The 113,075-nt window shown below is 63.1% G+C and carries 108 protein-coding genes, 2 tRNA genes, 2 pseudogenes and 2 riboswitches (2 of these 114 running past the window's edge); of the genes and pseudogenes, 43 read left to right on the plus strand and 69 right to left on the minus strand.

The window, feature by feature from the left end:
- The 3 genes in view from CIT26_RS22585 to CIT26_RS22595 are tightly spaced (each overlapping or abutting the next) and all read left to right on the plus strand, a layout consistent with a single transcriptional unit that may run on beyond the window.
- Nucleotides 1–203, plus strand: partial view of a homocysteine S-methyltransferase family protein gene (locus CIT26_RS22585; protein WP_095494605.1) — the 3' portion only. 697 nt of this gene lie to the left of the window's left edge; only the last 203 of its 900 coding nucleotides appear in the window; its start codon lies off the left edge, out of view; its stop codon occupies nt 201–203.
- Nucleotides 203–1,384, plus strand: a complete 1,182-nt coding sequence (locus CIT26_RS22590; protein ID WP_095494606.1) for a pyridoxal phosphate-dependent aminotransferase — start codon at nt 203–205, stop codon at nt 1,382–1,384. Before CIT26_RS22585 ends, CIT26_RS22590 begins: the two co-directional genes overlap by 1 nt.
- On the plus strand, nt 1,381–3,840 hold the full coding sequence (locus CIT26_RS22595; protein ID WP_167391512.1) for a GcvT family protein: 2,460 nt from the start codon (nt 1,381–1,383) through the stop codon (nt 3,838–3,840). The genes CIT26_RS22590 and CIT26_RS22595 overlap by 4 nt, the downstream gene beginning before the upstream one ends.
- A gap of 1 nt (nt 3,841) precedes the next feature.
- Here the strand turns inward: CIT26_RS22595 and CIT26_RS22600 are convergent, their stop codons facing one another.
- The 7 genes from CIT26_RS22600 to CIT26_RS22630 are packed head-to-tail and all read right to left on the minus strand — an operon-like array spanning nt 3,842 to nt 10,411.
- Entirely contained in the window at nt 3,842–4,429 is a 588-nt protein-coding gene (locus CIT26_RS22600) for an NAD(P)H-dependent oxidoreductase (RefSeq protein WP_095494607.1), read from the minus strand.
- Nucleotides 4,429–5,010 (minus strand): NAD(P)H-dependent oxidoreductase, encoded by a 582-nt coding sequence (locus CIT26_RS22605; RefSeq protein ID WP_167391513.1) that lies wholly within the window; start codon nt 5,008–5,010, stop codon nt 4,429–4,431. The genes CIT26_RS22600 and CIT26_RS22605 overlap by 1 nt, the downstream gene beginning before the upstream one ends.
- On the minus strand, nt 5,010–6,410 hold the full coding sequence (locus CIT26_RS22610; RefSeq protein WP_425350369.1) for an FAD-binding oxidoreductase: 1,401 nt from the start codon (nt 6,408–6,410) through the stop codon (nt 5,010–5,012). The genes CIT26_RS22605 and CIT26_RS22610 overlap by 1 nt, the downstream gene beginning before the upstream one ends.
- Complete coding sequence (locus CIT26_RS22615; RefSeq protein ID WP_245319523.1) at nt 6,407–7,723, minus strand: cytosine deaminase; 1,317 nt, start codon at nt 7,721–7,723, stop codon at nt 6,407–6,409. Before CIT26_RS22615 ends, CIT26_RS22610 begins: the two co-directional genes overlap by 4 nt.
- Before the next feature lie 2 nt (nt 7,724–7,725).
- Complete coding sequence (locus CIT26_RS22620; protein ID WP_095494610.1) at nt 7,726–8,577, minus strand: ABC transporter permease; 852 nt, start codon at nt 8,575–8,577, stop codon at nt 7,726–7,728.
- Nucleotides 8,564–9,394, minus strand: coding sequence for an ABC transporter ATP-binding protein (locus CIT26_RS22625; protein ID WP_095494611.1), 831 nt, complete (start codon nt 9,392–9,394; stop codon nt 8,564–8,566). The genes CIT26_RS22620 and CIT26_RS22625 overlap by 14 nt, the downstream gene beginning before the upstream one ends.
- Nucleotides 9,395–9,403: 9 nt before the next feature.
- Nucleotides 9,404–10,411 (minus strand): ABC transporter substrate-binding protein, encoded by a 1,008-nt coding sequence (locus CIT26_RS22630; protein WP_095494612.1) that lies wholly within the window; start codon nt 10,409–10,411, stop codon nt 9,404–9,406.
- 254 nt (nt 10,412–10,665) lie between these two features.
- Between CIT26_RS22630 and CIT26_RS22635 the strand changes: the two genes are divergently transcribed.
- Nucleotides 10,666–11,070, plus strand: a complete 405-nt coding sequence (locus tag CIT26_RS22635) for a RidA family protein (RefSeq protein ID WP_095494613.1) — start codon at nt 10,666–10,668, stop codon at nt 11,068–11,070.
- 148 nt (nt 11,071–11,218) lie between these two features.
- Complete coding sequence (locus CIT26_RS22640) at nt 11,219–12,022, plus strand: creatininase family protein (RefSeq protein WP_095494614.1); 804 nt, start codon at nt 11,219–11,221, stop codon at nt 12,020–12,022.
- Between the two features lie 278 nt (nt 12,023–12,300).
- Here CIT26_RS22640 and CIT26_RS22645 read toward each other — a convergent pair whose 3' ends face one another.
- Both CIT26_RS22645 and cobD read right to left on the minus strand, forming a co-directional pair.
- Nucleotides 12,301–12,810: a tyrosine phosphatase family protein gene (locus CIT26_RS22645; protein WP_095494615.1), complete on the minus strand. Its 510-nt coding sequence runs from the start codon at nt 12,808–12,810 to the stop codon at nt 12,301–12,303.
- Between the two features lie 114 nt (nt 12,811–12,924).
- Nucleotides 12,925–13,965 (minus strand): threonine-phosphate decarboxylase CobD, encoded by a 1,041-nt coding sequence (gene cobD, locus CIT26_RS22650; protein WP_095494616.1) that lies wholly within the window; start codon nt 13,963–13,965, stop codon nt 12,925–12,927.
- Here cobD and cbiB point away from each other — a divergent pair.
- Nucleotides 13,964–14,932: an adenosylcobinamide-phosphate synthase CbiB gene (gene cbiB, locus CIT26_RS22655; RefSeq protein WP_095494617.1), complete on the plus strand. Its 969-nt coding sequence runs from the start codon at nt 13,964–13,966 to the stop codon at nt 14,930–14,932. The genes cobD and cbiB overlap by 2 nt on opposite strands.
- A 468-nt stretch (nt 14,933–15,400) precedes the next feature.
- Here cbiB and cobO read toward each other — a convergent pair whose 3' ends face one another.
- The 4 genes from cobO to CIT26_RS22675 are packed head-to-tail and all read right to left on the minus strand — an operon-like array spanning nt 15,401 to nt 17,505.
- Nucleotides 15,401–16,015, minus strand: coding sequence for a cob(I)yrinic acid a,c-diamide adenosyltransferase (gene cobO, locus CIT26_RS22660; RefSeq protein WP_095494618.1), 615 nt, complete (start codon nt 16,013–16,015; stop codon nt 15,401–15,403).
- Between the two features lies 1 nt (nt 16,016).
- Nucleotides 16,017–16,544, minus strand: coding sequence for a bifunctional adenosylcobinamide kinase/adenosylcobinamide-phosphate guanylyltransferase (gene cobU, locus CIT26_RS22665; RefSeq protein WP_095494619.1), 528 nt, complete (start codon nt 16,542–16,544; stop codon nt 16,017–16,019).
- Nucleotides 16,537–17,310, minus strand: coding sequence for a CbtA family protein (locus CIT26_RS22670; protein ID WP_095494620.1), 774 nt, complete (start codon nt 17,308–17,310; stop codon nt 16,537–16,539). Before CIT26_RS22670 ends, cobU begins: the two co-directional genes overlap by 8 nt.
- Before the next feature lie 15 nt (nt 17,311–17,325).
- Nucleotides 17,326–17,505 (minus strand): CbtB domain-containing protein, encoded by a 180-nt coding sequence (locus CIT26_RS22675; RefSeq protein ID WP_095494621.1) that lies wholly within the window; start codon nt 17,503–17,505, stop codon nt 17,326–17,328.
- Between the two features lie 37 nt (nt 17,506–17,542).
- Nucleotides 17,543–17,736, minus strand: a riboswitch (cobalamin riboswitch).
- Between the two features lie 167 nt (nt 17,737–17,903).
- Here CIT26_RS22675 and CIT26_RS22680 point away from each other — a divergent pair.
- Both CIT26_RS22680 and CIT26_RS22685 read left to right on the plus strand, forming a co-directional pair.
- The gene (locus CIT26_RS22680; protein ID WP_095494622.1) at nt 17,904–18,896 is read left to right on the plus strand and encodes an acetyltransferase domain-containing protein; all 993 of its coding nucleotides are present in this window, start codon (nt 17,904–17,906) and stop codon (nt 18,894–18,896) included.
- The gene (locus CIT26_RS22685; RefSeq protein ID WP_095494623.1) at nt 18,893–19,399 is read left to right on the plus strand and encodes a methyltransferase family protein; all 507 of its coding nucleotides are present in this window, start codon (nt 18,893–18,895) and stop codon (nt 19,397–19,399) included. The genes CIT26_RS22680 and CIT26_RS22685 overlap by 4 nt, the downstream gene beginning before the upstream one ends.
- An 82-nt stretch (nt 19,400–19,481) precedes the next feature.
- Here CIT26_RS22685 and CIT26_RS22690 read toward each other — a convergent pair whose 3' ends face one another.
- Both CIT26_RS22690 and mgtE read right to left on the minus strand, forming a co-directional pair.
- Nucleotides 19,482–19,868 (minus strand): MerR family transcriptional regulator, encoded by a 387-nt coding sequence (locus tag CIT26_RS22690; RefSeq protein ID WP_095494799.1) that lies wholly within the window; start codon nt 19,866–19,868, stop codon nt 19,482–19,484.
- Between the two features lie 140 nt (nt 19,869–20,008).
- Nucleotides 20,009–21,427, minus strand: a complete 1,419-nt coding sequence (gene mgtE, locus CIT26_RS22695; protein WP_095494624.1) for a magnesium transporter — start codon at nt 21,425–21,427, stop codon at nt 20,009–20,011.
- A gap of 90 nt (nt 21,428–21,517) precedes the next feature.
- Between mgtE and CIT26_RS36770 the strand changes: the two genes are divergently transcribed.
- The 3 genes from CIT26_RS36770 to CIT26_RS22710 all read left to right on the plus strand — a co-directional run bounded on the left by CIT26_RS36770 (nt 21,518) and on the right by CIT26_RS22710 (nt 24,185).
- On the plus strand, nt 21,518–21,805 hold the full coding sequence (locus tag CIT26_RS36770) for a hypothetical protein (RefSeq protein ID WP_167391514.1): 288 nt from the start codon (nt 21,518–21,520) through the stop codon (nt 21,803–21,805).
- Between the two features lie 272 nt (nt 21,806–22,077).
- Nucleotides 22,078–23,415: a glycosyltransferase family 4 protein gene (locus CIT26_RS22705; protein ID WP_095494626.1), complete on the plus strand. Its 1,338-nt coding sequence runs from the start codon at nt 22,078–22,080 to the stop codon at nt 23,413–23,415.
- On the plus strand, nt 23,412–24,185 hold the full coding sequence (locus CIT26_RS22710; RefSeq protein WP_095494627.1) for an HAD-IIB family hydrolase: 774 nt from the start codon (nt 23,412–23,414) through the stop codon (nt 24,183–24,185). The genes CIT26_RS22705 and CIT26_RS22710 overlap by 4 nt, the downstream gene beginning before the upstream one ends.
- A gap of 22 nt (nt 24,186–24,207) precedes the next feature.
- Here the strand turns inward: CIT26_RS22710 and CIT26_RS22715 are convergent, their stop codons facing one another.
- Nucleotides 24,208–25,920, minus strand: a complete 1,713-nt coding sequence (locus tag CIT26_RS22715) for a GH32 C-terminal domain-containing protein (protein ID WP_095494628.1) — start codon at nt 25,918–25,920, stop codon at nt 24,208–24,210.
- Nucleotides 25,921–26,253: 333 nt separating this feature from the next.
- Nucleotides 26,254–27,156 carry a phosphatase PAP2 family protein gene (locus CIT26_RS22720; RefSeq protein WP_245319524.1) on the minus strand — a complete coding sequence of 301 codons (903 nt, stop codon included), beginning with the start codon at nt 27,154–27,156 and terminating at the stop codon, nt 26,254–26,256.
- 199 nt (nt 27,157–27,355) lie between these two features.
- On the opposite strand from CIT26_RS22720, the gene CIT26_RS38905 reads away from it, so the two are divergent.
- Both CIT26_RS38905 and CIT26_RS22730 read left to right on the plus strand, forming a co-directional pair.
- Nucleotides 27,356–27,619 carry a cupin domain-containing protein gene (locus CIT26_RS38905; RefSeq protein ID WP_425350375.1) on the plus strand — a complete coding sequence of 88 codons (264 nt, stop codon included), beginning with the start codon at nt 27,356–27,358 and terminating at the stop codon, nt 27,617–27,619.
- Nucleotides 27,620–27,645: 26 nt separating this feature from the next.
- Entirely contained in the window at nt 27,646–28,557 is a 912-nt protein-coding gene (locus CIT26_RS22730; protein ID WP_095494630.1) for a dihydrodipicolinate synthase family protein, read from the plus strand.
- A gap of 111 nt (nt 28,558–28,668) precedes the next feature.
- Here CIT26_RS22730 and CIT26_RS38910 read toward each other — a convergent pair whose 3' ends face one another.
- A complete protein-coding gene (locus tag CIT26_RS38910; RefSeq protein WP_425350370.1) occupies nt 28,669–28,923 on the minus strand; it encodes an RSP_7527 family protein in 255 nt (84 codons plus the stop codon).
- Nucleotides 28,924–29,268: 345 nt separating this feature from the next.
- A complete protein-coding gene (locus tag CIT26_RS22735; protein WP_095494631.1) occupies nt 29,269–29,658 on the minus strand; it encodes a TRAP transporter large permease subunit in 390 nt (129 codons plus the stop codon).
- Between the two features lie 575 nt (nt 29,659–30,233).
- Here CIT26_RS22735 and CIT26_RS22740 point away from each other — a divergent pair.
- Complete coding sequence (locus tag CIT26_RS22740) at nt 30,234–31,049, plus strand: methyltransferase domain-containing protein (protein WP_095494632.1); 816 nt, start codon at nt 30,234–30,236, stop codon at nt 31,047–31,049.
- Nucleotides 31,050–31,244: 195 nt separating this feature from the next.
- Here CIT26_RS22740 and CIT26_RS22745 read toward each other — a convergent pair.
- A tRNA-Leu gene (locus CIT26_RS22745) sits at nt 31,245–31,329 on the minus strand.
- Nucleotides 31,330–31,613: 284 nt separating this feature from the next.
- On the opposite strand from CIT26_RS22745, the gene lipB reads away from it, so the two are divergent.
- Nucleotides 31,614–32,357, plus strand: coding sequence for a lipoyl(octanoyl) transferase LipB (gene lipB / locus CIT26_RS22750; protein WP_095494633.1), 744 nt, complete (start codon nt 31,614–31,616; stop codon nt 32,355–32,357).
- A gap of 489 nt (nt 32,358–32,846) precedes the next feature.
- On the opposite strand, the gene CIT26_RS22755 is transcribed toward lipB, so the two are convergent.
- From CIT26_RS22755 to CIT26_RS22870, 24 genes are all read right to left on the minus strand, one after another.
- Nucleotides 32,847–33,530, minus strand: coding sequence for an ABC transporter ATP-binding protein (locus tag CIT26_RS22755; protein WP_206072800.1), 684 nt, complete (start codon nt 33,528–33,530; stop codon nt 32,847–32,849).
- Complete coding sequence (locus tag CIT26_RS22760) at nt 33,527–34,813, minus strand: lipoprotein-releasing ABC transporter permease subunit (protein ID WP_095494634.1); 1,287 nt, start codon at nt 34,811–34,813, stop codon at nt 33,527–33,529. Before CIT26_RS22760 ends, CIT26_RS22755 begins: the two co-directional genes overlap by 4 nt.
- A complete protein-coding gene (gene proS / locus CIT26_RS22765; RefSeq protein WP_095494800.1) occupies nt 34,810–36,138 on the minus strand; it encodes a proline--tRNA ligase in 1,329 nt (442 codons plus the stop codon). Before proS ends, CIT26_RS22760 begins: the two co-directional genes overlap by 4 nt.
- 513 nt (nt 36,139–36,651) lie before the next feature.
- Entirely contained in the window at nt 36,652–36,936 is a 285-nt protein-coding gene (locus CIT26_RS22770) for a DUF1467 family protein (RefSeq protein ID WP_095494635.1), read from the minus strand.
- A complete protein-coding gene (gene mce, locus CIT26_RS22775; protein ID WP_095494636.1) occupies nt 36,933–37,337 on the minus strand; it encodes a methylmalonyl-CoA epimerase in 405 nt (134 codons plus the stop codon). Before mce ends, CIT26_RS22770 begins: the two co-directional genes overlap by 4 nt.
- Before the next feature lie 128 nt (nt 37,338–37,465).
- Nucleotides 37,466–39,136, minus strand: coding sequence for a ribonuclease J (locus CIT26_RS22780; RefSeq protein WP_095494637.1), 1,671 nt, complete (start codon nt 39,134–39,136; stop codon nt 37,466–37,468).
- A gap of 80 nt (nt 39,137–39,216) precedes the next feature.
- A complete protein-coding gene (locus CIT26_RS22785) occupies nt 39,217–40,038 on the minus strand; it encodes a biotin--[acetyl-CoA-carboxylase] ligase (protein ID WP_095494638.1) in 822 nt (273 codons plus the stop codon).
- A gap of 4 nt (nt 40,039–40,042) precedes the next feature.
- Nucleotides 40,043–41,479: an NADH-quinone oxidoreductase subunit NuoN gene (nuoN, locus tag CIT26_RS22790; protein WP_095494639.1), complete on the minus strand. Its 1,437-nt coding sequence runs from the start codon at nt 41,477–41,479 to the stop codon at nt 40,043–40,045.
- A gap of 18 nt (nt 41,480–41,497) precedes the next feature.
- Entirely contained in the window at nt 41,498–43,003 is a 1,506-nt protein-coding gene (locus CIT26_RS22795) for an NADH-quinone oxidoreductase subunit M (protein ID WP_095494640.1), read from the minus strand.
- Nucleotides 43,003–44,976: an NADH-quinone oxidoreductase subunit L gene (gene nuoL, locus CIT26_RS22800; protein ID WP_095494641.1), complete on the minus strand. Its 1,974-nt coding sequence runs from the start codon at nt 44,974–44,976 to the stop codon at nt 43,003–43,005. Before nuoL ends, CIT26_RS22795 begins: the two co-directional genes overlap by 1 nt.
- Nucleotides 44,977–44,987: 11 nt before the next feature.
- Nucleotides 44,988–45,296, minus strand: coding sequence for an NADH-quinone oxidoreductase subunit NuoK (nuoK, locus tag CIT26_RS22805; protein ID WP_077383429.1), 309 nt, complete (start codon nt 45,294–45,296; stop codon nt 44,988–44,990).
- Between the two features lies 1 nt (nt 45,297).
- A complete protein-coding gene (locus CIT26_RS22810) occupies nt 45,298–45,918 on the minus strand; it encodes an NADH-quinone oxidoreductase subunit J (RefSeq protein WP_095494642.1) in 621 nt (206 codons plus the stop codon).
- Between the two features lie 124 nt (nt 45,919–46,042).
- Nucleotides 46,043–46,534 (minus strand): NADH-quinone oxidoreductase subunit NuoI, encoded by a 492-nt coding sequence (gene nuoI / locus CIT26_RS22815; protein WP_095494643.1) that lies wholly within the window; start codon nt 46,532–46,534, stop codon nt 46,043–46,045.
- Nucleotides 46,531–46,788, minus strand: coding sequence for a hypothetical protein (locus tag CIT26_RS22820; RefSeq protein ID WP_095494644.1), 258 nt, complete (start codon nt 46,786–46,788; stop codon nt 46,531–46,533). The genes nuoI and CIT26_RS22820 overlap by 4 nt, the downstream gene beginning before the upstream one ends.
- Nucleotides 46,788–47,831 carry an NADH-quinone oxidoreductase subunit NuoH gene (nuoH, locus tag CIT26_RS22825; protein WP_023798860.1) on the minus strand — a complete coding sequence of 348 codons (1,044 nt, stop codon included), beginning with the start codon at nt 47,829–47,831 and terminating at the stop codon, nt 46,788–46,790. Before nuoH ends, CIT26_RS22820 begins: the two co-directional genes overlap by 1 nt.
- Before the next feature lie 2 nt (nt 47,832–47,833).
- Nucleotides 47,834–49,915, minus strand: a complete 2,082-nt coding sequence (gene nuoG / locus CIT26_RS22830; RefSeq protein WP_095494645.1) for an NADH-quinone oxidoreductase subunit NuoG — start codon at nt 49,913–49,915, stop codon at nt 47,834–47,836.
- 74 nt (nt 49,916–49,989) lie between these two features.
- Nucleotides 49,990–50,679, minus strand: a complete 690-nt coding sequence (locus CIT26_RS22835) for an NADH-quinone oxidoreductase subunit E (protein WP_095494646.1) — start codon at nt 50,677–50,679, stop codon at nt 49,990–49,992.
- A 129-nt stretch (nt 50,680–50,808) separates the two neighbouring features.
- Complete coding sequence (nuoF, locus tag CIT26_RS22840; protein WP_095494647.1) at nt 50,809–52,113, minus strand: NADH-quinone oxidoreductase subunit NuoF; 1,305 nt, start codon at nt 52,111–52,113, stop codon at nt 50,809–50,811.
- 9 nt (nt 52,114–52,122) lie between these two features.
- On the minus strand, nt 52,123–53,448 hold the full coding sequence (locus tag CIT26_RS22845; protein WP_095494648.1) for an NADH-quinone oxidoreductase subunit E: 1,326 nt from the start codon (nt 53,446–53,448) through the stop codon (nt 52,123–52,125).
- A gap of 20 nt (nt 53,449–53,468) precedes the next feature.
- Nucleotides 53,469–53,840, minus strand: a complete 372-nt coding sequence (locus CIT26_RS22850; protein ID WP_095494649.1) for a hypothetical protein — start codon at nt 53,838–53,840, stop codon at nt 53,469–53,471.
- A 2-nt stretch (nt 53,841–53,842) separates the two neighbouring features.
- Nucleotides 53,843–55,033: an NADH-quinone oxidoreductase subunit D gene (locus CIT26_RS22855; RefSeq protein ID WP_095494650.1), complete on the minus strand. Its 1,191-nt coding sequence runs from the start codon at nt 55,031–55,033 to the stop codon at nt 53,843–53,845.
- Nucleotides 55,034–55,630, minus strand: a complete 597-nt coding sequence (locus CIT26_RS22860; RefSeq protein ID WP_167391515.1) for an NADH-quinone oxidoreductase subunit C — start codon at nt 55,628–55,630, stop codon at nt 55,034–55,036.
- Nucleotides 55,631–55,638: 8 nt separating this feature from the next.
- Nucleotides 55,639–56,220: a NuoB/complex I 20 kDa subunit family protein gene (locus CIT26_RS22865; RefSeq protein WP_027156092.1), complete on the minus strand. Its 582-nt coding sequence runs from the start codon at nt 56,218–56,220 to the stop codon at nt 55,639–55,641.
- Complete coding sequence (locus tag CIT26_RS22870) at nt 56,211–56,576, minus strand: NADH-quinone oxidoreductase subunit A (protein ID WP_023798850.1); 366 nt, start codon at nt 56,574–56,576, stop codon at nt 56,211–56,213. The genes CIT26_RS22865 and CIT26_RS22870 overlap by 10 nt, the downstream gene beginning before the upstream one ends.
- A gap of 336 nt (nt 56,577–56,912) precedes the next feature.
- On the opposite strand from CIT26_RS22870, the gene CIT26_RS22875 reads away from it, so the two are divergent.
- The 8 genes from CIT26_RS22875 (at nt 56,913) to CIT26_RS22910 (ending at nt 67,039) form a co-directional block, all read left to right on the plus strand.
- The gene (locus CIT26_RS22875) at nt 56,913–58,112 is read left to right on the plus strand and encodes a winged helix-turn-helix domain-containing protein (RefSeq protein WP_095494651.1); all 1,200 of its coding nucleotides are present in this window, start codon (nt 56,913–56,915) and stop codon (nt 58,110–58,112) included.
- 29 nt (nt 58,113–58,141) lie between these two features.
- A riboswitch (cobalamin riboswitch) is annotated at nt 58,142–58,345 on the plus strand.
- 38 nt (nt 58,346–58,383) lie between these two features.
- Nucleotides 58,384–58,812, plus strand: coding sequence for a DUF1636 family protein (locus CIT26_RS22880; RefSeq protein ID WP_095494652.1), 429 nt, complete (start codon nt 58,384–58,386; stop codon nt 58,810–58,812).
- Entirely contained in the window at nt 58,809–59,846 is a 1,038-nt protein-coding gene (gene cobW, locus CIT26_RS22885) for a cobalamin biosynthesis protein CobW (protein WP_095494653.1), read from the plus strand. Before CIT26_RS22880 ends, cobW begins: the two co-directional genes overlap by 4 nt.
- Nucleotides 59,847–59,864: 18 nt before the next feature.
- Nucleotides 59,865–63,392, plus strand: coding sequence for a cobaltochelatase subunit CobN (gene cobN, locus CIT26_RS22890; protein WP_095494654.1), 3,528 nt, complete (start codon nt 59,865–59,867; stop codon nt 63,390–63,392).
- Nucleotides 63,389–64,888: a precorrin-3B synthase gene (gene cobG, locus CIT26_RS22895; protein ID WP_095494655.1), complete on the plus strand. Its 1,500-nt coding sequence runs from the start codon at nt 63,389–63,391 to the stop codon at nt 64,886–64,888. The genes cobN and cobG overlap by 4 nt, the downstream gene beginning before the upstream one ends.
- A 2-nt stretch (nt 64,889–64,890) precedes the next feature.
- Nucleotides 64,891–65,523 carry a precorrin-8X methylmutase gene (locus CIT26_RS22900; RefSeq protein ID WP_095494656.1) on the plus strand — a complete coding sequence of 211 codons (633 nt, stop codon included), beginning with the start codon at nt 64,891–64,893 and terminating at the stop codon, nt 65,521–65,523.
- Nucleotides 65,520–66,278 (plus strand): precorrin-2 C(20)-methyltransferase, encoded by a 759-nt coding sequence (locus CIT26_RS22905; RefSeq protein ID WP_095494657.1) that lies wholly within the window; start codon nt 65,520–65,522, stop codon nt 66,276–66,278. Before CIT26_RS22900 ends, CIT26_RS22905 begins: the two co-directional genes overlap by 4 nt.
- Nucleotides 66,275–67,039 carry a precorrin-3B C(17)-methyltransferase gene (locus tag CIT26_RS22910; protein ID WP_095494658.1) on the plus strand — a complete coding sequence of 255 codons (765 nt, stop codon included), beginning with the start codon at nt 66,275–66,277 and terminating at the stop codon, nt 67,037–67,039. The genes CIT26_RS22905 and CIT26_RS22910 overlap by 4 nt, the downstream gene beginning before the upstream one ends.
- On the opposite strand, the gene CIT26_RS22915 is transcribed toward CIT26_RS22910, so the two are convergent.
- Nucleotides 67,003–67,785 carry a cobalt-precorrin-6A reductase gene (locus CIT26_RS22915; RefSeq protein WP_095494659.1) on the minus strand — a complete coding sequence of 261 codons (783 nt, stop codon included), beginning with the start codon at nt 67,783–67,785 and terminating at the stop codon, nt 67,003–67,005. The two genes, CIT26_RS22910 and CIT26_RS22915, sit on opposite strands and share 37 nt — an antisense overlap.
- A 1-nt stretch (nt 67,786) precedes the next feature.
- On the opposite strand from CIT26_RS22915, the gene cbiE reads away from it, so the two are divergent.
- The 7 genes from cbiE to cobT all read left to right on the plus strand — a co-directional run bounded on the left by cbiE (nt 67,787) and on the right by cobT (nt 74,175).
- Nucleotides 67,787–69,031 (plus strand): precorrin-6y C5,15-methyltransferase (decarboxylating) subunit CbiE, encoded by a 1,245-nt coding sequence (cbiE, locus tag CIT26_RS22920; protein ID WP_095494660.1) that lies wholly within the window; start codon nt 67,787–67,789, stop codon nt 69,029–69,031.
- On the plus strand, nt 69,028–69,414 hold the full coding sequence (locus CIT26_RS22925; protein ID WP_095494661.1) for a cobalamin biosynthesis protein: 387 nt from the start codon (nt 69,028–69,030) through the stop codon (nt 69,412–69,414). The genes cbiE and CIT26_RS22925 overlap by 4 nt, the downstream gene beginning before the upstream one ends.
- On the plus strand, nt 69,411–70,175 hold the full coding sequence (cobM, locus tag CIT26_RS22930) for a precorrin-4 C(11)-methyltransferase (protein WP_095494662.1): 765 nt from the start codon (nt 69,411–69,413) through the stop codon (nt 70,173–70,175). The genes CIT26_RS22925 and cobM overlap by 4 nt, the downstream gene beginning before the upstream one ends.
- Nucleotides 70,172–70,984, plus strand: coding sequence for a uroporphyrinogen-III C-methyltransferase (gene cobA / locus CIT26_RS22935; protein WP_095494663.1), 813 nt, complete (start codon nt 70,172–70,174; stop codon nt 70,982–70,984). Before cobM ends, cobA begins: the two co-directional genes overlap by 4 nt.
- Before the next feature lie 2 nt (nt 70,985–70,986).
- On the plus strand, nt 70,987–72,297 hold the full coding sequence (locus tag CIT26_RS22940; RefSeq protein ID WP_095494664.1) for a cobyrinic acid a,c-diamide synthase CobB: 1,311 nt from the start codon (nt 70,987–70,989) through the stop codon (nt 72,295–72,297).
- A 63-nt stretch (nt 72,298–72,360) separates the two neighbouring features.
- Entirely contained in the window at nt 72,361–73,140 is a 780-nt protein-coding gene (locus tag CIT26_RS22945; RefSeq protein WP_095494665.1) for an adenosylcobinamide-GDP ribazoletransferase, read from the plus strand.
- 24 nt (nt 73,141–73,164) lie between these two features.
- Nucleotides 73,165–74,175 (plus strand): nicotinate-nucleotide--dimethylbenzimidazole phosphoribosyltransferase, encoded by a 1,011-nt coding sequence (gene cobT, locus CIT26_RS22950; protein WP_095494666.1) that lies wholly within the window; start codon nt 73,165–73,167, stop codon nt 74,173–74,175.
- Nucleotides 74,176–74,292: 117 nt separating this feature from the next.
- Here the strand turns inward: cobT and CIT26_RS22955 are convergent.
- Nucleotides 74,293–74,368: transfer RNA gene (locus CIT26_RS22955), tRNA-Lys, on the minus strand.
- A gap of 105 nt (nt 74,369–74,473) precedes the next feature.
- A complete protein-coding gene (locus tag CIT26_RS22960) occupies nt 74,474–75,385 on the minus strand; it encodes a PhzF family phenazine biosynthesis protein (RefSeq protein WP_095494667.1) in 912 nt (303 codons plus the stop codon).
- 111 nt (nt 75,386–75,496) lie between these two features.
- On the opposite strand from CIT26_RS22960, the gene CIT26_RS22965 reads away from it, so the two are divergent.
- The 4 genes from CIT26_RS22965 (at nt 75,497) to CIT26_RS22980 (ending at nt 79,078) form a co-directional block, all read left to right on the plus strand.
- Nucleotides 75,497–76,789 carry an efflux RND transporter periplasmic adaptor subunit gene (locus CIT26_RS22965; RefSeq protein ID WP_095494668.1) on the plus strand — a complete coding sequence of 431 codons (1,293 nt, stop codon included), beginning with the start codon at nt 75,497–75,499 and terminating at the stop codon, nt 76,787–76,789.
- A 4-nt stretch (nt 76,790–76,793) separates the two neighbouring features.
- Nucleotides 76,794–77,498: an ABC transporter ATP-binding protein gene (locus CIT26_RS22970; RefSeq protein WP_425350371.1), complete on the plus strand. Its 705-nt coding sequence runs from the start codon at nt 76,794–76,796 to the stop codon at nt 77,496–77,498.
- A 2-nt stretch (nt 77,499–77,500) separates the two neighbouring features.
- Nucleotides 77,501–78,718 (plus strand): ABC transporter permease, encoded by a 1,218-nt coding sequence (locus CIT26_RS22975; protein ID WP_095494669.1) that lies wholly within the window; start codon nt 77,501–77,503, stop codon nt 78,716–78,718.
- Nucleotides 78,719–78,841: 123 nt separating this feature from the next.
- Nucleotides 78,842–79,078, plus strand: a complete 237-nt coding sequence (locus tag CIT26_RS22980) for a hypothetical protein (protein ID WP_095494670.1) — start codon at nt 78,842–78,844, stop codon at nt 79,076–79,078.
- Nucleotides 79,079–79,177: 99 nt separating this feature from the next.
- On the opposite strand, the gene CIT26_RS22985 is transcribed toward CIT26_RS22980, so the two are convergent.
- Together CIT26_RS22985 and CIT26_RS22990 are read right to left on the minus strand one after the other, a co-directional pair.
- Complete coding sequence (locus CIT26_RS22985; protein WP_095494671.1) at nt 79,178–79,894, minus strand: hypothetical protein; 717 nt, start codon at nt 79,892–79,894, stop codon at nt 79,178–79,180.
- A gap of 12 nt (nt 79,895–79,906) precedes the next feature.
- Nucleotides 79,907–81,019: an endonuclease/exonuclease/phosphatase family protein gene (locus tag CIT26_RS22990; protein WP_095494672.1), complete on the minus strand. Its 1,113-nt coding sequence runs from the start codon at nt 81,017–81,019 to the stop codon at nt 79,907–79,909.
- 164 nt (nt 81,020–81,183) lie between these two features.
- Between CIT26_RS22990 and CIT26_RS22995 the strand changes: the two genes are divergently transcribed.
- Nucleotides 81,184–81,795, plus strand: a complete 612-nt coding sequence (locus CIT26_RS22995) for a BA14K family protein (RefSeq protein WP_095494673.1) — start codon at nt 81,184–81,186, stop codon at nt 81,793–81,795.
- A 181-nt stretch (nt 81,796–81,976) separates the two neighbouring features.
- Nucleotides 81,977–82,261: a PilZ domain-containing protein gene (locus tag CIT26_RS23000; RefSeq protein ID WP_095494674.1), complete on the plus strand. Its 285-nt coding sequence runs from the start codon at nt 81,977–81,979 to the stop codon at nt 82,259–82,261.
- 301 nt (nt 82,262–82,562) lie between these two features.
- Here CIT26_RS23000 and CIT26_RS23005 read toward each other — a convergent pair whose 3' ends face one another.
- The 5 genes from CIT26_RS23005 to CIT26_RS23025 form a co-directional block, all read right to left on the minus strand.
- Complete coding sequence (locus tag CIT26_RS23005; protein ID WP_245319525.1) at nt 82,563–83,033, minus strand: GNAT family N-acetyltransferase; 471 nt, start codon at nt 83,031–83,033, stop codon at nt 82,563–82,565.
- Nucleotides 83,034–83,122: 89 nt separating this feature from the next.
- On the minus strand, nt 83,123–84,859 hold the full coding sequence (locus tag CIT26_RS23010; RefSeq protein WP_095494804.1) for an adenylate/guanylate cyclase domain-containing protein: 1,737 nt from the start codon (nt 84,857–84,859) through the stop codon (nt 83,123–83,125).
- 262 nt (nt 84,860–85,121) lie between these two features.
- The gene (locus CIT26_RS23015) at nt 85,122–86,105 is read right to left on the minus strand and encodes a DUF3592 domain-containing protein (RefSeq protein ID WP_245319526.1); all 984 of its coding nucleotides are present in this window, start codon (nt 86,103–86,105) and stop codon (nt 85,122–85,124) included.
- Nucleotides 86,106–86,455: 350 nt separating this feature from the next.
- A complete protein-coding gene (gene ilvC, locus CIT26_RS23020) occupies nt 86,456–87,475 on the minus strand; it encodes a ketol-acid reductoisomerase (RefSeq protein WP_095494676.1) in 1,020 nt (339 codons plus the stop codon).
- A 24-nt stretch (nt 87,476–87,499) separates the two neighbouring features.
- Nucleotides 87,500–88,165, minus strand: coding sequence for a TetR/AcrR family transcriptional regulator (locus CIT26_RS23025; RefSeq protein ID WP_425350376.1), 666 nt, complete (start codon nt 88,163–88,165; stop codon nt 87,500–87,502).
- Nucleotides 88,166–88,329: 164 nt separating this feature from the next.
- Here CIT26_RS23025 and CIT26_RS23030 point away from each other — a divergent pair, with 164 nt between their 5' ends.
- Complete coding sequence (locus CIT26_RS23030) at nt 88,330–88,758, plus strand: anthrone oxygenase family protein (RefSeq protein WP_095494678.1); 429 nt, start codon at nt 88,330–88,332, stop codon at nt 88,756–88,758.
- Between the two features lie 36 nt (nt 88,759–88,794).
- Here the strand turns inward: CIT26_RS23030 and CIT26_RS23035 are convergent, their stop codons facing one another.
- Nucleotides 88,795–89,253, minus strand: coding sequence for a MarR family winged helix-turn-helix transcriptional regulator (locus tag CIT26_RS23035; protein ID WP_095494805.1), 459 nt, complete (start codon nt 89,251–89,253; stop codon nt 88,795–88,797).
- Nucleotides 89,254–89,350: 97 nt separating this feature from the next.
- Between CIT26_RS23035 and CIT26_RS23040 the strand changes: the two genes are divergently transcribed.
- Nucleotides 89,351–89,656, plus strand: coding sequence for a Rieske (2Fe-2S) protein (locus tag CIT26_RS23040; RefSeq protein ID WP_095494679.1), 306 nt, complete (start codon nt 89,351–89,353; stop codon nt 89,654–89,656).
- A gap of 1 nt (nt 89,657) precedes the next feature.
- A complete protein-coding gene (locus CIT26_RS23045; protein ID WP_167391517.1) occupies nt 89,658–90,368 on the plus strand; it encodes a glutathione S-transferase family protein in 711 nt (236 codons plus the stop codon).
- Here the strand turns inward: CIT26_RS23045 and CIT26_RS23050 are convergent.
- Nucleotides 90,331–91,555: pseudogene (locus tag CIT26_RS23050) on the minus strand (FAD-dependent oxidoreductase). The gene CIT26_RS23045 and the pseudogene CIT26_RS23050 overlap by 38 nt on opposite strands.
- A 96-nt stretch (nt 91,556–91,651) precedes the next feature.
- Nucleotides 91,652–92,062: a winged helix-turn-helix transcriptional regulator gene (locus CIT26_RS23055; protein WP_095494681.1), complete on the minus strand. Its 411-nt coding sequence runs from the start codon at nt 92,060–92,062 to the stop codon at nt 91,652–91,654.
- Nucleotides 92,063–92,198: 136 nt separating this feature from the next.
- Here CIT26_RS23055 and CIT26_RS23060 point away from each other — a divergent pair, with 136 nt between their 5' ends.
- Nucleotides 92,199–93,089, plus strand: a complete 891-nt coding sequence (locus CIT26_RS23060) for an SDR family oxidoreductase (RefSeq protein WP_095494682.1) — start codon at nt 92,199–92,201, stop codon at nt 93,087–93,089.
- A gap of 54 nt (nt 93,090–93,143) precedes the next feature.
- Here CIT26_RS23060 and CIT26_RS23065 read toward each other — a convergent pair whose 3' ends face one another.
- Both CIT26_RS23065 and CIT26_RS23070 read right to left on the minus strand, forming a co-directional pair.
- A complete protein-coding gene (locus CIT26_RS23065) occupies nt 93,144–95,057 on the minus strand; it encodes a potassium transporter Kup (RefSeq protein ID WP_095494683.1) in 1,914 nt (637 codons plus the stop codon).
- Between the two features lie 103 nt (nt 95,058–95,160).
- Complete coding sequence (locus tag CIT26_RS23070) at nt 95,161–95,901, minus strand: pyridoxine 5'-phosphate synthase (RefSeq protein ID WP_095494684.1); 741 nt, start codon at nt 95,899–95,901, stop codon at nt 95,161–95,163.
- 112 nt (nt 95,902–96,013) lie between these two features.
- Here CIT26_RS23070 and CIT26_RS23075 point away from each other — a divergent pair, with 112 nt between their 5' ends.
- Nucleotides 96,014–96,418, plus strand: a complete 405-nt coding sequence (locus CIT26_RS23075; RefSeq protein WP_095494685.1) for a SpoIIAA family protein — start codon at nt 96,014–96,016, stop codon at nt 96,416–96,418.
- Nucleotides 96,419–96,445: 27 nt separating this feature from the next.
- On the opposite strand, the gene CIT26_RS23080 is transcribed toward CIT26_RS23075, so the two are convergent.
- Complete coding sequence (locus CIT26_RS23080) at nt 96,446–97,573, minus strand: ATP-dependent DNA helicase (RefSeq protein WP_095494806.1); 1,128 nt, start codon at nt 97,571–97,573, stop codon at nt 96,446–96,448.
- Between the two features lie 362 nt (nt 97,574–97,935).
- Between CIT26_RS23080 and CIT26_RS23085 the strand changes: the two genes are divergently transcribed.
- The gene (locus CIT26_RS23085; protein ID WP_095494686.1) at nt 97,936–101,280 is read left to right on the plus strand and encodes an AAA family ATPase; all 3,345 of its coding nucleotides are present in this window, start codon (nt 97,936–97,938) and stop codon (nt 101,278–101,280) included.
- A 119-nt stretch (nt 101,281–101,399) separates the two neighbouring features.
- Here the strand turns inward: CIT26_RS23085 and CIT26_RS23090 are convergent.
- The 9 genes and pseudogenes from CIT26_RS23090 to CIT26_RS23130 form a co-directional block, all read right to left on the minus strand.
- A pseudogene (locus tag CIT26_RS23090) lies at nt 101,400–102,437 on the minus strand (IS630 family transposase).
- A 118-nt stretch (nt 102,438–102,555) separates the two neighbouring features.
- Nucleotides 102,556–102,942 (minus strand): nitrile hydratase accessory protein, encoded by a 387-nt coding sequence (locus tag CIT26_RS23095; protein WP_167391518.1) that lies wholly within the window; start codon nt 102,940–102,942, stop codon nt 102,556–102,558.
- The gene (nthB, locus tag CIT26_RS23100; protein ID WP_095494687.1) at nt 102,929–103,588 is read right to left on the minus strand and encodes a nitrile hydratase subunit beta; all 660 of its coding nucleotides are present in this window, start codon (nt 103,586–103,588) and stop codon (nt 102,929–102,931) included. The genes CIT26_RS23095 and nthB overlap by 14 nt, the downstream gene beginning before the upstream one ends.
- A complete protein-coding gene (gene nthA, locus CIT26_RS23105) occupies nt 103,585–104,202 on the minus strand; it encodes a nitrile hydratase subunit alpha (protein WP_095494688.1) in 618 nt (205 codons plus the stop codon). The genes nthB and nthA overlap by 4 nt, the downstream gene beginning before the upstream one ends.
- Before the next feature lie 59 nt (nt 104,203–104,261).
- Nucleotides 104,262–107,426, minus strand: a complete 3,165-nt coding sequence (locus CIT26_RS23110; protein ID WP_095494689.1) for an efflux RND transporter permease subunit — start codon at nt 107,424–107,426, stop codon at nt 104,262–104,264.
- A complete protein-coding gene (locus CIT26_RS23115; protein WP_095494690.1) occupies nt 107,423–108,655 on the minus strand; it encodes an efflux RND transporter periplasmic adaptor subunit in 1,233 nt (410 codons plus the stop codon). The genes CIT26_RS23110 and CIT26_RS23115 overlap by 4 nt, the downstream gene beginning before the upstream one ends.
- A gap of 166 nt (nt 108,656–108,821) precedes the next feature.
- Nucleotides 108,822–109,418 (minus strand): LysE family translocator, encoded by a 597-nt coding sequence (locus CIT26_RS23120; RefSeq protein ID WP_095494691.1) that lies wholly within the window; start codon nt 109,416–109,418, stop codon nt 108,822–108,824.
- A gap of 149 nt (nt 109,419–109,567) precedes the next feature.
- On the minus strand, nt 109,568–110,140 hold the full coding sequence (gene ilvN / locus CIT26_RS23125) for an acetolactate synthase small subunit (protein WP_095494692.1): 573 nt from the start codon (nt 110,138–110,140) through the stop codon (nt 109,568–109,570).
- A gap of 84 nt (nt 110,141–110,224) precedes the next feature.
- Nucleotides 110,225–112,006: an acetolactate synthase 3 large subunit gene (locus CIT26_RS23130; RefSeq protein WP_095494693.1), complete on the minus strand. Its 1,782-nt coding sequence runs from the start codon at nt 112,004–112,006 to the stop codon at nt 110,225–110,227.
- Nucleotides 112,007–112,501: 495 nt separating this feature from the next.
- Between CIT26_RS23130 and CIT26_RS23135 the strand changes: the two genes are divergently transcribed.
- Nucleotides 112,502–113,075 carry the 5' portion of an NAD(P)/FAD-dependent oxidoreductase gene (locus CIT26_RS23135; protein ID WP_095494694.1) on the plus strand. 1,229 nt of this gene lie beyond the right edge of the window, so 574 of the gene's 1,803 nt are visible here — the first part of the coding sequence; its start codon is at nt 112,502–112,504; the stop codon falls past the right edge of the window.

Genomic DNA, 113,075 nt, shown 5'->3' on the forward strand with positions numbered 1-113,075 from the left:
AGGCGCTCAAGCACGGCGGCACCGTGGAAGTGCTGCACGCCCGCCACGACCTTGATCCGGATGCCTATGCCGGCCAGGCGGTCGGCTGGGTCGAGGCCGGCGCCGACATCGTCGGCGGCTGCTGCGAAGTCGGACCAGCCCACATCGCCGTCCTACGCGACCGGCTCGAACAGGCCGGCTACGAAATTTCGGGAGTAGCATAATGCCCAGACCATCATCGCGCATTTCCGGCATCGTGCCTTCCGGCAAGGATGGCTGGGAGGTCCATTTCGCGGCCTGGACACGCAAGGAGGCCGGCGAGGACATCATCATGCTGTCGGTGGGCGACCACGATTTCGACACGCCGGCGCAGACGATCGAAGCCTGCGTGACGGCGGTTCGCGCCAGCAACCACCACTACACCCCGCTTCCCGGCATTCCGCGCCTGCGCAAGGCAATGGCGGCGGCCTCGACCCTCTGCACCGGCGTTGCAACCAACCCGGACCAGGTTATCGCCACACCGGGCGGACAGGCAGCACTTTACGCGGCGGTACAAGCGGTTCTCGACCAGGGCGATCATGCCATCGTGGTCGCGCCTTATTACGCGACCTACCCCAACACGTTCAGTGCAGCGGGCGCCGATTTCACGGTGGTCGAAACACCCGCCGAGGATGGTTTCCAGCCGCGAGCCGCTGACATTCGCGCCGCGCTTCGGCCGAACACGCGCGCCATCCTCATCAACACGCCGAACAACCCGACGGGTGCTGTCTATTCGCGCCAGCGGCTGGAAGAGCTGGCGCAGATCTGCCGGGAGCATGACCTCTGGCTGCTGTCAGACGAGGTGTACTGGACGCTAGGTGGCGGCGAGCACATCTCGCCGCGCTCGCTGCCCGGCATGGCGGAACGCACGCTGGTCATCAATTCGATGTCGAAGAGCCACGGCATGACCGGCTGGCGCATGGGCTGGCTGACCGGGCCCGATGAGATGATCTCGCTGTTGACCAGTCTCAATCTGGTGACGACCTACGGCTTGCCGGCCTTCATCAGCCTCGCTTGTGCTGAGGCACTCGAAAACGGCTACGGCGTCAAGGAGATCGCCGAACGCTATGCCGCAAGGCGCACCGTCGTCCTCGACGCCATGCGCGGCATGAACAACGTCACCGTGCGCGGCTCCGAAGGCGGCATGTATGTCATGCTCGATGTATCGGCTCTCGAGCCCGACGACGAGAAATTCGCCTGGGCTCTCCTCGACAAGGAAAAGGTCGGCGTAATGCCCGGCTCGAGCTTCGGCGAGGCCGCCGCCGGCCATATTCGCGTCAGCCTATGCCAGCCCGAGGCGGTGCTTTTGGAAGCAGCCCTTCGGCTGCGCCGCTTCGCGTCCACCTATCGCCGTGAGGCCGCATGAGCGCCCTGCCCCAGAAAAACATCCCGACAAAGGCAAGGGCCGTCATCATCGGCGGCGGCGTCTCCGGCTGTTCGGTCGCCTACCATCTGGCCAAGCTCGGCTGGACCGATATCGTGCTGCTCGAACGCAAGCAGCTGACATCGGGCACGACATGGCACGCCGCCGGCCTGATCGGCCAGCTGCGCGGTTCGCAGAACATGACGCGGCTGGCGAAATATTCGGCCGACCTCTACGTCAAGCTCGAAGCTGAGACCGATGTCGGCACCGGCATGCGGCAGGTCGGTTCGATCACCGTGGCGCTGACCGAGGAGCGCAAGCACGAGATTTATAGGCAGGCGTCTCTCGCCCGCGCGTTCGATGTCGACGTGCGCGAGATTTCACCTGATGAAGTCAAGGAGATGTACCCGCATCTCAACATTTCCGACGTGGTCGGCGCCGTGCATCTGCCGCTCGACGGCCAATGCGACCCGGCCAATATCGCCATGGCGCTGGCCAAAGGTGCCCGCCAGCGGGGTGCGACGATCGTCGAGAACGTAAAGGTCACCAAGGTCCATACAAGGGATGGCCGCGTCACCGGCGTGTCCTGGGCACAAGGCGACGAGCAAGGCATGATCGAGGCCGATATCGTCGTGAACTGCGCCGGCATGTGGGCGCGCGAGCTCGGCCGCCAGAACGGCGTCACCATCCCGCTGCATGCCTGCGAGCATTTCTATCTCGTGACCGAACCGATCCCCGGCCTGACCCGCCTGCCGGTGCTGCGCGTGCCGGACGAATGCGCCTACTACAAGGAAGATGCCGGCAAGATGATGCTGGGCGCCTTCGAGCCGGTGGCCAAGCCCTGGGGTATGGACGGCATCCGCGAAGATTTCTGTTTCGACCAGTTACCCGAGGATTTCGAGCATTTCGAGCCGATCCTCGAAATGGGCGTCAATCGCATGCCGATGCTGGCCAGCGCCGGCATCCACACCTTCTTCAACGGTCCCGAGAGTTTTACCCCTGATGATCGCTATTATCTCGGCGAGGCGCCGGAGCTTTCCGGCTACTGGATGGCAACCGGCTATAACTCCATCGGCATCGTCTCCTCCGGCGGCGCCGGCATGGCGCTGGCGCAATGGATCTATGACGGCGAAGCACCCTTCGATCTGTGGGAGGTCGACATCCGCCGCGCCCAGCCATTCCAGAAGAACCGCCGTTATCTGAAGGAGCGCGTCTCCGAAACGCTCGGCCTGCTCTATGCCGACCATTTTCCGTACCGCCAGATGGCGACCTCGCGGAACATTAGGCGCTCCCCTCTCCATGAACATCTGAAGACGCGCGGCGCGGTGTTCGGCGAAGTCGCCGGCTGGGAGCGCGCCAACTGGTTCGCCCGCGAAGGCCAGGAACGCGAATACCGCTATTCATGGAAGCGGCAGAACTGGTTCGACAACCAGCGCGTCGAACATCTGGCGGTCCGCAACGGCGTCGGGCTGTTCGACATGACCTCGTTCGGCAAGATCCGCGTCGAAGGTCGCGATGCCTGTGCCTTTCTGCAAAAGCTTTGCGCCAACGACATGAACGTGGCGCCGGGCAAGATCGTCTACACTCAGATGCTCAACCAGCGCGGCGGTATCGAGAGCGATCTCACCGTCTCGCGGCTGTCCGAAACCGCCTTCTTCCTCGTCGTGCCCGGCGCGACGCTGCAGCGCGATCTCGCGTGGCTGCGCAAGCACCTCGTCGATGAATTCGTCGTGATCACCGATGTGACCGCTGCCGAAGCCGTGCTCTGTCTCATGGGCCCGGATTCGAGGAAGCTGATCCAAAAGCTGAGCCCGAACGATTTCTCCAACAAAACCAACCCATTCGGGACGTTTCAGGAGATTGAAATCGGCATGGGGCTGGCCCGCGCCCACCGTGTCACCTATGTCGGCGAGCTCGGCTGGGAGCTTTATGTCTCGACCGACCAGGCAGCACACGTGTTCGAGGCGATCGCGGAGGCCGGCGCCGATGTCGGATTGAAACTCTGCGGTCTACACACGCTGGATTCCTGCCGCATCGAAAAGGCGTTCCGGCATTTCGGCCACGACATTACTGACGAGGACAATGTGCTGGAGGCCGGCCTTGGCTTCGCGGTGAAGACCACCAAGGGCGATTTTCTCGGCCGCGATGCCGTGCTGAAGAAGAAAGAAATCGGATTCAACCGGCGACTGGTGCAATTCCGGCTGAAGGACCCGCAACCCCTGCTCTTCCACAATGAGGCGATCCTGCGCGACGGCAAGATCGTCGGCCCAATCACCTCGGGCAACTACGGCCATCATCTCGGCGGCGCCGTCGGGCTTGGTTACGTGCCGTGCCAGGCCGAGAGTGAGGCGGATGTGCTGTCGTCGTCCTACGCGATCGAAATCGCAGGCGAGCGCTTCGCCGCCGAGGCATCTCTAAAGCCGATGTATGATCCGAAGGCGGAACGGGTGCGGATGTAGCTCAAAAGCGCTCCAGCTTCGTTCGCACTTTTTCCAGGAACGCCGCCCTCGTCTTCGGTGTCGATGAGTCCATCAGGTAGTGCGCCAGAAAGAACGTCCTGCAGCGGGTAGCGCAAAGCGCCCGCATGCCGCGCAGGATTGTCTTGCGTCCCGGCTGGCCGACGACGACGCTCCACCAGGTCGGTGCGCCGCAGGTCGTGATCACCCCGATCTTCGTCACATGCCTCATCAGCGACTGAATCCGTCGCTTGCCGGCCGGCAGCCGGAAGGCGACGTCGGTCGCCCAGACCCGGTCGAGCCAGCCCTTCAGCATTGCCGGTAGCCCATACCACCATGTCGGATAGATGAAGAGGATTGCCTGGGCCCATTTGAGGTGTTCGATGTGCGGTTTGAGCGCCGGGTCCTGCGGGGCGTGCTCATTGTAGGAGCGTCGCTCGCCGCAGCCCATGACCGGATCGAAATTTTCCGCATAGAGGTCGAGCAACCGCACCTCCCAGCCTCTCGCCATCAGCACCTCGATGGCACTATCCCGGATCGCGGCGCAAAAGCTTTCGGGCACAGGATGGCAGTAAACCACCAGGACCCGCATCAGAAGGCATCCATGCTGGCGGCGACCTTCGCCACGAACCTCATGCGTGTTTCGTCGGTCGACAGGTTCATCGAATAAAGTGCCAGATAGGACACCGAGGCACCTGGCTTGACCGTGGCGCGCAACACACGCTTGACCAGCTTGCGCGGCGGGTCGCCCATCAGCATGGCGTGGAACCGGCTGCCGCCATAGGTGGTGACCGCCGCCAGCTTGCGGATGTTGTGCAGCGACGGCTGCACCTTGCCATTGACCAGCTTGAACGACACGCCGGGCAGGAAAATGCGGTCGAAGAAGCCTTTCAGGATCGCCGGATAGCCGAAGTTCCACACCGGAAACGACAGCACCAGCGCCTCTGCCCGCAGCAGGCGCTCGACATAGAGCGCTGCCGGATCACCGGCGCCGCGTTCGTCGTGATAACCGAGCCGCTCGGCCCGCGTCAGCCGCGGATCGAAATTCTCGGCATAGAGATCGCAGTCGTCGACCGCGTGACCAGCGGCCGTCAGCCGCTCGACGATCACCTTGTGCAAACCGGCATTGAAGCTGGTCTCAACCGGATGGGCGTAGAGAACGAGGATTTTCATCACCCCGCCTTCTGCAATCCCTTGAACAGGAACGACTTGCCCGAGCGATAGTCGTAATCCGGGTTTTCCCAGGCGATCATCTTGCCGGGGTTGAGCAACCCTTGCGGATCGGTCTCGCGCTTGAAGGCGAGCTGCACCTCGTCCGTCTGCTTCATGCCGCCCTCTTCCAGCGTGTAGCGGTGTGGATTGAAGACCCAGCAGCCATTGTCCTCGTGGATGCGGATGATCTCGTCGAGCCGCTCCGCCGTTGTGAAGCGGACCAGCGGCAGCCCGGCCACGCCGATCGCGCCGTCGAAGCGGATGAATTCGAGATGCGTCGGCACTTCGTCGCCGAAGCGATCGATCATCGCCTTGACGTGAGCCAGGTGATCCGGCGAGGGATAGCGGGTCTGCAGATAGGTGATCGTGGGATCGACTCTGAGTGCGCGCAGCGTCGTATGGTTCCAGGTCAGTTCATAGGCCGGCGGCAGGCCCTTGAGATCAGCCTCCTTGTCGGCGCGGAAGACGATCTCGCCTTTACTGCGCGCCGTGAGGGCGACAAAGGCGTCCATCGCATGCGGCGCGATCATGCAGACGACGATGCTTTGCTCGCGCCGGAAGAATTTCTGATGCCGCTTGAAATAGTAGTAGGGGATCGGCGCGGCGATCGGCGTGATCAGCTTCGCCAGAATGCCGTCCTGGATGGCGAGATCGTTGCCGAAGCCGGCTGCATCCATGAAATCGTCGAAGCCGACGATGACATCGATCCAGTCGTAGGCCGCGGTCAGCGGCATCTCGACCTCGGTGATGATGCCGTTGGTGCCGTAGGCGTGCATCACCTTCAGCACCTCCTCGCCGCTAAGATCCATGATGCGAGGCTCTGCCTCCATCGTCACGGTCCGCAGCCGGATGACATTGCCGAGGTCGCGCAGGCCGCCCCAGCGGATCGAGCCGACACCGCCCGAACCGCCGGCGACAAAGCCGCCTATGCTCGCCGTGTTGTAGGTCGATGGCGACATCCGGAGCTCCTGGCCGGAATGCGCGCGCGTCGCTCTGTCGATGTCGGCGAGAACCGCACCGGGTCCGGTCACGACGCGGCCGGGCGATATCGTGTTGATCGTATTCATCTCGGCAAGGTTGAGCACCACGCCGCCGGACAAAGGCATCGCCTGACCGTAATTGCCGGTGCCGCTGCCGCGCGGCGTCACCGGAATGCCATGCCGGTGGCACGCGGCAAGCACCCGGATCACCTCGTCTTCCGTCTTCGGCGTCACGATCAGGTCGCCGGTCACATGGTCGAGCTGTTGCTTCAGCACCGGGCTGTACCAGTAGAAGTCGCGGCTCTTCTGCTGGATGATCGCCGGATGGTCGTCGATCTTCAGGCCGTCGAGATCGCGTTTCAGTGCCGAAATGTCCATCATCCCACCATCAGATCATCGAGTTCGGCATAGTCGGGCAATTGGCGCTCGATGGTGCGGCCATCACGCACCACGATGCGATCCGATTCGGGCCGCGACAGCAATTCCGTCCAGTTCCGCCCCCTAAAGACAACGAAATCGGCGGCGCCGCCGGCCGCAAGCGTGCCAAAACCGTCGAGCCGCATCAGCTTGGCCGGCGTCGAAGTCACTGCTTGCGGCCAGTCGCCGACCGGGTGATCGAAATGCAGGATGCGCGTCGCCATGCGGTAGACCTCCAGCATGTCGAGATCGCCATAGGCGTAGAACGGGTCTCGGGTGTTATCGGAAGCGACGGCGACGGGAATGCCGCGCGCCTTCATCTCGTGCAGCAGCGTCACGCCGCGCCAGCGCGGCGTGGTCTTGTCGCCGCGCCGGTCCTGCAGATAGAGATTGCACATCGGCAGCGACACCACGGCGAGCCCCGCCTTCGCCACCTTGTCCAACGTGTCGAGCACATCGAGATCGGGCTGGCGTGCCAGCGAGCAGCAGTGGCCGACGAGGATGTTTCCCTCAAACCCGTTCCACAGGGCCGCCTCGGCGATCTTCTTCAGCGAGATCGCCGAAACGTCGTCCGTCTCGTCGGCATGGAAATCGAGGTCGAGGCCATGCTTGATCGCCTGCGCGAACACCTGGTCGAGAAGCTCTTCCAGGTCCGGCAGCATATAGGTGACGACGCCGAGCACGCCGTTGGCCGCGGCGACGCGCTTGGCCAGCCTTTCGAACCAATGCTTGTCGCGCACCCCTTCGATGCCGAGCAGGCAGGCCGCCTGCAGTTCGATGCGGCCACGCCATTTCTCCCGTACCGTCTCGAACACCGGCCAGGAGATCTCCTCCTGCGGCGCGACGCTGTCGAGATGCGTGCGCAGTGCCCTGGTGCCGTGCGCGTAGGCGCAGCGCAGCGAAAAGTCCATGCGGCGAGCGACGTCCTCGGCGCTCCAGCGGGCAGCGCGGTCGGCGCCGGTGGCGTTCAGCGCGCCCATGAAGGTGCCGTCCGGATTGGGTTTTCGAGGCCAGATATGGCCTTTGTCGATATGGGTGTGGCAGTCGACGAAGCACGGCATGACGATGCGGCCGCCGAGGTCGACGGCGCCTGCCGGCGAATCGGATCGGCCGCGCGCGGTAATGCTGGAGATTTTGCCGTCGGCGACGGCGATATCGGCGAGCGCAAACCCATCGGAATCGACAGGAGCGTTAAATCCGGGCGTCAGAGATAAATGAAGCCGGACGTTGGCGAGGACATACGAACCGCCCTGGGGAATGTTGCTGGCTTCCGGCACCGTCACCGCTCCTGCTTCAGCGCGCTTTCGTGCCAGCGTCGCAGGATCAGGTGCGAGATCAGCGACAGCACCAGGAAGATCAGAATGCCGGTGAACGAAATCAGGATCAGCGCCGCGAACAGCCGCGGTGCGTTGAGCCGGTAGCCGGCCTCGATGATGCGCGAGGCCAGCCCCGACGACTGTCCCTGGGCCCCGGCGACGAACTCCGCCACCACCGCGCCGATCAGCGACAGGCCGCCGGCGATCTTCAGCCCGCCGAGGAAATACGGCATCGCCGCCGGCAGGCGCAGATAGCGCAATTGCTGCCAGCGGGTCGCGCCATTGAGCTTGAACATGTCGCGCAGATTGCGGTCGACCGAGTTGAGGCCGAGCGTCGTATTGGACAGGATCGGGAAAAAGGCGACGATCCAGGCACACAGCAGAAGCTTTGTCGTCTGGTTGTCGACATAGATGTTGATCAGCGGGAAGATCGCGACGATCGGCGTCACCTGCAGCACGATCGCAAACGGGAAGAACGACATCTCCACCCACTTCGATTGCGCGAACAGCACCGCCAGCCCGACACCGCCGATGACGGCCAGAAGCAGGCTGAGGAAGGTGATCTTGAGCGTCACCAGCAGCGAGGAGAACAGCAGCCCGGCATCGTCGAAGAGCGTTTGCAGCACCACACCTGGGCGCGGCAGGATGTACTTCGGGATATCGTTCCAGACGCAGATGCGATCCCACAGCCAGATCGCCAGGATCATGATCGCCAGCGGCAGCAGCCATCGGCCGATCCGCTCGAGCCGCTCCTGGCGCACGCGACGCGCCTCCTCGGGGTCGAGCGTCAGTGCGTGTTCTTCAATGGCCGTCATGATGGGGTCCGGCGGTTGAGTTGATGGCGCCGATCAGCACATCGGACGCCTGGCGGCAGAGCGCGGCATAGTCGGGCGAAGTGCGGAAGGCTTCGTTGCGCGGATAGGGCGCGTCGATGGCGATTTCCCTGAACACCCGGCCCGGTCGCGCTGCCATAACGACGACGCGGTTGGAGAGGAAAACGCTTTCAAAGACGCTGTGGGTCACGAAGACGACGGTAAAACGCTCGTCCTGCCACAGTTCCAGAAGATCATTGTTGAGCTTGAAGCGGGTGATCTCGTCCAGTGCCGCGAACGGCTCGTCCATGAGCAGAACGCGCGGCTTGGTCACCATGGCGCGGGCGATCGAGACGCGCATCTTCATGCCGCCGGACAGCTCGCGCGGCACGGCATTCTCGAACCCGGTCAGGTGAACCCGCGCCAGCATCTCCATCACGACAGGCGCAGCCTTGGCCCGCGACACGCCCTTCAGCCTGAGCGGCAGCCAGACATTGTCGAAGACATCGGCCCAGGGCAGCAGCGTCGGCTCCTGGAAGACGAAGCCGATATTCGAGCGGTCGAAGGAGCTGCTGCCACGCCAGTCGAGCAGGCCGGAGGTCGGCGTCGCAAGGCCCGCGATGAGGCGCAGGGCCGTCGACTTGCCGCAGCCGGACGGGCCGAGAAGGCTGAGGAAATCGCCTTCCCGGATCGTCAGGTCGACATCGCTGAGCGCTGTCACGCCATTGGAAAAGATCTTGCCGACACCACGCAGCGCCAGCAGCATCGGACCTTTGCCCGATGCGCTTGCCGGCGCTTGCGCCACTTTCTCCTGCATCATGCCCGGGTGCTATTTCTTCAGCTCGATCCCGACGCCCTTGTTGACGAAGGCCAGCGTGTAGGACTTCTTGATGTCGATGTCGTCCGGCACGACCTTGGCCTTGACCATCTTGTCGTAGAAGCTCTGGATGCGCTCCTCGGTCATCGCACCGATACCGAGTTTTTCCGTGTCGCCGGAATCGACGATGCCGAATTTCTTCATCTGCTCGATCGAAAACGCGATCTGCTCGTCGCTGATGTCGGGGTTGTCCTTTTTGATCGCCGCGTTGGCGGCAGCGTTGTCGCCGTAGAGATAATTGTACCAGCCCTTGGCCGAGCCATCTACGAAGCACTGAACCACCTCCGGCCGTTTGTCTATTGTGGCCTGCATGGTCTCGATCGTCGTCGCATAGGTGTCGAAGCCGTAGTCGGCGAGCAGGAACAAATTGGGCTGGAAGCCGCCTTCCTTGGCGACGGCATAGGGCTCCGAGGTCACATAGCCTTGCTGGATCGACTTCTTGTTGGCGATGAAAGGTGCGGGGTTGAACGTGTAGGGCACGCGCTTGGCCGGATCGAAGCCGAATTCCGTGATCATCCATTGGAAGAAGCTCTGCGCCCCTTCGTCGCCGATGATGTACTGGTCCGCGTTCTTCAAATCCTCCCATTTGTCGAGCCCCTGACCTGGATGGGACATGATCACCTGCGGCTCTTTCTGGAAAGAGGCGGCGACCACGCGCAGCGGAATATCCTGCTGAACGGCGTCGAAGGCCTGCAGCATGTTGCCACCCATGTAGAAGTCGATCTTGCCGGCGAGCAACAGCGGCCGACCGCTGACCTGCGGGCCACCTTGCATGATGGTTACGTCGAGCCCGCAAGCGGCATAGGTGCCATCAGCGGCCGCCTGATAGTAGCCGCCGTGCTCGGCCTGGGCGAGCCAGTTGGTGCCGAAGGTGACTTTTTCATTTGCTGCCGCGCTCAGCGTGCTTACGGCAAGCAGCACGATCGCGCTGCCCACCGAAATCTTAAGTTTTCCGTCCATTCACACCACCCTCTGTGGGCTCCGGCGCGCCACGCACCGGGCTCGACACCATCGATTCAAGAAGCAAGACACATGCCATCGCCGAGACCGCCCGCCTGCGCAACGGTGGCGCGCGAAGGCCGGACGGGTCATGCTGTACCGGAGCCATCGTGCCTATTTTTTGAACGCCTGTCCACAATCGCCCTGATAACATGCACTGCATCTTGAAGGGGCTGCTAATCCGGCTTTAAGCTGGCGGCAGACTGGAGATTGTCGTGTTCAAATTCCTCACGCCGAATTCGATCAACCCGCCTTTTGCCCGTTACAGCCATGGCGTCGAGGTGCCGCCCGGCAAGAGGCTGGTGCTGTGTTCGGGCCAGGTCGCCATCACTGCGGACGATCAGATCCCGGAGGATGCCGGCGCGCAGGCCGAGCTCTGTTTTCAGAACATCGCCGCGATTCTCGGGGAGGCCGGGCTTGGACTTTCCGACATCATCCGCATCAACGCCTATGTCACCGACCGCGCCTACCTGCGGCCCTATATGGACGTCCGCGACCGCCTGTTCACCAGCCCGGCGCCGGCCTCGACGCTGATGATCGTGTCCGGTTTCGCCCAGCCGGAATTCAAGGTCGAGATTGAGGTCATCGCGGCAGGGCAAGGAGCGCTGGCCGAAGGCTGAGAATCGACAGGCCAGCGATCTCAAGTTACACGACAAAGGCTGGTGCTGCCCCTCGTCCGCCTGGCGATCCCCTCTCCCCGTCCTGTACGGGGAGACGGTAAGGGTGAGGGGCAGCGCAGGCGCGCATTCAGTCTCTTCGAGGTTCAAAATGGCCGGAACAAAAAGACGCGTGTGGTGGGGCGACTACCGGACCACCGAATACGCCACCATCGATCCGGAGGCGACGATCGCGGTTCTGCCGGTGGCGGCGATCGAACAGCACGGGCCGCATCTGCCGGTTTCGACCGACACCTCGATCATGAACGGCATGCTCGAAACGGTGATCGCTCGCCTGCCCGGCGATCTCGACATCCGCATCCTGCCGGTCCAGGCAGTGGGCAAGTCGAACGAGCACCTGCATGCGCCGGGGACCCTCACTCTGCCGGCGGCGACCTTGATCGAGGCGTGGACCGAGCTTGGCCTGTCTATCGCGCGGGCCGGGTTAAGGAAACTGATTGTCGTCAACTCGCATGGCGGCAACGAGGAGATCATGGGCATCATCACCCGCGAATTGCGCGTGCGGGCAAAGATGCTGGCGGTGAAGACGAGCTGGCAGCGCTTTGGCCGGCCGGCCGGCATGTATACCGAGCTTGAGGACCGCCAGGGCATCCATGGCGGTGATGTCGAGACCTCGCTGATGCTGCATTTCCGGCCGGATTTGGTCGACATGGCAAAGGCCGACAATTTCGTGTCCAACGTCGCCCACGCCGAAAAGGAATTCTCGCTGCTGCGCCATACGGGAACGCACGCCTTCGCCTGGATCGCCACCGACCTCAACCCGAACGGCGTGGTCGGCGATGCCAGCATTGCAACGGCCGAAAAGGGCCGGCTTACCGCCAACCATCAGGCCGACGGCTTCATCTGCCTGTTGAAAGATGTGCACAAGGCGAAGCTTGCCGACTGGTTGGCCTAGGAGGCTCTCCGCCAGCGCCGCGCCGCCCCTCACCTGCCTGCCGGCATCCTCTCCCCGTAAACGGGGCGAGGGACGCTATCATCGACGGTTTCGCCAATTTCAAGCGTTGACGAAAGGCGCCAGCGTTGCTGCCAGCATCTTCTCCCCGTCACTATACGGGGAGAAGATGCTGGCAGGCAGATGAGTGGCAGCGCCGACGTCGGCAATACCTGCAGCGATCGCAGCACGATTGGGCCTCGGTTGTTTGGTGGCTCAACAACTGTCCTCAAAACTAGGAATCAGCCGTCGATCTTCAACGCAAAAGGCGTGCCCTCGAAGGCCTCGGCGCCGCGCCCGATCGCCTCGATCGCGCGGATCATGCGGCCGTTGCGATCAAGCAGCGCATCGGCGACCGCAACCAACCGCGGATTGGGTGTCGCCGTCGGCGACAGCGCACGCAGCGTCTCGGCCAATTCGACCTCGCAGCGCTTCGGTGCCAGTGCCGCCGCGATGATGTAGGCCGAGGCGGTCGACCGGCTGATACCGGCATAGCAATGCACGACCAGCGGCCTTGCACGATCCCATCGGCGCGCGAAATCGAGCAGGTTGCGGACATGCGCCTCGCCCGGCATGGTCATGCCCTCTTGCGCCACGGCAATGTCGTGCATGACCAGATGCAGATGGTTTTCCCGGGCGATCGAGGCCGGCCGCGTCACCTCGGTGCCGGCAGCCAGAAGCGAAAGCAGCCGCTCGGCGCCGGTCTTCGCGACGGTTTCCTCGACCTTTGACAGCGAACAGACATGGATCATTGCTTGATCTCCCTAATGCATGTCGCGCAAAAGTGCGCAGCGGTTTTGCGATAACGACATGCATAAAAACAAGAACTTAAAGCGTCGCATGAGTCCGTTCAAATGCGACGCGCTTTAGGCGCCATCGTCGCGTTGTTGCGCCCAGTCGGCAAGAGCCGATTCGAGTCGCTGCCATTCCTCGTCCCCGCCCGGCAGCCCGGCGCGCAGCACATGCGGCCGGTCGGAGAAATGGCGGAGCAGGATGCCGCGCTCGCCAAGCACCGAAAACAAACCGGCGGCGTCCGCCAGCCTGATATAGCGGAACAGCGTGGTGCCGCCGGCAACAGCAACGCCGAAGCGGCCGAACAGCGCATCGACCCGCGCTGCATCCTCGGCCAGACGGCGCCGCATCTCGGCCTGCCAGCCGCTGTCGGCAAGCGCGCGGATACCATATTCGAGCGCCGGTCCGGCAACCGCCCACGGCCCGAACTGCGCCTGCAGCAGTTCGACCGTCAACGCGTCGGCCATTGCAAAGCCAAGCCGCAGGCCGGCAAGGCCAAAGAACTTGCCGAAGGACCGCAACACAACGATGCCACCCTGGCTGACATCGCCGGCCAGGCTTTCCGCGCACGGGCCGACATCCATGAACGCCTCGTCGACGACCAGCAATCCGCCTCTGGCGCGCAATTTTCCGGCAAGCCCAAGCAGCCTCTTGCGTTCGACAATACGCCCGTCCGGATTGTTGGGATTGACGATGATGGCGAGATCGGCTCCTGCTAGGACCTCGAAATCATCGACCTCCGTCACAGCATGGCCGGCGATCGCCGCCGCCCGCTGATGTTCGGCATAGGTCGGTCCGAGCACGAGCGCGTTGCCGGGGCTCGCCAGCGAGGCAACGCGCGGCAACAGGATCTGCGTGCCGGGCGCTGCCATAACATTCGCTGCCGATGGCGCGCCATAGGCGCTTGCCGCCACGTCGGCCAGATCACGGACCCGCGAAGCTTCCGGCAATCTTGACAGAGCGGTGGCGGGCAGCTCGAAAAACGGATAGGAGTGCGGATTGATACCGGTCGAGAGGTCGACGAAGGGCTGCGGCGCATACGGAAAAAGCGCCCTCGCCCGGCCAAGGCTTCCGCCGTGATCCACCACTGCCGCCGCTCCATCAAGAGACTTCATGTCGATCCTGATCGCTTTCCTGTCACTGGTTGTTGAATTCGCTGTCGGCTATCCGGGCTGGCTGCTTGGCGCCATCGGCCATCCCGTCACCTGGTTCGGCAGGCTGATATCCTTTCTCGACCGCAGGCTCAACCGCGCCACTGATTCCGACGCCGTCCGTCGTCGGCGCGGCATCGATGCGCTGCTGATCATCGTGCTGGTGCCGGCCATCATCGCTTTCGCAGTTGAAACCGTGCTTTCGGGCATTCCAGCCGGATTGATCCTCACGGCAATCCTGGCGACGTCGCTGCTGTCGCAGAAGAGCCTGGCCGAACATGTCGAGGCTGTGGCCGACGGCCTCGACAATGGTGGGCTCGACATCGGCCGTGCTGCCGTCGCACGGATCGTCGGCCGCGACCCGGAAAAGCTCGACAGACCCGGCGTCTGCCGCGCGGCGATCGAAAGCCTGGCCGAGAATTTTTCCGACGGCGTCGTCGCGCCCGTCTTCTGGATCGGCGTCGGCGGGCTGGCCGGCGGCGTCGCCTACAAGGCCGCCAACACCGCCGATTCGATGATCGGCCATCGCACGCCGCGCCACGAGGCCTTCGGCCGGGCGGCGGCGCGCTTCGACGATCTGATCAACCTGCCGGCGTCGCGGCTGACGGCGCTGCTCATCGTGCTGGCGGCCTTCTTCGTCAAAGGCGCCGATGCCGGTAACGCCTGGCGCACAGTGCTGCGCGACGCGAAGAAACACCGCTCGCCCAACGCCGGCTGGCCTGAGGCCGCGATGGCCGGCGCGCTCGGCCTGGCGCTCGCCGGGCCGCGCTCCTATGACGGCGTCATGGTCGACGATGCGTTCATGGGCGAAGGCGGCCACCGCGATGCCGAGAGTGCCGATATCCGACAGGCGCTGAAACTCTACCGGGTTGCCGACGTTCTGCTGATCGCGCTGTTCGGCTTGCTGTCGGTGATTGTTATCGCTGCGTGACGTCCAGTCCAGACCTGCAACGCGGCCGGTCGACATCGGCTGAAACAAAAAACCCGCCTCGGAGGCGGGTCGCTGGCGCAAATCAGCAGCGTATTTACATTAATAGCATAACTGCCGGCACAAAGCAAGAACAAATAGGAACCCTTCAGCCGTGGAGGTTTGCGAAAGCCGAAGCGGAATCCGATCTTCCTCTAGACGGAGCGCGGCCTCATCCAGCTTGGGTTCCTCGCCCACCGCGAAGCGGGGGAGAGGTGGCTCGGCGAAGCCGAGACGGAGAGGGGGAACCGCGCTCTACGAAGCCCCCCTCTCCGGCCGCTTCGCGGCCACCTCTCCCCCGCTTCGCGGGGGCGAGGAACCCAAGTCTTGAGAGTTCGGGGACAGCACCCCCGCTGGCCTGCCGGCCATCTCCTCCGCAAGGGGGAGATCAGCAGCTTGGCGCCCTCCTCGCAAATCCAATGGCAAAACCCCTCAGAACTCTATGCCTTGCTGCGCCTTCACGCCGGCGGAAAAATGATGCTTGGTCACGCCCATCTCGGTGACCAGATCGGCGGCATCAACCAGCGCCGGCTTGGCGTTGCGGCCGGTGACGACGACATGCAGGTTTTCGCGGCGCCCTTTCAGCGCCGCTACCACTTTGTCCAGATCGAGATAGTCGTAGCGCAGCGCGATATTCAGCTCGTCGAGCACCAGAAGGCTGATCGATGGATCGGCCATCAACTCGAGCGCCTTGGCCCAGGCAGCCTCGGCGGCGGCGATGTCGCGCTTCAGATCCTGCGTCTCCCAGGTGAAACCCTCGCCCATCGTGTGCCAGACGACCCGGTCGCCGAAGGCGGCAAAGGCGTCCTTCTCGCCGGTGTGCCATTTGCCCTTGATGAACTGGACGACGCCGACCCGCTTGCCGTAGCCGAGCATCCTCAGCGCCAGCCCGAAGGCGGCAGTGGTCTTGCCCTTGCCGGGCCCGGTGTTGACTATCAGCAGCGCCTTCTCGACCGTCTTTGCCGCGACCTCTGCGTCCTGCACCGCCTTGCGCTTGGCCATCTTGGCGCGATGGCGTTCCTCGTCCCTGTCGTCGATTTCGGTCATCTCACTTCACCTTGAGCGGCAGCCCCGCCACCATCAGCAGCACCGTATCGGACACGGCCGCGACCTGCTGGTTGAGCCGGCCGGCGGCATCGCGAAACCGGCGAGCCAACGCATTGTCCGGCACGATACCCTGGCCAACCTCGTTGGAAACCACGAACCATGGCCCGCGCGGTCGCGACAGCACATCGGCCAGCCCTCGGCATTCGGCCTCAACGTCATGTTCGGCCAGCACATGGTTGGTCAGCCACAGCGTCAGGCAATCGACGAGGACAGGCCGGCCGTCAGGCAACGCCTCGATCGCGCCGACGAGATCGAGTGGCGCGTCGATGGTCGTCCAACCCTCGCCGCGCCGCGACCGATGCAGCGCGATGCGTTCGCGCATCTCGTCGTCATAGGCTTGCGCCGTGGCGACATAGGCCCACGGCGCCGGACAGGCCGTCACCAATCTTTCGGCATGCGCGCTCTTGCCGGAGCGCGCACCGCCGATGACCAGGGTCAGCCTCCCGCCGAGAGCAGCGCGATCAGGCAAAGCTGTCGCGCAGGCCGGGCGCGGTACCGGTCAAGCGGCCGCGCACCAGGCCGACGACGGCGCCGAGCACCAGCCAGAACACCAGATTGGTCAGCGTCACCGCCACCACGAACTGGTGGTGCAGGCCTTCCGGGATCGGCGATTCGAAACTGTCGGGCTGCGGCGCGCCGACGATATGCGGCGCCACGATCAACGCAACGGCAATCACCGCCAATGGCAACGACTTGCGGAAGGCGAGCAGGCCGAGACCGGCCGCAGTCGCCACCACCGTTGCCGTCCACCAGATCTGGCGCTGGGCGAGATCGGCCGCCGGCATTGCCGGAAGTTCGGGCGGCAGGCCAAGATTCGGAGCCAGCGTGAACACGGCAAAGCCGGCAAGGCCCCAGAACACGCCCTGACGCCAATTGCCGATGCCGCCGGCGAACTCCGAAGCAGCGACCAGGATCAGCGCAAAGCCGATGCCGGTGACGACATTCGCAACGACGTTGAAGGCGAAGCGCTCGAAACCGTCGGCCGGCGCCCAGCCTTCCTCTTCCGCGGCGGCTGCTTCAGCCACCATCGGCGCCGCGCTGCTCATGGCATTGCTGTCTGGCGCCGCGGCGGGCGCCGCGGCATGGTCATGCGTGTGACCACCGCCGGCCTGTTCGTAGACTTCCGCCTTGAGGATGAGCGGCACGGTGGCAAAGGCCTGCATGCAGGCGAGAACGACGCCAGCCACAAGCCCTGCGATCGCCGCGATGAACACGACGTTGCGAAACAGTGTCATGATGTCAGCCCCTCGTCAGTGGCAGGGAAACGCCATCGAATGGCGATAGTCGTGGGCGGCATTGTGGACCGCATCGATATGCGAGAAGCCGACAAAACCCATGACGAAAATGCCGAGAAATGCAGCAAGCGCCAGCTGCACGAAGCGCGACTGCGAGGAGACGGAAGCGCCGAGCGAGACGGAAGCGGTATTCATGTCTTGTCCTTTCGCCCTCCACCCGAGGGCATAGAAATCAGTTCTCCTGTCGCCGGCAGGTCTCCTGGCTCGCGGATCAGCGCCCTTCCCCACCTTCCCGAAGAAACTCTTCAGTGGCATATGGAGAGGACTACCGCACACAGTTGCGGGGGCAGCCACGGCATTGGGCGAATTTTGCCCTTACCGCATTCCCTCTTGGCTCCAAACGGAACCGACGACGACCGCGACTATAGGCAGAATCGCTGCGCCCGGCAAACCAAATTCCGCCAGCGGCCAGCGCGAATGCGCCGTCTCGGGAACCAGCCGGCCGGCGGCACGAGGCCGGAGTTTGCCCTGTCTTCTTTTGTCCGGGGCAACCATGATAGTCGTCTTGCAGTGCTGAATCAGATTGCGAGACCATGAGCATTTCTACGCCGACCGTTCAGGACCGATCCAAGCGCATCATCGCCATCGACGTCGCCCGCGGCGTCGCTTTGCTTGCCATGGCGAGTTACCATTTCACCTGGGATCTCGAATTCTTTGGCTACACCGATCCCGGCCTGACCGCCTTCGGCTGGTGGAAATTCTACGCGCGCTGCATCGCTTCGAGCTTCCTGTTCCTGGTCGGCGTCAGCCTGTTCCTCGCCCATGGCAAACTGATCCGCTGGAACGGCTTCTGGAAACGCTTCGCCATGGTCGCCGGGGCGGCGCTCGCCATATCGGCTGCCACGACGCTTGCCACGCCGGACAGTTTCATCTTCTTCGGTATCCTGCACGAGATCGCGCTGGCCAGCCTGCTCGGCCTGGCGTTTCTGCGGCTGCCGGCGCTGCTGACGCTTGTTGTCGCAGCTTTCGTCATCACAGCGCCGCTCTACCTCAGGTCCGAGATCTTCGACCATCCGGCGCTGTGGTGGGTCGGCCTTTCGGCAACCAACCCGCGCTCCAACGATTATGTCCCGCTGTTTCCATGGTTCGGCGCTGTGCTTGTGGGTATCGCGGCGGCAAAACTCGCCTCCGCTTCCGGCGTGCTGACGCGGCTGGCGGGCCTGACGCCCGGCCGCTGGACAAATCCGCTGGTCTTTATCGGCCGGCACAGCCTCGCCTTCTATCTGATCCACCAGCCGGTGCTGATCGGCTCGGTCTGGCTGTTTTCGCAGGTCATGCCGGCACCGGTCGAAACCAGGCAGGTGACTTTCCTGAAAGAATGCCAGACATCGTGCGAGCAATCGCGCGACACGGAGTTCTGCTCCAGCTATTGTGTGTGCATGCTCGATACGCTCGAGGGCGAGGCCACGCTTGATCGGCTCTACCGCAACGACCAGGCTGCGGAATGGAAGGCGCATCTCGACGAGCTCGCCGGCGCCTGCACTGCCAAAGCCGACAGCACTTTGATGGAGGGAGGAGCACAATGACCGACCATCAACTGAAACCGGGGCAGCCGAAACCAGGGCAGCCGAAACCGGGGCTCATACCGTGGCCGCCGCTGATCTATGTCGCGGCCATCGCCGTCAGCGTCGCGCTTGGCTTGCTCTATCCGCTGCCATGGATCGGCGGCCTTTTGGGCGACATCCTGTTCGCGGCCGGCTGGGTGGCATTGTTCGGCGTCGTCGCGCTCTGGTTCACGGCGATCCGCACCATGATCCGGGCAAAGACGACTCTCCACCCAAACGCCGTGCCCGATCACCTGGTCACATCAGGCCCCTTCGCCGTCAGCCGCAACCCGATATATCTGGCCAACACGCTGCTGATGATCGGCGTCGCCCTTATCTCGGGGATCGTATGGTTCCTGCCGCTGGCGATCATCGCCGCCTTCGCAACGCAGAAGATGGCTATCGAGGGCGAGGAAAAAGTTCTGGCAGCGAAATTCGGCAAGAAATACCGGGATTACGCGAAAAAGGTGCGGCGCTGGATTTGAGGCATGCGGCAAGGTCTTTTTAAGAATTCGCTCTGGCAGAAAACCACGCTAGCTGGGCGCCAGTAGAATTATCAAATGCCGATCAGGTGTTGACGCCGAGCTCCACCAGCCGCTCGACGCAGGATTCCTCGGCCTGGTCGAGCTCGGCCAGGGTCTCCTCGAGGTCGCGGCGCTTCTGGCGCAGATCCTCGCGCTTTTCCTCAATGCGCCTGATCATCAGGTTGAGCTGACCGACCTCTCCGGGCGGCTCCTTGTACATCTGGATGATTTCGCGGATTTCGTTGATCGAAAAGCCGAGCCTTTTGCCGCGCATGATCTGGCGGATGAGATGCCGGTCCGACGGGCGAAACAGCCGCGTGCGGCCGCGCCGTACCGGCTGCACCAGCCCTTCGTCCTCGTAGAAGCGCAGCGTCCGCGTCGAAACATCGAATTCGCGGGTCAGTTCGGTGATCGAATAATATTCCCGCATCATCACTCCAAATGCCCGGCCACGCTGCGCGTTCCAACCATGTGGCCTCGCTATCGTCCAGACGCCTGTCAGAATCGCCCGATAGGCAGCTCCAAAATCTCGCATGGCATTTACGTAAAAGTCAATTGAGAGGGCGTCGCTCAGCGCACGCCGAACCACCATGTGGCGAGGCCGAGAAAGGCAAAGAAACCGACGACGTCGGTGACCGTCGTGACGAAAACCGCCGAAGCCACGGCCGGGTCGATCTTGAACCGGTCGAGCAGCAGCGGGATCAGGATGCCGGCCAGCGCGGCCACGAACATGTTGATGATCATCGCCGCGGCGATGATGCCGCCCAAATTGGGATCGCGGAACCAGGCGGCCGCTACGAGGCCGATCAGGATGGCAAAGATGATGCCGTTGATGGAGCCCACCCCCATCTCGCGGCGGATGATGCGGCCGGCATTGTAGATATCGAGATCCTTCGTCGCCAGCGCCCGCACCGTGACTGTCATGGTCTGCGACCCGGCATTGCCGCCCATGCCCGCCACGATCGGCATCAGCACGGCCAGCGCCACGATGTGCTCGATCGTGCGATCGAACAGGCCGATCACCGATGCCGCCAGGAACGCCGTCAAAAGATTGACCAGCAGCCATGGAACGCGCGAGCGCGAGGTCGAAAGAATGCTGTCCGATAGTTCTTCATCGCCGACACCGCCCATGCGCAGCAGATCTTCCTCGGCCTCCTGCTGGATGACGTCGACCACGTCGTCGATGGTCAGCACGCCGACCAGCCGGTCGTTCTCGTCGACGACGGCAGCGGAGAGAAGGTCGTATTGTTCGAATTCGCGCGCCGCCTCTTCCTGGTCCATCGTGGCCGGAATGGCGTGCCTGGTCTCATGCATGACCTCTTCGACCTTGATCGAGCGCTTGGTGCGCAGGATCTGGTCGAGATCGATGGCGCCGAGCAGCTTGAAGCTCGGATCGATGACGAAAATCTGGCTGAAGCGGTCGGGAAGGTTGTTGTCCTCGCGCATATAGTCGATAGTCTGGCCGATCGTCCAGAACGGCGGCACCGCGACGAACTCCGTCTGCATGCGGCGGCCGGCGGTCTCTTCGGGATAGTCGAGCGAGCGCCGCAGCCTGATCCGCTCGGTGAACGGCAGTTGCGACAGGATCTCGTCCTGGTCTTCCTTTTCGAGGTCCTCGAGAATGTAGACCGCGTCGTCGGAATCGAGGTCCTGCACCCCCTGGGCAATCTGCGCGTTGGGCAGGCTGTCGACGATGTCGCGGCGGATCGCCTCGTCGACCTCGGTCAGCGCGGAAAAGTCGAAGTCGGCGCCCAACAATTCGACCAGTGCGCGGCGCTGTTCGGGATGAAGCGCCTCAAGCAGGTCGCCGAGTTCCGATTGGTGCAGGTCGTCGACCTCACGCTTCAGCGTCAGCGTGTCGCGATCGGCGATAGCTGCGCCGATCGCGGCAAGGAACGACGACAGAATGGCGCCGTCCTCGCCATAAATGTCGGCATGGCTGCCGTCAGCGGCCCTGGCGCCGGTCGTCTGTTCGTCCTGGCCTTCCACCAGCGCCTCCCGCCATCAGAATTCCGGAAAAGGTGCCTGTCACGTCTAGCGCATGACCCTGAAAATCGAAATCGATTTTCAGAAAGGATCATGCGCAAAGAAAAATTGCTACAGCGTCCTTTGCGCGTCCGAAAGGACGCGCGGCGCTGTAGAGCATCGAGCCCAAAAGTGGAAACCGGTTTTGGGAAAAATCCGATGCTCAAACACAAAGATAGTGCGGCGGCACGATTCGACCCTGAGGGTCCGCAGCTCTATGGCGCAACGCGCGGGAATATCAAACGAAATGCGCCCTTCCCCGCCGCAGAGCGAAGGCTGGTGCAACCGGATCGCCGGACAGACGTTGATGCCGCACTCGGCCATCTCCTCAAGGACGCGTAGGCTCAGCCCCTGAGGCCAGATACCAACGGGCGCAAGGGATGATCGAAATGGCAGCCGTTGGACACCGTCAATCCTCGAAGAACCGTCGAACGTCGATTCCAAGCAACTCGGTGACCGAAATATGCGACAGAGCCGGTTTGCCTTACCATCGCGTCAAATGCGTTGACCTGAGCGCATGCTCGGAATTTGCGGATGGGGGATGGAATCCTTATAGTTGTGAATTGGCGCACGCTTTCGACTGCGGGCGTGCAGAATCGTAGAGAAGGATACAGATGCCGGACGTCAACTCGGATGCGGCGATACCTCGAATTGCACTCATTTCAACCCATGGCTACGTAGCAGCCAACCCACCGCTCGGCGCGGCCGATACTGGCGGACAGGTGGTCTACGTCCTGGAACTCGCCAAAAAGCTGGCCCAGTTGGGTTACGCCGTCGATATCTGGACGCGGCGTTTTGAAGACCAGCCTCCTGCCGATGAGGTGGCAGACGGGGTTCGTGTCCTGCGTGTCGCCTGTGGCGGGCCCGATTTTATTCCGAAGGAATATCTCCACCGCCATCTTCTCGAGTGGTGTGAGAACGCGCTGCGCCTGATTCGCAGGGAAGACCTCTCCTACGACTTCATCAACAGTCACTACTGGGATGCGGGCGTGGCGGGGCAGCGACTGTCGGAAGCGCTCGCTATCCCGCACATCCATACGCCGCATTCTCTCGGCATGTGGAAGCAGCGCCAGATGAAGACGGACTACCCGGACAAGGCCGATACATTCGACGCCGAGTTCAATTTCACCGAGCGCATAAAGCACGAGACGATCATCTATCGAAGCTGCGCCATGGTGATTGCAACAACGCCGCAGCAGGTGGACATGCTGGTCGAGGACTACAGTCTCGAGCGCGACCGCGTGCACATGATCCCGCCCGGTTACGACGACAACCGGTTCTTCCCTGTCAGCGAGGCGTCTCGCCGGTTGATCCGCCATCGGCTCGGCTTCGAAGGGCGAACGATCCTGGCGCTCGGCCGGCTCGCCACCAACAAGGGCTACGACCTGCTGATCGATGCGTTTTCCGTTGTGGCGCCGCGTGTGCCGGATGCGGTCCTGAGGCTCGCTGTCGGCGGCGAGAACATGGACGAGCAGGAGCAGAAGATCCTGAACCAGCTCAAGGAACAGGTTGAACAGCTAGGCTTGCAGGATCGTGTCGTCTTTTCAGGCTATGTTGCCGACGAGGATCTGGCCGACACCTATCGGGCGGCGGACATGTTCGTCCTGTCGAGCCGCTACGAGCCGTTCGGCATGACCGCGATCGAGGCGATGGCCTGCGGAACGCCGACCGTGGTTACGATCCATGGCGGTCTCTATCGCGGGATCAGCTATGGCCGCCACGCGCTTTTTGGCGATCCGTTCGACAAGGAAGATCTCGGCATCACGATCGTCAAGCCTATGAAGCACCCGCGCCTCTATGGCCGACTGGGCCGCATGGGTGCACACAAGGCGCGCAGCCTGTTCACCTGGACAGGTATCGCGCAGCAGCTTGTCAGCCTTGTCGAAGGACGTCCGGTGCTGAAGGCGGTCGACGACCATGATTGGGACGAGCCGTGGAACGACGGCGATTGAGACCGATCACGCTTTTATCGAGTGATCTCGACGGGACTCTGGCGGGCGATCCGCCGGCGACGTCACGCTTTCGGTCAAAATGGGAAGCGCTCGACCCCGAGCACCGACCGGTTCTCGTCTACAACAGCGGTCGTCTGGCCGACGATATTTTGAACTTCGTCGACGAAGTCGGCCTGCCAGCGCCGGACTACGTGATCGGAGGTGTCGGTACGATGCTCGCCGGTCCGCGGCACACCTCGCGTCTCGCACACCTTACTGAATTGGGCCACTTTACCCAGAGGTTTTCGGAAGGCTGGTCTCTTGAAAAGGTCGATGCGGTGCTCGGATCGCTCAAAGACACCGTCCGCCAACCCGACGGCTATCAACACGCCTTCAAATCGAGTTGGTACCTGCACGACGCGACTCCGGAAGCCCTTGCCAGCATCGAGCGCGCTCTGGCCGAGGCCGGCCTGTCAGTGACGATGATTTATTCGAGCGGACGCGATCTCGACATCCTGCCGCGTTCAGCAGACAAGGGCCAGGCGCTGGCCTGGCTCTGCAATGAACTCGGCATCGGCTTGGATGAGGTGGTGGTCGCCGGCGATACCAACAACGATCGCAGTATGTTCGACCTGCCGGGTGCGCGTGGGATTGTCGTCGCCAATGCCCTTCCCGAACTGCTTGACATGGCTCGGGACAACCCGCTGATTTACAGCGCGAAAGAACAGTTCGCCCTTGGCGTCGTCGAAGGCCTCGTTCATTGGTCGGTGTTTGAGGACGCTCAATCCTGAGCCGGAAATATTGATCTCCTTGTCACGGTTTGAGCGCCCATACCGTCGCGTGTAGAATGGCACCCGTTTCAGCGATGAGACGTGCCGATTGTATAGGCTCAAAACCGCTGATCCGCTTCGTGCCAGCCCAACGGCCGCGATCCGCGAAAACTTCGATCGATCCGTAGTCGAGGAATATCCGCAGCCGTTTTGGACGGGCTCCCTTGGCAATATAGTGAGGAGATTCCGCTGCATCGTCTCCGTGACGAATGGCAAGTCCCTCGTCGTTGACAACAACCTCGAGGCGAACACTTGGATGATGCAGCTTCAGGTAGAAATGGGCACCCGGCTCTTCGAGCTCGAACAGGATTTCGACGGCGCCATTGATAAAGCTTACCTGTTCTCCGGCTGCGAGGCGTGTCCGGTCCAGAATATGGCTCCGCAGGCTCTCGGCTGCTCCGATGGGCGGGGTATGCAACTCGCCTGCAGACAGATGGATGTTGCGGGGCAACGTCATGGCAGTGGGGAAATCGATCGCCGGTCCGGTATCGGCCCAGTTGGCAAGCCATCCTATACCGACAATGGCATCACCGTCGACGAAGGCCTGGAAGGCGTAGTTATCTGTCCCGAAGTCCAGTTCCTGTTCGAATTCCTTGGCAAAAGTCTGACCATCGAACCAGCCGACAATGGCCATTGTCAGGTTCTTGCGCCGGGTGGACCGGTCCTCACTGTTCATCAGCCCGAGAATTAGAACCCAGCGCGTCGCGGGATCGGTCGCAGGCCCGTCGAGCGGCAGCAGACAGGGACATTCGATCGCCGTCGTCCGATAGTGTTTCTCGACCAGAAGCTTGCCGATATATGTCCAGCCGGTGGCGGCCGTATGGTCATGGGTTTCGTAGAGCAGGACAACGCCGCCCTCATCGCTTTGGCTGCCCAGCAGCATTTTCCAGCGGCCATCCGGTCCCTTGAAGACGTATGGGTCGCGAAAATCGGTGGTCAATCCCTCGTCAAGCGGTCGGTACGGCAGGATGACGTCGGCATTTCCCGCCGTGATGAGGTCGCTGGAAGTGGCAGTGAGCTGGATTTGCTGTTCCGGGATACGGTCCTGTACCTGCTCGGTGAAAAAGACGCGAATACCCGGGCCATCGGCAAGCGGGACGGCTGAGCCGGAATATGCACCGCCCCGTTTGTCGGGCCTCGCGGTAAGATCTTCCGACGGGAACAGGAAGATGGGCATGTGGCGCCATCGCAAATAATCCGAAGATACAGCGTGCCCCCAATGCATCGTGTTCCACCGAAGCCCATGGGAATAATGCTGATAAAAGAGATGTGGGCGACCTCCAAAGCGACCGAATCCGTTTGGATCGTTCATCCAGCCGAACGGCGGACGAAAATGATAGCTGTCAGGGATGTTCGGCGGGGCATTTCCCGGATTGGTGTGGACAACTGTAATGCCTGTCTCCAGCACGTCGGCCAATGCGAACCAGTAGGCAACCGATACCGAGGTTTGATCCGTGTCGTAATCCAGTTCGACACTGCCACCGCCGAAGACGTGAAAAATTCTGAATTCATGTTCTTCGGCGTTCGTAACGCTCACTTCGCCGAACTTGCCACGCACATTGGAAAAAGACAGCGAGCCCGGAACATCCGGCCTGGTCGCCTTAAGCCAGATATGGAAGGTGGCGTTGACTGGCAGGTCGGCATGCAGGCTTCGAATGGTGTTCCCTCCCGCAATCCTTACCTGGCTGTCACTCATCAAGATGCCTCCGTTGCGTGCGGCTTTCCCAGGCAGGTCGAGTATCAAAACCGGGTGCTCGACCTAGAATGCGTTGCGGAAGGTTAAAGCTGGATTTTCACTTTGGCAAAGTCATTCCCCGGATCGACAGTTTCTTGACTTCAATCGCTGCGCGGATCGCGCCTGATCTCGGGGCCGAAGGAAGATGACAAGCCCGGAGAGCATGATTGCACGTCCGACAGCGCAACACTTCTCTTTTCCGCGAGTTTCGACCTCGCGGATTTGTCGTCCCTTATGCAGAGGGCGACGCCCAGTTAACCAGCGCTGTTGCCCCTGGCTGACATTGCCAGGCACCTAACCTTCTATGGGTTGGCGTATCGCAAACTGTGTCTCGATCTGCGCTGGCTGGCGTCCGGTCGCCCACCAGATCACCGACACCACGATAATGGAGACGTAGCCGTCAACAGCGTAGTGCCATCCGGTATATACCGAACCGTACATTATCAGGGCTGCGAACATCCAACCGAGAACACCGAGCCAGAGATTGAGGGAAGAAAGCAGATAGGCATTCAGTGTGGCAAAGGCGACGTGCATGCTTGGCATGGCCGAGATGCCACCGCCAAGGTCTGGCCGGCCGCTCTGGTAAGCCGTCAGAAGATATGCAGCGGGCTCCCGCACCATGTGGCTATAGTCGAGACCGTCTATGGCGGCGTTGAGTCCGTTGAAGCGGTCCTCGCCAACAAACTGGTGGTAGTAGATCGGCCCAACCGATGCCAGCGCCAAGGCCAAGACCGTGCCGAGGATGGATAACGTCAGCGCGGCTGCCCAGAGGTAGCGGACGCGGCCAATCTTGTCCGACCAGAGGGACACGAAAAGCATGGTGCCGAACCACTGGAAAAACCAAATGACCTCATAGCTGTTGAAGACGACGATCGACCAAATGTTGCCGTCGAGCTTGTGCGTGAGTTCCCACGGCGCTGTCCCGTGCAACCATTCATCCAGATCGGCTAACCAGTTGTCCGCATAGAATGGAACGACGGACGGGATGGCCATCTTGTAGGTAGAGAACGCGGTCAAGCTGGCGAAGAAGAATAGCAGCACCATCAAACAGCCACGCCAGCGCGCTCGGACCAAATCTACGGCGTAGCGAGTTGGTTCTCCCCGGCCGTAAATAAGCGCGGCAGAACAGACACCAGCAACAAACAAGATCGGAATACCGGCGGCGAACTTCTGGGCATAAACCAGCGTTAGGTGCAAGAAAGACTGTGGACTTATTGCAGACGCGCATACCACGTAGATTGCTAAAAAGAACGCAAGGCGCAATGACCATTTTGTCGATGGACTGTAGTCCCCCGCCTCCGCAATTAAGAGCATACTAATTTACCAAGGTTCAAATGCCGACATCGGTAGCATTATGAATGTGATAGCGAAGCAAGCTTACCATGCGGTTACTTCAATGCCTGGCTGTCACTCAAAAGATGGCTCCGTTCCGCACTGGCACGACAACGAGCAGATCCTTGTCATGATATCGGGCATGTGTAGGCTCACCATCGACGGCAAGATCTTCGACGCAGATCCGGGCGACCTTCTTTTCTTTCCCGCCGGCCCCCCATTGCGCGATCGGCACGGGACCGGAAGGCTGCGTCTATTACGAAATCTTCGCGCCCGCCCGTCCGGACCAACTGCCGGGTTGGATCGGACCATCGGTCCTGCGCTATGACTGAAAGCTGAATTTAGGAGGATCTCATGGCCATCGGTCCTGACACCAGAGGTGTCTACACCATTGCCCCGACGCCGTTTGAGGCGGATGGCAAGATCGACTGGGAATCACTTGATTCGATGGTCGATTTCTACGAGCGCTGCGGCGTCGATGGGATGACAATCCTCGGCATCATGGGTGAGGCCCCGAAGCTCGACGCCGGCGAATCGCTCGAGATCGTCAAACGTATCGTGGCGCGCACTAAGCTGCCGGTCATCGTCGGCGTCTCTGCCCCTGGCTTCGCCGCCATGCGCAGCCTTGCGCGCGCCTCGATGGAGGTTGGCGCGCAGGGCGTGATGATTGCGCCGCCGCCGGCGCTGCGCACCGACGACCAGATCGTCACCTATTTCCGCAACGCATCCGAAGCGGTCGGCGAGGATGTTCCTTTCGTCCTGCAGGACTATCCGCTGACCCTCTCGGTCGTCATGACGCCGGCCGTCATCCGCCGCATCGTCACCGACAATCCGGCCTGCTTCATGCTCAAGCACGAGGATTGGCCAGGCCTGGAGAAGATCAGCGCGCTGCGCGGCTTTCAGAAAGACGGCTCGCTGCGGCCGCTGTCCATCCTCACCGGTAATAGCGGCCTCTTTCTCGACTTCGAGATGGAGCGCGGCGCCGATGGCGCGATGACCGGCTACGCCTTCCCCGATATGCTGGTCGACGTGGTGAAACTGTCTGCCGCCGGCGAGCGCGACAAGGCGCACGATCTTTTCGACGCCCACCTGCCCTATTTGCGCTATGAGCAGCAACCCGGCGTGGGACTTGCGGTACGCAAATATGTGATGATGAGGCGGGGTGCCATCGCGTCCGACGCCCAGCGCAAGCCTGGCAGTGCGTTGTCGGCGGCGGCCAGACAAGAGGTCGACTACCTGCTTTCGCGGCTGGAAAGCCGCGTCTAGAGCGCTATGCGTCTCGATGGAACCAAAACCGCGCCCTAACTCTTTGTTTTGACGCGTTTTATCGAACGCCAAACGAAGACGTTTGGCTGCCTAATGCTTTAGCTTTCGTCTTCAGCTTTTCGACTTTTGGTCGCGAACGTGAGCCTCGACCGAGGGCGCATTGACGCCGGGTCCGGTCGGCGAACTTGCCAAGGGGAGCGAGTGGCACCACCGGACTGCGCTACGGGCCAGGGTCCGCAGGGCCTCGGCTCGCGACTGGCGCGCCCTATGCTCCAGCGCCAGCAGATCCAAAGGACCCTGCCGCTGCCGCCAAGTAAGCAGAAGATCATCGGTTTCTCGGGTTTGCCGATCCTTGTTCGGATACATCGGTGTTGTCCCTCCCGGCTCGTTGGGAAAAAGCGATACCGAACCGAGTCAGCGGCTGGATCGCTGATAGCCGGCGTGTTTTCTGCGCGAGCCGTAGCGCTTCTCGTAAAGCGGTCGCAGCAGCGACTGAATGTCAGGATCTGACACGCGCCTGCCTGCGGTTCTTGCTGTTCTTGATTCCCTTGATCTGCCCATCGAGGGCTCGGCGCACTTCGTGCGGAAAAATGCCGTTTCGATACATCGCGCTCTCCTGATTGACGAGAATGTTGGGCGCGATAGTCGATGGGCCGCCCTACGGAATGATTTCAAGGAGGAGGAATCTGATTACAGTTGTAGCAACGGAGATCAGCGCATTGTCGCCGGTAACCACAGGGCAATTTGCGGGAAGATGATCAGCAGCACTGTCGTCACGACGAGCGCAATCGTCAGGATGCTGGTGCCCTTGTAGACCTTCGTCAGGTCGGCTCCGGCGGTTGTGCCAACGACGAACGCGACAAGGCCGACCGGCGGGAAGACAAGCCCGATAGTGACCATCATCATGGAAACGACGCCGAACCAGATCGGATCGAAGCCGAGCGAAGTGATGAGCGGGAACGTCAGTTGCAATGTCAGAAGCAGCAGCGGGATCTCGTCCATGAACGTGCTGATGACGAAGGATGGCCGCCGCGTCCTGCCGTACCTGCAAATGGCGCGCGGCGGCACGAGGTCGGCCCGAAATTCTCGCTGAACCCGCATCGTTTGCCTTTTACCTCGCCCTACGGGACATGCCGGACGTGGTAGAAATCGGCAAACACCGGATCGATGCGCCGTAGCCCATTCCGCTTGCCTCGAAAAGCATTTCCGCTTGGCGCACGGGCTGATCGAGCAAGAGGGCTGCGATTTCAGGGGACCGGCGCGTTCGCCAGTTCCCTCGGCTCAAGCTTGTGCAAGCCGCCGCCGTAGAACGGAGCCCCAGGCAGTCGGAGGATTCTGGTCGGCCACTGTCAGTGTCACTTCCTGCGCGGGCGCAGCCGCGGTCAGGGCAAGTACGGTGGCCACGATCCCGACGACGTTACATGACTGGTGATAGCTCATCCTTGGCGCTCCGCTGCACTCATGTCGAGAACAGCATTGGCTCGGAGAATTTCGCTACAGAATGATTTCAGCGAAACGGAATCTGGTTACGTCTGTAACAACGGGGAGCGTCGTTGTTGATCGCCCGCGGCGCCTTATGGCACTTTGCTGTGGAAGGAGGCGGGCGGCTTGGCGCCGATGCTGGCCCAACGTGAGCGTCAATAGCAACCAGCGGCAATAGCAATTGGGAAAATCCCATGGCCAAGGCAGAGGAACTCCGGACCTATATCATCAAGGGTGGCGAGGAGGGGCGGTCGCGGCTCGCCCTCATTTCGCGCGTGCTGGCGCCGGCAACCCAGGCGCTTCTCGACCGCTTCGAACCGCTGAACGGAATGTTGGCGCTGGACGTCGGTTGCGGCGGCGGTGACGTCAGCTTCGAACTGGCGGCTCGGGTCGGGTCAAACGGCCGCGTCGTCGGATTCGATCTCGACGAAGAGAAGCTGGCGGCGGCCCGCGAAGAGGCGTGCAATCGCGGCCTCGCCAATGTCGCGTTTCACCAGGCCAGCGTGCTCGATCCGTGGCCGGTCTCGGGCGCCGCGTTGGTTTATATCCGGTTCGTACTCACGCATCTCGCGAGGCCGGAGGACGTGCTGGCGAGAGCGAGGGCGGCGCTGGCGCCCGGCGGCGTCTTGATCGTCGAGGACATCGACTATGCCGGCCAGTTCTGCGATCCGCCTTGTCCGGCCGTCGACCGCTATCGCGAGCTCTTTGTCGCGACGCTCAAGGCGCGCGGCGGCGACCCGTTCATCGGGCGCAGGCTGGTCCGCCTTGTGGAGAGCGCGGGCTTTGCCGGTGTCGACTCCTGTCTCGCCCAGCCCTTCGGGCGAAGCCGCGACGTCAAGCAGACCACGTCGCTCACCATGGCGGCGATCGCCGAGGCGATCGCGACATCGGGCATCGCCACCGCCGAAGAGGTCGACCATGTGACGCGCGAGATCAAAGCCTTTGCCGACCGGTCGGACACGACCATATCGCTGCCGCGCATCTTTCAGGCGTGGGGGCGAATGACGTAGCTGAGAGATGCATTGCCTTTCGGCAACGGCCTTGCCGTATGACGGCTTTGCGTCAAACCACGCGGTTAGCGCGTGGCATTGCGCACCCAACCATCTGCAGGTTCGCGCAGTGTTTCAGTTTGCATAAACAGCCTTGGGAAGAACTGCAGGGAAACAGAAAATCGCACATAAAAATAATAGCTTATTGGATAAAGCTGGTGCGGTCGAGAAGACTCGAACTTCCACGGGTTGCCCCACAGCGACCTCAACGCTGCGCGTCTACCAATTCCGCCACGACCGCACGTGGTAGGAGCCGAAACGAACCGGCTCGCGGCGTGTAGCAAATCGTTTCCGGCGAAACAAGGGCGCGTCGCGCAATAATTGCCTGGGGATTCGGCATAACCTTCCAAAGGGTTGGAACGCGCCCGGAACTGGACGTTTCAGCCGATTGCCGCCATATGTGGGGCTAATGCATGTCGCCCAAAAGTGCGCAGCGGTTTTGGGACAACGACATGCATAAAAACAAAAATCTAAAGCGCGCTCACGGTTCCCTTCAAACGCGGCGCGCTTTAGACGAGATACGCCATGACAGAACGCAGCCAGATCGTCACGTCGTTCCTGCCCCTGCCCGGTTCGGCGCCGGTCGAATGGCGGGTCGAACCCGGCCTCACCGCCTATCCGGATGCGCTTGCCGTGATGGAGGCGCGTGCCGAAGCGATCCGAAGCGGCGCCGCCGGCGAGATGGTCTGGCTGGTCGAGCACCCGCCGCTCTACACGGCCGGCACCAGCGCCCGCATCGAAGACCTGATCGAGCCGGACCGCTTCCCGGTGTTTGCGGCCGGGCGCGGCGGCGAATACACCTATCATGGGCCAGGCCAGCGGGTCGCTTATGTGATGCTCGACCTGAAGCGGCGGCGCGAGGATGTCCGCGCCTTCGTCGCGGCACTTGAACAATGGATCATCGGCACGCTCGCCGCCTTCAACGTGCGCGGCGAACGGCGTGAGGACCGCGTCGGAGTCTGGGTGGTGCGGCCGGATCGCCCCGTCCTGGCCGACGGATCGCTCGCCGAGGACAAGATCGCCGCCATCGGCATCAGGCTGAGGCGCTGGGTGAGCTTTCACGGTATCGCCATCAATGTCGAGCCGGATCTCGCCCACTTCAGCGGCATCGTGCCGTGCGGCGTACAGGATCACGGCATCACCAGTCTCGTCGATCTCGGTCTTCCCATAACGATGGCCGATCTCGACCTCGCGCTAAAATCCGCCTTCGAGGATGTCTTCGGACCCGCGGCACCTTTGCTTGTCGAGTTGGCCCGCAAGGCTGGCTGACAAAGCGGCGCTGAACCACCGAGCTCCGACGCAGCCCCTCCCGTGAAGAATGGGGCGCGCTGCCTCACATCGCTCCGATCCAGATCGCCATGGAAATGAGAAACGTGCTCATGCACACCAGTGACACGACATCCTGAACAAGACCGGTCATAACTCTCTCCTGTTTTCAGTATGTTCGTATTTTGTTCTAATTTTGTTCGAATGTCAACGACCGCAATCAGAGTGTGTCGCGAAATCCGGGCGCTCAGTTCGGCAGGGTTAAGGAAGGGTTGAGAACGGATTTCGCTGTGACGAAAAATGCAGCCAGACGCTGGCGATCAGCCCGTTAGGTGTATCGAGACTCAGGTCAGGCCGAACCGGAGTCGAAGACGGGCGCGAAGCGACCAGACTGGGTGGGTTCCGAGAACCGGAACGGAGCGTACTGTAGGTATGTGAGTACCGGAAGCGCAGGTATCAGCCGTTCGCAGGCCGGCTGAATATCGATATACCTTAGAGCGGAACAACCTTGCCGTCGGCCAGCGTGACGCGACGGTCCATGCGCGAGGCAAGCTCGTGATTGTGGGTGGCGATCAGCGCCGCCAGCCCCGATTGCCGGACCAGCGCCGCCAGTGCCTCGAACACATAGGAGGCGGTGACCGGATCGAGGTTGCCGGTCGGCTCGTCGGCAAGCAGCACCAGCGGCGCATTGGCGACGGCGCGCGCGATGGCGACGCGCTGCTGCTCGCCGCCGGACAGTTCGGACGGCCGGTGCTGCGCCCGCTTGCCGATCTGCATGTAGTCGAGCAGTTGCGCCGAACGCTCGGCAGCCTCCTTGCGCGTCAGCCCTTTTATCAGCTGCGGCATCATGATGTTTTCCAGTGCCGTGAACTCCGGCAGCAGGTGATGGAACTGATAGACGAAGCCGACATCGTTGCGGCGGATCGCCGTGCGCTCGTCGTCGGAAAGCCGCCCGCAGGCGCGGCCTGCCAGAATCACGTCGCCGGCGTCGGGCCGCTCCAGCAGTCCGGCGGTGTGCAACAATGTCGATTTGCCGGTACCCGAAGGCGCCACCAGCGCCACGATCTCGCCGCGCTTCAGCGAAAAATCGGCGCCGTTGAGGATGGTCAGCTTGCGCGGACCCTGGACATAGTGCCGCTCGACGCTCTTCAGCTCGATAATGGCCTCGGCCATCATTCGTACCTCAGCGCTTCGACCGGATCGAGCCTGGCCGCGCGCCATGCCGGAAACAGCGTCGCCAGGAACGACAGCACCAGAGCCATCAGGATCACCGAGATCGTCTCGCTGGCGTCCATGCGGGCAGGCAGCTGGCTCAGGAAATAGAGCTCGGGATTGAACAGCCTCTCGCCGGCCAGCCAGGAGAAGAACTGGCGGATTCGCTCGACGTTCAGGCAGATTACAACGCCCAGCAGCACCCCGGCGATGGTGCCCACCACGCCGATCGCCGCGCCCGTCATCAGGAAGATGCGCAGGATCGCGCCGCGCGTGGCGCCCATGGTGCGCAGGATGGCGATGTCGTGGCCCTTGTCCTTCACCAGCATGATCAGGCCCGAGATGATGTTGAGCGCCGCCACCAGCACGATCAGCGTCAGGATCATGAACATGACATTGCGCTCCACTTGCAGCGCATCAAAGAAAGTCCTGTTGCGTTCTCGCCAGTCGACCATGGTGATCGGCCGCTGCGACGCCTCCTCGACCTTCGGCTTCAGCGCATCGACATTGTCGGGATTGTCGACATAGATCTCGATCGCCTGAGCCCGGCCATCCATGTTGAAATAGAGCTGCGCTTCCGAAAACGGCATGTAGACGATGGAGCTGTCATATTCTGACATGCCGACCTCGAAGATCGCCGTGACCGGATAGCCTTTCATGCGCGGTGTGGTGCCGAGCGGCGTCACATCGCCGTCGGGCGCGATAAGCGTGATGGTGTCGCCGAGCACAAGACCGAGATTGTCGGCCATGCGGCTGCCGATGGCGACGCCCTCGCCTGTGTCGAAGCCGGCAATCGAGCCCTGCTTGATATTGTTGGCGACGATTGAAATCTTGCCCAAATCCTCGCCGCGGATGCCGCGCACCAGCGCCCCTGACCCGCCGCCGACATTGCCTTGCGCCAGCACCTGCCCGTCGATCAGCGGAATGGCGTATTGGACGCCGGGCACGCCGTTGATGCGGCCGGCGACCTGCGCATAGTCCTCCAGCGGCATGTCGAGCGGCTGCACGATCAGATGGCCGTTGACGCCGAGGATGCGCGTCAGGAGCTCGGCGCGAAACCCGTTCATGACAGCCATCACGACGATCAGCGTGGCGACGCCCAGCATGATGCCGAGGAAGGAGATCGACGCGATGACGGAGATCACCGTCTCCTTGCGGCGCGAGCGCAGATAGCGCCACGCGACCATGCGTTCGAACACGGAAAAAGGTCCGGCGGCCGGGGGGTTCGCTACTGCCACTTCGCTCATGCGGCAAAACCGAAGCGTTTCTTCACGTCCTCGATCGGCAGCGTCTCACGCTCGCCGGTCCTGCGATTCTTGATCTCGACCTCGCCGGCGGCCACGCCGCGCGGCCCGACGATCACCTGCCACGGCAGGCCGATCAGGTCGGCGGTGGCGAACTTGCCGCCTGGCCGCTGGTCGGTGTCGTCGTAAAGCACGTCCTTGCCGACGGCGACAAGCGCCGCATGGAGTTCGTCGCAGACGCGGTCGCAGTCGGCGTCGCCGGCTTTCATGTTGATCAGGCCGATGTCGAAAGGCGCCACCGCCTCCGGCCAGATGATGCCGTTGTCGTCATGGCTGGCCTCGATGATCGCCGCGACCAGCCGCGTCGGGCCGATGCCGTAGGAACCCCCGGAAACAAAATGATCCTTGCCGTCGGGCCCGGTCACCTTGGCGCCCATCGGTTTCGAATATTTGTCGCCGAAATGGAAGATGTGACCGACCTCGATGCCGCGCGCCGAGACCCGTTCGCTTGTCGCAACCTTCTCCCACGCCGCCTCGTCGTGCATCTCGTCGGTGGCGGCATAGGGCGTCGTCCATTTCTTGACGATGTCGCCGATCTCGGCATCGTTGGAGAAGTCCGTGTCCGCCCCCGGCACATCAAGCGCGAGATAATCGCGATGGCAATAGACCTGGCTCTCGCCGGTGTCGGCCAGGATAATGAATTCGTGGCTGAGGTCGCCGCCGATCGGCCCGGTGTCGGCACGCATCGGGATTGCCTGCAGTCCCATGCGCGTGAACGTCCTGAGATAGGACACGAACATCCTGTTATAGGCCGCCTTGGCGCCTTCGAAATCGAGATCGAAGGAATAGGCGTCCTTCATCAGGAACTCGCGCGAGCGCATGACGCCGAAGCGCGGCCGCACCTCGTCGCGGAATTTCCACTGGATGTGATAGAGATTGAGCGGCAGATCCTTGTAGGACTTCACATAGGCGCGGAAAATCTCGGTGACCACCTCCTCGTTGGTCGGTCCGTAGAGCATATCCCGGTCCTGCCGGTCCTTGATGCGGAGCATCTCCTTGCCATAGTCGTCATAGCGGCCGCTTTCGCGCCACAGCTCGGCGGACTGGATGGTCGGCATCAGGATCTCGAGCGCGCCGGCCCGGTCCTGCTCCTCGCGAATGATCCGGCAGACCTTGTCCAGCACCCTTTTGCCGAGCGGCAGCCAGGAAAAACTGCCTTGCCCCTGCTGGCGGATCATGCCGGCGCGTAGCATCAGCCGGTGCGAGACGATTTCGGCCTCGCGCGGATTTTCTTTGAGGATAGGCAGGAAATAGCGCGACAAACGCATGGACTGGTCCGTGAGAGAGAGGATTGCCGCACCGGAATCGGCGCAGCGCAGGCTTGCTTGCCCCGGCTTCATAGCCATTTCATGACGGAATGGAAACCCGCCCCTCGGGATGCCCAAAGGGTCCGCAGTGCCTCATCCGCCTTGCTGGTCGTTTCGCAAGCAACGCCTGCCATACTATTGTGCACTGCAGCACGAGATTGCTTATTTCCAGGCAAAATTCTGCGTGACATTTTCACCCGCCTTGGTCTAATGTGCCCCGATAACCGAGAGGGCGGAAAGAAATCTGCTCTCCTACGCGGTCAAAGTCTTGGGAGGATGCGATCTAGGCGCGGTTACTCGCTGCCGCCGGACACCGGAAACAGATCGGACGCGTTTAAATTGCAAGGCCTCGTGCCTTGCATTTTTTTTGTGCAATCATCTGGTTAGCACGACAAATTGCCAAACCACTTTACCTAACGTCAGCACAGCGGGTTCGAGCTCGAATGCAAGATGTGGACAGCCGTGCCCGGCGGTCTAATTTTCGGGTCTCTGGCTGAAATCCGGCATGATGTGCGGGATGTCGTCGATGCCGAGGCCGAGCCCCCTCGTAATGCCATAGAAGATGCCAAGAAGAACCATCGTGACGATCGTCGTCCGCAGCACGGCGCGCAGCATATGCGGTCCGCGCGGCGCGCTGGGTACCGTGCCCAGCGTCACGTCCTCATCCTCGTCCTGCGTCCTCAGACTGAACGGCAGGATGGCGAACAGCACCACCCACCATGTGATGAAGAACAGGGCGAGAAACGAAACCCAGCTCATGCTTGCTCCAGTTCGACCAGCGTGCCGAAGAAATCCTTGGGATGCAGGAACAGCACCGGCTTGCCATGCGCGCCGATCTTCGGGTCGGCGTCGCCAAGGACGCGGGCGCCGCTGGCCTTGAGGTGATCACGCGCGGCAAGAATGTCGTCGACCTCGTAGCAGACATGATGCATGCCGCCCGAGGGGTTCTTCTCGAGGAATGCCGCGATCGGCGAATCCTCGCCGAGCGGCTCCAGCAATTCGATCTTGGTGTTGCCGACATCGACGAACACCACCGTCACGCCATGCTCCGGCAGCGCCTGCGGCGCGCTCACCCGAGCGCCGAGCGTATCGCGATAGGCCGCTGTCGCCGCGGCCAGATCCGGCACGGCAAGCGCGACATGGTTCAGGCGTCCGAGCATAGGTTTTCCTCAGGGCAGTAAGGCAATAGGGCAGTATGGGAGTAGGGAAAAACTACTTTCTCCCCTACTGCCGTACTGCCCTACTCCCCTACTCCCCTACTCCCCTACTCCCCTACTCCCCTATTCCCTTACCTTGTGACGAACACTGTCACCAGCGGCTTCTTGCCCCAGGCTTCATTGGCGGCGCCGCGGACGGCGCGGCGCACTGCCTCCTGCACGAGGTCGAGATCTCTTCGGCGCTGACGGGGGATGGAGTCCACGGCGCCGATTGCCGCATCGATCATCAGGTCTTCCAGGCTCTCGCCGCGGGCGTCGGCCTCGGCGACGCCGATGGCGACCAGATCGGGATCGCCGGCGAGCTCATACTTGTCGTCGAGCACGACATTGACCGCGACATGGCCGGCAAAGGACAGCTTGCGCCGGTCGCGAATGCCCATCGCCTGGTCGGTGCCGATCAGCCTGCCGTCCTTGTAGATACGGCCGAACGGTACCTGGTCGATGATCGTCGCCGCACCTGGATAGAGCCGCAGCATGTCGCCGTCGCGGACCTGCGCCACCTGGCCGATGCCCGACACCGACATCAGCGACCCCTGCGCCACCAGATGCGCCGCCTCGCCATGCACCGGCACGCCGATCTGCGGGCGCACCCATTGATACATCTTGCGCAATTCGCTGCGGCGCGGATGGCCGGAGACGTGCACCAGGGCATCGCCGTCCTCGATGATCTTGATGCCGAGATCGATCAGGCGGTTCTTGATCTCGAGGATACCCTTCTCGTTGCCGGGAATGGTGCGCGAGGAAAACACCACCGTGTCGCCTGCTGTCAGCGACACCGATTTCATCTCCTCGCGCGACAGTTTTGCCAAGGCCGCAAGCGGCTCGCCCTGGCTGCCGGTGCAGATGATGACGAGGTTTTCGCGCGGGATGAACCCAAAATCCTCCTCGGCGATGAATTCGGGCAGCCCATCCATATAGCCGAGCTCGCCGGCAACATCGATGACGCGCTTCAGCGAGCGGCCGAGCACCAGGCACTGACGGCTGGCATCGCGTGCCGCCTTGGCAATGGAGACGATGCGCCCGACATTGGAGGAAAAAGTGGTGACCGCGACACGGCCCTTGGCGCTCTGGATGACGCCCTTGAGGCCCTCGCCCACCGCCACTTCCGACGGCGACTCCCCTTCCCGCAGCGCATTTGTGGAATCGCAGATCAGCGCCAGCACGCCGTTGTCGCCATAGGCGCGGAAGCGGGCCTCGTCGGTCATCGGCCCGATCGTCGGCGCCGGATCGATCTTCCAGTCGCCGGTGTGGATGACGGTGCCGGCCGGCGAGGTGATCGCCAGCGACATCGGTTCGGGGATCGAATGCGCGACCGGGATGGCTTCGATCTCGAACGGGCCGACGCTGAATTTTTCGCCGGCGCGGTAGATCGTCACCGGGATTTTCGGTGCACCTTGCTCGCCCTGCCGCTTGGCTTCCAGCAATCCAGAGCCGAACGGCGTCATCCAGACCGGCGCCTTGAGCTTCGGCCATGTGTCGAGCAGCGCGCCGTAATGGTCCTCATGCGCGTGCGTGATGACGATGCCGCGCAGGTTGGCGATGTTCTCCTCGATGAATCGCGTGTCGGGCAGCACCAGGTCGACGCCAGGCAGGCTGGCATCGGGAAAGGTGACACCGACGTCGACGACGATCCATTCGCGCGCATTGGCCGGGCCGTAGCCATAGAGGGCGAAGTTCATGCCGATCTCGCCGACGCCGCCGAGCGGCACGAAGACGAGTTCGGCGTTTTCCGCTGTCGCCATGATCTTTCCTTTCCTGGCCGGTCAAAGCCAAGCCCTTCAAAACGGGGCCCGTCAAACCCGGTCCGTCAAATCTGGGCCCGTCAAACCTGGGCCGACGCGACCGCACCAAAATGTACGTCGCCGGCGGCGATCGTCAGAACCGAACCCTCATCGTCGCGGATCACGAAACGGCAGTCCTCGTCAATGGTCTCGAACGTGCCGCGCACCACATTACCGTCAATTCTGACAGCAACCTGCCCGCCAAGCCCTGCCGCGCGCGCCAGCCAGCGCCGCCTGACGGCGGACAGCCCGCGCCCATCATTCCACAGCCGCACATTCTCGCTCCAGGCATCCGACAGCGCCAGAAACAACGTCTCGGCATCGCAAGCAGCGCCCAGCGCCCTGAGCGATGTCGCCGGATAAGGCAAATCTTTGGGATAAGCCACAACATTGACACCGATGCCCACCGCAACCGCGAAGCGATCGCCTTCGAGTATCGCCGATTCCAGCAGGATGCCGGCAAGCTTGGCGCCGGAGGCGAGCACATCGTTTGGCCATTTCAGCTCGAAACGGTTTCTTCCATCGCTGCCGCCGTCGAGGCCGATTGCGACCCGGCCCTTCGGCACGACGGCGTCGAGCGCATCGGCCAGCGCCAGGCCGGCGACGAAGCCGAGCGTCGCAGCCAGGCGAAGCTCGGCGTTGGTGACCACCAGCAGCGTCGCCGCCAGATTGCCCTCGGGCGTCGCCCAGACCCGGCCGCGTCGGCCACGCCCGCTTTCCTGTTTTTTTGAAACGACCCAGAGCTTGCCCGGATCCCCCGCCCGCGCATGGTCCAGCGCCAGCGCATTGGTGGAACCGACCGTATCATGTGCCTCGAGCCGGAACCCTTCCGAGGCCGCTGTTGGAGCCAGCCGAAATGCCATCCCGTCAGAAAAATGTCTTGGCGGCGGCTTCGGCATAGGTGCCGATCGGCCCGCCGATCAGCACGTAGAACAGCACGAAGGCGCCGCAGACGCCGAGCACGACGCGAAGCTCGGTCGCCATCGGGACAAAGCCGCCGACCGGTTCGTCGAACCACATGATCTTGATGATGCGCAGATAGTAATAGGCGCCCACCACCGAGGCCAGCACGCCGATGATCGCCAGCGCGTAGAGGTTGGCGTTGATGGCGGCGAGGAACACGTACCACTTCCCCCAGAAGCCGGCGAGCGGCGGAATGCCGGCCAGCGAGAACATCAGGATAGTCAGGATCGTCGCCATGATCGGATTGGTCGACGACAGGCCGGCGAGATCGCTGATCTGTTCGACATTGCCTTCCTTGCGCCGCATGGCGAGGATGAAGGCGAAGGTGCCGAGCGTCATCACCAGATAGATCAGCATGTAGATGGCGACGCCGCGCACGCCGGCCTGGCTGTTGGCGGCGAGGCCGACCAGCGCGTAGCCCATATGGCCGATGGAGGAATAGGCCATCAGCCGCTTAATGTTGGTCTGGCCGATCGCCGCGAAGGCGCCGAGCACCATCGAAGCGATCGAGATGAAGACGATGATCTGCTGCCAGTCGGCGGCGATCGGCTTGAACGCGCCCATGGTGACGCGCACGATCAGCGCCATCGCCGCCATCTTCGGCGCCGCCGCGAGGAAGGCCGTCACCGGCGTCGGCGCGCCTTCATAGACGTCGGGCGTCCACATATGGAACGGCACCGCCGATATCTTGAAGGCGAGACCGGCCAGCACGAAGACCAGGCCGAAGACGAGGCCAAGCTGCCGCTCGCCGCCGCCCAGCGCCGTGGCGATCTCCTGGAACCCGGTGTTGCCGGTGTAGCCGTAGACAAGGCTGATGCCGTAAAGCAGCATGCCCGACGACAGTGCGCCGAGGACGAAATACTTCAACCCCGCCTCGGTCGAGCGCAGATTGTCCCGGTTGATCGCTGCCAGCACGTAGATCGCCAGCGACTGCAATTCGAGGCCGAGATAAAGCCCGATCATGCCGTTGGCCGAGATCATCAGCATCATGCCGAGCGTGCACAGCAGGATCAGCACCGGATATTCGAACTTGTCGAAATGCTCCGCCTTGGCGAAGCGCATCGACATGACCAGCGTCACCGCCGACCCGATCAGCGCCAGCACCTTCATGAAACGGGCGAAGGGATCCTGGACGAAGGCTTCGCCGTAAGCGTTGCCCTGCCCGGTGGAAACGATCGTCCAGACGCCGGCAACCACCAGGAAGGCGACGGCAAGGCCGCTCACCGTGGTGGTGGTGTTGGCGCGCGAATAGGCGCCGAGCATCAGCAGCGCCAGGGCGCCGACTGCGAGGATCAGCTCTGGTGTCGAAAGCGACAGGCTGGAGAGAAGGTCCGGCGTCATGGTTCGCAAACCTCTCAGTCAGTTCGCCGCCGCGGTTTGCGCGGTGTCGATGGATGCGGTGACATTGGTAACGAGCGCCTTGACCGATTCGGCCGTCGCGTCGAAGACCGGCGCCGGGTAGACGCCGAAGAAGATGACCAGCGCGGCCAGCGGATAGATGATCACCTTCTCGCGCGCCGACAGGTCGAGCAGGCCTTTCAGGCTGTCCTTGGTCAGAGCGCCGAAGATCACCCGGCGATAGAGCCAGAGCGCATAGGCCGCCGACAGGACGACGCCAGTGGCGGCGAAGAACGCCACCCAGGTGTTGACCCGGAACACGCCGAGCATGGTCAGGAACTCGCCGACGAAGCCGCTGGTGCCGGGCAGGCCGACATTGGCCATGGTGAAGATCATGAACACGGTGGCGTATTTCGGCATGTTGTTGACCAGCCCGCCATAGGCGTCGATGTCGCGCGTGTGCATGCGGTCATAGATGACGCCGACGCAGAGGAACAGCGCGCCTGAAACCAGGCCGTGCGACAGCATCTGGAAGATCGCCCCCTGGACGCCTTCCTGGTTCATCGCGAAGATGCCCATGGTGACGAAGCCCATATGGGCGACCGACGAATAGGCGATCAGCTTCTTCATGTCCTCCTGCATCAGCGCCACCAGCGAGGTGTAGATGATGGCGACGACGGACAGCGCGAAGACCAGCGGCGCGAACATCTCCGAGGCGATCGGAAACATCGGCAGCGAAAAGCGCAGGAAGCCATATCCGCCCATCTTGAGCAGGATGGCGGCCAGGATCACCGAACCGGCCGTCGGCGCCTCGACATGCGCGTCCGGCAGCCAGGTGTGCACCGGCCACATCGGCATCTTCACGGCAAAGGAGGCGAAGAAGGCGAGCCATAGCCAGGTCTGCATGGTGGCCGGGAAGTTGTGCGTCAGCAACGTCGGGATGTCGGTGGTGCCGGACTGGAAGAACATCGCCATGATGGCGAGCAGCATCAGCACCGAGCCGGCCAGCGTATAGAGGAAGAACTTGAACGAGGCGTAGACGCGCCGCTTGCCGCCCCACACGCCGATGATGATGAACATCGGGATCAGGCCGGCTTCGAAGAAGACGTAGAACAAAACGATGTCGAGCGCACAGAACACGCCGATCATCAGCGTCTCCAGCAGCAGGAAGGCGATCATGTAGGCCTTGACGCGCTTCTCGATCGATTCCCACGAAGCCAGGATGCAGAGCGGCATCAGGAAGGTGGTCAGGATGACGAACAGCATGGAGATGCCGTCAACGCCCATATGGTAGGAGATGCCGGAATCCAGCCAGGCAAACTTCTCGACGAACTGGAATCCAGGCTCCGAATTGTCGAAGCCGGTCCAGATGAACAGCGAGATGATGAAGGTGATGCTCGTCGTCCACAACGCGATGGCGCGGATGTTGCGGCGGGCATTCTCGCTGTCGTCATTGATCAGCAGAATGAACAGCACACCAACCAGCGGCAGGAAGGTGACCAGCGAGAGGATCGGCCAGGCGGTCATCAGAGCATCATCCAGGTGACGAGTGCGGCAACGCCGATCAGCATGGCGAAGGCATAGTGATAGAGGTAGCCGGTCTGCAGCTTGACGACCCGGTTGGTGACGTCGACGACGCGCGCCGAAACGCCGTCCGGACCGAGCCCGTCGATCACGGTGCCGTCACCGGTCTTCCACAGGAAGTGGCCGAGGCGTTTTGCCGGCCGCACGAACAGGAGGTCGTAGAGTTCGTCGAAATACCACTTGTTGAGCAGGAAGGCGTAGAGCCCGCGATGCTGCGCCGCCAAATTCTTCGGCATTTCCGGCGCGCGGATGTAGAATTGCCAGGCAATCGCAAAGCCGATCAGCATGGCGATGAACGGCGCCAGCTTCACCCATAACGGCACTTCGTGGATGTCGTGCAGGATGTGGTTTTCCGGCAGCGTGAACAGCGACGCCTTCCAGAACTCGGCATAGCCCTCGCCGATGAAGGCGCCATGGAAGATCACGCCGGCGAACAGCGAGCCCGCCGCCAAGATGAACAGCGGCACCAGCATGACCGGCGGCGATTCATGGACATGGTGCATGACCTCGTGGCTCGCCCGCGGCTGGCCGTGGAAGGTCATGAAGATCAGCCGCCAGGAATAGAAGCTGGTGAAGCAGGCCGCGACGACCAGCAGCACGAACGCAAGGCCGGCGACCGGATTGTGCGCGGCAAAGGCGCTTTCGATGATCGCGTCCTTGGAGAAGAAGCCGGCGGTGCCGATGACCGTCACCGGAATGCCGACGCCGGTCAGCGCCAGCGTACCGATCACCATCATCCAGTAGGTCTTCGGAATGAGCGTTCTGAGGCCGCCCATCTTGCGCATGTCCTGTTCATCGGAGACGGCGTGGATCACCGAGCCCGAGCCCAGGAACAGCAGCGCCTTGAAGAAGGCATGCGTGAACAGATGGAAGATCGCCGCGCCATAGGCGCCGACACCGAGCGCGACGAACATGTAGCCGAGCTGCGAGCAGGTCGAATAGGCGATGACGCGCTTGATGTCGTTCTGGACGAGGCCGACGGTCGCCGCGAAGAAGGCGGTGAAGGCGCCGATGAAGGTGACCACGATCAGCGCCGAATGCGACAGTTCGAACAGCGGCGACAGCCGCGCCAGCATGAACACGCCGGCCGTCACCATGGTGGCGGCATGGATGAGCGCCGAAACCGGCGTCGGGCCTTCCATGGCGTCCGGCAGCCAGGTGTGCAGCGGCACCTGTGCCGACTTGCCCATGGCGCCCATGAACAAAAGCAGGCACACGACGGTCATCGCAGCCTGCTTGTCGAGCGCATAGCCAAGGAAGGTCAGCACGGCTGCCCCCTCGGGGGCGCCTTCGGCCGGAATGAACGTCGCAGCATTGGCGAAGATGGTGCCGAGATTGACCGAGCCGAACAGCACGAACACACCGAAGATGCCGAGCGCAAAGCCGAAATCGCCGATGCGGTTGACGACGAAGGCCTTGATCGCGGCGGCATTGGCCGACGGCTTCTTGTACCAGAAGCCGATCAGCAGATAGGAGGCGAGGCCGACCCCTTCCCAGCCAAAGTACATCTGCACGAGGTTGTCCGCCGTCACCAGCATCAGCATGGCGAAGGTGAACAGCGACAGATAGGCGAAGAAGCGCGGCCGGTTCGGGTCGTGATGCATGTAGCCGATCGAGTAGATGTGGACCAGCGCCGAGACCGTGTTGACCACAACCAGCATCACCACCGTCAGCGTGTCGATGCGCAGCGCCCATGCGGCCTCTAATCCGCCCGACTGGATCCAGCGCATCACCGGCACAGTGAACACCTCGCCCTCGCCGAAACCGACGGCGAAGAGGGCGACCCACGACAGCACGGCTGATATCACCAACAAGCCGGAGGTGATGTATTCGGATGCCTTGGCGCCGAGCGACGTGCCGAACAGGCCGACGATCAGGAAGCCGAGCAGAGGAAGGAAGACGATGGCCTGATACATGGTGGTTTCCGTCAACCCTTCATCATGTTCACGTCTTCGACCGCGATCGAACCGCGGTTGCGGAAGAAGACGACGAGAATGGCGAGGCCGATCGCCGCTTCAGCCGCTGCGACCGTCAGCACGAACATCGCGAACACCTGTCCGACGAGATCGCCGAGTGCAGCCGAGAAGGCGACGAAATTGATGTTGACCGCGAGCAGGATCAGCTCGATCGACATCAGGATGACGATGATGTTCCTGCGGTTGAGGAAAATGCCGAATACGCCGAGCGTGAACAGGATCGCCGATACGGTCAGATAGTGTGCGATGCCGACGACCATCTCAGATTCCTTCGCCCGTCTTGACCTTGCGGATTTCCATTCCCGTTGCCGGCGTGCGGCCGACCTGGGCTGATATCGACTGCCGCTTAATGCCCGGCTTGTGGCGCAGCGTCAGGACGATGGCGCCGATCATGGCGACCAGCAGCACAAGGCCGGCAATCTGGAAATAGTAGAGGTAGTCCGTATAGAGGATGTCGCCGAGCGCAGCCGTGTTCGAGCGTGCGGCAAGGTCCGGAATGGGTTTCGAAACCGTCGCGGCCAGTTGCGGCGCGAACGAATAGCCGCCGAGCACGACGATCAGCTCAGCCGCCAGGATCAGCCCGACCAGCGCGCCGATCGGTGCGTATTGCAGGGCGCCTTCCTTCATTTCGGCGAAATCGACGTCGAGCATCATGACGACGAACAGGAACAGCACCATGACCGCCCCGACATAGACGACGAGCAGGATCATCGCCAGGAACTCGGCGCCGGTCAGCATGAACAGGCCCGCAGCGTTGAAGAAGGTCAGGATCAGGAACAGCACCGAATGCACGGGATTGCGCGCCGAAATGACCATGAACGCCGACGCCACCGCGACAAAGGCGAAGAGGTAGAAAAAGGCCGCCTCTAGTCCATTCAGCATGGGTTCCCCCGGGGTTCCTGTCGGACCGGCTTTCGCACTGTCCGTTGTGTGCTTCGTTCCGCATCCGGTGCCGAAGCCGCGTGTTCCTTAAACGAGGCCCTTCGCCTCGTCCATGCGTCAAATGTCAGCGGTACGGCGCATCCAGCGAGATGTTGCGCGCCAGTTCGCGCTCCCAGCGGTCGCCATTGGCCAGCAGCTTGTCCTTGTCGTAATAAAGTTCCTCGCGCGTCTCGGTCGCGAACTCGAAATTCGGCCCCTCGACGATGGCGTCGACCGGGCAGGCCTCCTGGCAGAAGCCGCAATAGATGCACTTCACCATATCGATATCGTAGCGCACGGTGCGGCGGGTGCCGTCGTTGCGGCGCGGGCCGGCCTCGATGGTGATGGCTTGCGCCGGGCAGATCGCCTCGCACAATTTGCAGGCGATGCAGCGTTCCTCGCCGTTCGGATAGCGGCGCAGCGCATGCTCGCCACGGAAGCGCGGGCTCACCGGCCCCTTCTCGTGCGGATAGTTGATCGTCTCCTTCGGCGCGAAGAACTGGCGCATCGACAGGAAGAAAGCGCTGACGAAATCCTGCAGGAGCAGCGACTTTGCGGCTTGAGACAGCGTGCTCATTCAGCACTCCCAAAAATCTGTATTGCAGCGATTGCGCCGAGAAATCCGAAAAAGACAGGCATCAGGAAACGGTACGCAAGTCTCGTAACAAACCCCAAGACCTGCTTGTCCCAGCCAAACACCGGCACTCGGTAGTTTGCTGCCAACCTTTGGTCCTGTTGCCGCAAAACATAGGGCAGCACAACGACGTTGCCAAAGAGCGCAACAAGCACACCGGCAGCTGCGCCTAGCAAACCGACGGTCAGACTGCCCATCACGCAAACCCCGTGATCTTGAGGAACGCGGCGACAATCACCACCATCGCCAGCGAGATCGGCAGGAAGACCTTCCAGCCGAGCCGCATCAGCTGGTCGTAGCGGTAGCGCGGCACGAAGGCCTTCACCATGGAGATCATGAAGAACACCAGGCAGACCTTGAGGACGAACCAGATCAGACCCGGCACCCAGGTGAAGGGAGCGAAGTCGAAGGGCGGCAGCCAGCCGCCGAGGAACAGGATCGTGGCCAGCGCGCACATCAGCACGATGGCGACATATTCGCCGAGGAAGAACAGCAAGAACGGCGTCGACGAATACTCGACCATATGGCCGGCGACGAGTTCCGATTCGGCTTCCACAAGGTCGAACGGTGGGCGGTTCGTCTCGGCCAGCGCCGAGATGAAGAAGATGACGAACATCGGGAACAGCGACAGCCAATGCCAGTCGAGGAAGGTGTTGGGCAGGCCAACACGCGTGCCCAGCCCATCCTGCTGCGACAGCACGATATCGGACAGGTTGAGCGAGCCGACGCAAAGCAGCACGGTGACGATGACGAAGCCGATCGAGACTTCGTAGGACACCATCTGCGCCGCCGAGCGCAGCGCGCCGAGGAATGGGTATTTCGAGTTGGACGCCCAGCCGCCCATGATCACGCCATAGACCTCGAGCGAGGAGATGGCGAAGACATAGAGGATGCCGACATTGACGTTGGCGATCGCCCAGCCCTCGTTGACCGGGATCACCGCCCAAGCCGAGATCGCCAGCACCGCCGAAACCAGCGGCGCCAGCAGAAAAACACCCTTGTTGGCGCCGGACGGAATCACCGGCTCCTTGAACACGAACTTCAGAAGGTCGGCGAAAGCCTGCAGCGTGCCCCACGGGCCGACGACGTTCGGGCCGCGGCGCAGCTGCACCGCCGCCCAGATCTTGCGATCCGCGTACAGGATGTAGGCGACGAAGATCAACAGCACCACGATCAGCACGACCGACTTCAGCAGGATGAGCAGCGCCGGCAGCACGTAGAAGGAGAAGAAGGTGTCCATGCTTATTCCGCCGCCTGCCTGAAGCCGTTTTTCGCCAGCGCCGAGCATTCCGCCATCACCGCGGAAGCCCGCGCGATCGGGTTGGTCAGGTAAAAGTCCTTGACCGGCGATGTGAAGGCGCCCTTGTTAAGCCGCCCGCCGAGCTTCGCCACCTTGGCGATATCGTCAGCGTTGCCGGCCGCGACCTGGTCGATGCGCGCGAGATGCGGGTATTCGCCATAGAGCTTTGCGCGAAGCTGCGGCAGCGAATCGAACGACAACTTCTTGCCCAGCACATCCGACAGCGCCCGCAGGATCGCCCAGTCCTCGCGCGCATCGCCCGGCGCGAAGCCGGCACGGTTGGTCTGCTGCACGCGGCCCTCGGTGTTGACGTAGGTGCCCGACTTTTCGGTATAGGCGGCGCCCGGGAGGATGACGTCGGCGCGGTGCGCGCCGTGGTCGCCATGCGTGCCGATATAGACGACGAAGGCGCCGCCGGTCTTGGCCATGGCGATCTCATCGGCGCCGAGCAGGAACAGCACGTCCATATCGCCCAGCATGCCGGCGACGTTCTTGCCGCCCTCGCCCGGCACAAAGCCGACATCAAGACCGCCGACGCGCCCCGCCGCAGTGTGCAGCACGGCAAAGCCGTTCCAGCCGGCTCTCGCGGCATTGACGGCGATGGCAAGCTTGGCCGCCTGGCCGAGCACGGCCGCGCCATCTGAACGTGCCAGCGCACCTTGGCCGACGATAACAAGCGGATGCGTCGCCTTCTTCAGCACCTGGAAGAACTTGCCATTGCCGTCGGCCAGATCCTTCAGCGATTCCGTCCCGGCGCCGAGCTGTTCATAGTCGTAGCGCGTATCGCCGACATCGCCGATGACGCCGACCGGCAGGTTGCCGACCCGCCAGCGCTTGCGGATGCGAGCGTTGAGCAAGGACGCTTCGAAGCGCGGATTGGCGCCGATGATCAGCACCGCGTCGGCCTGCTCGATGCCCTCGATGGTCGGGTTGAAGATATAGCTTGCTCGGCCGAGCGACGGATCGAGCGCGGCGCCATCCTGGCGGCAGTCGGTGTTCTTCGAGCCGAGCGAGGCCATCAGCAGCTTCAGCGCATAGATCTCCTCGACGGCGGCGAGATCACCGGCAATGGCGCCGATCTTGTCGGGTGCGGTGCTCGACACCGCTTCCTTGATCGCGGAGAAAGCCTCGGCCCAGCTTGCAGGGGTCAGCTTGCCGTTCTTGCGGACGTATGGCCGGTCGAGGCGCTGAGTGCGCAAGCCGTCCCAGATGAAGCGGGTCTTGTCGGAAATCCACTCCTCGTTCACCGCCTCGTTGGTGCGCGGCAGGATGCGCATCACCTCGCGGCCTCTGGAATCGACGCGGATCGCCGAGCCGACGGCATCCATAACATCGATGGATTCGGTCTTGGTCAGCTCCCACGGCCGCGCCTGGAAGGCGTAGGGTTTGGAGGTCAGCGCACCGACCGGGCAAAGGTCGATGACGTTGCCCTGCAGTTCCGAGGTCATCGCGCTTTCGAGATAGGTGGTGATCTCGGCGTCCTCGCCGCGGCCGATCAGGCCGAGCTCTGAAATGCCGGCGATTTCGGTGGTGAAGCGGACGCAGCGCGTGCAATGGATGCAACGGTTCATGATCGTCTTGACCAGCGGCCCGACATATTTGTCTTCGACCGCCCGCTTGTTCTCGTGATAGCGCGAGGAATCGACGCCGAACGCCATCGCCTGGTCCTGCAGGTCGCACTCGCCGCCCTGGTCGCAGATCGGGCAATCGAGCGGATGGTTGATCAGCAGGAATTCCATCACGCCTTCCCTGGCCTTCTTGACCATCGGCGTGTTGGTGAAGATTTCCGGCGTTTCGCCATTCGGTCCCGGGCGCAGATCGCGCACGCCCATGGCACAGGATGCCTGCGGCTTGGGCGGCCCGCCCTTCACCTCGATCAGGCACATGCGGCAATTGCCGGCGATCGACAGCCGCTCATGGAAGCAGAAGCGCGGCACTTCCGCGCCGGCGTCCTCGGCTGCCTGCAGCAGCGTGTAGTGGTCGGGTACAGTAATCTCTTTCCCGTCGACCTTGAGCTTTGCCATGTCGTCTCAAACCCCTGCGGACATTCCGCAATCTTTCTTTCCGGGCGCAGCCGAAACCGCGCCCGGCATTGAATTCAATGTTTGGCCGCGGCCAGCACCGCCGCCTGGCCAAGCCAATTGTCGCGATCGATGCGGCCCTTGAACGACAGATAGTCGTCGACCCAGGCGATCTCTTCCGGCGTCCATGCCGCGATCTGGCCGTACGTCCAGATGCCCAAGCCGTGCAGCACCTCTTCCAGCTTCGGCCCGATGCCCGATATCGCCTTGAGGTCGGCCGGATTTTCCGGACGATCCATGGCCTTGGGCTGCTTGAAGTCCTCCGGCATCAACCCGGTCGGTGCGGCAGCCGCATCCACCACGCTGCGTGCATCATCCATGCTGCTCGCGGCTATGTCGTTCACGTCCCTGGCGAAGGACTGCGCCTCGGCGATCAAGGTTTTCGTCGCCGCGCGCGCCTTGGTCGAGGAGCTCGTCCCTGTCTCGGAAAAGCGTTCGACCCTGGCATCGAAATCGTCGATGATCGGCTGGAAGAGCCGCTGCGAGGCCTCGACGGCGCCCGAGAGCACGCCCATCCACACCCCAAAGGCATGATTGGCAAGCCCGATGCCGAGCGCCGACATCGCTGCCGCCCCCGCGACAGGATGCGCCAGGAGATTGACGGCGCTCGCCATCTCCTTCGGCATCATCCTGGTCAGGTCCTGGTTCATCTTCTCGAACGGGTCCAAATCTGGCATCAAATGATCGGGTCTCGAATTCAGCGACATAGGTGGTCTCCTGGTCGTTTCTTCCGTATGCCCCGGGCCTGTTTCCTCAAGTCGGGCGAATGCCCGTATTTCAAATCGGGCACTCGCCCGCATTCCAATCGGGCATTCGCCCTTCTTTCAAATTCTTGTCTATTCCGCCGCCACCATCACCGGCTCAGTCCGGTGCGCATTGCGCGAAAACTCGTCGATACGCCGCTCCACCTCGCCGCGGAAATGCCGCATCAGGCCCTGGATCGGCCACGCCGCCGCATCGCCCAGCGCGCAGATCGTGTGGCCTTCGACCTGCTTGGTCACATCGAGCAGCATGTCGATCTCACGCTTCTGCGCCTCGCCGCGCACCAGCCGCTCCATCACCCGCCACATCCAGCCGGTGCCTTCGCGGCACGGGGTGCACTGGCCGCAGCTCTCGTGCTTGTAAAAATAGGAAAGCCGCGCGATCGCCTTCACGATATCGGTCGATTTGTCCATGACGATGACAGCCGCCGTGCCGAGGCCCGATTTTAGGTCGCGCAGCGCATCGAAATCCATCGGCGCGTCGATGATCTGCTCCGCCGGCACCAGCGGCACCGAAGCGCCGCCTGGAATGACCGCCAGCAGATTGTCCCAGCCACCGCGAATGCCGCCGCAATGCGTCTCGATCAGTTCGCGGAACGGGATCGACATCGCTTCTTCGACGGTGCACGGATTGTTGACGTGGCCGGAAATGCAGAACAGCTTGGTGCCGACATTGTTGGGCCGGCCGATGGACGAGAACCAGGCAGCGCCGCGGCGCAAAATGGTCGGTGCCACGGCGATCGACTCGACATTGTTGACCGTCGTCGGGCAGCCATAGAGGCCGACATTGGCCGGGAATGGCGGCTTCAGCCGCGGCTGGCCCTTCTTGCCTTCGAGGCTTTCGAGCAGCGCCGTTTCCTCGCCGCAGATATAGGCGCCGGCGCCATGGTGCATGTAGATGTCGAAATCGTAGCCGGAGGTGTTGTTCTTGCCGATCAGCTTGGCCTCATAGGCCTCGTCGATGGCGCGCTGCAGCGCCTCGCGCTCGCGGATGAACTCGCCGCGCACATAGATGTAGGCGGCGATCGCGCCCATGGCGAAGCCGGCGATCAGGCAGCCCTCGACCAGCGTGTGCGGGTCATGGCGCAATATGTCGCGGTCCTTGCAGGTGCCGGGCTCGGATTCGTCGGCATTGACGACGAGATAGCTCGGCCGGCCGTCGCTCTGTTTGGGCATGAACGACCATTTCAGCCCGGTCGGGAAGCCGGCGCCGCCGCGGCCGCGCAAGCCTGACGCCTTCATCTCGTTGACGATCCAGTCGCGCCCCTTGGCGATGATGCCGGGCGTGTTGTCCCAGGCGCCGCGCGCCATTGCGCCGGCCAGCGACTTGTCGAAGCGGCCGTAGATGTTGTTGAAGATGCGGTCTCTATCCTGAAGCATGTTCGTTCCTCAGACCGGCTTCTTGCCGAAGACGCGGATATATTCGGCGACCCCGCCCTTGGCGAGCGCCTTGGCCTGCTTGACCCAGTCTTCGCGCTCGATGCGGCCGTGGAAGCTGAGATAGCCGTCGACCCACTCGCGCTCGGCCTTCCTCCAGGACGCGACTTGCGCGTAGGTAAAGATGCCAAGCGAATGCAGGATACCTTCGATCGTTGGGCCGACGCCTGAGATCAGCTTGAGATCGTCGACCAGTGCCGGCCTCGCGATGCCGACCGGGCGGTTCTTGTCGTCGAGCGAAGGCTTGGCAGGCTTGGCATTGGTCGTCTTGGCGGCGCCGGCAGCGCCGAGCTGTGCGCCCTTGGCTTCCGGCGCCTTGAAAGCGGCCGCTGGCTCAGCCTTGACTATGGGACCGCTGCGCTGTTTCGAAACCTTTTCGACTTCCGGCGCGGCCTTGTTGGCATTGGCGGCCGAATGCCGCGGTGCGGCGACGCTCGCCGCCTTTTCGGTCTCTGGTGCGACCTTGACCGGCGAAGGCGACTTCAGCGCCGGGCTGGTTTCGGGCGCATCGGTCTTCGGCTTGCTGGCTTTCGACGGCGCTACGGGGGCAGCCGGTGCCTGTACGGCCGGAGCCGCCGGCGTCGCGACAATTGCCGCTGGTGCTGCCTCCCTGGCGGCTTTGGCCGCCGCCTTGGCTTCCCTGTCGCGAGTCGTCTTCAGGATTGCCTTTTCGCTCTTCAGCGTCGTCAGACCGGTGATCGGCTCGGAGGTGATGCGGCCGTTCTGCGGCCCCGGCGTTACCGAGGCGCCTTTGCCGGCATCATAGAGGTCGATGATCTCGGCAAGCCGTTCCGGCGTCAGGTCCTCGAACGTATCCTTGAAAATCATCACCATCGGCGCGTTGACGCAGGCGCCGAGGCATTCCACCTCTTCCCACGACAGCGTGCCCTTGTCGTTGGTATGGAACTGGTCGTGATGGATCTTCGACCGGCACACATCCATCAGCGCTTCCGAGCCGCGCAGCATGCAGGGCGTGGTGCCGCAGACCTGGATATGCGCGCGGGTGCCGACCGGATTGAGTTGGTACTGCGTGTAGAAGGTCGCGACTTCGAGCCCCCTGATGTAGGGCATGCCGAGCATGTCGGAGATCGTCTCGATCGCCGCCTTGGTCACCCAGCCTTCCTGCTCCTGCGCCAGCATCAGCAACGGGATGATCGCGGACTGCTCGCGGCCCTTCGGATACTTCTTGATCCATTGCTTCGCCGCTGCCGCATTCGCCCGGTTGAAGGCGAAGGAGGCTGGCTGGAGGCTGGCTTCTGCGAGACGGCGGACTGACATGATTTTCGCTTTGTTGTTTCTTATTGAACCGAGCTAGAGACGCGATAGCAGTTCTCAGATTGCCCTAGCACGCACACAAACTCTTCTTTCCCGCGCTTCAGGCGGATGTATTCGTCATAACGATCGCCAACCCAGGAAACACAATAAGGCCGCGGCCGGCTGGGCACCTCGGCAACGAACGAATCCAGCTGGCACTGCGGAAAGGAATGAAGAAGTATCCCCTCATCCATCGGTGCATGTCTCTCGAACGTGCGCCCCATCAACAAGTCACCTTCCGCAACCAGCTCAAACCCAATCTTGAGAAGGTCTCGTGACAGCAGCCGACCATCGGGGCCCCAAGCAGGAACTTGGGCCGCCATTGTCAGGACCGCTGCGGTGACAAGCGCGTTCATTGCTACCGGTCAACCTCCCCGAAAACGATATCGAGGGAGCCGAGAACGGCGGTGACGTCGGCCAGCATGTGGCCGCGGCACAAAAAGTCCATGGCCTGCAGATGCGCGAAGCCCGGCGCCCGCAGCTTGCAGCGATAGGGCTTGTTGGTGCCGTCGGAGACGAGATAGACGCCGAACTCGCCCTTCGGCGCTTCGACCGCCGCATAGACCTCGCCCGCCGGCACGCGGTAGCCCTCGGTGTAGAGCTTGAAGTGATGGATCAGCGCCTCCATCGAACGCTTCATCGCCGCACGCTTCGGCGGCACCACTTTGCCGTCGAGGTTCGACACCGGCCCTGTGCCTTCTTTGCCGAGCAGCAGGTCGACGCACTGGCGCATGATTTTCGCCGACTGGCGCATCTCTTCCATGCGCACGAGGTAACGGTCGAAGCAGTCGCCGTTCTTGCCGATTGGAATGTCGAAATCCATCTCGGCATAGCATTCGTAAGGCTGCGACTTGCGCAGATCCCAGGCGACGCCGGATCCGCGCACCATGACGCCCGAAAAGCCCCAGGCCCAGGCATCGGCCAGTGAGACGGTGCCGATGTCGACGTTGCGCTGCTTGAAGATGCGGTTGCCGGTCAGCAGTGCGTCGAGATCGTCGAGCGATTTCAGGAACGGGTCGATCCAGTTGCCGATATCCTCGACCAGCTGCTGCGGCAGGTCCTGGTGGACGCCGCCGGGCCGGAAATAGGCCGCATGCATGCGCGAGCCACTGGCCCGCTCATAGAATACCATGAGTTTTTCGCGCTCAACGAAGCCCCACAGGGGCGGCGTCAGCGCGCCGACATCCATCGCCTGCGTCGTCACATTGAGAATGTGCGACATGATGCGGCCGATCTCGCAATAGAGCACGCGGATGAGCTGGCCGCGCTTCGGCACCTCGATGCCGAGCAGCCGCTCGGCGGCCAGCGCAAAGGCATGCTCCTGGTTCATCGGTGCGCAATAGTCGAGCCGGTCGAGATAAGGCACCGCCTGCAGATAGGTTTTGGCTTCGATCAGCTTTTCAGTGCCGCGATGCAACAGTCCAATATGCGGATCGACGCGATCGACGACTTCGCCATCGAGCTCCAGCACGAGGCGCAAAACGCCATGCGCTGCCGGATGTTGCGGGCCGAAATTGATGTTGAAGTTGCGAACGGAGGTTTCAGCCATTTACTGCTTTGCCTTCTCATCCCCCGGAAGCACGTAATCCGTACCTTCCCACGGGGACAGAAAATCGAAATTGCGGAATTCCTGCTTGAGCTCGACCGGCTCGTAGATGACCCGCTTGGCCTCGTCGTCGTAGCGCACCTCGACGAAACCGGTCAGTGGAAAGTCCTTGCGCAGCGGATGACCTTCGAAGCCGTAATCGGTCAAAATCCGCCTGAGATCAGGATGGCCCGAAAACAGCACACCGTAGAGATCGTAGGTTTCGCGTTCGAACCAGTCGGCGCCGGGATAAACGCCGGTGATCGACGGCACCACCGTCTCTTCGTCGGCCTGGACCTTGATGCGGATACGAATATTCTGCTTCGGCGACAGCAGGTGATAGACGACGTCGAAGCGCTTGGCCCGCGATGGATAATCGGCGCCGCAGACGTCGATGATCGAAATGAACTGGCATTTTGGATCGTCGCGCAGGAACGTCACCACCTCGATCAGATCCTGCGGCTCGACCGAGATGGTGAGTTCGCCATAGGCAAACACCGCTTCGCCGATCCGGCCGCTCAGCTTCTCGCCGAGATAGGTCGAGAGTTCATTCAGGCTCATCATCCCGCTCACCGCTCGATCGTGCCGGTGCGGCGGATCTTCTTTTGCAACAGAAGGATACCGTAGAGCAGCGCTTCCGCACTCGGCGGACAGCCGGGCACATAGATGTCGACCGGCACGACGCGGTCGCAGCCGCGCACCACCGAATAGGAATAGTGGTAGTAGCCGCCGCCATTGGCGCAGGAGCCCATCGAGATGACGTAGCGCGGCTCCGGCATCTGGTCGTAGACCTTGCGCAGCGCCGGCGCCATCTTGTTGGTCAGCGTGCCGGCGACGATCATGATATCGGACTGGCGCGGCGACGCGCGAGGAGCAACACCGAACCTCTCCGAGTCATAGCGCGGCATCGAGGTGTGGATCATCTCGACCGCACAGCAGGCAAGGCCGAAGGTCATGAACATCAGCGAGCCGCTGCGGGCCCAGGTGATCAGCGCCTCGGTGGAGGTGACGAGAAAACCCTTGTCGGCAAGCTCGTTGTTGATCTCGAGGAAGAAAGGATCATTCGCCCCCACCGGCTTTCCGGTGCTGGGGTCGAGAATGCCTTTTGGCTTCGGCGCGACGAGCGTGCCGGAATTGTCGCTCAATCCCATTCCAGCGCTCCTTTCTTCCATTCATAGGCAAAGCCGATGGTCAGCACCGCCAAAAACACCATCATCGACCAGAAACCGAGCATGCCGATCTGGCTGAAAGACACTGCCCACGGAAACAGGAAGGCCACCTCCAGATCGAAGATGATGAACAGGATCGACACCAGGTAGAAGCGGATATCGAACTTCATGCGGGCGTCGTCGAACGAGTTGAAGCCGCACTCATAGGCGGAAAGCTTTTCCGGATCTGGGTTGCGGTAGGCCACCAGGAAGGGTGCGGCAAGCAGCGCCAGGCCGACGACCAGCGCCACGCCGATGAACAGGACGATGGGCAGGTACGAACTCAACAATGCGTTCATGCTGCAGCTTTCCGTTGGCGGCCAATCCACTCTGATTACAGCACCGGACCCACTTGCGGAAGCGTGACAGTTTAACCACTGAACCGTTTTAGGGGGCTCTATGCTGCAACGCGGCGAGGGTTAGCGCAGGGCTTTCGGCGAAGCAAGTCAAACCTTGTTCAAAACACGGTGCTCGACGGCATATCCGGATAAACTGGTCCAGTCCGCTCCTGTTTGATTTCCTTCACTTTTTACTCCACTTTTCTCTCCTGACATAGATGCCGCCAAAACCCTGCTAGTATGGCGCGGAATCATCTCTCCCACCTTTGGTCGAAACGCCAACAGAGTGCCGTCTGCATGAAGGAAAAAATCTCGCTCGCCATGGCCCGGCGCGTCGCGCTTGCTGCACAGGGGTTTGCCGATCCTCGCCCTAACAGCACGCCTGATCGCCGCCATCTAGCCCGTGTCCTTGGCCGGACCGGCCTGCTGCAGATCGATTCCGTCAGCGCGGTGGTGCGCGCCCACTATATGCCGCTCTATTCGCGGCTTGGCCCCTACCCGCTTGCGCTGCTCGACAACGCAGCCGTGACGCGCAAGCGCACGGTCTTCGAATATTGGGCGCACGAAGCCTCCTTTCTGCCGGTCGAAACCTATCCGCTGATGCGCTGGCGCATGGAACGGGCCGAGCGTGGCGAGGAGATGTATAACGGGCTGGCCAAGTGGGGCCGCGAACGCGCCGCCTACATTGAGGACATTTATCGCGAGGTGGTCGAGCGCGGCCCGATTGCTGCTTCCGCCCTCGAAGGCCAAAAGGGAAACGGCGGCTGGTGGGGCTGGAGCGACGCCAAGCACGCTTTCGAATGGCTGTTCTGGGCCGGCCGTATCACCACGGCATCGCGTCGTGGCTTCGAGCGGCTTTATGATCTGCCGGAGCGCGTGCTGCCGCCGGCAGTACTTGCCTTGCCGGTGCCCTCCCCGGAGGATGCGCACCGCGAATTGCTGCGCATTTCCGCCCGCGCCCACGGCGTCGCGACAGCGAGCGACCTGCGGGACTATTTCCGCCTCTCCCCGGCCGACATCAACGGTCGCATCGAGGAACTGGTCGACACAGGTGATCTTTTGCCGGTTCGCGTCGAAGGCTGGGACAAAACAGCCTACCTTCACAAGGACGCCCGTTTTCCACGCAAGATCGAGGCACGCGCTTTGCTCGCTCCGTTCGATCCGGTTGTCTTCGAGCGATCGCGTACGGAAAGACTGTTCGACTTCCGCTATCGCATCGAGATCTATACCCCTGCCGAAAAGCGCCAATACGGCTATTATGTGCTGCCGTTCCTGCTCGGCGAAAAGATCGTGGCGCGCATCGACCTCAAGGCCGACCGCCCCGCCGGCGTGCTGCGCGTCCATGCCGCCTATGCCGAGCCCGGCGCCCCGCCGCAAACCGCCGCCGCACTCTTCGAGGAGTTGAAGCTGATGCAGGGCTGGCTCGGCCTGGAACGCATCGACGTGGCGCCTGCGGGTGACCTGGGCCAACCGCTTGCCGACATTGCCGCGTCGTAGACGTGCGTTGACACGACTGCCTGCACAAGCCTAAATCCGGTCCAGACGGTCTCCTCTCGGCAAAGGGAGGAGCCAAGAGGGAATGCGGTGCGAAATTTCGATTTCAAATCCGCGGCTGTCCCCGCAACTGTAAGCGACGAGCCAAGGCCGAAAACCACTGGGACGGTCCCGGGAAGGCGGCACCAAGGCGATGACCCGCGAGCCAGGAGACCTGCCGTCTAGGACATAAGAATCCGATCGCCTGGCGGGTTTTCCGGGCAAGGAGCCTGATTTGGAACGCGACAGCAGTTTTTCGGCTGAGACAGCGGACGTATTGTCCGGCGATAGTGATGCCTTGGCCGGCGTCACCGTGATCGTCTGCGCCTCCTGCCGTGACGAGACCGGCTCCGACGGCCATCCCCGCGCCGGCCAATTGTTGGCCGAAGACACGCGCCGCGCTGTATCAGGCGAAAATATCCGTATCCGCACCGTCGAATGCCTTGGCAACTGCAAGCGCCGGCTGAGCGCGGCGATCCTGCGCGATGGCTGCTGGAGCTATGTCTTCGGCGACCTGAGCGCGACCAGCGGCGCCGATCTCGTCGCTGGCGCAAAGCTCTTCGCCACCTCGACGGACGGCCTCATTCCATGGCGCGGCCGCCCCGATTGCCTGAAGCGCGGCCTCGTCGCCCGCATCCCTCCCCTTGTGAAGGATCAGATATGACCACTTCCGTCTCCCGCGTGCCCTGCACCGTCGTCACCGGCTTCCTCGGCGCCGGCAAGACGACGCTGATCCGCCATCTGCTCGAAAACGCCGGCGGCAAGCGGCTGGCCATCATCGTCAACGAGTTCGGCGACATCGGCATCGACGGCGAGATCCTCAGGGGATGCGGCATCGACACCTGCCCCGAGGAAAATATCGTCGAACTGGCCAATGGCTGCATCTGCTGCACCGTTGCAGACGACTTTGTGCCGGCGCTCGACCAGATCCTGTCGCTGACGCCGAGGGTCGACCATATCCTGATCGAAACTTCCGGCCTCGCTTTGCCGAAGCCGCTGGTCCAGGCCTTCCAGTGGCCGACGGTGAAGAGCCGGGTCACGGTCGACGGCGTCATCGCCGTGGTCGACGGACCGGCGCTGGCTGATGGCCGCGTCGCCAACGACATGGACGCCCTGCAGGCGCAGCGCGCGCAGGACGAGACGCTCGACCACGACGATCCGGTCGAGGAGGTGTTCGAGGACCAGCTCGCCTGCGCCGACCTGATTATTTTGTCGAAGAGTGACCTGATGGACGCTGCCGGCTCGGCCCGTGCCAATGCCATCATCGGCGAGCACACCGCGCGCGCGGTGAAGATCGTACCGACCTCGCAGGGTAAGGTCGATCCGTCCGTGCTGCTCGGCCTCGGCCTCGCCGTCGAGGACGATATCGAGAACCGCAAGACCCATCACGACGACGAGCTCGACCACGAGCATGACGATTTTGACTCGTTCGTCATCGACATTCCGTCGATCGCCAATCCCGATGAGCTGGCTTTGCGCGTCGCTACCGCGGCCGAGGAAGAAAACGTGCTGCGCGTCAAGGGTTTCGTCGAGGTCGGCGGCAAGCCGATGCGGCTGTTGCTGCAGGCTGTCGGTCCGCGCGTCAATCACTATTACGACCGCGCCTGGACCGCTGAGGACGACCGCCGCTCGCGCCTCGTCGTCATCGGCCTGAAAGGGCTGAACCGCCCGGCAATCGAGCGTATCCTCGCCGGCTGACCTCAGGCACGAGCCGCGATGCACATCCTCACCACAACATCCGCCTCGCTCGACGATCTCGCCGAGCCTGTTGATCTCAGGCAGACGCCTGCGGATGTCGTGGCGCTGTCTTTCACCGACAGCGATCTGGCCGGGCTGGCGGCGGCGTGGAAAGCAGACGCGGATCGCCTGCCCTCGATGCGCCTGGCGGCTTTACGCGACCTGCGCCATCCGATGTCCGTCGATCTCTGGATCGACAGCGTCGCCCGGCACGCCAGGGTTGTTTTGGTTCGCATCCTCGGCGGTTACGACTGGTGGCGCTACGGCTGCGACCAACTCGCCTCGATCGCCCGCGCACGCGGCATAAAACTGGCGCTGCTGCCCGGCGAATGCCGCGACGAGGATCTCCGGCTGATCGAATGCTCGACGCTGCCGCGCGAAGAACTCGACGGCCTGCTGGGCTATTTTCGCGAAGGCGGCCCGGAGAATATGACGGCGCTGGTGCAGAGACTCGCGCGGCTGGCGGGATCGGAGGCGGCCGTTGCCGAGCCGGTTGTCGTGCCGAAGGCGGGATTTTACGAACCCGGACGCGGCGACGTCCCCCTCCCCCTTGAGGGGAGGGTCCGGCCGCAGGCCGGGGGTGGGGTCGCCTGTGAAGTGCGCCAACAGCAAAAAACGTCGAGCACTGCCGCAACGACCCCACCCGGCCCTGCGGGCCACCCTCCCCTCGAGGGGGACGTCGTGCCAATTCTCTTTTACCGTTCGATGCTGCTCGCCGCCGATGTCGCGCCGATCGATGCATTGTTCGAAGCGCTGCGGCAGCGCGGCATGGCCCCCGTGCCGATCTTCGTCTCCAGCCTCAAGGATCCGGTCTCGCTGGCCTTTGTAGAGACCGCGCTTGCCGCGCTAAACCCTGCCGCGATCATCGCGGCGACGGCGTTCGCCTCGGGCGCCGAGCCCGGCGTCGAAACCCTGTTCGACCGCGCCGGCGTGCCGGTGTTCCAGGTCATCGTCGCGACGACACGCCGTGACATCTGGCAAAACAACCAGCGCGGCCTGGCGCCTGCCGACCTCGCCATGCATGTCGTCCTCCCCGAACTCGACGGCCGCATCCTTGCCGGCGCCATTTCCTTCAAGGGCGAAAGCGAGGTCGATCCCGCATTGGCTTTCCGCGCCTTCGCCAACCGGCCGGAGCCGGACCGCGTCGCGCAGGTGGCGAACCGTGTCCAAGCCTTCATCCGCCTGCAGCGTACGCCGCGCGCGGAACGCAAGCTGGCCATCCTGATCCCCGACTATCCGAGCGCCCCCGGCCGCACCGGCTACGCCGTCGGCCTCGACGTGCCGTCCAGCGTGCTGGCGATGCTGCACGACCTGAGCGAACAGGGCTACACCGTTGAAGGGATTCCGCAAACGCCGCGCGCGTTGCTGGAGATGCTGGAGCTTGGCGGGCAGGGATTGAGCCTGAACGACTATCGCGATTTTTATCAGGCCCTCCCAACTGCGGCAGTGAGGGTCGTCGAAAAGGCATGGGGGTCGCCAGACAGTGAGACGACCATCAATGCGCCCCCCTCTGTCCTGTCCGGCAGGACAGAGGGGGGCGCGAAGGAACGCCAACCTTCGATCCCAGCAAACAACAGGCGATTCCCCTTCCGCGCCGCCACCTTCGGCAACATCACCGTAGCACTCGCCCCCGATCGCGGGCGCTCGGCCGACCGTCGCGCCGACTATCACGACCCGACATTGCCGCCGCGCCATGCGCTGATCGCTTTCGGCCTGTGGCTGCGCAAGTCGCTCGGTGTCCATGCCCTCGTCCATGTCGGCGCCCATGGCGCGCTGGAATGGCTGCCCGGGAAAACCGTGGCGCTCAGCGAATCCTGCTTCCCCGAGATCGTCACCGGTTCCCTGCCCGTCGTCTATCCCTTCATCGTCTCCAACCCGGGAGAGGCAGCACAAGCCAAGCGGCGCATTGCCGCCGTCACCCTCGGCCATTTGCCGCCGCCGCTGACCGGCGCCGGGCTCGACGAGAGCCAGCACCAGCTCGAACGGCTGGTCGACGAGTATGCCCAGGCTGACGGGCTCGACCGCCGCCGCCGCGACCGCCTGGCGAAGCTGATCGTCGAAACCGCGCAAAAGACCGGGCTCGCCTCCGAAGCCGGCGTCGCCGGAACCGACGCGCCCGATGAGGCGCTGCGCCGCGTCGACGCCTGGCTCTGCGACCTGAAGGATTTCGCCATCAAGGACGGCCTGCACATCTATGGCCGCTCGCCCGAGGGCGAGACCGATCCTTCGCGCCAGCAAAGTGCGGCGGCCGAAAAGTCTGCGCTGATCGCGGCCCTCGACGGCCGCCATGTCGCTGCCGGACCTGCCGGCGCGCCGGCGCGTGGCCGGCGCGATGTGCTGCCGACCGGCCGCAATCTGTTCACATCAGATCCACGCACCATGCCGACGCCGACATCCTTCGATCTCGGCAGGGCGGCCTCCGACGAGGTCTTGCGCAGCTACATGCAATCGCATGGCGACTGGCCGCGTTCGCTGGTCATCGACCTGTGGGGCTCGGCGTCGCTGCGCACCGGCGGCGAGGAGATCGCGCAAGGTCTGGCGCTGATGGGCTGCCGGCCGCAATGGGATTCCGCGACCGGCCGCGTCACCGGTATCGAGGTGCTGCCGCCGGCAACGCTTGGCCGCCCGCGCGTTGACGTCACCTGGCGGATTTCAGGCCTGTTCCGTGACATGTTCCCGACCCAGATCGCGCTGATCGACGCAGCCGCGACTGCTGTCGCGGCCCGTGACGAGGACGCTTCCGAAAACCCGCTCGCGGCAAGAACCCGTGCAGACGGGAAGATCAGCCCGCGCATTTTTGGCACTTCGCCCGGCACCTACGGCGCCGGCGTCGAGGAGTTGTTGTCGAGCGGCGACTGGGCCGCGCGCGAAGAGATCGGCCGCGCCTATCTCGACGCCACTTCGCATGCCTATGGCGGCGCCGACGGGGAAGGGATTTCGTCGCCAGGCGCGTTCGAGGATCGTGTCTCCGAGGCCGACCTTCTCGTCCATACCGGAGACGACCCCGGCCGCGATATTTTGGAAGGCTCCGCCGACGTCGCCTTCATCGGCGGCTTTTCGGCAGCACTTGCCGCGCTCGGCAAGAATGCGGACGTCATCGTGCTCGACACCACAGATCCGCAAAAGCCGAAGCCGCGCTCGGTTGGAGAAGCCGTATCTCGGGTAGTTCGCGCCCGCGCGGTCAACCCGCGCTTCATTGCCGGCCAGATGCGGCACGGTCCGCGCGGCGCTTCGGAATTCGCCGAGACGGTCGACCGGCTGGTCGGCTTCGCCGAGACCACCCATGCTATATCGGGCGCGCTGATCGAAGCCGTGCACGACGCCTATCTCGGCGACCCCGCGGTTCGTGCCTTCATCCTGCGCGAGAACCCTTCCGCCGCGAAGGTCATCGCCGAGCGGTTTCTGTCGGCGCGGCGCCGCGGTCTCTGGCATCCACTGCGCAATTCCATCGATGACGATCTCGCCGCACTGATCGCCGAGGCCCAGGCGCTGGGGGTGGCGGCATGAACGCCTTCTCCCGACGCGGCGCCTGCCCCGCTTTGTCTGCGCCGATGCAGACCGGCGACGGGCTTCTGGTGCGGCTCAACCCGGTCGCTGGAGGACTCTCGTCGAAATCCTTGATCCGACTCGGTGAATCGGCCTTGCGGCATGGCAACGGCATCATGGAAGTGACCGCACGTGGCAGCCTGCAGTTACGCGGCCTGACGCCGGCAAGCGCCCGGCTTCTGGCCGTCGAGGTCGATGCACTCGGCATCGCCGTGCGCACCGGCGTGCCGGTGGAGCACGGACCGCTGGCGGGGATCGACCCCGAAGAGATCGCAGATCCGCGCCCGCTGGCGGGGCGGATTCGCGAAGCCATCGAGGACGCTGGCGTTACGCAACGGGTTGGCCCGAAGGTCTCGGTGGTTGTCGACGGCGGCGGGCGACTTGGCATGGATGCCGTGACGGCCGACATCAGGCTGGTCGCGGTGCGGATTGATGCCGGAACGCAGTGGCAGGTGGCTGTCGCTGGCGACAGTCAGACTGCGACGCTACTCGTCATGGTCGAGGAAGATGCGGCCCGTGATATTGCCGTCGCGATTCTAAGGATGGTTGCTGAAAAAGGCCGCGAAGCCCATGCACGGGATTTGACGGAGAGGCAATTAAGATCTCTCACAAGCTGGCATTCCTTCGCGCCCCCCTCTGTCCTGCCGGACATCTCCCCCACTTGGGGGGAGATCGGCAGCTTCGCCGGCGGCTCCCCCTCGGCACCTTTGGCGATTGGCGAAAGCGGAGACGAGGGCGCAATCTCCCCCCAAGTGGGGGAGATGCCAAGTGGTGGCAAAGAGGGCAGGACAGAGGGGGGCGCCGTGGAGCGCCTTCCTGTGCCGGCTCGCTTCCCCATTGGCATTTTCGATCTGACAGCCGGCACCGCCCTCGGCATCGGCCTGCCCTTCGGCAGCATGCCAGCGCAAAAACTCATCGGCCTCACGCAACACGCCCTCACCCTGGGCGTCACCGAAATCCGCCTGGCACCTGGCCGCGCGCTGCTTTTCCTCGGCCTCTCCCCGACCGCCTGCCACTCGCTCCAGCGAGCCGCCACCACCCTCGGCTTCGTCACCGACGCCACCGACCCGCGCACGAAAATCGCCGCTTGCCCCGGTGCGCCGGCCTGCGCCTCTGGCCGGATCGCGACGCGCGACATTGCCGAGACCATCGCCGCAGAAAACCGTGACATCCTCGATTCCTCCTTCACGCTGCACATTTCCGGCTGCGCCAAGGGTTGCGCGCATCCCGGCGCGGCGGCGCTGACACTGGTCGGCGGCGAAAACGGGGCCGGACTTGTCGTGGACGGGACGGCGAAGGCCCTTCCTACCGGATACAGGCCGGGCTATGACGCCGCGCGCGGCGTTGGCGGCATTGCCGCAGCGATCCGCAAAGCACGACTTCGATGCGAGACCACCGCCGCCTGCCTGACAAGGCTTGGCGCGGCCGGTGTCACCGAACTCTACCGACAGGAATGAACATGCCCGCCTATGACTACATCCATGACGGCACGGCGATCTATGAGCGCTCCTTCGCCATCATTCGTGCCGAGGCCGACCTGTCGCGCTTTTCCGATGCCGAAGCCGATGTCGCCATCCGCATGATTCATGCCTGCGGACAGGTCGAGGCTGCCGGGCATTTCGTTTTTTCGGAGGATTTTGTTGCCGCCGCGCGCACGGCGCTGGCGGCCGGCGCGCCGATCTTCTGCGACGCCGAGATGGTCTCGCACGGCGTCACCCGCGCGCGGCTGCCGGCCGGTAACGAGGTTATCTGCACGCTGCGCGACCCACGAACCGCTGACATCGCGAAAAGGATCGGCAACACTCGCTCCGCTGCAGCCATTGACCTGTGGGGCGAGCGTATGGCGGGTTCGGTCGTCGCCATCGGCAATGCGCCGACCGCACTTTTCTACCTGCTGGAAAGGCTGCGCGACGGCGCGCCGAAACCGGCTGTTATCATCGGCATGCCGGTCGGTTTCGTCGGCGCGGCCGAATCGAAGGGCGCGCTGGCCGAGAATTCCTATGGCGTGCCCTACGCGATCGTGCGCGGCAGATTGGGCGGAAGCGCCATGACCGCCGCAGCACTCAACGCACTGGCGAGGCCGGGTCTGTGAACGCGATTGCAAAAGGCAGGCTTGTCGGCGTCGGCACCGGTCCTGGCGACCCCGAGCTGCTGACGCTCAAGGCCGTGCGCGCGCTGGCCGAGGCCGACGTGGTCGCGCATTTCGCCAAGCGCGGCAACAACAGCAATGCGCGCGCCATCGTCGGCGCGCATTTTCGTCCCGATTTGATTGAATTGCCGCTGCTCTATCCCGTGACCACCGAAATCGACAAGGATCACAGCGATTACCGGTCGCAGATAACAGATTTCTACGAGGAGTCGGCCGAGAAGGTCGCCGAGCACCTCAGTGCCGGCAGGATGGTCGCGGTGCTTTCGGAAGGCGACCCGCTTTTCTACGGCTCCTACATGCACCTGCATGTCAGGCTGGCGCATCGCTTCCCAACCGAAGTCATTCCCGGGGTCACCGCCATGTCCGGCTGCTGGTCGGCGACCGGAACGCCGATCGTCCAGGGCGACGATGTATTGACCGTGCTGCCGGGCACAATGAGCGAATTCGAGCTGACGCGCCGCCTCGCCGACACCGATGCAGCCGTCATCATGAAGGTCGGCCGCAACCTGCCCAAGATCAGGCGAGCGCTGGAAGCGACCGACAAGCTGGCGCGCGCCGTCTATGTCGAGCGCGGCACCATGTCGGGCGGCGTCTCGATGCGGCTGGCCGACAAGCAGGACGACAAGGCGCCCTACTTCGCCATCGTGCTGGTCGCCGGCTGGTCAGGCCGGCCCGCCGCATTGGGGGCCGAAGCATGAGCGGCCGCCTGACCGTCATTGGCCTTGGGCCCGGCAATGCCGACCAGGTGACGCCGGAGGCAAGCCGCGCCGTCGCCGAGGCAAAATTCTTCTACGGCTACAAGCCGTATCTCGACCGGCTCGATCTGCGCCCCGACCAGACCCGCGTCGCCTCGGACAATCGCGAGGAGCTGTCCCGCGCCAAGGACGCGCTGGTAAAGGCTGCGCAGGGCCACGATGTCGCCGTCGTCTCGGGCGGCGACCCCGGCGTCTTTGCCATGGCGGCAGCCGTCTGCGAGGCGATCGAGGCCGGCCCGGCCGAATGGCGCGCCGTTGAGGTTGCGATGCTGCCGGGCATCACCGCAATGCTCGCGGTCGCTGCCCGCATCGGCGCACCACTCGGCCATGATTTCTGCGCCATCTCGTTGTCCGACAATCTAAAACCCTGGGACCTGATCGAGCTGCGGCTGCTGGCGGCGGCGGGCGCCGGCTTCGTCATCGCGCTCTACAATCCGATCAGCAAGGCTCGCCCCTGGCAGCTTGGCCGCGCCTTCGAATGCCTCACGGCGATCCTGCCCGGCACCACGCCGGTCGTCTTCGGCCGTGCCGCCGGCCGCCCCGACGAGCGCATCGAGGTTTTTCTGCTGGCGGACGCCGATGCGGAAAAGGCTGACATGGCGACCTGCATCATCATCGGCTCGCCAGAAACCAGGATCATCAAGCGCGGTGAAAAACCGGCGCTGGTCTACACGCCGCGTTCGGCAGCGGGCCCAAGAAAATGACTGGCCAGAAAATGATCGACCATTTCGGCAAGCGCTTCGACAGTCTCAGCCGACGCAACGTCCGGCAAGGCCGGCCTGCGGATCATGACCACCTCGATGCCGAGTGCCCGCGCAGCGGCAATCTTGCCGTAGGTCGCCTCGCCGCCGCTGTTCTTGGAAACGACGACATCGATTCGGTATTCTTGGAGCAGCGCGCGTTCGTCCGGCTCCCGGAACGGCCCGCGCGCCAAGAGATAGGTCGCATTGGGCACCGCCAGCTTCGGCTCGACCGGATCGACACTGCGGATAAGATAATGATGTTGGGGTGCGGCCTCAAAGGCGGCGACCTCCTGCCGTCCGAGCGCCAGGAAGACGCGGCGTGGAGCCGATCCCAGCGCCGTCACCGCGCTGGCAACACGGGCGACCTGCGTCCACCGGTCACCTTCGACAGGCCCCCAGCCTGGGCGCCTCAGCGCAACGATCGGCACACCGGCCTCATGCGCCGCTTCAGCCGCATTGGCGGAGATTTGCGCCGCATAGGGATGCGTGGCGTCGACCAGCAGGTCAATGTGGTTCTCGCGGAGATACGCCGCCAGCCCATCAGCACCACCGAAACCACCCGTACGAGTGGGCACGTCTTGCGCGACGGGATTTTCGGTGCGGCCGGCCAGCGACAGCGTGATCGAAATATCCGTGCGCGCGGAAAGCCTTCCAGCCAATTGCCGGGCTTCGATGGTTCCGCCGAGGATCAGAATGCGGTTGGTCATCATGCCTGCTGAAACTCAATCGCGCGCCGCCTGGCTCACGCAAAAATGGCTAACAATCGTCGGCATCGGCGAGGACGGTGTAGCGGGTCTCGGCGATGAGGCCAAGCGGTTGATCGCCGACGCCGAATTCGTCTTCGGCGGCACGCGTCACCTTGCCCTCGTCGCGTCGCTCATCAAAGGTGAAGCACATCCTTGGCCGGCCCCTTTCGATCCCGAGATGCGCGACGTGCTGGCGCTTTCCGGCAGGCGAGTCTGCGTGCTGGCCTCGGGCGATCCTTTCTTCCACGGTGTCGGCGTCACCCTTGCTCGCAAGATTCCTTCCCAGGAGATGCAGGTGATTCCTGCCCCTTCGGCCATGTCACTGGCCGCCGCCCGCCTCGGCTGGGCGCTGCAGGATATCGAGACCATTTCGCTGCACGGCCGCTCGCTCGACCTGATCCGGCCACTGCTGCATCCGGGCACCCGCATCCTTGCGCTGACCTCGGACGGCGATGCACCAGCAGCGATTGCGCGCCTGCTGATCGAACTCGACTTCGGCGCTTCGCGGCTGACAATCCTGGAGGCCCTGGGCGGCCCAAACGAAAAGCTGCGGTCGACTCGAGCCGATGCTTTCGACCTCATAAAGATCAATCCGCTCAACGTGCTGGCGATCGAAGTTGACTCAACTTCAGAAGCGCGCATCTTGCCGCTGACATCAGGTCTTGCCGATCATCTGTTCGAACATGACGGCCAGATCACCAAGCGCGAGATCCGCGCCATTACCCTGTCCGCCCTCGCCCCCAGGCGCGGCGAATTGCTGTGGGATATCGGCGCCGGCTCGGGTTCGATTGGCATCGAATGGATGCTGGCCCATCCCACGATGCGCGCCATTGCCATCGAGGCCGATCCAACCCGCGCCGCCCGCATCCATCGCAATGCTTCACATTGCGGCGTGCCCGGCCTTGTCGTGGTCGAAGGTTCGGCACCAAAGGCGCTTGCCAAGCTAGGCACGCCCGATGCGATCTTCATCGGCGGCGGCGGCAGCGATACCGGCGTGCTGGGCGCGGCGATCAAGGCCCTGCGCGTTGGCGGCCGGCTGGCCGCCAACGCGGTGACGCTGGAGATGGAGGCGCTGCTTCTAGCCCGTCACGCCGCGCTCGGCGGCGATCTCACCCGTATCGCGATATCGCGTGTGGCGCCCGTCGGCTCGATGCAGGCTTGGCGGCCGGCGATGCCGGTCACCCAATGGAGCTGGGTCAAACCATGATGGTCGCAGGCATCGGCAGTCGCAAGGGCGTCAGCGCAAGGGATGTGCTTGCCGCCATAGAAACCGCTCTGGAAACGCATGGGCTGGCGATGACGGCGCTTTCGGCGATCGCAACTGCTTCTCTGAAGCAGGACGAGCAGGCAATCTTTTCTGCGGGGCGCGAACTCGCCCTGCCAGTGATCATTGTCGAGGACGATGCGCTCAGGGCCGCGTCTTCGCGCGCAATCAGCCGCTCGAGCCTGTCGCAGGAACATGCCGGCACGCCGTCGGTTTCCGAAGCCTCCGCGCTTGCCGCCGCCGGAAAAGGCGCGAAACTGCTTGGGCCGCGAACCGTGCTCGGCCCGGTCACCTGCGCCATCGCCATCAGCGGAGATGCGGCATGACCGTCAACTTCATCGGCGCCGGACCGGGCGCGGCCGACCTCATCACCTTGCGCGGCAGCCGGCTGCTGGCAAGCTGCCCGATCTGCCTCTATGCCGGCTCGATCGTCTCGCCGGAGCTGTTGCAGCACTGCGCCCCCGGTACGAAATTGATCGACACGGCGCCGATGTCGCTCGACGAGATCGAAGCGGAATATGTGGCGGCCCACCAGGCCGGCCACGATGTCTCCCGCCTGCATTCCGGCGACCTGTCAGTGTGGAGCGCTGTCGCCGAGCAGATCCGCCGGCTGGAGAAGCACGGCATCGCCTATACGCTGACGCCGGGCGTGCCCTCCTTCGCTGCTGCCGCGGCAGCGCTTCGCCGCGAGCTTACCATTCCCGAAGTCGCGCAAAGTCTGGTGCTGACCCGCATATCCGGCCGCGCCTCGAAAATGCCGCTCGGCGAAACCCTCGCCGGCTTCGGCCGCACCGGCGCGACGCTCGCCATTCATCTTGCCATCCAAGCCATCGATCGTGTTGTCGCCGAGCTGACACCGTTCTATGGCGCCGACTGCCCGGTGGCAGTCGTCTTCCGTGCCTCCTGGCCGGACGAGCGCGTGCTGACCGGCACGCTGGCGACCATCGAGGCGCAATTGGCCGCCGATCCGATGGAGCGCACGGCTATCATCTTCGTCGGCCGCTCGCTGGCAGCGGAAGGCTTTGGCGAGAGTTCACTTTACGACGCCCATTACCAGCGGCGTTTTCGCGGACGGGACGGATTGTGAACGACGGAACCGGAAACAACAGCGGAAACGCCACAATCGAACAGGCTTTGGCCCGGCTCAACTTCAAGCCGCGCCAGCTGGAGCCGGGCCATGTCTGGCTGGCCGGCGCCGGCCCCAGCGATCCCGGCTGCCTGACGCTGGAAGTATTGGCCGCGCTTGGGCAGTGCGATGCGCTCGTCTACGACGCGCTGGTATCGCCCGATATCGTCGCTGTCGCCGAGGCCGCGGAGCTGTTCTACGCCGGCAAGCGCGGCGGCCAGCCATCGATGAAGCAGGACGACATCACCGCTCTGCTGGTTCGGCTGGCGCGAGAAGGCCGCCGCGTCGTCAGGCTGAAGGGTGGCGACCCCTATATTTTCGGTCGCGGCGGCGAAGAGGCGCTTGCGCTCGCCCGCGAAAACATCCCGTTCCGCGTCCTGTCCGGCCTGACTTCGGGCCTCAGCGCGCTTGCCGGTGCCGGCATCCCGGCCACCATGCGCGGCATCAACAAGGCGGTGATCCTGGCCACCGGCCACGCCGCCGGCACCGATGACGACCTCGACTGGGCAGCAATCGCCCGCACCGGCCAGCCGGTCGTCGTCTATATGGGCATGGCCAATCTGCCGCTGATATCAGCCACGCTGCTCGAGGGCGGCCTGCCGCCTTCCACGCCTGCTGCAGTGATCGTCGCCGCGACGACGCCGCAGGAGCGTATCGTCGTCGCCACGCTCGCCACCATCGCCGAGGAAGCGGCTGCCGCCGGCCTTGCCGCGCCGGCGCTGATCGTCGTCGGCGGCATCGTCGCGATGCGCGCGGCATTGGCGGGCTAGCCATGACCCGCGCGATCATCATCGGCGCGCCGCGCTCGGGCTCGGGCAAGACCAGCGTCACAATCGGTATCCTGCGCGCGCTCGCCAGGCGCGGCCTGAAAGTGCGCGGCGCCAAGTCGGGCCCCGACTATATCGATCCCGGCTTCCACACCGCCGCGACAGGCCTTTCCGGTGTCAATCTCGACAGCTGGGCGATGCCGCCTGCGCTGCTCAACGCGCTGGCAGGCGACGCAACTGAAGACGCCGATTTCATCTTCCTCGAAAGCGCGATGGGCTTGTTCGACGGAATTCCCGCTGCTCCGGGCCGCACCGGCTCGGCCGCAGATCTTGCCCGGCTCTACGGCCTGCCGGTGCTGCTGGTGCTCGATGTTTCCGGGCAGTCGACCACGGCGGCGGCCGTCGCCAAGGGTTTTGCTACATATGACCCCGATGTGCGCATGGCCGGCGTCGTGCTCAACCGGCTGGGCAGCGAGCGTCACCGCCGGCTTTGCAGCGACGCGATCGAAGCGCTCGATCTGCCAGTGGTCGGCGCGATCCTGCGCGATCCCTCGCTCAACCTGCCGGAGCGCCATCTCGGCCTCGTCCAGGCCGGCGAATATGAGAATTTGATGGTGCATCTCGACCGACTGGCCGACATGGTCGAACGCTCGCTCGACCTCGACGCCATTATGGCACTGGCGGCACCATTTGAACCTGCGCCGGGCAACTTCAGCGATGCGCTGCCACCGCCCGGCCAGCGCATCGCACTGGCCGAGGACGCTGCCTTCACCTTCCTCTATCCGCATGTCGCGGCGTATTGGCGCAAAGCCGGGGCGGAAATCGTCCCCTTTTCGCCGCTCGCCGACGAACCGCCCAGCGACAGTTGCGATGTCTGCTGGCTGCCCGGCGGCTATCCCGAGCTTCACGCCGGCCGGCTTGCGGCGGCTGCGAATTTCCGGGCCGGCATTGAGGCGTTTTCGGCAACGCGGCCGGTGCATGGCGAGTGCGGCGGCTTCATGGTGCTCGGCGAAGCGCTGGAGGACGTATCGGCAGAGACGCACAGGATGCTCGGGCTGCTCGGCCACTCGACCAGCTTTGCCAAGCGAAAGATGAATCTCGGTTACCGCGAGGCGCGGCTGCGCGCCGATTGCCCGCTTGGAGCCCAAGGCGCGCTGATCCGCGGCCACGAATTCCACTATGCGCAGATGAGCGCGACTGGCAATGACGAGCCATTGGCCGACCTCGCTGACGGCCAGGGCAATCCGCTCGGCGCCTCCGGTTACCGCCGCGGCCATGTCAGCGGCACGTTCTTCCATGCCATTGCGAGAGGCTAGAGCATGATCCCGAACCGGAGGTCCGCGTCAGCGAAAAGTGGGAACCGGTTTTCGGAATAGATCATGCTCAAACTCAAGGACATGCCCCCTTCGCCCCGCCAAGCGCTCGATGACATCGCGCTCTGCTTCGTCTTCTTCACGCGGTTGCCGCTGCCGGTCGTCGATTTCCGGGACCGCACCCTTGCTGCCGCGATCTGGGCAGCGCCGGTCGCCGGCCTCGCCGTCGCTCTGATTGGCGCCTTGGTTTACGCGATCGTGACCTGGCTCGGCCTTGCATCTGGCCCGGCAGCGGCACTTGCCCTTGCCGCGACCTTGCTCGCCACCGGCTGCATGCATGAGGACGGACTTTCGGATGTCGCCGACGGTTTTGGCGGCGGCAAGACACGCGACAAAAAACTGGAGATCATGCGCGACAGCCGCATCGGCGCCTATGGCGCCTGCGCGCTCGCTCTGTCGCTGCTGATCCGCTGGAGCTTGCTTTCGGAATTCGCCAGCCCGGCGCAGGTTCTCGCCGCTCTCATTGCCGCGCATGCCGGTTCGCGCGGCCTGCTCGCCGCTTTCATGCATCTGTTGCCGCCGGCGCGCAGCGACGGTCTCTCGGTTGACGCAGGCACCGTGTCGGCCGAAACCGCCATTGCCGGTGCCGTGCTCGGCGCCGTCGCGCTGCTGGCGCTAGGGTTCGGTGGCGCGGTCGCCGCGCTCATCCTGCTTGGCCTGTTGTTTGCCGCCTTCCGTATGCTGTGCCTCAGCCAGATCGGCGGCCAGACCGGCGACACGGTCGGCGCGCTGCAGCAGTTTGGCGAGATCGCAATCCTGCTCGTCGCTTCCGTTCACCTTTCCTGACTCTGTTTCGGAGACTTTGCCCCCATGCCTTTCAAATCGCTTGATGAATTGCGCGCGGCCTGCCTCGACCTGGCTGCCGGCAGCGACGCCGCGGCAAATGCAGTCGCCCGCCGTCAGGACACGCTGACCAAGCCGCAAGGCAGCCTCGGCCGGCTGGAAACCATAGCGGCTTGGCTTGCTCGCTGGCAGGGCCGCGACATGCCGCAGCTCGACCGCGTCAAAGTCTTCGTCTTTGCCGGCAACCACGGCATTACCGCGCAGGGCGTGTCGGCCTTCCCGTCAGAGGTCACCGTGCAGATGGTGGCGAATTTCGCCGGCGGCGGTGCCGCGATCAACCAGCTGGCCCGCATCGCCGGCGCCGAACTCGACGTCATTCCACTCGACCTCGACCGTCCGACCGGCGACTTCACGCAAGAGCCGGCGATGGACGACGAGGCGTTCCTCGCCGCCGTCTCGGCCGGCTACGGCGCCGTGATGAAAGACCTCGACCTCGTCTGTTTCGGCGAAATGGGCATCGGCAACACCACGCCGGCGGCAGCCATTTCAGCCGCCCTTTTCGGCGGCGGCGCGGAAAAATGGACCGGGCGCGGCACCGGCGTCGACGATGCCGGCCTGGTGCGCAAGATCACCGCCATCGAGGCCGGTCTCAATCGCCACGCCGAGGCCCTTGCCGACCCGCTGAAGATCGCAGCGGCCCTTGGCGGGCGCGAACTCGCCGCCATTTTCGGTGCGACGCTGGCCGCGCGCCATCACGGCGTGCCAGTGCTGCTCGACGGCTTCGTCTGCACCGCCGCCGCCGCACCGCTGGCAAGATTGCACCCCGCCGGCCTCGCCCACACGCTTGCCGCCCATGTCTCTGCCGAATCCGGCCATCGCCGGCTGCTCGAAGCCCTCGGCCTGCCGCCGCTGCTCGACCTCGGCATGCGGCTCGGCGAAGGCTCCGGCGCCTGCCTTGCCGTCAATGTCGTTCGCTCGGCGCTCGAATGCCATGCCCGCATGGCAAGTTTTGCTGAGGCCGGCGTGTCGGAGAAGTAAATGCTCGCAAACTCATGAGAGGCGACACGGCTCGATACAGGGGCGTGAGACGGCATTTATCGTCTCACGTTCTCACCCTGTTCCAGGGAACTTTCCCACCTAAGTCTTTGAAATCTTTGGTGGGTGCGACAGGGATCGAACCTGTGACCCGCTGATTAAGAGTCAGCTGCTCTACCAACTGAGCTACGCACCCACTCGCCGGTAAAACCAGCGTCGGCGGGCATATAGCCGCCGCCATCCGCCATGTCCAGCCCTGCCGGATTCATTTCCCGACAAATCGCTGAAGTGCCGCACATCGTCAGACAAACAGCTTGCCTTCCGCCACCTTGACCGCATGGCCGCCGATGCGGGCGGCGGCGAGTTTGCCGCCTTCGACATTCAGTTCGAGGCGAATGCGCGAAGGCCGGCCCATCTCCAGCCCTTGCTCGATCCACAATCGCGAGACCCCGTCTCGCGGGCCGTCGAAATGCATGATCGCGCCGGCGAAGGCGGCCGCCGCCGAACCGGTCGCTGGATCTTCATAGGAAGGATTGCCCGGCACGAGCATGCGGACATGGAAGGCGCTGTGGTGGTTCACCGTCTCGCGGCAGTAGACATACGGGCTGGCGAAGGCCCATTCGCTCTTGCGGGGTGCCAATTCCGACCACGCCTGGTTGTCCAGCCTTATCCGGGCCGCCGCCTCAAGGTCGGCGACGGGAACGGTCACATAAGGCACGCCGGCCGACCAGAACGAGACGCGGTGATTCTCGAAGCCGACTTCGTGTGGCCCCAGCCCAAGTGCCGCGCCGATCGCCTCCGGGTCAGCGACAAGTTCCAGTGGCTCCGGCAGTTTGGCTAGGTCGAACTCGGCAAAGGTGGCGCCATCGTGCTTGCTGACGGCGCAGCGCACCGGGCCGATATTCTCCTCCAGGACGAAGATGCCGGCGGTGTCGCCATCGCCAGCCATTTCGGCAAGCGCGATCGCGGAACCGACAGTCGGATGGCCAGCGAACGGCATCTCATAATCGGGCGTGAAGATGCGGATGCGGGCGCGGTGCTTGGGATTACTAGGCGGCAGCACGAAAACGGTTTCCGAGAGGTTGAACTCGCGTGCGGTGGCCTGCATCGCGGCCGTGTCCAGCCCCTTGCTATCAAGTACGACGGCCAGCGGATTGCCGGCCAGCCGCTCCGTGGTGAACACGTCGTAAAGTAAGTAATTCCGGGTCAGCATTGTAGAAAGCCTTTGCCTCAATCCCAACATGGGCGAAATTTAATTTGATATTTGAACCATTAGGCCTGATCTGTGCCCTGATGGGGTCATCACTGTTTATAGGGGTCCGGCGTGGACCAGATTGTCAATCTGCCAAAGACGGAATCCACTTCCGACATAGAGACGGCACTCGGGCTTGACCACCTGGGTCTGAAGAAGACACGCCGTCGCGGCGGGCTTTATGGCCTGCTTGTGCTGGTCGTCATCGCCGCAAGCCTCGCCGGCTACCAGTGGTATGCCGGGTCTCCAGCCAAGATCGACTATACCACGGCGCCGGCCGCTGTCGCCGACCTCACGGTTGAAGTATCGGCCACCGGCACGCTGCAGCCCCTCACCCAGGTCGACATTTCGAGCGAACTGTCCGGCGTCGTCCGCTCGGTCGCGGTCAACGAGAACCAGCAGGTGAAGAAGGGCGATGTGCTGGCGGCGCTCGACACCGCCAAGCTGGAGGTGCAGATCGAGCGCGCCGAGGCTTCCGCCAAGGCGGCGGCCGCCAATGTCGAGACCGCCACCGTAACCCTCACCGAAAACGAAAAGGCGCTTGTGCGCGCGGCGGCGCTCACCAAGCGCGGCATGGCGACGGACCAGTCGCTTGAAGCGGCGACAGCGACGCGCGACCGCTCCAAGGCAACGCTCGACAGCGCCAAGGCCAATCTTGCCATCGCCAATGCCGATCTCAAGGCGCAGCAGACGGACTTTGCCAAGAGCACCATCTATGCGCCCATCGACGGCATCGTGCTGACGCGCTCGGTCGATCCCGGCCAGACGGTTGCCTCCTCGCTGCAGGCGCCGGTGCTGTTCGTCATTGCCGCCGACCTCAGAAACATGGAGTTGAAGGCAGCGGTCGACGAGGCCGACATCGGCGCGGTCAAGCCCGGCCAGCATGCGCGCTTCACTGTCGACGCCTTTCCGGAACGGCCGTTCGATGCCGAGATCCGCGACATTTCCTACGCTTCGGTCACCACCGACGGCGTCGTCACCTACGACGCGCGGTTCGAGGTCGACAATAACGAGCTTCTGTTGCGGCCCGGCATGACTGCCACCGTTTCGGTCGTCACCAGGCAGGCAAAAAGCGTGCTCACCGTACCGTCGACGGCTTTCCGTTACCGGCCGGCGCAAACAGCCGCCCGCAGGTGGAGCCTGAGCGACCTGTTCACGGGCCGTATGGGCCGCCCAGGCGGCAACCGCCAGCGCCAGGCGACGGCGCAGCCCACCGACGGCTCGCGCACGCTCTACGTGCTGGAGAATGGCCGGCCCCGGCCGGTCAACGTCAAGATCGGCTCCACCGACGGCGAACTGACCGAGATCACCTCCGGTCTCGCAGAAGGTGCGCAAGTCATCACCGCAGCGCAGCAGCGGAGCTGAGATCATGTCAGGCTCGCTGCTCATCACCTTCGACAAGGTCTGGAAAAGCTATGGCCAGGGCGAAGCAACGGTCCATGCGCTGGCTGGCGTCGACCTTGCTATCCGCCACGGCGAATTCGTGGCCATCATGGGCCCGTCCGGTTCAGGCAAGTCGACGGCGATGAACATCATCGGTTGCCTCGACACGCCGACGGCCGGAACCTACAGCTTCATGGGCATCGACGCCGGTCGTCTCGACCGCAACCGCCGCGCCATGCTGCGCAATCTCTATGTCGGCTTCGTCTTCCAGGGCTACAATCTCCTGCCGCGCACCACGGCGGTGGAGAATGTCGAACTGCCGCTGATCTATCGCGGCGTCGCCGCCCGCGAGCGTCATGACCTCGCCATGAAAGCGCTGGCCGAGGTCGGCCTTGTCGGCCGCGAGCACCACACGCCGGCCGAGCTTTCCGGCGGCCAGCAGCAGCGCGTGGCGATCGCACGCGCCATCGTCACCAGGCCGACACTGCTCGTCGCCGACGAGCCGACCGGCAATCTCGACACCGCACGCACGCATGAGATCATGGAACTCCTGACGCGGCTGAACACCGAGCTTGGCCTCACCATCGCGATGGTCACCCACGAGGCCGACGTCGCCGGCTACGCCGAGCGCACAATTCGCTTCCTCGACGGCCACGTCGCCTCCGACGCCATGAACCTTGAGGTGGTGTAACCGTGATCTGGGAAACCGTCCGCCTCTCGCTGCTTTCGGTCCGCCGCAACGTGCTCCGCTCGTTCCTGACGCTGCTCGGCATCGTCATCGGTGTCGCCGCCGTCATCGCCATGCTCACCATCGGCTCGGGCACCACCGAAAAGGTCAAGGCCGATATCTCCAAGCTCGGCAGCAATTTGCTCGTTGTTCGTCCCGGCCGCCCTGCCGGACCCGGCGGACCGGGAGGGCTCGACCAGGCCACACGTCCGCTCGGCAGCAAGGAACTTGCCGCGCTCGTCACCCATCTGAGCGGCGCCCGCGCCATTTCGCCCGCCTCGCAAAAGCAGGTCCGCGTCATCTTCGGCACGGAAAGCCTGACGTCGGGTGTCACCGGCACCGACAGCGCGTATCTCGACGCGCGCGACTGGAAGCTGGTTTCGGGCCGCCCGTTCAGTGATTCGGAAATCCGCTCGGGCACCGGCGTTTGCCTGATCGGCGAGACCGTGCGCCTGCAATTCTTCGGCGCCGGCGACCCCGAAGGCGAGATCATCCGCGTCAACCGCACCTCGTGCAGGATCATCGGCTTGCTCGAGCCGAAGGGTTATACCGGCTTCGGTCAGGACCAGGACAATGTCGTGCTGATGCCGCTCGCCGCCTATCAGCGGCGCATTGCAGGCAACCGCGACATCGACTCGATCTACGTCGCCGCCGACGACAGGACGCCGACCACTGAGCTGCTGCCACGCGTCGAGGACATTTTGCGCGACACGCGCCGCATCACGCCCGACCGCGAGAACGATTTCTCGATCCGCGACATGACCCAGATCGCCGACGCCATGGCCAGCGCCACCACGACGATGACCGGCATGCTGGGTGCGGTCGCCGGCGTCAGTCTGCTCGTCGGCGGTATCGGCATCATGAACATCATGCTGGTGTCGGTCACCGAGCGCACCCGCGAGATCGGCATCCGGCTGGCCATCGGCGCGCATGAAAACCACATCCTCATCCAGTTCCTGGTCGAGGCGACCGTGCTGTCGCTGCTTGGCGGCATCATCGGCATCCTGATCGGCCTAGCGCTGGCCGGCCTCGCCTCGCTGACGCTGGCCATCCCGTTCGCGCCAAGCCCGGCGGTGATCCTGCTCGCTGTCGGCTTCTCGGCGCTGATCGGCATGGTGTTCGGTTTCTTCCCGGCCCTGCGCGGCGCGCGGCTCGATCCGATCGACGCACTGAGGCATGAATAGCGCTGCGGAGCGTGCGCCGCCTTCAGACGTCCCCGAAATTTTTGACGCTGCCCTCACCCTGCCCTCTGTCGCGAAACAATCCGCGGTGATAGCAATCGCCTGGGGATAAGGGGGAATAGTGGGATGAGCAAGAAAGAGCGCGTGGTTTTGGTGACGGTGATCATCGAGGCCGCATTGGCGGGCCTTTGGTGGTACTTGGCCAGCATGGCCAATCCCGATCATGTCACCGCCGATTTCCAGCAGGTTGTCGGTCAGACGATGGGAACGGCGATGGGTGCGCTGCTGGCTATCGGCGTTATGCTGTTCTTCGTCGCCGCGCGCAACGATCGCAAAACCATCGAAGACAAAATGCGTCGTTAGAGCGACGTGCGTCCACTTGGACGCACAAGGCACATTCTAACACTTTGAATCTGCGCATCGTGCTTTCCGAAAATCGGTTCCGATTTTCGGGCCGATGCGTTAGTCCTTGTCGGCAAAATGCCACTCGATCAGTGGCTGCATGTGCGGCATCAGCCCGTCCGGCAGGTCGTCGGGATTGCGGATGATGACAGGCCCGTCGATTTCCGGCTCTGCCTCGGCGGCGACAAAGGCACTGATGCGCTGCGCGACCTCGTCGGCGGATGCCGTCTCGCGATAGCGGCGAAAGATCACCGTGCCGGTTGCCGTCGACAGGGCATAGTAGCGCCTACCGCGTGTCGCGCCGGCAAGGTCGAGGCCGGTTTCTTCCCGCACCTCGCGGATCATGTTGAAGTCGACATCGACAAGGCCGTCGCGGAAATCGGTCGGCTCGAACGAGCCGGCGGCGAAGTAGACGCGGCCGGCGTTGACCGTGTGCCGCGCCATGCGGATCGCCACCAGCGCATTGTCGCCGGCAACCAGCATGGCATGGGCATAGGCGTGCTCGGCCCCAGCCACATGGCGATTGCCGCGCCAAAGCATGAAGGTCGAGTAGCGCACCGCATGGCAGCGGCCGACCAGGCTGTTGTCGCGATAACTGAGCGCCGAAAGCAGCACCACGGTGCCGTCGAACAGCGCCGGGTTGGCCACGGTCTCGCGCCGCCAATTCTCGGCGATCGCTTGCGCATTATCGCGTTCGAACGGATGCGGGCCGGGGTCGAGCCTGACGTCGACGGCGTCGACCGGCAGGATGATGTTGCGCGGCAGGTCGAAGCTCAATGAAACCGATCCTCAGGCCATGTCCAGGGTGATCGACACCGGACAATGATCCGACGCCTTCGGCCGGTCCCAGCCGGCGCGCGGAAAGCGGTCCACCTCCTGGCCCGCCGGAAAGATCGTGCGCCAGGGCTGGCCGTTGCGGATGATGTCGGGAACGGCGGTCGCATTCTTGGCTGCCAGTGCCTTCGACAACAGGATGTAGTCGAGTTGGCACAGATGCCGCTCTTGCGGTCCGCGCGTATGGTATAAGGTCCAACGGTCCATCTCCGGGCGCCGCTCGACCGCATTCTCGCAAAAGCCGCCGGCGGTGAGCACGTTGATGCAGGACTGGCTCTCATCGATCACCTCGAAGCGGTATCCGTCAAAGGCGTCGCCGGAGATCTTCACGCGCTGCCGGTAATCGTTCATGTCGCCGCAGATCACCCAGCTTTTGTCGGCGGCGTGATCCCCACCGAAACGCTCCTCGATGATCTGGCGCACCGCTTGCGCCTCGGCGATGCGCAGCGGCATTGTCGCCTGGCGCCCGTCGAGACCGTTGCGGGGCGAGCCCATCGACTTGAAGTGCACCAGATAGAGCGTCAGCGGCACGCCACCGACGGTCAGGTCGATTTCCAGGCAGTCGCGCCGGAAGATGCGCTGGTTGGCCTGATGCCCAAGCGCTGCCAGTTCCGGCGTGTGCAGGCCGAACTGCTCGAACGTGACATAGGCGTGGCTTGTCATGCGCACGAATTCGATCGGCTGGTCCTGCGCGGTCTCGTTGCGCATCATCACGGCGACGTCGATGCCGCGCGAATCATTGCCGGCGGTGGTGTATTTCTGGCGGTAGCCATGTCCGACCATCTTGAACAGATAGCCGTATTCGAAAGCCTTCAGCGCCTCGATATTGTCGACCTCCTGCATGCATATGATGTCGGCGCGGGTGGCCGCGATGGCCAGTGCCGTCAGCTGGCGCGTATCGTCGGATAGCGCGATCGCCCGCGCCTGTTCCAGCATTTTGTACTCGGCCTCGCTCTGGATGTCGAAAAGCGCCAGCGTGCGATCTTCGTTGAGCTGGTTGCGGTATCCGGAAAAATCGAACCTGTTCATCAGGTTTTCGACATTGAAGGTGGCGAGGCGCAGCGACATGGCGGTGACCTTTGCCCGCAAGCGCGTCCGAAAACAAGGGCATAGCGCTAACGCCTGTATGGTTGACGGAACCTTTTTGTTCATCTTCCGTTCAGACGCAAAATTCTACTATGGGGTTCTTCCTCGGAGTGGTGGGCGTGGGGCCTGTTTCTTCGGAGAGTGCAATGAAATCGCTCCTGTATTCCTCAGTCAGATCCGGGGTGATAACCTTGGGTCTTTTGGCGGGTATGGCGGCTCCGTCACTGGCTGGCCCGATCATCCAACCGGACCTGCCGGTGCCGGCCAATGCCATTGCGCCTGAGTTTGTGCCGGTCCGCGAGAGTTGGGCCGGGGGCAACGACAGGCAATTGGACGAGTGGCGTTGGCGCCGGCATGGCGATGCCTTCAAATGGCGCGGTCGTCACGACGCCTTCAAATGGCGCGGTCGTCACGACGACTTCAGATGGCGCGGCCGCCACGAAGCCCGGAGATGGCATCACGACGACGGCTGGCGCTGGCGCCACCGTCGTCATCATCGCCGTCATTTCAATGATTCCGCGATCTTTTTCGGCCTGGGCCTAGGGTTGCCGGCATACCACTATTACAACAACTACAACTACTACGACTACTACGACTACTATGTGCCGCCGGCACCGCGCCGCTATTACCGCACGCAAAGGCTTTCAAGCGCCCATGTCCAATGGTGCTATGATCGCTACCGGTCGTATCGCGCCTGGGATAACACGTTCCAGCCTCATTACGGCCCGCGCAGGCAGTGCATTTCGCCCTATAGTTGAGTAGCACCGCCTGACGAATGTCTGTGGCGCCGCGCATTGCGGCGCCATTTTTGTCTCTGACCTTTTCTCTGGGCCGCTGAGTTCGCGCACAACGATCGAAGCTAACGCTATGTTTATCAGGCAGGCTTATAGAACGTGCTGATCGTACCGCTCCCTAAGCGGCGATCGCCGGGATTGTGTGATGGCCGAGAACGAACACCGAGAAAAGCACAGGCAGCGCGTCTTTAAGGGCGCGACGATCCTGACCGGCGTTACCAATTCCGAGGTCACATGCACGGTGCGCAACATGCATGACGGCGGCGCCGAACTGAAGGTCCCGATCGACGCACGCGTGCCCGACCAATTCCTGCTCTATGTGCCGACCGACGGCATCGCCTACAAGGCAGTGGTCCGCTGGCGCCGCGAGGACCGCATCGGCATCATGTTCACCGGCACCGAGCCAAAGCCCCACTGGCATTACGGCTAAATCCCCTGAACGGCGCCCTCTAAGCAGTCGACGAAGTGAAAGCCTGACGCTTGGTACCCGACGCGTAGGGCAGCTCAGGGTGGAATGCCACCGTTCGACTCGCCCTTCAGAACAAGATATGAGCGCCATCTCCGGACACTCGCGAACACCGCCACGAAGGTCCGACTCGACCGGGAGCGGAAGCTCAGGCGAACTTTGGAGCACTGTTATAGTTCGAGATGGCTTGTTGAAGCTCCAACATCCTCCTGACCTGGACGAGAGCAACTACCAGCAGCGGGCGGATTGCCCTTTGAGCCCTAGCTCAGAGCGTCTTGCTCATCATCAGGATCGGCACCGGAGCGCCGCCACGGTCCTCGAAGAATTTCCCGGCGGGGTGATAGCCGCAGGCTCGATACAGCGGCTCACCTGCCATGGTTGCTGCCAGTTCGACACGAGCAAAGCCTTCGGTCATGGCTGCATTTTCACAAAGCGAAAGGATCAGACGACCGACACCGCGTCGGACAAAGGCCGGATGTGTATACATGGCTCTGACACGCGCCGCGTCCTTGGCGGGGTCAAGCAACGCCGCGTTACGCCCGGGCGACTGATCCCCACCGTACATGGTCGCGCGCCGGCTCCAGCCCCCGCAACCTGCCAGGACGCCATCGTGCTCCACGACGAAATAGGTGCCGTCATCGACAAGCTGCGTGTCCAGCCCCATAATTGAACGGCTGGATCGGATCTGGGCGTCGTCAAGAAAGGGCTTCTGGAGTTCGGCGATCGCCGCATCCATAAGCACGGTGATGGCCGCGAGATCCTCGCGTCGCGCGATCCGGTGCCGCAAGTCTCCGTTGGCCATGTCAAGGCGGCCCCGCCAACCGTTCATTCTGGCAGCCCGGCCATGCGATAGCCCTCCACAAAATGCCGCCGCACGCTTTCATCGCGGAAAGGTTGCGAGGCGGACCAATGCCGGATTGTGAAATTCGGATTGCTCATCATGAACATCTGTGCCTCCCGGCGCGCCTCCTCAAGACGCCCGAGTTGTGCCAGGCTCGCCGCAAGGATGCGGCGCGATGTTGTGCGATAGGTTTCGGGCCTGCGAAGTGTCTGGACCGCGGACTCGTAGTCGCGAAGTGCATATTGGGCCTGCCCCAACATCCAGTAATACCAACCAGGTGGGTGCGGATTGAGCCGGAGCGCCTTACGCACGTGTTCGAGGGCATCGGCCGGTTGGCCCTTCAGCGTAATCAGATCCGAGCGCATGGCCCATGCGTCTGCATAGTTGGGATCCAGTTTCACGGTAGCATCGAACTCAGCATCCGATTCCGCCCAGCGACGTTCATGTCCGAGGATGATGCCCAATACCCAGTGGTTCCCGGCATCGTTAGGATCGAGCGTCACGGCCTGTTGTGCTTCCGCCAACGCTCTTGCCCGATTGGGATCCATCGGCTCGTCCCAGAACTCCCAGCCCAACCAAAGGTTCAGCGCCAACCAGCGGTGCGCCTCGGCATATTCCGGATCAAGTGCGATCGCCGCTTCCAGCAGGAAAATGGCCTCTTTCGCGGCGAGTGCCGTTTGCAAGCCCAATGCCCGCGCACGTACACAGAGATCATAAGCCTCCAGGTTAGCAGGTCTATTGCGCGCTGGTTGGGTCGTCAAACGGCCGGCTAAGGCCTCGACGATCTTGCCCGTCACCTCGTCCTGGACGGCGAAAATATCCTCCAAGCTGCGGTCGAACCGTTCGGCCCACAGGTGGTCCCCTCCGATTGAGTCGATCAATTGGGCGTTGATGCGAACTCGTCCCGCAGCCCGCCGGGCGCTACCCTCCAGGAGATAGCGCACACCGAGCTCGCGAGCGATGCGGCGCACGTCCACATGCCTACCTTTGTAAGCAAAGACAGAGTTGCTGGCGATGACAAACAATCCGCTGGTTCTCGATAGGTCCGTGATCAGGTCTTCGGTCAGGCCATCGACAAACGCCTCCTGTTCCGGGTCGTTGCTCATGTTTGTGAACGGAAGGACGGCGATGGAAGGCTTGGCGGGCAATGTCAGTGGGGCCTTCTCCGCCGGGCCATCATGCTCCGGAATGCTCGATGCATCGATGCGATAAACGGCCACCGGCTCGGCGATGTTCTTGATCGCTTGCGGGCCAAGTTCGTCGAAACTGAAATCGAGCTTGCGTTTAACCTGGTCGTAGACGCTGCCAGAGATGCAGATGTCTCCCGGCCCGGCTATTGCCTGAAGCCGCACGGCGACAATCACGCCATCACCGAAAAGGTCGCCGCCTTCGACAACGACATCACCCAGATTAATCCCGATGCGTAGGACAATGTGACGGTCGTCAGCGCGACCTTGGTTCGCGGCGATCATCCCCTTCTGGAATTCGACTGCGCAAGTCACGGCGTTCACCGCACTGGCGAACTCGACCAGAACGCCGTCACCCATCACCTTTACGATACGGCCATGATGCTCGCGGACGAGTGGCTCCAGGATTCCCCTGCGCCGCTCCTTTAAAGTGGCCAGGGTGCCCTGCTCGTCCAGTTCCATTAGCCGACTGTAGCCAACCACATCGGCAGCCATTATGGCTGCAAGACGGCGTTGGGCGCGTTCTTCGGCCATTTTGCATTTGCTTTCATAGAAAGCAGGGCATCGGATTGTATTGACGCCCATTTCAAAAGTCTATCGGACTGGACTTCGAAACTGGTTTGCCAGCATCTAAATTGGGTGAGCCAATGGCCGATTTCCCACCCGATCTGGTCGTTCATCGGCCCCAATTAGAACGTCACAGAAGGGTCATGGGCGCGAGTCGATTATGCGCAAACGAATTTCCGCAATGGTGAAGTTCGTGCAGTCCACCGGTACCAAGTGTCAGACTTCACTACTAGAATACCCCGACGAGCAGTGCGGCCCCGGCAAGGAAGACAGAGGCGGAGACCCACAGGAGCCAAAGTCCCCGCACCCTACAGTCGAGAACGGCCGCAGCGGGATTGGCGGGATCGTAGTGGACCTCGACCTTGTCGCCCTGGAGGTAGCGCTGCGATTGACCGCTGACGAGGCCTGGCAGCGAGGTCGTCAGGTTCGAGCCGAAAGCGACGCGGTCGGCGGCATAGCGCTGGCCGGCGACGCTATAGCTGTAGACGACGCGGGATTTGAAGACCGTGCGCCAAGGCCGGTATCCACCGCCGCCCTCGAAGCTGTCGCGGATCTGGAATTTCTGCAGGCCCGAAGCGTCGATGTGTCCCGTGGCGACAGGCCATCTGGCTGCCTGTTCCGCGAGCGACTTCTGGGCAAAGCCCATGCGCAGGGTAAACAGTCCCATGACAAGTAGCAGGGCCCCCGCGCCGAGGTTCTGCGGCTTGGGCAAATGCGGCCCGATCGCCTCCAGGACACCGCCGACGGAGAACACCAACACCGTGGCGCCAATCACCAGCCCCGCCGAAAGCTGGATCATGAACTTGAGGGCGCCGTCGGGCATGGTGCGCTCAATCACGGCCTTGGCCGGATCGGACGGGTCGTAGAAAACGGTTACGTCGGCTCCCTTGGGAAACCGCGCAAGAGTTTCGGCAACGGCAAAATTTCCGACATTCTCCTGCACGCTATATCGCGAACTGCGGAACATTTTCCCGCCGGCCTTGTACTCGAAGGTGATCACCGGGAAACTTCGCGTCTCGGTTGAACCTCTGCGTTGCGAGCCGGATCCCGGACTGGTCACCTCGCGGGCTTCCGCTCGTGACGAGAGGATCTTTCCGGGTGCCGGAAGCCAGCGGCTGACCGCCCTCACCTCTCTCCATTTCAACAGCGTAGCAACGGTCAGCATGCCGGCGACCACGCAGGCGAACCCGACCAACAGAAGTTTGAGTTCCAAATCTGCCCCCTCGGCAACGCATGCCTGCGCATGCATACCACGACGGCGAGCATACCGCGTCTGTTCAAAGACCGGCGAGATCACACGGTCTTTGATTTAAAAAAACCGGCGGAGCGCTCCGCCGGTTTTTCTCGTGCATTGATAAAATTGTTAATTAATTCTTGGCCTTGTCGACCAATTTGTTCTTCGAAATCTCCGCGCGCCCGCAGGGCGAAGCCCGAGGACGCGCAAGGAAACGAACGTGGATTTCGATCAGTTCTTGGCCTTATCGACCAGCTTGTTCTTAGAAATCTCCGCGCGCCCGCAGGGCGAAGCCCGAGGACGCGCAAGCAAACGAACGTGGATTTCGATCAGTTCTTGGCCTTATCGACCAGCTTGTTCTTAGAAATCCACGGCATCATCGCGCGCAGCTTGGCGCCGACTTCCTCGATCTGGTGGCTGTCGTTGTTGCGGCGGATGCCCTTGAAGCGCGACATGCCGGCGCGGTATTCCTGCATCCATTCCGAGGTGAACTTGCCGGTCTGGATATCCTTCAGCACGCGCTTCATCTCGGCCTTGGTGTCGGCAGTGATGATGCGCGGACCCGAGACATATTCGCCCCATTCGGCGGTGTTCGAGATCGAGTAATTCATGTTGGCGATGCCGCCCTCATAGATCAGGTCGACGATCAGCTTGACCTCGTGCAGGCACTCGAAATAGGCCATTTCCGGCGCGTAGCCGGCTTCCACCAGCGTCTCGAAGCCAGCACGGATCAGTTCGACCAGGCCGCCGCACAGGACAACCTGCTCGCCGAACAGATCGGTTTCGCATTCCTCGCGGAAATTGGTCTCGATGATGCCCGAACGGCCGCCGCCGACGCCGCAGGCATAGGACAGAGCGAGATCGAGCGCATTGCCCGAAGCATCCTGGTTGACCGCGACCAGGCACGGCACGCCGCCGCCCTTCTGGTATTCGCCGCGCACCGTGTGGCCAGGCCCCTTTGGCGCGATCATAACGACGTCGACCGAGGCCTTCGGCTCGATCAGGCCAAAGTGCACGTTGAGGCCGTGGGCGAAAGCGATCGCCGCGCCATCGCGGATGTTCGGTGCGATCTCGGTTTTGTAGATGTCGGCCTGCAGCTCGTCCGGCGTCGCCATCATCATCAGGTCGGCCCATTTGGCGGCCTCCGCCACGCTCATCACCTTGAGCCCGTCGGCCTCGACTTTTTGGGCGGTCGCCGATCCGGCCTTGAGGCCGATGGCGATATCCTTAACGCCGGAGTCCTTGAGGTTGAGCGCGTGCGCCCTGCCCTGGCTGCCATAGCCGATGATGGCGACCTTCTTGCCCTTGATCAGGTTGAGATCGGCGTCGCGATCGTAATAGACACGCATTTTTCTTTCCTTCCCGTTTTAAATTCAGAGGCCTTGCGGCCCGGTTTTTGCTCCATAAAGAGCGAGAAACTGGTGCGTCGCCCGGACGGCATCGCCGCCGATCGCCGCATCAGTCAATTCCAGCCGGTCGCCGAGCAGCAGGCGAATCTGCACGTCACGGGCGACCAGCCCGAAAAAGGTGCGGAATGCCGCTTCGGCATCCGAGAACTCGAGAAGCCCGGCCTGCCGGCCGGCCTCCAGCACCGGCTTCAGGCGCCTGGCCAGCGCGAAGCGGCCGTTCTCCAGCACGATGGCGCCAAGATCGTCCTTTCCGTCTTTGCGCCGGATTGGGCCGGCACGGCCGACCGCCACCCGGTTGAGCGCGATCGAGGTGTCGCTCGAAATCACCTTCAGCCAATCCGAGGCGAAGCGCTCGAGGCTCGCCGTCAGCGAAGCAAGGTCGAGCCCCTTGCGGTCGACCGGCACTACCCGCACCTTGGAGGCCTGCCATTGCACCGTTGCCGTCAAAAGCCCATCGCGATCGCCGAACCATTTGTAGAGCGTTTCCTTGGAACAGCTCGCCCGCCGCGCTACGGCGGTCATGGTCAACTGATCGCCCTCCTCGACCAGCAGGCGAAGTGCGGCGTCGAGCACGGCTTTCTGCCGCTCCGTCAACGCTTCGCTGGTGTCGATGTCGACGCTTGCCTGCAACAACTGTTTTCCTGCTCGATGACGGCGGCAGTCGCTTCCGTACCGTACGTTACGGTTCGGCATGTCTATGGCGTATTGTCGGACCCGGTGCAAGCCCTATCTCCGCTTTTTGACGTTTCTAGGCCGGAACGGCCCCCACCGGAACGCGTGGCGCGGAGAGAAAAATGCTCGTCGGCCTGCTTGCATTGACTGTTACCGCCGCTTTCGCGGGCGCCGCCATCTATGTCAGCGTCGCCGAGCAGCCGGCGCGGCTTCGCCTCGATGACAGGGCACTGCTGCAGGAATGGCAGCCCTCCTACAAGCGCGGCGCCGCCATGCAGGCGTCGATCGCCGTCGTCGCCTGCGTTCTTGGTGTCGTTGCCTGGTGGCAGACCGGCAATCTCGCCTATCTGCTCGGGGCGGTGCTGATCATCCTGCCCTGGCCATGGACGCTGATCGCAATGATGCCGACAAACCGACTGCTGGAGGCGATGGACGCGGCCGCCGTCAATCCAAAGGCCCGGGCATTGATCGTCAAATGGGGTAATCTGCATCTGGTCCGCGTCGCGCTTGGCGTGCTGGCGACATTGGCATTCCTCTGGGGTAGTGCCTGACGTCACTACAACCGATCTTCAGCGCCAAGGGCCACATCACTCCGGCATGGCCGGATGGCGTAGCCGTCCAAGTAGAGCCGACAGGGTGTCCAGGTCATCATTGGAGAGCTTGGCACCGACCAGCTCCGCGATCGATCGTCCGTAGACGGCCCACATGCGGCGGCGCGTCTCACGCCCCTTGCCGGTGATGCGGATGGTCTGTCCTCGCCCGTCATCGGCAACCCTGAGCTTCTCGACCAGCCCGTCCGCTTCGAGCCGCGCCAGCAGCCGGGAGATGTTGTACTGCGCAAACAATGTGCGCTCGATCAGTTGGAATGGCCGTAAGCCGCCCTCGCCTGCTTCGGCCAGCTCATGCAGGACGTCGTACCAGGCAAGCGGCGGCAAGCTGCTGTCCTTCAACGCGTCTTCAGCTCTTTCCACCAGCTGGCGCGAAACGCGCATCAGGCGCGCCCAAGCCTTGATGGCCGCAGGCGAAGGATTGGTTTTCTCCGTCATGATTGCAGCATACGCGATAGATGCAATTGCATCAAGATTGACAGTCGATGCAGCTGCATCTATATAGATGCAATTGCATTGATATCGGAGCACTGCCATGAAACATGAAATCTGCAAGGTCGCCGACATCCCGGAGACGGGCAGCCTGATCGCTCCATTCTTCGGCCGCGAAGTCCATGTCTACCGCAGCGGCGAGCGCATCCGCGCCGCCGCCAATGTCTGCCTGCATTTCGGTGGGCCGCTCGACTGCAAGGACGGCAAGCTCGTCTGCCAGTGGCATGGCGCCTCGTTCGACATGACAAGCGGGGAGCGGATCGAAGGCCCGGCGTCCAAGGGCTCCCGTCTTATGTTCCTCTCCACCCGCGTCGAGGACGGCGCGTTGAACTATGTCTGGGGAGAATGAAATGACCGACAAGCTCGCTCTCGTCAGCCATCCCCTTTGTCCCTATGTGCAGCGCGCGGCGATCTCGCTCGCCGAAAAGGACGTGCCGTTCGAACGCCTCGCCATCGATCTCGCCAACAAGCCGGCCTGGTTCAAGGCGATATCGCCGCTCGGCAAGGTACCGCTGCTGCGCGTGCAGCAGAATGGCGAGGCAACCGCGATCTTCGAATCGGTGGTTATCCTCGAATTCCTTGAGGAAACGCTGGCCAACCCACTCCACCCTGCCGACCCGCTGGCCCGCGCACGGCATCGCGCCTGGATCGAGTTCGGCTCGGCCATCCTCAACGCAATCGGTCGACTCTATTCCGCACCGACCGAGGTCGCCTTCCTTGCCGAAAGCGAAGGTCTGTCGGCAATGTTCGATCGTCTCGAAATAGAACTGACGGCTGGCCGAGCTGGGCCATGGTTTGCCGGCGAGCGCTTTTCACTGGTCGATGCTGTCTATGGACCAATCTTCCGCTATTTCGACGCCTTCGATCGGATCGGCGAGTTCGGCATCCTGAGCGGAAAGCCGCGTGTCGAGGCCTGGCGGAAGGGATTGCACGAACGCAAGTCGGTGAAGAACGCTGTCGCCCCGGATTACCCACAGCGCCTTCATGCATTCCTGCAAGCGAAGGGTTCACATCTTTCGAAACTCACCCGCCGCAACGAGGCGGCCACCGCGCTTCCTTGATACCGATCCGCCTGAACGGATCGACCACGGTTCCAGCCACCATCGAGGCAAGGATGTTTGGCGCCGGCGGGATTTTCGCCACCGACGCCACCAGCCAGTCGCGAATGAGCGGCATCACGGTCGAACGGCGTCAGCATCAGCGACAGCGCCTGAAGCACCCTGACGTGCCACCGCCGCGCCTGAACATAGGTCTCTAGCGCAGTATCGACACGGCCCGTTCCTATGAGCGCGTAGTTGAGCGCCGCCGCGTCGAGCAGCGCCATGTTCGCCCCTTGCCCGAGCTGCGGGCTGGTCGAATGCGCCGCATCGCCGATGACCGCCCATCGCCTTCCGGCCGGCATCTTGAGCGTGTGATGGCCGTAACGCGCCAGCGAGAGCTGATCGAAATTGTTGATCTGGCTCGTGAACGCCTCGCATTCGGGCCACAGCCGAACCACCCTCGCCTTCCACGCGTCGAGGCCTGTTGCCCTGACCTGCTCTGCGTCCGCCGGCTTCAGGCTCCAAAAGAATGCCGCCATCTTTCTCGGCGCCGGGTTCCGGCCTGCCGATCGGCAGCACGCCTATCATCACGCTCGCTCTGTCGTAGCGCTGCAGCAGGGCGTGCTCGTCGAAACCGTCGCCGCGCCAGCCGAGCGACGCCCAGAACGCGCCATAGGCGAGCGGCCGCGGTTCACCCGGATTCTGCACGCGCTGCCGCAATTTGGAGCGCGAACCGCTGGCATCGACGACCAGATCGAACGGCCCTATCCTTCGCCCGTTGCCGCAGATCAGCGTTGCCCGTTCGCCGGTTTCCAGCGTCTCGAGCTCGACGCCGGTTTCTATGGTGATCGCATCGCGCCGGACGGCGCGGAAGAGCACGCCGAACAAGGCCGCCCGGTGCACCGCCAGCCCAAAACGACTGCGGCGCTGCGCATCATAGCGGACGTCGAGCACGGTGCGGCCGGTTTTCGCATCGGCGCCATGCAGGCGGTCGATGCGGCTGCCCAGCGCCAGGATGTCGTCGAGCAGGCCGAGATCGGCAAGCACCGTCAGCCCGGTTGGCTGCAGGGCCAATCCGGACCCGACTGGCTTGGCTCGTCGAAGCGCTCGAAGATGGTGACCTGGTGCCCGGCACGCTTCAGATAGAGTGCCGCGGCCAGTCCGGCCGGGCCGGCGCCGGCAATCGCGATGTCCAGAAAAATGCCAATTGCCCGCCGAATCTTCTCGCCCAAGCCGGACAATCCTTCAGCGGTATCGCCAAATCAAGCCGTCGCGCTTGGCGTTTGCCACTCCGGCATTGATGGTTAGGACTCGGTGGCGTCGAAAGCGTTCCGCGCGTCGCGCACAGCGCCATGATTGAGCTCGGCCCACTGGAGCAGCTGGTGCAGGGGTCCGAACATCGAGCGTCCGAGATCGGTCAGACTGTATTCGACGCTCGGCGGCTTGGTCGGGAACACCTCGCGATGGACGTAACCGTCGCGCTGTAAATCGTGCAGCGTCTGGGTGAGCATGCGCTGTGAAATGTCGGGTACCAGCCGCCGCAATTCGCCGAACCGGTACGGCTTTTCTGCCAGCGCCATCATCAGCAGCGAACTCCATTTGTTGCTGATGCCTTGGATCACATCGCGGACCGGACAGTCGGCAATGTTGCCCCCGCCGCTGCCCGCTTTGTAAATCTCGAGTTTCGATCTCAGACCGACGATTTTGCTGTCCATCGCTGGTTCCCTGCGCCTGCCTACCTCCCGCAAAACTGCCTTCTTTACGGAGGTCGGTCAATTCCTATTTTAGTGCTGGTCTCTTTTTGAGACTCATATAAGCACCCGCCGCTCCGGCGCAACGACAGGACTTCCCATGACCGAAACCCTTCTCGTCACCGGCGCCTCCGGCCAGCTCGGCCGCGGCGTCATCCATCATCTGCTGGACACGCTCAAGGTTCCGCCCGCACGCATCGTCGCCGCCACCCGTAATCCGGAAAACCTCGCCGACTTGGCGACGCGCGGCGTTGCCATCAGGCAAGCCGATTTCGATGACACGGCGTCGCTCGTCGAGGCATTCAAGGTCGCCGCCAGGGTCCTGATCATCTCGACCGGCGAGATCGACCTTGGAGGCAAGCGCCTCAAGCAGCACGAGAATGCAGTCGCAGCCGCCAAGAAGGCTGGTGTTTCGCATCTGCTCTACACCTCGATGCCCAATCCTGAGCCGGGATCGCCGGTGCTGTTTGCGGGCGATCACTACGGGACCGAGCAGGCGATCAAGGCAAGCGGCATCCCCTACACGATTTTCCGCAACGGCTGGTATCAGGAGAACCTGTTCATGTCGCTGCCGCATGCCATTGCCTCGGGGCAGTGGTACACATCGGCGGCCGACGGCCGCATCGCCCATGGCGCTCGCGACGACATGGCCGTGGCGATCGCCGCCGGCCTTGCCTCGGGCGATGCTGAAAGCACCACATACACGCTGACGGGCCCGCAGGCCTACACGGTCGCCGAGATCGCGGCCCTGGTGACCGACGTCACCGGCAAGCCCATCGAGGTCGTCCAGCTTTCGGACGAGGCCTTGACCGAGGGTCTGAAGGCTGCCGGCATTCCCTCGGATTTTGCCCCCATTGTCGTTTCCTTCGACACCAACACGCGCTCCGGCCGCATCGGCATGGTGACCGACGCGATCGAGACACTTTCAGGCAAAAAGCCGAAATCGTTGAGGCATTTCCTCGAGGCGAACAAGGCAGCTCTGGCCGGCTGAAGGCCGCAGAGATTCTGACAAAGGCCGTGCCTTTCGACAGGCACGGCCTTTGGTCTAGATAGCCACCTGCGTTCCGATCTCAACCACACGTCCGGTCGGGATCTGGAAATACTCGGTCGCATCGGCCGCCGTGCGCGCCAGCCCGATGAACAGCTTGTCCTGCCACACCGGCATGCCGGAATTGGGTGACGCCTTGAGCGAGCGCCGCGACAGGAAGAAGGACGTCGTCATGATGTCGAACTTCCAGCCCTGCTTGCGGCAGATCGCCAGCGCACGCGGAATGTTGGGCTGTTCCATGTAGCCGAAGGTCAGCGTCACCCGCATGAAGAGATCGTTGATCGTTTCCATCTTGACCCGGTCACTGTCGGGCACAACGGGCTGCTGCGCCGTCACCACCGAGAGGATGACGTTCTGTTCGTGCAGCACCTTGTAGTGCTTCAGGCTGTGCATCAGCGCGGTCGGCGCGCTGACCGGATCGCTGGTCAGGAAGACGGCCGTACCGGATACAAGCTGCGGTTTCTTCTTCAACAAATTGCCGGCAAGGAAATCGAGCGGAATCTCGTTCCGGCGCGTCTTGTCGAATAGATAGCGACTCCCGCGTATCCAGGTCCCCATGATCAGCCCCATGATGCAGGCAACAGCGATCGAAACCCATCCACCTTCCACGAATTTCACAATGTTTGCCAGGAAGAAGCCGGTGTCTATCGTGCCAAAGAGCAGCGCGAGCGCCGCAGCGAGCGCGGTCTGCCATTTCCATTGCCACCGCATCACCACGAATAGCAAAATAGTCGTCATCAGCATTTCGCCTGTCACCGAAATTCCATAGGCGGAAGCCAGGGAACTCGAACTGCCAAAGCCGACGACCAGCAGCATCACGCCGAGTGCGAGAATGAGATTCACGCGCGGCATGTAAATTTGGCCGAGTTGCATTTCGGAAGTATGCTGAACTTCGATTCTGGGCAGAAGATTGAGCTGCACCGCTTGCCTGGTCAGCGAAAACGCCCCGGAGATAACGGCTTGACTGGCGATGACAGTCGCTGCTGTCGCCAGCCCGACCATCGGTATCAGCGCCCAATCCGGCAGCATCTGGAAGAACGGATTGTCGGGCACTCCCCCATGAGCAAGGACGAATGCGCCTTGCCCAAAATAGCTGAGCAGCAGGCACGGGAAGACGATCCAGAACCAGGCTAGCACGATTGGACGGCGACCGAAGTGCCCGAGATCGACGTAAAGCGCTTCAGCACCGGTAACCGCCAGAAAAACCGCGCCGACGGTGAGAAATGCACCCGCTTTGGCTTCGGCAAGGTAGACGACTGCATAATAGGGGTTGATTGCCAGGAGTACCGAGACATCGTCAAGAATGTGCACCAATCCGGCAATGCCGATCGCCAGAAACCAGAGCGCCGTCACCGGCCCGAAAACCGAGGCCACTCTGCCGGTCCCGAAGCGCTGCACGGCAAACAAGACGGCAAGAATCACCAACGTGATGGGAACCACGTATGGATCGAACGCCGGGGTCACGACGCTCAGGCCTTCCACCGCTGAAAGCACCGAGATGGCCGGCGTTATGATCGCGTCGCCGAAAAACAGTGCGGCTCCGCAGAGACCAATGGCAAGAATGATGCCGGAACCAGCCGGATAAGCTTTCCGGGCCAGCGCCATAAGCGACAGGGTACCGCCTTCACCCTTGTTATCCGCCCGAAGCACGAAGGCGACGTATTTGATTGTCACGATAATCGTCAGTGCCCAGACGATCAGCGACAGAATGCCCAGAACGGCACTACGCGGATCGGTGCCGGACGAAGCATGCAGTGCTTCGCGAAGCGCATAGATCGGGCTGGTGCCGATATCGCCATAGACCACGCCGAGAGCGCCCAGCATCAAAACCTTGGTGCTGTGCTTTTCGACCTCAGGATGGCTTGATTGTTCGACGGGTTCTGCCTCACTACCACTGTTGGTAAGGGCCATGGACGACACTCCGATAAGCGCGCGGTGCTCTACGCTTGCTGCGATGCAATATCAAGTGCCCCAACGTGATGGCTGCCATGTCCGCAAAGCGAGGCTTCCATCCCTACCACCCACAGGCCTTCAGAAATCTTTTGACCGTGCCGGCCATGCCATACTCCAATGCATCGGCTGTCAACCCATGTCCGATCGACACTTCGGCCAATGCCGGGATGCGCTTTGCCAATGCCGGCAGGTTGCTCACCACCAGATCGTGGCCGGCATTGACCTGAAGTCCGGCGGCAAGCGCGGCCTCCGCGGTTTTTCCCAATCTTTCCAGCTCCTTTGCCGCTTTTGCCGAATCGGAATGATAGCTGCCATATGGACCGGTGTAGAGCTCGATCCGGTCGGCGCCGGTGTCGCGCGCGGCCTTCATGCCTGCCGGATCCGGGTCGGAAAACAACGACACGCGAAAGCCCTCCTTTTTCAGGCGTTTGACGATCGGTGTCAGGAACGCCGCCTCGGCGGCGAAGTTCCAGCCATGGTCGGAGGTGGCCTGGGCAGGGTCGTCGGGCACCAGCGTCACCTGCTCCGGCTGGTGCTTTTCCACAAGCGCCAGGAAATCCTCGCTCGGATAGCCCTCGATGTTGAACTCCGCCTGGGGGAATTCGTCGTCGATCAGCGCCCTGATCTCCGGCAGGTCGGAATGCCTGGTGTGCCGCTCGTCGGGCCGCGGATGCACTGTCAGCCCATGCGCGCCCGCGGCAAGTGCGATGCGTCCGAGCCCGGTGACGCTTGGCCACGGCAGGTCGCGCCGGTTGCGCAGCATGGCGATGGCATTGAGATTGACGGAGAGTTTTGCAGGCATGGCTTCTTGGGTCCGGATGTATTTGCGGCCATCTATAACGCCTTTGGCGGGAACAGACAGGGGGTTTCCGGTGTTCCAGAGGGACGTACAATATCCAGCAAGAGGAAGACTCGTGAATTATCTTGAAGCCGTGCCGGCGGTTCGCCGCATCGACACCGACCGCGACGACCTGTTCGCCATCGACGTCGTCGGCCATGTCACGGCGGCCGATGCGGAAAACCTGTTCGGTTTGCTGGAGGCGGCTTACGCGCTGCACCCGAAAATCGACGTGCTGGTGCGCCTGATCGACCATGATGGCGTCGATTGGGTCGATGTGTCGGACGAAACGCTTGAACAGGGCACGGCCCATGCCGTGGAGCATGTCGGCCGCTGCGCTGCGGTCGGCGAGCCGAACTGGGTACCCAGCGCACAGAGCTTGCTGCCTGCTTCCTCGCCCGTCGAGATCAGGCATTTCGAGGCAGAGGACGAAGCATCCGCTTGGGAATGGCTCGGCGCCAGACCGCTAGCCCCACGGTGACGCAGTCTCAGTCCTGGCTCGATCCGCCTATCTGACGATCGTCAGCCGTTCGGCCGCGCGCGTGATCGCGGTGTAGAGCCAGCGCTGGCGGGTTTCCTTGAACGCCCAGCTTTCGTCGAAAAGCACGATCTCGTTCCATTGCGAGCCTTGCGACTTGTGCACGGTCAGCGCGTAGCCATAGTCGAAATCGTCGAAGCGCTTTTTCTGCTGCCAGGCAATGTCGGCGTCCGGGTCCTCGAACGCCGCTTTGAGCAGCTTGATCTTGGCGACGCCGCGGTCCGGATCGTCTTCCTCCGGTGAAACCAGCAAATTGATGCCGGGTTTCACCGTCTCGCGCGACGAGGTCATCACCTTCCACAGCGAACCGTTGAGCAATCCCTTGGCCGGGTCGTTGCGCAGGCAGACAAGCTTGTCGCCGGCCTGAGGGTAGTCGGCATTGAACCCCTTCAGCTCGCGCAGCCGCTGATTATAGCGCCGCCGCGTCCTGTTGGTGCCGACCAGCACCTGGTCCGCCTTCAGCACCAGTTCCTGGGTGACATCTTCCTTGCCGATCACCTGCGCCGTGCCATAGTCGCCGCGCATGAATTCGCGCCCCTCGCGCACGTCGAGCGCCAGCCGGATGATCGGGTTGTCGCGTGCCTGCCGGTGGATTTCGGTGAGCAGAATATCCGGCTCATGCTCGGTGAAGAAGCCGCCGCCCGAGATCGGCGGCAACTGGCCGGGATCGCCGAGAACGAGGATCGGCGTGCCGAAACTCATCAGGTCGCGGCCGAGTTGCTCGTCGACCATCGAACATTCATCGATGACGACGAGCTTGGCCCGCGAGATCGGGCTCTGCCGGTTGAGCGAAAAGGTCGGCGATATCGAAGTCTTGCCGGTTACCTCGTCCGCTACCGATTCCTCGCCCTTCGGCCGGTAGATCAGCGAATGGATGGTGCGGGCATTGACTGCGCCCTTGGAACGCAGCACCTGCGCCGCCTTGCCGGTGAAGGCTGCGAATTGCACCTGGCCGTCGACATGTTCGGCGAAATAGCGCGCCAGCGTCGTCTTGCCGGTGCCGGCATAGCCGAACAGCCGGAAGAGCTGCGGCTTTCCGGCCTTGAGCCAGGTGGCGACCGCCTTCAGCGCGTCGTCCTGTTGAGGAGAGAATTCCATCAGCGCGAGAGACCGGATTCGCGAGGGAAAGACAAGGCCGACGGCCACAGTCACAAGATCATCGGCGGCGGGCCGCACCGCTCCAATGGCGCAAGTTATCAGGCAGAAGACGGAACGTAAAGAGAACGAAGTCGAGCCGCCACGACCTAGTGGTGAAAACCTGACGCTTAGTACCCGATACAGACTTCGGTTTTAGGTGGAAAGCGGAAGCTGGCCGACAGAGCGGCGAAAGTCTGCTTGGTGCTGCCACGAGCTGCCCTTAATCCGAAGGTAGCTCGTGACGTTTCATCATGCCCTCTCCGCGATTTTGGGGTAGATTGAAGACCTTAGCGTTCCGGTCGCCACGAACCCGGGAGAGGGCCATGGACATTGGCGCGTGGCTGCGCGATCTGGGGCTGGGACAGTACGAACAGACGTTCCGCGAGAACGACATCGATGGCGACGTCCTAGCTGACCTCACCGCCGATGATCTGAGCGGACTTGGCGTCGTCTCGATCGGCCACCGCCGCAAGTTGCTCGCCGCCATCGCCGCCGTGCGCGCGGGCTCGCCTCCAGCCATGTCCCCATCCATCCAGCCACAGAGCACGATCTCCGGGACAGTGGCCCTGCCGTCCCCTGAGGCGGAGCGGCGCCAACTTAGTGTGATGTTCGTCGACCTCGTCGGCTCCACGGCGCTCGCCGCGCACCTGGACCCCGAGGACATGCGCGAGGTGATCGGGACCTACCACCGCCGCATTGCCGAGACGGTTGGTCGCTTCGGCGGCTTCGTCGCGAAGTACATGGGCGATGGAGTCCTGGTCTATTTCGGCTGGCCCCAGGCCGACGAGGCCGATGCCGAGCGCGCAGTACGCGCCGCCTTGGCCACGCTGGAAGCGGTTGGCCAGATTGCGCCCGCCGATGAGCGGTTGTCCGCACGCGTCGGCATCGCCAGTGGCCTCGCCGTCGTGGGCGACCTGCTGGGGGCCGGGGCCGCACAGGAGCAGGCTGTAATCGGCGAGACCCCGAACGTTGCCGCGCGGCTACAATCCCTTGCTGATCCTGGATGCGCAGTGATCGACGCGGAAACACGGCGGCGCATCGGCGGCCTGTTCGAGTGCCGCGAGCTTGGTGCGGTTCACCTCAAAGGGCTAACCGGCCCTGTCCGCACCTGGCAGGTGCTTGGCGAGGCCATGGTTCAGAGCCGCTTCGACGCGATGCATCCGGCCGCCCTCACGCCGCTGGTCGGGCGCGATGACGAGCTCGATCTGCTGCTGCGCCGCTGGCGGCAGGCGAAGGGCGGCGAAGGGCAGGTCGTGCTCATCGCCGGCGAGCCCGGCATCGGCAAGTCCCGCCTGATCGCTGCGCTCGAGGAGCACGTAGCTGGAGAGGTGCATCTCAAACTCAAGTACTTCTGCTCGCCCCATCACCGTGAGAGCGCCCTCCAACCGATCATCGCACGCTGGAAGAACGAGGTAGGCTTCGTGGACGGCGAGCCTGCGGAGGCTCGGCTCGTCAGGCTGGAAACCCTGCTACACCCACTCGCCGCCTCGCATGAGCTGGCGCTCATTGCCGAGATGCTCGGCGTGCCGGGTGGCGAGCGGTACCCGCCACTGGCTCTCAGCCCGGAGCGCAAGAAGGAGCAGACCTTCGGGGCACTGCTTCACATCCTCGATGAACGGGCCCGCCGATCCCCCGTGCTGATGCTGTTCGAGGACGTGCATTGGGCCGATCCAAGCTCGCTGGAGCTGTTGGACAGGTTGATCATGCGCTTGGCCTCGCTGCCAGTGCTGGTGGTCATCTCCTTCCGGCCGGAGTTTGAGGCGCCCTGGGTCGGTCTGGCGGGCGTGACCTTGATGGCGCTGAGCCGTCTCAGTCCGCGTCAAGCCGCGACGCTCGCCTCTCAGGTGGTCGTGGGCCAAGCATTACCGGCCGGAATGCTGGATCGGATCGTGGCGCAGACCGACGGTGTGCCCCTGTTCATCGAGGAGTTGACCAAAGCCGTGCTGGAGAGTGCCAGCCAGCCCGATGCTGCTGTCTCGGCGCTTCCGATCCCGAGCACTTTGCAGGCTTCACTGACCGCTCGGCTGGATCGGCTGCCGGCCGCCAAGCAGGTGGCGCAGATCGGCGCGGCACTCGGCCGGGAGTTCAACCATGAGCTGCTGGCCGCCGTGGCGGGACTACCCGAGGCAGCGTTGGCGCAGGGACTGGACGAGCTCGTCAATTCTGGTCTCGCGTTCCGGCGCGGCACGCCGCCCGAAGCGACCTACACGTTCAAGCACGCGCTCGTGCAGGACACCGCCTACGTGAGCCTCCTGCGTGGCACACGCCAGAAGTTGCACGCCCGGATCGCCCAGGTACTGGAAGAGCGCTGGCCGGAGGTGGTCGAAACCCAACCTGAGCTGCTGGCCCATCACTTTACCCAGGCGGAACTGACCGAGCGGGCTGCGGACTACTGGCAGCGGGCCGGGGAACGCACCTTCCGGCGCTCGGCCGTTGCGGAAGCCATCGGCCATCTCACCCGGAGCATTGACCTCGTGCGGACCTTGCCCGAGAGCCGCGCCCGGGCAGAGCGCGAACTTCATCTTCAGACTATGCTTGGTCAGGCGTGCATTGCCCGGTACGGCCACGCAGCACCTGAGACCGCCTCCGCTTTCGCCCGGGCGCAGGAGTTGGTAGAGGCCGTAGGCGACGCATCACAACAGTTTCCTGTGCTGTATGGGTTCTGGGCTGTCCAATTCGTACGCATGGCGCTTCCCGAGCAGCAGAAGCTGGCCAGGCAAATTCTCGCCTTGGCCGAGCTGCACCCAGACCCGGAGCGGCTGTGCTTGGCGCACCGGATGTGCGGCGCGACAGATGAGGTGGGGGGCGAGCTGCTCGCCGCCCGCGAGCACCTCGAGTGTGCCGTTGCGCTGTACGACCCGGAACGGCATGGTTCGACGGCCTTTGTTTTTGGCCAGGACCTTGGCGTGTCCGCGCTCGCCCACCTGACCTGGGTGCTGTGGCTGCTGGGCTACCCGGATCAGGCATCCCGCCGACAAGCCGAGGGATTGGCCTTAGCCCACCGGGTCGGCCATAAGAACACCCTCGGGTTTGCCCTGATGTACAGCGCGCTGGTGGGGGCTTTTGGCCGCGACGACAGCGCGGCCGCGGCGCATGCGGCGGCGTTGCTGGAGCTGGCCCGGGAACACAAGTTGGATCTATGGGCCGCCAGCGCGACGGTGGTCCAGGGCTGGGCCATGGCTCGCCACGGTCAGGAGGCCGCCGGGATAGAAGCGATCCAGCGCGGGCTTGCGGATTGGGGGAAGAGCGGCGCGGCGTGGATGCGTCCGTTCTTCCTGGGCCTGCTGGCCGAGGCTTGTGCCCTCTCGGGGGACATGCAACGGGGGGTCGGTGCACTGGATGAGGCTCTGGCAGTGGTCGAGGGGACAGGGGAGCGTTGGCCGGAGGCCGAACTGTATCGCTTGCGCGGGCAGCTTTTGGCAGCCCTGCCGGACGGAAGACCAGATGAGGCGAGCGCCGCATTTGAGCACGCGATCGAAATCGCCCGGCGTCAATCCGCGAAGTCCTGGGAGTTGCGTGCGGCCACCGGTCTTGCCCGGCTCTGGCGCGACCAAGGCAAGCCTGCCGATGCCCACACCCTGCTCGTGCCCGTGAATGAGTGGTTCTCCGAGGGCTTCGAGACCCCCGACCTGAGAGAGGCCAAGGCGTTTCTCGACACCCTGAGGTGACTCAAGTCAGCTCGATGTCACTAGGGGTGGAGTCAAACTGACTGAATGCCCGCATCGGGCTCAAACCAGCCGCCTGTTATGAGGGGTCGAAACCGGAATTTCGGCTCCGGTGCCAAGCGTCAGATTTTCACCACGTGGATGGAATCTAACACTTGATGCCCACGTTTGACGGCGGCGATGATTTTGTCGGGGTCGGCGGTCCAAGTGAACGGTTTGGGTTTCTGGTTGTGTTCTGCGAGGTAGCGGTTGATGGCAGCCCGGAGGTCGACGACAGAGTGGAAGACGCCGCGTCTGAGACGACGCTTCGACAGTTTTGCGAAGAAGCCCTCGACCGCGTTGAGCCACGAGCACGAGGTTGGCGTGAAGTGGAAGGTGAAACGCAGATGGCGGTCGAGCCAGGCACGCACCTTAGGATGCTTGTGGGCGGCTAGTTGTCGATGACGACGTGGATGGCCTTGCTGGCCGGCACCTCGGCATCGACGGCGTTGAGGAAGCGGATGAACTCCTGGTGACGATGGCGCTGCATGTTCCTGCCGATGACGGTGCCGTCGAGCACGTTGAGGGCGGCAAACGGGGTCGTTGTACCATTGCGCTTATAGTCGTGGGTCATGGTGCCGAGCCTTCCCTTCTTCATGGGCAGGCCGGGCTGCGTACGGTCGAGTGCCTGGATCTGGCTCTTCTCGTCGATAGACAGCACGATGGCGTGGGCTGGCGGGTCGACATAGAGGCCGACGACGTCACGCAGCTTGTCGACGAACTGTGGATCGTTGGACAGCTTGAACTGCCGCCAGCGGTGCGGCTGAAGGCCGTGCGCCTTCCAGATGCGGCGTACCGCGCTGGCGCTGATACCGGCGGCTTCGGCCATCATATCGGCGGTCCAGTGCGTGGTTTCGCCAAGTGGGTCCTGCAACGTCAGCGCCGCCACGCGCTCCGCCACTTCGGGACCGAGGCGGAATGCGCGATGGCCGCGTCTTGTCGCGCAACAGTCCTTCGAAGCCTGCCGCGGCGAAGCGCTCCTGCCAGCGCCACACGCAGGTCTTCGACTTGCCGGTCTGCCGCATGATCTCGACGGTACCGGCGCTGTCGGCACTCAGTAGGATGATCTCGGCGCGCCAGACGTGCTTCTGCGGCGCATTGCGGTCTTTGACGACAGCCATCAGTCGCTGGCGATCGGTCGGCGAAACGGTGAAGGATATTCCTGTGCGCCTGCGCCAGACTCGTATGCGCTTTCGCCAAAGGGAATCCAAGCAGGACTCTTATGTTAGGCCGATACCACTAGCCGGTCGGGCCGCCACGACCTTCGGTCGGGCTGGGATCGTTCTCGAGCAGGATCGGCTTGCCATGCGGCGTCGCATGCGCTGCGCGTTCCCAGGCGGCAGCCAGCGCATCGACGTCGCCCTTGCCGGCAACGCCTTTGGCCGACAGCACCTTTTCCAGCGCCGCCAGCCAGTGCTCGTAATAATCATGCCCGTCGCTTGCGGCACGCGGTTTCTTGACCTCCACGGACAAGGCGTCCGCCCATTCGCGCCAGGAGAACAGGCCCTTGTCGTGCAGCGCGACCGTCATGGCGAAGGCTTCTGCTTGCCATGGCTCGGCGAAAACCGGCGCCTCGACGCCCGCCGGCAGCGTCGCGGTGACTGACTTCGACTCACGCCGGTTCAAGATAACTCTCCCAGGCGTCGATCGACACCGTCAGCGTCGGGTCGGCGCCCTCGCCCCAGATCTCCGCGCCGTCAAAAACCACCGTATAGACCCATTGCGGGTTTTCGCCTTGCCCATGCGCATTCGTGTCGGGGAAGACAAAACCATCGCGCACCGCCTCGACGGCGCCCTGCTTGCCGCGTGCGTAGCGCGGCAGCCTTGTGTGGCCGGTCGGATGGAAATTCTTCGTCCGCACGAGGTCGCCAGCCTTGAACCGCGCCGGCGTGGCAACCGGCCGGTCGCAGGGGCCGCCCTTAGCCAACACATCAGGCACGTTTTCGGCCTTCAGCACCCGCTTTGGCGTCGCGGCAGGGTCGACCGCCTTGCCCGCGGCCAGATCGCGGTCGCTGACAAAACCATGTCGCTTCAGCAAGGTTTCGAGCGCCTTGATCCAGATCTCGTAGTAGCTGGAGCCATAATAATCGGCCGGATGCAGCGATTCCCGCGCATGCCGGCTCTCGTCGATCGTCCAGGCGCCCATGGCGCCGGCGCACAACGTCACGCCAAGCGCCCGCCTTTCCCAGTCGGCATGGAAATAGGGTTCGTCCTTTTCGGGTGCGACCGGCCCGAACCCCATCTGCCCGCCAAGATCCTGCGGCCCGTTCATGCCGGCTCCCGCGCCAGTGCGGTGCCGATCATCGCGTCGCGCGTCACCAGATCCGCCAGCAGCTCCTCGCTCCAGCTGTCGGTGCCGTTGGGCCGCATCGGCACGACCAAGTAACGCAACTCGGCCGTGGAATCCCACACCCGGATTTTTGTCGTGTCCGGCAACGTAAGCCCGAATTCCTCGAGCACGCTGCGCGGATCGATGACCGCGCGCGAACGATAAGGCGGCGCCTTGTACCACACCGGCGGCAAGCCAAGCACCGACCACGGGTAGCACGAGCACAGCGTGCAGACGACGAGGTTGTGGGTGTCCGCCGTGTTGAACACGGCCTGCATGTGCTCCCCCTGCCGGCCGGTGTAGCCGAGCGAACCGATCGCAGCCGTCGCGTCGCGTTTCAGCAGGGCGGCAAAGTCAGGGTCGACCCACGCCTTCGCCACCACCTTGGCGCCGTTGCGCGGACCGATTTTTGTCTCGTAGGTGTCGACGATCACGTCGATCGCGGCCGGATCGATCAGCCCTTTCTGGGTGAGGATCGTCTCCAGCGCGCGCACCCGGGCCGCAAAAGGATCAAGCTCGTTGTCGTGATCGTGGTCGTGGTTGTGGTTGTGGGACATGGCTGTAAATTACGGCTGCAAGCATCCCACCGCAAGCGCCACAGCATGGGCCAGCCCATCTATTCCGCTGCCGCCTTCTGCGGCTCGCCCTGCAACTCTTCTCCGCCCTCGAACAGCGACGGCTGGTCGGCGGTTTCGACCGGTAGCTGCTCGTCCCGACGCTTCGGCCACAGCCCGACAAGCCAGCCGGAAAAATGCTCCATGTAGACATAAATCACCGGCGTGACGAACAGCGTCAGCGCTTGCGAAGCGACCAGGCCGCCGACCACCGCCACGCCGAGCGGCTGGCGCAGTTCGGCGCTGGCGCCGGTCCCGAGCGCGATCGGGATCGTGCCCATCAGCGCCGCCAGCGTCGTCATCATGATCGGCCGGAAGCGCATCAGGCAGGCCTTGTGGATGGAATCGAGCGGCGACATCCCGTCGCGCCTGAGTTCGAGCGCCACGTCGATCATCATGATGCCGTTCTTCTTGACGATGCCGATCAGCATCAGAATGCCGATGACCGCGATCACCGAGAGGTCCATTCCCGCAAGCCGCAACGCAACAAGCGCGCCGAGCACGGCGGACGGCAGTCCGGTCAGGATGGTGAGCGGGTGGATGAAGCTCTCGTAGAGGATGCCGAGGACGATGTAGATGGTCAGGATCGCGCCGCCGATCAGCAGGCCCTGGTTGGCAAGCGAATCCTGGAAGGTTTTCGCCGTGCCCGAAAAGGTGGTCGAGATCGTCGCCGGCATGCCGATCTTTTCCTTCAGCGCATTGATGCGGGTCACGCTGTCGCCGAGCGCGACGCCCTGCGGCAGGTTGTAGGAAATGGTCACCGCCGGAAGCTGGCCGAGCTGATTGACGGTCAAGGCGCCGGCGGTCCGATCGACGCGAGCAAAGGCGCCGAGCGGCACCAGGCTGCCGCTGGCCGTTCTCACCTTGATCGCCAGCATCCTTTCTGGCGACCACTCGATCCTCGGGTCGAGCTCCATGATCACCTCGTAGCTATCGGCCGAACCGAAGATGGTCGACACCTGCTCGGTGCCGAACCCGCCATAGAGGCTGGAGCGCAACGTATCGGTGTCGACGCCGAGCGTCGCCGCCTTGTCGCGGTCGACCACCAGCGACGCCTGTAAGGCGTTGTTCTGCAAATCATTGGTGACGTCGGTGAAGGCGCTGCGGTCGGCGGCCATCGCATCGGTGAGCTTCTGCGCCCAAACGTCCGCCGCGCCGATGTCGAGGCCCTGCACGACGAGTTGATAGGCGCTGGCCGAAGCGCGCGCGCCAAGTCGCAGATTCTGCACCGGCTGCATGAAGGTTTCGATGCCGGGGACATTGGCCAGCTGCCGCCGCAGATCCGAGAGCACCTTGTCGATATCGGGGCGCTGGTCCTTGTCCTTCAATTGCACATAGAGCCGGCCCTGGTTGAGCGCATTGTCTCCGCTGCCTACCGACCACCCTACATGCGAGACATAGGGTGAATGGGTGAAGACATCAGCCACTTGCCCTTGCAGCTTCACCATGGCGTCGAACGAAATGTCCTGGCGCGCCGTGGTCGTCACCGAAATCTGGCCGATATCCTCCTGCGGGAAAAAACCCTTCGGCGAGGTCTGGATCAGCCAGACCGACAGTGCGGCCGTCCCCACGAAGACGAGAAAAACCAGGAAACTGTGCCGCAGGCAAAACGTCAGCAGCCAGTCATAACCCCGGATGAAGGCATTGTGCCTGTGACGTTTACCCTGCGCTGCATCGCGCTCGGCCTTCGACACCGACAAAAGCCGCGAGCACAGCATCGGCGTCAGCGTCAGCGACACGAACATCGACGCCAGAATGGCGACCGTCACCACCACCGCAAACTCGTTGAAGATGCGCCCGATCACTCCGCCCATCAAAAGCACGGGGATGAACACAGCGACCAGCGAGATCGAAATCGAGATGATGGTGAAGCCGATTTCGCGGGCGCCCTTGAGCGCCGCGTCGAGGGCCGAGAGCCCGTCCTCCTCCATGTGGCGAAAAATGTTCTCCAGCATCACGATCGCGTCGTCGACGACAAGGCCGACCGCCAGCGTCAGCCCCATCAGCGAGATGTTGTCGATGGAAAAGCCGAACAGGAACATGGCGCCGAGCGTGGCGATCAGCGAGATCGGCACCGCCACCGCCGGGATGATCGTCGCCGTTACCCGGCGCAGGAACAGGAAGATCACCATCACCACCAGCGCGATGGTGAGCAGCAGCGTGAACTGCACGTCGTCGACCGCCTCGCGGATCGAAGTCGAGCGGTCGTTGAGCAACCGGATACTGGCGGCCGCCGGCATTTGATCCTGGAAGGACGGCAGCATCGCCTTGACGCGGTCGACGACGTCGACGGTGTTGGCATCGGGCTGGCGCTGCACGGCCATGATGATCGCGCGGGTGCCGTCGTACCAGCTGGCTGTCGTCGTGGTCTCGACCGAATCGATGACGCGCGTCACCTCGCCGAGCCGCACCGGACGGCCGTTCTTGGTGGCTATGATGATATTGGAAAATCCCGCCGCGTTGTTCAGCTGCGTATTGGCGGTGATCGTCAGCTGCTGCTTGTCGTTCTGCAGCACGCCGAGCGGCGTGTTGCTGTTGGCCGAGGCGATCGCCGTCTGCAGCTGGTCGATCGAAATGCCGCGTGCGGCGAGCGCCGTCGGATCGATCTGAACGCGCACCGCGTATTTCTGCTGGCCGAAGATCGAGACCTGCGCCACGCCTTCGATCGTCGACAGCGACGGCGAGATCACATTCTCGGCAAAGGCATCGAGATCGGTCAGCGGAACCGTGTCGCTGACCAGCGACATCAGGAGGATCGGCGCATCGGCCGGATTGACCTTGCGGTAACTCGGCGGGCTGGTCATCTCAGGCGGCAATTGCCGCTGCGTTCGTGCGATCGCCGCCTGCACGTCGGCAGCGGCTGCATCGATATCGCGATTGAGCACGAACTGGATGGCGATCGAGGTCGAACCGAGCGAATTCGTGGTCGAGATCGAATCGATGCCGGCGATGGTGGTAAACTGCTTGATCAGCGGCGTTGCCACCGAGGTCGCCATGGTTTCCGGCGAGGCGCCGGGCAGCGAGGCCGAGACGTTGACCACCGGAAACTCGGCGCTCGGCAAAGCGGCGACCGGCAGGAACTTGTAAGCGAACAGCCCGCCCAGCACGAGCGCAAACGACATGAGTAGGGTGGCGACAGGCCTGCGGATGCAGAATTCGGAGATCATGGCCGCGTCCCGCCCGCCTTGCCAACCTCAGCAACTTTGGGAGACGCCTGATCACTGGCCGCGCCTTCGTGGACCGGGGAGCCGTTCTTCAGCTTTGCCTGGCCCTCGACGACGACACGTTCGCCGCTTTTCAGCCCTTCGCCGATAGCGCTGTTGTCGCCTTCGCTCAGTGCGACCTGCACGGGCCGCACCTCCACCGTGTTGTCGGGCTTGATCACATAGACGAACGGCCCCTTCTGGCTAGGCTGCACCGCAACCGTGGGAACCGAGGTCATTTGCGGCATGATGCCGGCATCGAGCACGACATTGACATATTGGCCCGGCCACAGCGAAAGATCGGCATTGGGCACGCTGGCCCGCGTTGCGATCGTGCCGGAGGCGGTGTCGACGCTGGAATCGACGAAATCGAGGGTCCCCTTGCCGATCGGTGTCGGGTCGCCGTCCCTGGTCAGCGTGACTGCACCTTCCTGCGGCGCCGCCAGCGCCTTGTGCAGCAAGGCAAGATCGCCTTCCGGAAGATTGAAGTTCACCTGCAGCGGGTCCATCTGGGTGATGGTCACCAGCGGGGCCGATGTGCTACTGCCGCTGCTGGTGGTGACGAGATCGCCGATCGCGACGTTGACCGCGCCCAGCCTGCCGGAAATCGGCGCCGTGATCGTGGCAAAGCCAAGCTGGACCTCGTCCGCATCGATCGTCGCCCTGTCGGCATCGACCGTGGCCGCGGCGGATTTCTGCGCGGCGATCGCCTGGTCATAGGTTTGCTGCGTGCCAGCCTGCCTGGCGACAAGATTCCTGGCGCGCTCAAGATCGGCCGTCGCACTGGCAAGCAGCGCCTGGTCCTTGGCGAGCGTCGCCTGGTCACGGGCCAGTTGCGCCTTCAGCGCGCGATCGTCCAGCGAGAACAGAAGGTCGCCAGCCCACACCATCTGGCCGTCCTTGACGGCGATCGATGTGATCTGGCTCGAGATCCGCGCGTTGACGCTGACTACGGCGGGGGAGGATACGAAGCCAATGGCGTAGCGCCGGATCGGAAAGTCGGCCGCCGAAGCAGTGGCGGCAACCACGGAGGTCGAACGTGCGGCATTTGCGGCGGCCGCCGGTTTGTCAGGCGCCGCCTGACCCGCTGACAGCATCTGCCGGACGTCGTCCATTGCCGCGGGCGAAAGATAGAGCCCGGCCGCGACAAGGCAGGCGACCGCAAGCACCGCAAGCACGATCTTTCCATGCATCGTCAAATGCCTTCTATCCGACACGCCGTGGTTCGGTGGTCATATCTTTGTATAACTCGCAGCCTTGTGCCGCGGTTTCACCAAATAGATAGAAGGCGCCGGAGGCGAAAAAGTGCCAAAACCCGGCATTACGAAGATTTAATGTGCAGTGCACAATAAACGACAGCTACCGCAGCATCGGCCACAGTGTCGCTGCCAGCAGCACGCCCATGGCGATGTTGAACCATTTAAGCCGCACCGGGTCCGACAGAAAACCGCGCAGTGCCGTGCCGAAACCTGCCCACACCGAAACGCTCGGCAGGTTGACGACGGTGAAGGCTAGCGAGACCAACGCCACCGACAGAAACGGATGCTCCGGAATGGCATAGACGGCCATGGCGGTGATCGCCATCACCCACGCCTTGGGATTGACCCACTGGAACGCTGCCGCATCGACGAACCGCATCGGTCGCGCCTTGGCCTCGCCCTTGCCGCTGAGCGAACGCGACATGGCGATCTTCGAGGCGAGATAGAGCAGGTAGACGCCGCCCGCGATCTTTAATCCGGTGTGCAGCACCGGAAACGCAGCCAGCACGGCGCCCAGACCGAAGCCGACAGCCAACAACAGCGCGAGGAAGCCGATGCTGATGCCCAGCATGTGGGGAATGGTTTTGGCGAAACCGAAATTCACGCCGGAGGCCAGAAGCATGAAGTTGTTCGGACCCGGCGTGATCGAGGTCACGAAGGCATAGACCAGCAGGGCAAGGAATGCGTCGAGGGTCATGGCTTCCTCCCAAGCAGGTCAGCAATATTGTCCTTTTACCTCAGACGCACAAAGGCCACCTCACGGCGGCAGCCGGGCCAGAAGATCAGGATCAAGCGACAGAATAAATACAGGCGGCGCCAGAGCACTGGACCCAAAGCGCCGGACCATCACATCCCTTGCGGGCCGCGATTCATCGCCGCCACGCCGGTGCGGCAGATCTCGACCAGTCCGAGCGGCTTCATGATGGCGATGAACTGGTCGAGCTTGGAGCCCTTGCCGGTGATCTCGAAGATGAAATGCTCGGTGTTGGCATCGATGACGCTGGCGCGAAAGGCGTCGGCCAGCCTCAGCGCCTCGACACGAGCTTCGCCGGTGCCGGCCACTTTCACCAGCGCGAGTTCCCGCTCCAGCGGCCGTTCCTGACCGAGCTCGTGCGAGCGCACCGTGAGATCGACGACACGGTGTACCGGCACGATGCGCTCGAGCTGGTGCTTGATCTGCTCCAGCACATGCGGCGTGCCGCGCGTCACGATGGTGATTCGCGACAGATGCTTCTCATGCTCGGTTTCGGAAACCGTCAGGCTCTCGATGTTGTAGCCGCGTCCGGAAAACAGGCCGATGACCCGGGCCAGCACGCCCGGCTCATTGTCGACCAGCACGGAAAGCGTGTGGTTCTCCGGCTTTTCCGTTTCCTTGGCTATGAAATAGGCGGAGCCGGTCGGTTGAAGCTGTGCGTTCATGACATGGTTCTCGATTTCAAACTTTTGAGCTGTTTCTCTGTTTCCGCACGGCTTCTTCCGACAAGCCCTGCCTCGGCTTGGGCGTTACACCAATTCCCTGCCTTTGGCGTCGATGGCATTGGCCACCGCCTCGTCGGTCGCCTCGTCCGGCAGAAGCATCTCGTTATGCGCCTTGCCCGACGGGATCATCGGGAAGCAGTTGGCAAGTGTGGCGACCCGGCAGTCGAAGATCACCGGCTTCTTCACCGAAATCATCTCCTTGATCGCGTCGTCCAGCTCGTCCGGCTTCTCGCAACGAATGCCGTGGCCGCCATAGGCTTCGGCAAGCTTGACGAAATCCGGCATCGCCTCGGTGTAGGAATGCGACAGCCGGTTGCCGTGCAGAAGCTGCTGCCACTGCCGCACCATGCCCATATACTGGTTGTTGAGGATGAAGATCTTGATCGGCGCTTCGTGCTGCACCGCCGCACTCATCTCCTGCATCGTCATCTGCACCGAGGCATCGCCGGCAATGTCGATGACCAGCGCGTCCGGGTGCGCGATCTGCACGCCGAGCGCCGCCGGCAGGCCGTAGCCCATCGTGCCGAGCCCACCGGAGGTCATCCAGCGGTTCGGCTTCTCGAAATGATAGTGCTGCGCCGCCCACATCTGGTGCTGGCCGACCTCGGTGGTGATGTAGGTGTCCATGTCCTTGGTCAGCGCGTAGAGCCGCTGGACGGCATATTGCGGCATGATCACTTCGTGGTTCATCTTGTAGGCGAGTGAATCCCGCGCCCGCCATTTCGCGATCTGCTCCCACCACGGGTGGAGCGCCTTCTTGTCGGCCTTGGCGGTCGCCCGCCACAGCCGCACCAGATCCTCCAGCACCCGGCCGACATCGCCGATGATGGGCACATCGGTGTGGACGTTCTTGTTGATCGACGACGGATCGATGTCGATATGGATCTTCTTCGAGTTCGGCGAGAACGCGGTGAGCCGGCCGGTGATGCGGTCGTCGAAGCGCGCGCCGATGCAGACCATGACGTCGCAATCATGCATCGCCATGTTGGCTTCATAGGTGCCGTGCATGCCGAGCATGCCCATCCAGTTCTTGCCCGAAGCCGGATAGGCGCCAAGGCCCATCAGCGTCGAGGTGATCGGGAAGCCGGTGAGGTCGACCAGTTCGCGCAGCAAATGGCTGGCCTCCGGACCGGAATTGATGACACCGCCGCCCGTATAGAGGATCGGCCTTTTGGCGTTGGCCATCAGCTCGACCGCCGCCTTGATCTTTTCCAGGTCGCCCTGGACCTTAGGCCGATAGCTCGTGCGCGGCGCCGTCTGTGGCGGCACGTAGATGCCCTTGGCGAACTGCACGTCCTTCGGGATGTCGACGACGACCGGACCGGGACGTCCTGTCGTTGCGACGTGGAAGGCCTCGTGGATGATTGCCGCGAGCTCGTTGACGTCCTTCACCAGCCAATTGTGTTTGGTGCAGGGGCGTGTGATGCCGATCGTGTCGCACTCCTGGAACGCGTCCGAGCCGATCAGCGAGGTCGGTACCTGACCGGTCAGGCAGACCAGCGGGATCGAATCCATCAGCGCATCCTGCAGCGGCGTCACCGCGTTGGTGGCTCCCGGCCCCGATGTCACCAGCATGACGCCGGCCTTGCCGGTCGAGCGCGCGTAGCCCTCCGCCGCATGACCCGCGCCTTGCTCGTGACGGACGAGGATGTGCTCGACCTCGTCCTGTTGGAAGATTTCATCATAGATCGGGAGAACCGCGCCGCCCGGATAGCCGAAAACATGCTTGACGCCGTTGTCTTTCAGCGCCTGCACCACCATTTCGGCGCCCGTCATTTCGCGCCGCTCGTTCTGTCCACTGCTCATCGGTCTGGTCCCGTACTGTTCGCCATCGGGCGATTGCTGGTCGTTTAGTCGTGTTTCGGGCAATAAAAAAGGCCCCCGAGGGAGCCTGTGTCTGCGCATGGGAGGTTTTCGCCCGGCGGTTACACCGCCTTGCCCACGCGCTTTCCTACTACGAGAATGAGTGCCGTTTTCATGGTGGCGGACAATAGAATTGGTTTTGCGCCGCTGTCAACGGCGAATGTGCACAGGATCAAAAGGGTTTGAACCCGTTGCCCGCATCAGACGCGCCCGTTGACCATCATCGCATTGAGCCAGCTATTTTCGCCACAAGACACCGCTCCGGTACGATCGCCGGCAGTACCAAGGTCCGCAATCATCCCGATAAGCCATTGAAACCACACCAAACTATTTGACGACGTGACGCGGCGCACAGTTTGCCGCGATACTCCGGTCAACCGGGCTGGGAGGGTCCGGCAAAGCCACGATGACGACCAGGACTTCACGGGAGGAAATTTGATGCTCGACAAGGCCCCAGCCAAGAAACTGTCCGACCTGCTCGACCAATTCAGCGCAGCGCTTGCCGCCGGCAACATCGACAAGGCGGTCGGGTGCTTTCAGGAAGACTGCTACTGGCGCGACCTGGTGACCTTCACCTGGAACATCAAGACCATGGAAGGTCGCGACCAGGTGCACGACATGCTGACGAGCCAGCTGGCGAAGACAAGACCTTCGAACTGGGCGATCGCCAAGGGCGAAGACGCCGCCGAGAGCGACGGGCTGCTCGAAGGTTGGATCAGTTTCGAAACGGAGGTCGCGCGCGGCTTCGGCCATATCAGGCTGAAGAACGGCAAGATATGGACGCTGCTCACCACCATGGTCGAGCTGAAGGGTCATGAGGAACCCGCCGGCTTCGCCCGGCCGTTGGGCGCCAAGCATGGTCACGGAAAAAACCGGCCGACCTGGAAAGAGGAGCGTGAGAAAGAAGCCGCCGAACTTGGCTTTGTCAGTCAGCCCTACACGCTGATCATCGGCGGCGGCCAGGGCGGCATCGCGCTCGGTGCCCGGCTGAGGCAACTCGGCGTGCCGACCA

This window comes from Mesorhizobium temperatum, assembly GCF_002284575.1.
Taxonomy (GTDB): Bacteria; Pseudomonadota; Alphaproteobacteria; order Rhizobiales; family Rhizobiaceae; genus Mesorhizobium; species Mesorhizobium temperatum.

Coding starts and splice junctions, on each gene's coding strand:
- CIT26_RS22590 (WP_095494606.1), top strand. CDS start 203: ATGCCCAGACCATCATCGCGCATTTCCGGCATCGTGCCTTCCGGCAAG.
- CIT26_RS22595 (WP_167391512.1), top strand. CDS start 1,381: ATGAGCGCCCTGCCCCAGAAAAACATCCCGACAAAGGCAAGGGCCGTC.
- CIT26_RS22600 (WP_095494607.1), bottom strand. CDS start 4,429: ATGCGGGTCCTGGTGGTTTACTGCCATCCTGTGCCCGAAAGCTTTTGC.
- CIT26_RS22605 (WP_167391513.1), bottom strand. CDS start 5,010: ATGAAAATCCTCGTTCTCTACGCCCATCCGGTTGAGACCAGCTTCAAT.
- CIT26_RS22610 (WP_425350369.1), bottom strand. CDS start 6,410: ATGATGGACATTTCGGCACTGAAACGCGATCTCGACGGCCTGAAGATC.
- CIT26_RS22620 (WP_095494610.1), bottom strand. CDS start 8,577: ATGACGGCCATTGAAGAACACGCACTGACGCTCGACCCCGAGGAGGCG.
- CIT26_RS22625 (WP_095494611.1), bottom strand. CDS start 9,394: ATGATGCAGGAGAAAGTGGCGCAAGCGCCGGCAAGCGCATCGGGCAAA.
- CIT26_RS22630 (WP_095494612.1), bottom strand. CDS start 10,411: ATGGACGGAAAACTTAAGATTTCGGTGGGCAGCGCGATCGTGCTGCTT.
- CIT26_RS22640 (WP_095494614.1), top strand. CDS start 11,219: ATGGCCGGAACAAAAAGACGCGTGTGGTGGGGCGACTACCGGACCACC.
- CIT26_RS22645 (WP_095494615.1), bottom strand. CDS start 12,810: ATGATCCATGTCTGTTCGCTGTCAAAGGTCGAGGAAACCGTCGCGAAG.
- cbiB (WP_095494617.1), top strand. CDS start 13,964: ATGTCGATCCTGATCGCTTTCCTGTCACTGGTTGTTGAATTCGCTGTC.
- cobD (WP_095494616.1), bottom strand. CDS start 13,965: ATGAAGTCTCTTGATGGAGCGGCGGCAGTGGTGGATCACGGCGGAAGC.
- cobO (WP_095494618.1), bottom strand. CDS start 16,015: ATGACCGAAATCGACGACAGGGACGAGGAACGCCATCGCGCCAAGATG.
- CIT26_RS22670 (WP_095494620.1), bottom strand. CDS start 17,310: ATGACACTGTTTCGCAACGTCGTGTTCATCGCGGCGATCGCAGGGCTT.
- CIT26_RS22675 (WP_095494621.1), bottom strand. CDS start 17,505: ATGAATACCGCTTCCGTCTCGCTCGGCGCTTCCGTCTCCTCGCAGTCG.
- CIT26_RS22680 (WP_095494622.1), top strand. CDS start 17,904: ATGAGCATTTCTACGCCGACCGTTCAGGACCGATCCAAGCGCATCATC.
- CIT26_RS22685 (WP_095494623.1), top strand. CDS start 18,893: ATGACCGACCATCAACTGAAACCGGGGCAGCCGAAACCAGGGCAGCCG.
- CIT26_RS22690 (WP_095494799.1), bottom strand. CDS start 19,868: ATGCGGGAATATTATTCGATCACCGAACTGACCCGCGAATTCGATGTT.
- CIT26_RS36770 (WP_167391514.1), top strand. CDS start 21,518: ATGCGCAAAGAAAAATTGCTACAGCGTCCTTTGCGCGTCCGAAAGGAC.
- CIT26_RS22705 (WP_095494626.1), top strand. CDS start 22,078: ATGCCGGACGTCAACTCGGATGCGGCGATACCTCGAATTGCACTCATT.
- CIT26_RS22715 (WP_095494628.1), bottom strand. CDS start 25,920: ATGAGTGACAGCCAGGTAAGGATTGCGGGAGGGAACACCATTCGAAGC.
- CIT26_RS38905 (WP_425350375.1), top strand. CDS start 27,356: ATGCCTGGCTGTCACTCAAAAGATGGCTCCGTTCCGCACTGGCACGAC.
- CIT26_RS22730 (WP_095494630.1), top strand. CDS start 27,646: ATGGCCATCGGTCCTGACACCAGAGGTGTCTACACCATTGCCCCGACG.
- CIT26_RS38910 (WP_425350370.1), bottom strand. CDS start 28,923: ATGTATCCGAACAAGGATCGGCAAACCCGAGAAACCGATGATCTTCTG.
- CIT26_RS22735 (WP_095494631.1), bottom strand. CDS start 29,658: ATGCGGGTTCAGCGAGAATTTCGGGCCGACCTCGTGCCGCCGCGCGCC.
- CIT26_RS22740 (WP_095494632.1), top strand. CDS start 30,234: ATGGCCAAGGCAGAGGAACTCCGGACCTATATCATCAAGGGTGGCGAG.
- lipB (WP_095494633.1), top strand. CDS start 31,614: ATGACAGAACGCAGCCAGATCGTCACGTCGTTCCTGCCCCTGCCCGGT.
- CIT26_RS22755 (WP_206072800.1), bottom strand. CDS start 33,530: ATGATGGCCGAGGCCATTATCGAGCTGAAGAGCGTCGAGCGGCACTAT.
- CIT26_RS22760 (WP_095494634.1), bottom strand. CDS start 34,813: ATGAGCGAAGTGGCAGTAGCGAACCCCCCGGCCGCCGGACCTTTTTCC.
- proS (WP_095494800.1), bottom strand. CDS start 36,138: ATGCGTTTGTCGCGCTATTTCCTGCCTATCCTCAAAGAAAATCCGCGC.
- CIT26_RS22770 (WP_095494635.1), bottom strand. CDS start 36,936: ATGAGCTGGGTTTCGTTTCTCGCCCTGTTCTTCATCACATGGTGGGTG.
- mce (WP_095494636.1), bottom strand. CDS start 37,337: ATGCTCGGACGCCTGAACCATGTCGCGCTTGCCGTGCCGGATCTGGCC.
- CIT26_RS22780 (WP_095494637.1), bottom strand. CDS start 39,136: ATGGCGACAGCGGAAAACGCCGAACTCGTCTTCGTGCCGCTCGGCGGC.
- CIT26_RS22785 (WP_095494638.1), bottom strand. CDS start 40,038: ATGGCATTTCGGCTGGCTCCAACAGCGGCCTCGGAAGGGTTCCGGCTC.
- nuoN (WP_095494639.1), bottom strand. CDS start 41,479: ATGACGCCGGACCTTCTCTCCAGCCTGTCGCTTTCGACACCAGAGCTG.
- CIT26_RS22795 (WP_095494640.1), bottom strand. CDS start 43,003: ATGACCGCCTGGCCGATCCTCTCGCTGGTCACCTTCCTGCCGCTGGTT.
- nuoL (WP_095494641.1), bottom strand. CDS start 44,976: ATGTATCAGGCCATCGTCTTCCTTCCTCTGCTCGGCTTCCTGATCGTC.
- nuoK (WP_077383429.1), bottom strand. CDS start 45,296: ATGGTCGTCGGCATCGCACACTATCTGACCGTATCGGCGATCCTGTTC.
- CIT26_RS22810 (WP_095494642.1), bottom strand. CDS start 45,918: ATGCTGAATGGACTAGAGGCGGCCTTTTTCTACCTCTTCGCCTTTGTC.
- nuoI (WP_095494643.1), bottom strand. CDS start 46,534: ATGAGCACGCTGTCTCAAGCCGCAAAGTCGCTGCTCCTGCAGGATTTC.
- CIT26_RS22820 (WP_095494644.1), bottom strand. CDS start 46,788: ATGGGCAGTCTGACCGTCGGTTTGCTAGGCGCAGCTGCCGGTGTGCTT.
- nuoH (WP_023798860.1), bottom strand. CDS start 47,831: ATGGACACCTTCTTCTCCTTCTACGTGCTGCCGGCGCTGCTCATCCTG.
- nuoG (WP_095494645.1), bottom strand. CDS start 49,915: ATGGCAAAGCTCAAGGTCGACGGGAAAGAGATTACTGTACCCGACCAC.
- CIT26_RS22835 (WP_095494646.1), bottom strand. CDS start 50,679: ATGTCGCTGAATTCGAGACCCGATCATTTGATGCCAGATTTGGACCCG.
- nuoF (WP_095494647.1), bottom strand. CDS start 52,113: ATGCTTCAGGATAGAGACCGCATCTTCAACAACATCTACGGCCGCTTC.
- CIT26_RS22845 (WP_095494648.1), bottom strand. CDS start 53,448: ATGTCAGTCCGCCGTCTCGCAGAAGCCAGCCTCCAGCCAGCCTCCTTC.
- CIT26_RS22850 (WP_095494649.1), bottom strand. CDS start 53,840: ATGAACGCGCTTGTCACCGCAGCGGTCCTGACAATGGCGGCCCAAGTT.
- CIT26_RS22855 (WP_095494650.1), bottom strand. CDS start 55,033: ATGGCTGAAACCTCCGTTCGCAACTTCAACATCAATTTCGGCCCGCAA.
- CIT26_RS22860 (WP_167391515.1), bottom strand. CDS start 55,630: ATGAGCCTGAATGAACTCTCGACCTATCTCGGCGAGAAGCTGAGCGGC.
- CIT26_RS22865 (WP_027156092.1), bottom strand. CDS start 56,220: ATGGGATTGAGCGACAATTCCGGCACGCTCGTCGCGCCGAAGCCAAAA.
- CIT26_RS22870 (WP_023798850.1), bottom strand. CDS start 56,576: ATGAACGCATTGTTGAGTTCGTACCTGCCCATCGTCCTGTTCATCGGC.
- CIT26_RS22875 (WP_095494651.1), top strand. CDS start 56,913: ATGAAGGAAAAAATCTCGCTCGCCATGGCCCGGCGCGTCGCGCTTGCT.
- cobW (WP_095494653.1), top strand. CDS start 58,809: ATGACCACTTCCGTCTCCCGCGTGCCCTGCACCGTCGTCACCGGCTTC.
- cobN (WP_095494654.1), top strand. CDS start 59,865: ATGCACATCCTCACCACAACATCCGCCTCGCTCGACGATCTCGCCGAG.
- cobG (WP_095494655.1), top strand. CDS start 63,389: ATGAACGCCTTCTCCCGACGCGGCGCCTGCCCCGCTTTGTCTGCGCCG.
- CIT26_RS22900 (WP_095494656.1), top strand. CDS start 64,891: ATGCCCGCCTATGACTACATCCATGACGGCACGGCGATCTATGAGCGC.
- CIT26_RS22910 (WP_095494658.1), top strand. CDS start 66,275: ATGAGCGGCCGCCTGACCGTCATTGGCCTTGGGCCCGGCAATGCCGAC.
- CIT26_RS22915 (WP_095494659.1), bottom strand. CDS start 67,785: ATGACCAACCGCATTCTGATCCTCGGCGGAACCATCGAAGCCCGGCAA.
- cbiE (WP_095494660.1), top strand. CDS start 67,787: ATGCCTGCTGAAACTCAATCGCGCGCCGCCTGGCTCACGCAAAAATGG.
- CIT26_RS22925 (WP_095494661.1), top strand. CDS start 69,028: ATGATGGTCGCAGGCATCGGCAGTCGCAAGGGCGTCAGCGCAAGGGAT.
- cobM (WP_095494662.1), top strand. CDS start 69,411: ATGACCGTCAACTTCATCGGCGCCGGACCGGGCGCGGCCGACCTCATC.
- CIT26_RS22940 (WP_095494664.1), top strand. CDS start 70,987: ATGACCCGCGCGATCATCATCGGCGCGCCGCGCTCGGGCTCGGGCAAG.
- CIT26_RS22945 (WP_095494665.1), top strand. CDS start 72,361: ATGCTCAAACTCAAGGACATGCCCCCTTCGCCCCGCCAAGCGCTCGAT.
- cobT (WP_095494666.1), top strand. CDS start 73,165: ATGCCTTTCAAATCGCTTGATGAATTGCGCGCGGCCTGCCTCGACCTG.
- CIT26_RS22960 (WP_095494667.1), bottom strand. CDS start 75,385: ATGCTGACCCGGAATTACTTACTTTACGACGTGTTCACCACGGAGCGG.
- CIT26_RS22970 (WP_425350371.1), top strand. CDS start 76,794: ATGTCAGGCTCGCTGCTCATCACCTTCGACAAGGTCTGGAAAAGCTAT.
- CIT26_RS22980 (WP_095494670.1), top strand. CDS start 78,842: ATGAGCAAGAAAGAGCGCGTGGTTTTGGTGACGGTGATCATCGAGGCC.
- CIT26_RS22990 (WP_095494672.1), bottom strand. CDS start 81,019: ATGTCGCTGCGCCTCGCCACCTTCAATGTCGAAAACCTGATGAACAGG.
- CIT26_RS22995 (WP_095494673.1), top strand. CDS start 81,184: ATGAAATCGCTCCTGTATTCCTCAGTCAGATCCGGGGTGATAACCTTG.
- CIT26_RS23000 (WP_095494674.1), top strand. CDS start 81,977: ATGGCCGAGAACGAACACCGAGAAAAGCACAGGCAGCGCGTCTTTAAG.
- CIT26_RS23005 (WP_245319525.1), bottom strand. CDS start 83,033: ATGGATGCGGCGATCGCCGAACTCCAGAAGCCCTTTCTTGACGACGCC.
- CIT26_RS23010 (WP_095494804.1), bottom strand. CDS start 84,859: ATGGCCGAAGAACGCGCCCAACGCCGTCTTGCAGCCATAATGGCTGCC.
- ilvC (WP_095494676.1), bottom strand. CDS start 87,475: ATGCGTGTCTATTACGATCGCGACGCCGATCTCAACCTGATCAAGGGC.
- CIT26_RS23030 (WP_095494678.1), top strand. CDS start 88,330: ATGCTCGTCGGCCTGCTTGCATTGACTGTTACCGCCGCTTTCGCGGGC.
- CIT26_RS23035 (WP_095494805.1), bottom strand. CDS start 89,253: ATGACGGAGAAAACCAATCCTTCGCCTGCGGCCATCAAGGCTTGGGCG.
- CIT26_RS23040 (WP_095494679.1), top strand. CDS start 89,351: ATGAAACATGAAATCTGCAAGGTCGCCGACATCCCGGAGACGGGCAGC.
- CIT26_RS23045 (WP_167391517.1), top strand. CDS start 89,658: ATGACCGACAAGCTCGCTCTCGTCAGCCATCCCCTTTGTCCCTATGTG.
- CIT26_RS23055 (WP_095494681.1), bottom strand. CDS start 92,062: ATGGACAGCAAAATCGTCGGTCTGAGATCGAAACTCGAGATTTACAAA.
- CIT26_RS23060 (WP_095494682.1), top strand. CDS start 92,199: ATGACCGAAACCCTTCTCGTCACCGGCGCCTCCGGCCAGCTCGGCCGC.
- CIT26_RS23065 (WP_095494683.1), bottom strand. CDS start 95,057: ATGGCCCTTACCAACAGTGGTAGTGAGGCAGAACCCGTCGAACAATCA.
- CIT26_RS23070 (WP_095494684.1), bottom strand. CDS start 95,901: ATGCCTGCAAAACTCTCCGTCAATCTCAATGCCATCGCCATGCTGCGC.
- CIT26_RS23080 (WP_095494806.1), bottom strand. CDS start 97,573: ATGGAATTCTCTCCTCAACAGGACGACGCGCTGAAGGCGGTCGCCACC.
- CIT26_RS23085 (WP_095494686.1), top strand. CDS start 97,936: ATGGACATTGGCGCGTGGCTGCGCGATCTGGGGCTGGGACAGTACGAA.
- nthB (WP_095494687.1), bottom strand. CDS start 103,588: ATGAACGGGCCGCAGGATCTTGGCGGGCAGATGGGGTTCGGGCCGGTC.
- nthA (WP_095494688.1), bottom strand. CDS start 104,202: ATGTCCCACAACCACAACCACGACCACGATCACGACAACGAGCTTGAT.
- CIT26_RS23110 (WP_095494689.1), bottom strand. CDS start 107,426: ATGATCTCCGAATTCTGCATCCGCAGGCCTGTCGCCACCCTACTCATG.
- CIT26_RS23115 (WP_095494690.1), bottom strand. CDS start 108,655: ATGCATGGAAAGATCGTGCTTGCGGTGCTTGCGGTCGCCTGCCTTGTC.
- CIT26_RS23120 (WP_095494691.1), bottom strand. CDS start 109,418: ATGACCCTCGACGCATTCCTTGCCCTGCTGGTCTATGCCTTCGTGACC.
- ilvN (WP_095494692.1), bottom strand. CDS start 110,140: ATGAACGCACAGCTTCAACCGACCGGCTCCGCCTATTTCATAGCCAAG.
- CIT26_RS23130 (WP_095494693.1), bottom strand. CDS start 112,006: ATGAGCAGTGGACAGAACGAGCGGCGCGAAATGACGGGCGCCGAAATG.